Below are 112,103 nucleotides of genomic sequence, written 5' to 3'. Positions count from 1 at the left end.
CGTCGTCCCCCCGAGCCGCCGGTCCATCGTGGTGATGGTGTCGTCGGCGGACCAGTAGAAGCCGATCTCGACTCCCTCCTCCAGCGTGCTGCCGAGGTTCTCGTAGGTGAACACGGGCTCGACCGTCTGGCCGGCCGCGGCGACGAAGCGCGGCTCGAACTCTCCCGGCACCGTGTCGAGAACGTCGCCGTCGACGCCGAAGACCTCCGTCCGGCGGTGATCGCCGAATCCGTCCACGCAGGCGTCATGCCGCCAGTGCGACACCGCGACGTCCGGAGAGCTCAGGGTCGGCGGCCCGGCATCGCTGTAGATATCCACGAGGCCCGCGATCGTGTCCTCGCCGAGATAGACCCCCGCATCCGAACCATTCGTCCAGAAATGCTCTTCGAAGCTACCCGTCGCGCTGTAGGTCCCACAATCCTGCAGGAACCCGGTCAGGAACGCCAGAGACGCCAGCGCGACCGGCGGCACCGATCGCTCGTCGGGATCGTCGCCATAGGCAATGTAGTCCCCCTTGGCGTCGGTCTGGACCCAGTTCGTGGTGGCGTTGAAGACCACGTCGCCCTCGACGATCCAGCAGCTTTCGATGACCATGCTGTAATAGAGGATGATCTCGTCGTCCGGAAAGATCGCCGGGTCGAAGGCCCTCCAGACATCGTTGTGCCCGTTGCCGAAGCCCACGGTATGGTTGAGATCCGGCTGCACACCGAAATAGCGGAGGTTCGTCGGGTTGCGGTTGAAGGCGGCGATCGCCTCCTCGAACTCCCCGGTCGGATCGCCGTTGAAACTCTGCGTTTCGAACAGCGGGTTCAAGGTCGATCGTTCGATCGGCCGGTTGTCGTCGCACACATACTGTATGAGATAGGCGTGCGCGCGCTCGGGCAGGATCAGCGCCGCGACGAGCGCGATGATGGCGAGAGCCCGAATCATGGCGTCACCTCCAGGACGGGATTGCCGCCGTTGCGCTCGAGCAGGACCTGCTCGCGCGTGCGCTCGCGCTGAACGACGGGCCCGGACGGGCGACTCGGCGGCTGGCGCGCCTCGGTCGCGGCCGGCAGGCTCACGCGGAACGGCGCGTCGGCGGACAGCGTGCGCTCGGCGGCGGGCGCCGCCGGCGCGGCATCGGCAAGGGTCTGCACCCGCCGCAGGAACGCGGCTTCGGAGACCGGCGGCGCCGCGGGCGGCGATGGCCGCGCCCCGCGCCGCGCCACCCCGATCGTCTGCGGCCGCGACAGCACGCGCAGCATCGCGCCCATCCGATCGCGCTCGGCCTCGGTCAGGTCGGACGCGTCCAGTTGCGCGCGCAGCTCCCGCAGGCGGCGTTCGGGCGCGGCGGGCACGTCCATCGCCACCTCCGCGTCCCCCAGCGCGTCGGGGCCGTGGCGTGTCCGGCCGTCGGATCCGATCCGCACGGCGAGGCCGAGGCTGGAATAGACCGCGCCCTCGGCGATCCGGAACCGCCCCTGCCCGCATCCCACGAGCGGACAGAACGCCGCGCCGTTCCCGCGCACGAGCAGCAGGTCACGGTTTCCGACGCGGAACATCGGCGCCAGCGGGTTGAGGCTCACGCGGCCGCTCGACGGCGAATAGCCACCCGCGAAGCGCAGCGTGATCCGCGCGTCCTCCCACGCCCCGCGCAGGACGCGATCGACAGTATAGGTGACGAAGGTGAACGGCAGGTCCGTGCCCTCGGGCGCGTCCTGTGGCTCGCGGTACTCGATCGATGCGACTTCGCCGACAAACACGAGGTTGGCCCGCGCCACCGCGTCCTCGAACGGGATCGCCCCGGTCTGTGCAGGGGCGGCGAGCGGCAACATGAGGAACGTGACGAGCGGCCCGAGCAGGGCCAGGGAAATCCGTTTCATCTGAAAATCTCCGGCAGCGAGGCCGCGCGCCCGGGGCGGTGAAGACAGTCACCGGTCGGCGACCCAAGGAAACAACTTTGAGGCGATAGGAAAAGAAAAACGAATCGTATGCGTTGTCACAACGATATCACGGATAACGAAATCGATCGACCCGAACGCCCGCCGCAGGGGGATCTCTGCCGATGCCGCGCGGGCCCTGCCGCCCGCCGATCGCAGGCCCGAGCCCTCGAGCGGCCGGCGCCGCCCGCGCCGATCCGCTCGAAACCGCCCAGATTGCAGGCAGGCGGCGCGGTATCCCGCGTCAAGTGCGCAAGGATCACGCGCGCGCCGGGGGCTCGCATCCTTGTCATCATACGCCGATCGTCCAATAGTCGACCGCACGAGAGAGTTTCGCGACACGAAACCGAGATCAGGGAGACGTTCATGAACTACCGCTATCCCGCCCGCGCCGGGGCGCTCTTGGCCGCGACCGCGCTGTGCGCGCTGCCGGCCTCGGCCGAAACGCTGCGTTGGGCCCGCGCCGCCGAGGCGCTGACGCTCGATCCCCATGCCCAGAACGAGGGGCCGACCACGACGCTGATGCAGCAGGTCTACGAGCCGCTGGTGATCCGCAACATGCAAGGCGAGATGGAGCCGGCGCTCGCCACCGACTGGGCGCCGTCCGAGGACGATCCGAACGTGTGGGTCTTCAATCTGCGCGAGGGCGTGACCTTCCACGGCGGCGAAACCTTCGACAGCGCCGATGTGGTGTTCTCGCTGAACCGCGCCCTGTCCGAGAGCTCGAACTTCAAGGAGCTTCTGTCGGGTGTGACCGAGGTGCGCGCCGACGGCCCCAACACCGTCGAGGTGGTGACCGACGGGCCGAACCCGCTCCTGCCCAACAACCTCACCAACATCATGATGATGGACGAGGGCTGGGCGACCGAGAACGATGCGACCGAGGTGCAGGACTACGCGGCGGGCGAAGACACCTACTCCGCGCGCAACGTGAACGGCACCGGGCCCTACACGCTCGAGAGCCGCGAGGCCGACGTGCGCACCGTGCTCGCCGCGAACCCCGATTACTGGGGCGTCGACGAGTTTCCGCTCGCGGTGTCCGAAATCATCTTCACCCCGATCCAGAACCCCGCGACGCGCGTCGCGGCGCTCCTGTCGGGCGAGGTCGGCTTCATCCAGGACGTGCCGGTGCAGGATCTCGATCGTGTGCAGGAGGCCGACGGGCTCGAGGTCATCACCGCGCCGCAGAACCGGACCATCTTCTTCGGGCTGAACGTCGGCGCCGACGACCTGTCGAGCGACAACGTCGACGGCGCGAACCCGCTGGCCGAGCCGGCCGTGCGCGAGGCGATGAACATCGCGCTCAACCGCGAGGCCATCCAGCAGGTCGTGATGCGCGGCCAGTCCGAGCCGACCGGCGTCATCATGCCCCCGCCGGTCAACGGCTGGACCGAGGCGCTCGACGAATACCCCGAATACGACGTCGAGGCGGCGAACGCGCTGATGGAAGAGGCCGGCTACGGCGACGGCTTCACCATCCAGCTCGATTGCCCGAACGACCGCTACGTCAACGACGAGGCGATCTGCCAGGCGGCGGTCGGCATGCTCGCGCAGATCGGCATCACGGTGAACCTCTCGGCCGTCCCGCGCGCGCAGCACTTCCCGCTCATCGCCAACGAGGAGACGGATTTCTACATGCTGGGCTGGGGCGTTCCGACCTACGACAGCGAGTACATCTTCAACTTCCTCTTCCACACCAAGGGCGAGGATCGCGGCAGCTGGAACGCCACCGGCTTCTCGAACGAGGAGATGGACGCGATGATCGTGTCGCTGTCGTCGAACGTCGACACCGACGCGCGCGACGCCGACATCGCCACGCTGTGGGAGATGGCGCAGGCCGAGACGATCTACCTGCCGATCCATCACCAGATCCTGAACTGGGGCATCTCCGAAGAATGGGAGACTGTCGTGGACGCCGACGACCAGGTGAAGTTCAAGTACTTCGAAGCCGGCGAGTGACGCCGTCTGACCCGATCAAGGGACGGCCCCCGCGGGGGCCGTTTTCGCTGGACCCGAAAGGACGACAGACCATGCGCCTGACGCTTTGTGCCGCCGCCGCGCTCCTCGCCCTGCCCGCTTCGGCCGAGGAGTTCCGCTGGGCCTCGACCACCGATCCGCAGACGATGGACCCGCACGCGGTCAGCTCGACTCCCGTGCTGGGCTTTCTCAACAACGTCTACGAGGGGCTCGTCCGCCGCGGCAAGGACATGAGCATCGAGCCCGCGCTCGCCACCGCGTGGGAGCCGATCGACGACGGCGCGGGCTGGCGCTTCACCCTGCGCGAAGACGTGACCTTCCACGACGGCGCGGACTTCACGGCCGAGGACGTGGTCTTTTCCTACGAGCGCGCGTCGTCCGAGCAATCCGACGTATCGAGCTGGTTCGCCCCGGTCTCCGAGGTCGTCGCGGTCGACGACTACACCGTCGACATCATGACCACCTCGCCGCAGCCGCTCTTTCCCGACAGCATCGCCAACTGGATGATGATGGACAGCGGCTGGGCCGCGGAGAACGGTGCCGAACGGCCCGCCCGCGACGAGGAGAACGCCGCGACGCTGCAGGCCAACGGCACCGCCGCCTTCAGGCTCGAAGAACGCCAGCCGGGCCTGTCCACGGTGCTGGTGCCGTTCGAAGGCTGGTGGGGCGAGCCCGAGCACAACGTCACCCGCGCCGAGTTCACGCCGATCCAGAACTCCGCCACCGCGGTGGCGGCGTTGCTGTCGGGCGAGGTCGACATGATCAACCCGGTGCCGGTGCAGGACGCGGCGCGGCTCGACGAGGCCGACGGCGTCGAGGTGATCCGCGGGATCGAGGCGCGGGTCATCATGCTGGGCTTCGCGCACGACCACGACACGCTCACCGGCGGCGCCGACCAGGGGGCGGACAACCCGTTCTCCGACCCGCTGGTGCGACGGGCGGTGGCGCACGCGGTGAACGTGCCCGCGATCCTGCAGACCATCATGCGTGGCTCCGCCGAACCGGCGAGCCAGCTCGTCGGCCACGGCATGTCGGGCTATTCGGAGGCCAATTCCGAGCGCCCCGAATACGACCCCGAGCGCGCGCGCGAGCTTCTGGCCGAGGCCGGCTATCCCGATGGGTTCGGATTCGGCTTTTCCTGCACCAACGACCGCTACCTGAACGACGAAAGCGTCTGCCAGGCGGTCGTGTCGATGCTGGCGCAGGTCGGGCTCGAGGCGCAGCTGAACGCGATGCCGGTGCAGAATTACTGGCCCGAGCTGCGGGCGGGCAACTTCGACATGTATCTTCTGGGCTGGTCGCCCGGCACCTTCGACGCCGAGCACCCGCTGCGCTTTCTCGTGCATACCGCGGGCGAGCGGCTGGGGACGTGGAACTTCGGCGGATACTCGAACGATCGGATCGACGAGCTTCTGCCGCAGATCCAGTCCGAGCTCGATCCCGAGGCGCGCCAGGCCATGCTCGACGAGACCGCCCGCATCATCCAGGAGGATGCCGTCTACGTGCCGCTCTATATCCAGCCGCTTCTCTGGGGCGTGCAGGAGAACGTCAGCCTGACGCAGCGGCCCGACGATTTCTTCATCCTGCGCTGGGTCACGGTGGAGTGACGGCCCGGAGCGCGACGCCATGCTGAGCTTCATCCTGCGCCGCGTCCTGCAATCGGTGCTCGTGCTTCTGGTCACGGGCCTCGTGGCGTTCGCGATGTTCCGTTACGTGGGCGACCCGGTCGACACCATGCTGGGGCAGGAGCGCACGGTGGCCGACATCGAACGGCTGCGCGAGAATCTCGGCCTCAACGACCCCTTCTTCGTCCAGTACTGGGATTTCCTCGGGCGCGCGGTGCAGGGCGATTTCGGCATCTCCTACCGGCAGGGCCGCCCGGTGGGCGAGATCATCGCCGAACGCCTGCCCGCGACGCTGGAGCTGGCGGCGGTGTCGGGGGTCTTCGCGCTCGGCTTCGGGATCGTGCTCGGCATCTTCACCGCGATCCGGCGGCGCGGCACCGCGGCCAACGTCATCATGACGCTGAGCCTGATCGGCGTGTCGCTGCCCACGTTCCTGATCGGCATCCTGCTGATCTACGTGTTCTCGGTCGAGCTCGGCTGGCTGCCGAGCTACGGCCGCGGCGAGGTGACATGGGTGAGCGGCTGGCCCACCGGGTTCCTGACCAGCTCGGGGCTGTCGGCGCTGATCCTGCCGGCGATCACGCTCGGGCTCTACCAGATGACGCTGATCATGCGGCTCGTGCGCTCCGAGATGCTGGAGGTGCTGCGCACCGACTACATCCGCTTCGCCCGGGCCCGCGGGCTGCGCGACCGGACGGTGCATTTCCGTCACGCGCTCAAGAACACGCTGGTGCCGGTCATCACCGTGACCGGGCTCCAGCTCGGCTCGATCATCGCCTTCGCGATCATCACCGAGACGGTATTTCAATGGCCCGGTGTCGGGCTTCTCTTCATCAACGCGATCCAGTTCGTCGACATCCCCGTCATGGCCGCGTACCTCATGCTGATCTCGGTCATGTTCGTGGGCATCAACCTGGTCGTCGATCTGCTCTACGTCGCCATCGATCCGCGCCTCCGGGCGGAAGGAAAGGCCGCATGACCGACCGTCCAGAGACAGATCCGGCCGCCGGCGCGCCGCCGCGGCCACCCGGCCGGCTCTACCGCGCGTGGGACAGCGACCTCGCCTACGCGTTCCGTCACTCGCCCGTGGCGCTCGTGTCGGCCTTCGTGACGCTGGTGCTCGTTCTGGGCGCCGTGCTGGCGCCGTGGATCGCGCCCTACGATCCGTTCAACCCCGCGACACTGAACCTGATGAACGGGTTCACACCGCCGGGTCAGACCAACGCCATCACCGGCGACACCTTCCTTCTGGGCAGCGACGACCAGGGCCGCGACGTCCTGTCCACGATCCTCTTCGGGCTCAGGATCTCGCTCTTCGTGGGCGTCGCGGCGGTGCTGTTCGCGCTTAGTCTCGGCGTGTCGCTCGGGCTGATCGCGGCCTATGTCGGCGGCTGGACCGAAACGATCATCATGCGCATCGCCGACGTGCAGCTGACGTTCCCGGCGATCCTCGTGGCGATGCTGATCTTCGGCGTGGCCAAGGGCATCACCCCGGTCGAATACCGCGACCAGGTGGCGATCTGGACGCTGATACTCGCCATCGGCCTGTCGGACTGGGTGCAGTTCGCCCGGGTCGTCCGCGGCGCCACGCTGGTGGAGAAGAACAAGGAATACGTGCAGGCCGCGCGGCTGATCGGCCGCTCGCCGGTGGCGATCATGGTCCGACACATCCTGCCGAACGTGCTGTCGCCGGTTCTCGTGATCGCCACGATCTCGCTGGCGCTGGCGATCATCGCCGAGGCGACGCTGAGTTTTCTCGGCGTCGGCGCGCCGCCGACCGAACCGTCGCTCGGCACGCTCATCCGCATCGGTCAGGGCTTCCTGTTCTCGGGCGAGTGGTGGATCCTGTTCTTTCCCGCCTGCACGCTCCTTGCGCTCGCGCTTTCCGTGAACCTGCTGGGCGACTGGCTGCGCGACGCGCTGAACCCGAGGCTGCGCTGATGGCGCTTCTCGGGATCGAGGGCCTGACGGTCGAGTTTCCGACGCGCCGCGGCACCTTCGTCGCCGTGAAGGACGCCGACCTGACGGTCGAGCCCGGCCAGATCCACGGCCTCGTGGGCGAATCCGGCGCCGGAAAGTCGACCATCGGCGCGGCGATCATGGGGCTGATCGACCCGCCCGGACGCATCGCCGGGGGCACCATCCGCTTTCGCGGCGACGCGATCTCGGGCCTCGACGCCAAGGGGATGCGCGCTCTGCGGGGGCGCAAGATCTCGATGATCTTCCAGGATCCGCTGACCTCGCTCAATCCGCTCTACACCGTGCGCCAGCAGCTGGTGGAGACGATCCGCCTGCATCTCGACCTGTCTGAGACCGAGGCCAGCGCCCGCGCCGTGGAGCTGATCGAGCGCGTCGGCATCGCCGATCCCGAAACCCGCGCCGACCAGTATCCGCACCAGTTCTCCGGCGGCATGCGGCAGCGCGTCGTCATCGCGCTGGCGCTGTGTTCGGATCCCGACGTGATCGTCGCGGACGAGCCGACCACCGCGCTCGACGTGTCGATCCAGGCGCAGATCCTCGACCTCATCAAGGAACTCGCCCGCGAGCGGCAGGTTGGCGTGATCCTCATCACCCACGACATGGGCGTGATCGCCGACACGACCGACGTGGTCACCGTCATGTATCGTGGCGAGGTGGTCGAGAGCGGCCCGACGCGCGAGGTGCTCGGCAATCCGCAGCATCCGTATTCGCAGTCGCTGATCGCCGCCGTGCCGCGCCCGGACGTGAAGCTCGGGCGCTTCCCGCTGATCGGCTACGGCGGGCGGGTGACGGAATTCCGCATCGCCGATCTGGCCCGCGACTGGCCGATGCCCGAAACCCCGCGCGGCACGCCGCTGGTCGAGGTGGACGGCCTGACCAAGCAGTTCCAGACCCGCCGCGCGATCCGCGCCTCGCGCCGCCGCTACCTGACCGCGGTGGACGCCGCGCGGTTCGAGATCCGCCAGGGCGAGGTGTTCGGCCTCGTCGGCGAAAGCGGCTCGGGCAAGTCGACGCTGGCGCGGATGATCGCCGGCCTCTTTCCCAGCGACGAGGGCGACGTGCGATACGCCGGACGCTCGATCAACACCGGCAGGCGCGGCGTGCCGGACTGGTATCGCCGCGACATCCAGATGATCTTCCAGGATCCGTTCTCGAGCCTCAACCCGCGCATGCGCGTCGATGCCATCGTCGCCGAACCGGCGCGGCATCACGGCCTCTTCACCGGCAGCGCGCTGCGCCAACGGGTGGCCGAGCTGCTCGACCGCGTGGGTCTCGGCGCGGATGCCGGGCTGAAGTATCCGCACGAATTCTCGGGCGGCCAGCGCCAGCGCATCTCGATCGCGCGCGCGCTGGCGACGCAGCCGAAGTTCCTGATCTGCGACGAGCCGACCAGCGCGCTCGACGTGTCGATCCAGGCGCAGATCCTGAACATCCTGAAGGATCTTCAGGATCACCTGAACCTCACCATGCTGTTCATCAGCCACGACCTGCCCGTGGTGCGCCAGATGTGCGACCGGGTGGGCGTGATGAAGGACGGCAAGCTGGTCGAGATCGCCGCGACGGAGGATCTGTTCGCCGCGCCCGGCCACGACTACACGCGCCACCTGATGTCGCTGATGCCCCGGCTCGACGGGTTGTCCGACACGGCATTGCAGCGTGCCTGAACACCGTCTCTTCGCGCGGCTCCGCGCCGGTCGGGCCCGGGTCATGCCGACAGGGCGGGTGCCCGCCCGCACCGTCGCCCCGGAGGTCCGTGTGCCGCTCGCCTCGCTGTTTCGCCCGTTCGCCCGCCGCGCCGCCTGCGCGCTGGTCCTCGCCCTGTCCTGCCTCCTTCCGCATCCGGCGGCGGCGGACATCCTGACCGACCGGACCGCGCCGAGCCCGGGCATCGCCGGCGGGCTCGACTACAGCGTGTACGTCCCGCCCGGCAGCGACGCGGCCGGCCCGCTGCCGGTGATCGTCCTGCTGCACGGACTGGGGGCCAGCGCGCGCGAATGGATCGGCGCCGTCGGGATCGAGGAGATCGCCGACAGGCTGATCGCGGCCGGAGACATGCCGCCGACCCTCATCGTGATGCCGAACGCCGGGCGAAGCTGGTACGTGGACAGCGCGCGCTACGACGGACCCGGCGACTACGAAACCGCGATCGCGCGGGACCTGCTGGCGCACGTGGATACGGAGTTCTCGACCCGGGGCGAGGGGCAGCGCGCCATCGCCGGGTATTCGATGGGCGGGCACGGGGCGCTGCGCCTCGCCTTCCGGCACCCCGACACCTTCGCGGCCGTCGGCGCCCTCGCCCCCGCGATCTGGAAACCCGGCGGCGTGTCCGAGCGCGGCGCGCCGACCAACCGGCTGTCCGCCGAGCAGCGCGCGGCGTGGTTCCCGAACACCACCGGCCGGCAATTCGACCCGGACGTCCTGCAGGCGCAGTCGCCCTTCGCCGAGGTCGCGGCGCTGGCCGACCTCCCCGCCCCGCCGGCGGTGATGCTGGCGGTCGGCGACGAGGACTATTTCGAGTTTCACGACGGCACGCTCGAGATGTATCTCGACCTGCGCCGGATCGGGCGCGACCCGGAACTGCGGGTGATCGAGGGCGGGCACGACCCGGCCTTCATCCGCGCGGTCATCGGCGACGTGCTGATCTTCCTGAGCGACGCGATGGCCGCCGACGGCTAGGACGCTACGGCGTGACCTGCCCCCGCCGGATGGCGAGCGCCAGCGCCTGTTCCTTGGTGTCGGCCTTCATCTTCAGCGACGCGCTGCGGATCAGCCGCCAGACCTCGAACTCGGTCACCTTCATCGTCTCGGCGATGAGGTATTCCGGCAGCCCGTTGGCGATGTGGGACAGCACGTCGCGCTCCTGCGGCAGCAGGCGCTGCCAGCCGAGCCCGTAGGCCCAGCCCTCGTGCAGCTCGTCCCCCGGCGCGACGAGGCTCGCCGCCATCATCGCGGAGACGGCCGAGAACGCCCGCGCCGTGCCCGGGCCGAACATGTGCTGCGGGTCGTCGCGGCAGCTCATCGCGAGGCACTTGCCCGCGTCGCCGTCGAACCATGTGTGCGCGATCATGAAGTTGTAGCCGTAACCCATCATCGCGTTGTGCAGATCGCGCAGTTTTCCGGTAACGGCCCCGCTCCGTTCGTGATCGGCCATCGCGTAATAGGGCGGCGCGTTGCCCGTCATCGCCGCATGCAGCAGCGGATCGACCTCGAAGAACTCCGCCTGCTCGTATTCCTCGAGCCACAGCGGATCCATCGAGCTGCGGATCCACGCGATCTCCTTCGTGCTGCGCTGGAAGGCGCCGGCATTGACCGCGTTCGCGCCGATCAGCTGCGCGACATGGTTGATCGCCCACCAGCGATCCTCGCCCGGCCCCGCGCTCGCGAGGATGTCGGCCGTATCAATGACCAGCTGCGCAAACCGTGTCGTCGTCACGATAATTCGTCCCCCCGCCGGCCATATTGCGAGCGGCGGCGGGCGAAGTCGAGTCGGACGCTACGGCGCGAGCACCGGCTATCGCCCGGGCAACCACAGGGCGAGCTCTGGCACCAGGATGAGCAGCACGACCAGCAGGAGCGAGCAGCCGATGAACGGAAAAGCGGCGGTGTAGATGTCGCGCATCGTCGTGTCGGGCGGCGCCACGCCCTTCATCACGAACAGCAGCAGCCCGAAGGGCGGCGTGGTAAAGCTGATCTCGAGCGCGAGCAGCATGACCAGCCCGAACCACACCGGATCGAAGCCCAGGTCGGTCGCCAGCGGAAAGAAGATCGGCACCGTCAGCAGCATGATCGAAATCTGCTCCATGAACATGCCGAGGACCAGCAGCACCCCGAACATCACGAGAAGCATCGTCACCGGCGACAGCGCGAAGCCCGTCGCCCAGTCCACCAGCCCGCTGGAGGCACCCGAAAACGCCATGAGCTGGCTGAAGGTCGCCGACCCGAAGACGATCAGGTAGGCCATCAGCGTGACCTTGAGCGCGCCGACGATCGAGTTGCGAAGCGACTCGACGCTGATGCCGCCGTAGATCCCCGCGAGGATCAGCACGCCGAGCGCGCCGAACGCCGCCGCCTCGGACGGGGTGAAGATCCCGCCGATCATGCCGGCCACCGTCAGCACCATGATCGACAGCATCGGCACCACGTCGCGCAGCACCAGCCCGAGCTTTTCGCCCAGCGACATCGCCGGCACCTCGTAGGCCGGAGCGGCCTCGGGATCGATCCGCACCTGCACCCAGATGGTCAGCAGGTAGAGCCCGGCGAGGATCAGCCCCGGCACCACCCCCGCGATCAGGAGCGCGCCCACGTCGATCCGCGCCAGCGTCGCCAGCAGCACCGCGAGCGCCGAGGGCGGAATGATGATGGCGAGCCCGCCGGTCCCGAGGATCGGGCCGATCGACATGTGCTTCTTGTAACCGCGAGCGTTCATCTCGGGCACCATCAGCGACCCGAGCAGAGCGGTGGACCCCATCGACGAGCCCGAGAGCGTGGAGAAGCCCGTGCCGCCGATCACCGTGACGTAGCTCAGCCGCCCCGGCACCCGCCCGAGCAGCCGGTCGATCGCGGTGAACATCCGCGTGCCCAGCCCGGTGAAGAAGAACAGCTCGCCCATCAGCAAAAACAGCGGGATCGGCACGAGCGCGAAGCTCGTCAGCGCGCCGAAGCCGTTGTTGAGAAGCTGTGTGAGGCCCGCACCGCCGCCCATGAACACCCACGCCCCGAGGATGTTGGCGGCGAGAAAGGCCAGCGCGACCGGCATACCGGTCGCCATCAGCACCATGATCGAGCCCAGAAGAAGGCCGAGCGCGCCGTACCATTCCATCATTCGTGCAGCCCCGCCTCGCCCGAATGCATCAGCTCCGGCCCGAAGACGAACCGCGCGAACTCCACCGCCATCAGCGTGAAGCTGATCGGAAAGGCGATGGTCAGGATCCATTTCGGGGTGAAGTAGGCCCGCACGTCGTAATCGCTCCGCGCGATGTTGGTCGCCACGAGCTCCGCCCCCTTCCATGCGAGGATGACCGACACCAGCACGCAGGCCGCCGCGACGGCGCGGCTGACCACCGCCTGCGTCGCGGGCGGCAGTGCGGCGGTCACCAGCTCGATATGCACGTGGCCCTTTTCCCGCACAAGCCACGGCGCGCCCAGCATCGTCATGTAGAGAAGCGCGTATTCCGACGAGGTGAACAGCCACGCCCAGGGCTGCACCCCGGCGTTGCGCATCGTCACCGAGATCACGATCGACACCATGAGCCAGACGAGCATCGCGCCCGCCACGATGGCCATGAGCGTGACGAACCCGTCATAGGCGCGCCGGAGCGTGTGCATCGCGAAGCCTCTCGATTGGGGGTGGGCGACGGCCCCCGGGGGACGGGCCGCCGCCGGGGGCCGTTACTGCGGATCCGCCGCAGGGTCGTAGAACAGCTCGATCAGGCGATCGTAGTTCTCCGTCCCGCCGGGCTGTTCCTCCATGAGGCCCTGCATGCGCTCCCATGTCTTCTCGCGCGCCGCGGCGAGGTAGTCGGCGGCGGCCTCACCCTCGAGCGTGACGACCTCCATGCCCTGCTCCTCGAGCGCGGCGAAATCCTCGTCGCGCTTGGTGCGCAGCGCCTCGACCGAGCTCTGCTCGTGTTCTATCGCGACCTCTTGCAGGATCGTCTGCGCCTCTTCGCTCAGCCCCTCCCAGGTATCGAGGTTCACGATCACGCCGAGGTCGGTCGAGAAGAAGCACGGCTCGATCCGGTAGTTGAGGAACTCGTTCCACTTCAGGTCGATCAGGCCGATCTGGGTCCAGCCGGTCGCGTCCACCACGCCGCGCTCGAGCGCCGAGTAGACATCGGTGGTCGGCAGGTCGATCACCTGCGCGCCGAGGTATTCGGTGAAGAACGCGTTGTAGACGGCGTTGCCCCGCAGCTTCAGGCCCGAGACGTCGAGGTTGCCGCCCTCGTCCAGCTCGGGCTCGTTGCGGGTCCAGAGGTTGTAGCACACGCCGCTGTCGAACCAGCCGAGATACTTCACCCCCATCTTCTCCTGGTGGATCTGGTCGATCAGCTCGATCCCGCCGTTCTCGCGCGTTTCGATCGCGGTGAGGTTCGACGCGACCAGCGCATCCTTCTCGGGCAGGCTGCCGGCGTAGAACGAACCCGGCGTGTAGACCATGTCCACGACGCCGTTGCGCACCGCGTCGGGCTGCTGGAACATGCCGATCGCCTCTGGGCCGCCGCGCACGTTGATCTCGATCACGCCCTCGCCGCGCTCGTTCACCTTGTCGACGAACTCGAGAAAGCTCTGCGTGTAGATCAGGCTTTCGGGAAAGGCGTGGACCGCGGTGAGCGTGTCCTGCGCCGACGCGGTCCCGGCCAGCGTCAGCATGCCCGCCGCCGTGCCACCGATGAACGTCATCTTCATACCGTTTCTCCTTGTCCTGTCGCCGGTTGCGCCGGCGTGGTCCTGTCGCCGGATGCCCCGGCCTGTCGGTCTTGTCGCCGGATGCCCCGGCTGTTCGTTTCGCCGGTCTGTCCGGCCGTCAGTGCGCCGGACGTGCCGGCCGGGTCGTGCCGCCGTGTGCCGACGGTCTCGTTCGAGTCCGGGGCCGCTCAGGCCCGGTCGCGGGACCCGTCTCTCGCGGGCCATGTCCACGGCGCGGCGTCGCGCCGGGCGCGGGCAAAGGCGGCGATCTCGTCCTCGTGCGCGCGGGTCAGGTCGATGTCGTCCCAGCCGTTCACCAGCTTGCGGCGCCAGATGTCCGGCAACTCGATCGCGTGGCGCGCGCCCGCGATCTCGAGCGTCGCGGTCTCGAGGTCGATCCGCGCCGGCGCCGTGCCGGAGCCGAGCGCGTCGAGGATCGCGCCGGCCTCCGCCACCCGCGCCGGAAGCAGCCCGTTGTTCACGGCGTTGCCGGCGAAGATGTCGGCGAAGCTTTCGGCCACAACCACGCGGAACCCCGCGTCCACCAGCGCGTAGACCGCCGCCTCGCGCGAGGAGCCGCAGCCGAAATTGGGGCCCGCGACCAGCACGCTCGCCTCCGGGTGACGGTCGAGCGGGAAGTCCGCGGCGTCCTCGCGCAGGTCGGCAAAGAGGAACCCGCCGTAGCCTTCCGCGCGGCTCGCGGACATGAACCGCGCCGGGATCAGCTGGTCGGTGTCGATGTCGGCGCGCGGCAGCGCGACCGCCTCGCCCTCGTGCCGCTGCCACCCCGCCATCAGGCCCGCTCCTCCATCAGCGTCCGCGCGTCGGTGAGCCGGCCGGTCACCGCCGCCGCGGCAACCATCACCGGCGACATCAGGTGCGTGCGCGCGCCCTTGCCCTGCCGGCCGCGGAAGTTGCGGTTCGTCGAGGACGCGCAGCGCTCGCCCGGGGCGACGGTGTCGCCGTTCATGCCCACGCACATCGAACAGCCGGCCCCGACCCATTCGAGCCCGGCATCGGTGAACACCCGGTCGAGCCCTTCCGCCTCGGCCTGCGCGCGCACCAGCATGGAGCCCGGCGACACGATGCCCGGCACCCGCGCGTGGCGGCCCTTCAGGATCGCGGCGGCGGCGCGCAGATCCTCGATCCGCGCGTTGGTGCACGAGCCGAGGAACACCCGGTCGACCGCGATCTCCTCGAGCGGCGCGCCCGGCGTCAGGCCCATGTAGTCGAGCGCGGCGCGCGCCGCCTCGGCCCGTCCGCCGTCGAGCGCCCCGGGGTCGGGGATGCGCCCGGTGATCGGCAGCGCCTGCTCGGGCGTCGTGCCCCAGGTGACCGTCGGCGCGATCTCGGCCGCGTCGATCTCCACCTCGCGGTCGAACCGCGCATCCGCGTCGCTCGCTAGCCCGGCCCAGTCGGCACGCGCGGCCTCGAACTCCGCACCGCGGGGCGCGAAGGGCCGGTCGGCCACGTAGGCCAGCGTCGTGTCGTCGGGCGCGATCAGTCCGAACCGGGCGCCGCCCTCGATCGACAGGTTGCACAGCGTCATCCGCCCTTCCATCGACAGCGCCCGCACCGCCGACCCGGCGTATTCGACCGCGTGCCCCGTCGCGCCCGAGGTGCCGAGCCGCGCGATCCAGTGCAGCGCGATGTCCTTGGCGGTGACCCCGGGGCCGAGCGCGCCCTCCACGCGGATCCGCATGGCTTTCGGCCGCCGCTGCCAGATCGTCTGCGTCGCGAGGACATGCGCCACCTGCGTCGCGCCGATGCCGAAGGCCAGCGCGCCGAACGCGCCGTGGGTCGAGGTGTGGCTGTCGCCGCAGGTGACGAGCAGACCGGGCAGGGTCAGGCCCTGTTCCGGCCCGAGAACGTGCACGATGCCCTGCCGCGGGTCGCGCAGACCGAAGAGCGCGATGCCGTGCGCGGCGGTGTTCCGCTCCAGCCGCTCGAGCATCTTGGCGATGGCCGGATCGGCGACCGCCTCGCGCCCGCGCGTCGGGGCATAATGGTCGGCCACCGCGAAGGTCAGCTCGGGCCGCGCCACCGGCATCCCGCGCTCTGCGAGCTTGGCAAAGGCGTGGTGCGAGCCCTCGTGCACGAGGTGGCGGTCGACCCACAGCAGGGAGGTGCCGTCGTCGTCCACCCGGATCTCGTGCGCGTCCCACAGCTTGTCGAGAAGCGTGCGGCTCATGCCTCGCCCTCCCCGCCGCCATCGCCCGCGCCGTCGCCGACGACCGGCTCCCAGTGGCGCGCGCCGCCCTCGCCCACGCGGGTCAGCGCCATCTCGAGCCGGAACCGGTCCGGCCGGTAGAGCGCCGAGAGATGTTCGACCCCGCGCCCGGCGGCGTCGCGCACCACCCGCCGGATTGACAACAGCGCCGCGCCGGTCGCCACGTCCAGCGCCTCGGCCACGTCGGGCGCGGCGAGCGCCGCGCTGATGCTCTGTTCGGCGGCGTCGACCCGCACGCCCGAGCGTTCGAGAAGCTGGTAGAGCGGCGTGCCGGCGAGGTCGGCCTCGGAATAGTTGCTGGCGATGTCCTCGGGCACGTGCGTGGTCAGGTGCGAGAACGGCTCGCCCTCGGCCAGCCGCACGCGCACCGCCGTCTGCACCCGCGCGCCCGGGTCGAGGCCCATCGCGCGCGCCACCGCGTCGGGCGCCGCGCCGTAGGAAAACGACAGGAGCCGCGCCGAATGCCGGCCCATCGCCACCAGCTGCGGGATCAGCGTCGTCATGTCGGCGGCCATCGCGGCGCCGTCGGGGGCGGCGCAGACCCGCGTGCCGCTGCCGGCGCGCCGCTCGATCAGCCCGTCACCCTCGAGCGCGTCGAGCGCACGGCGCACGGTCACGCGGCTGACCGCGAAGGTCTCCGCCAGCCGCTGCTCTCCGGGCAGGAGCGAGCCGTTCGCGCGCAGCCCCGACACGATGTCGTCGCGCAGCACGAGGTAGACGCGGCGGGCCTTGCCTCCCTCCGGCTGACGGGCCGTCTGACTGGGTCGCACATGGTCGCGCATGACGCCTCCTTGACCCGAACGGTAACGGCTCGTCCGCCGAACGCAAGAAATTTGTCTCATTGATCGGTCACAGGTTTGTTCTTTTCTCACGACCGATCCTGTATTAAGAAAAATACAGATTTACGCTGCACGACCGAGGGAGGCGGCCCATGCCGGTGATCGAACTGCACCTCCTCGAAGGCTACGACGACGCCGCGCTGACCCGTATGGGCGCCGCGCTCACCGACGCTGTTCGCCTCGTCGTGCCGGCAGACCCCGAGGCGGTGACGGTGATGATTCACGAACGCCGCCCGGCGCAGTACATGCGCGGCCGGACGCAGCGGACCGGCGCGCCCGCCCTGCCCGACCCGGCCGAAACCGTCCGCGCCTATCTCGATGCGATGGAGGCGCGCGATCTGGACGCCGCACGCGCCCATCTGGGCGAGGGCTTCACCATGACCTTTCCGGGCACCGGCCCGATGACGACGCTGGAAGAGCTGATCGCGTGGTCGCGCCCGCGCTACGCCCGGATCGCCAAGACCTACGAGGCGATCGAGACCTGCCCGACCCCCGGTCCGGCGGTGGTCTATGCCCGCGGCACGCTGTCGGGCGAATGGCCCGACGGCGCGCCCTTCTCCGGCATCCGCTTCATCGACCGGTTCGAGCTGACCGGCGGCCGGATCACCCGGCAGGACGTCTGGAACGACATCGCGGAGATGCGCCCATGAACGATACGCCCCCACCGGCCGAGATCGACCCGATCACGCTCGCCGTCCTCGCCGGCCGGATGGAGCAGATCGCCGACGAGATGGACGCGACGCTGTTCCGCTCGGCCTTCAACCCGATCATCGCCGAGGCGCACGACGCCTCGCACGGGCTCTACCACGCGGAGACGGGCGATACGCTGGTGCAGGGCAAGTCCGGCCTGCCGATCTTCGTCGGCGTCATGTCCTTCGCCGTGCGCGCGGTGATCGACAAGCTGGCCGAGACCGGCGAAACGCCGCAGGACGGCGATATCTGGATCTTCAACGACGCGCATCTGGGTGGCACGCATCTCAACGACATGCGGCTTGTGCGCCCCTGTTTCCGCGACGGCGAGCTGTTCTGCTGGCTCGCCTCGGTCGGGCACTGGCACGACCTCGGCGGCGGCGCGCCGGGCAACTACAACCCCGCCGCCAAGGACGCCTTCCAGGAGGCCTTCGTGCTGCCGCCGGTCAAGCTCGCCCGCGCCGGAGAGATCGACCGCGGGATCCTCGACATCCTTCTGCGCAACACCCGCCTGCCGCAATCGGCCGAGGGCGATCTCAACGGCCAGCTCGGCGCGCTCGACCTCGGGATCCGCCGGATGGACGCGCTGCTCGACGAATACGGCGCGGGCACGGTGGCGGCGGCGCTCGACGCGCTGTCGGCCCGGGCCGAGACGCTGATGCGCGAGGAACTCAAGGCCCTGCCCGACGGGCGGTGGGAGGCCGAGGATTTCCTCGACAACGACGGCATCACCGACGAGGCGCTGCCGATCCGCGTCGCGCTCGAGATCGCCGGCGACCGCATGACGCTCGACTTCGCGGGCACCGCCCCGCGCTGCCAGGGCCCGGTGAACATCGCGCTGCCGACGGCGGTGGCCACCGCCTACGTCGCGATCAAGCACGTCTTTCCGATGCTGCCCGCCAATGCCGGGGTGATGCGCCCGATCGACGTGAAGATCCCTGAGGGCTCGCTTTTGTCGGCCGAGTTTCCGGCGCCGGTCGGCGGCTACACAGAGACGATCCTGCGGATGATCGACGTGATCTTCGCCGCCGCCGCGCAGGCCGCGCCCGACCGCGTGGTCGCCAACGCCTACGGCACGATCAACGCGCTCTCCATCGCCGGGCGGCGACGCGACGGCACGCCGTGGGTGATGTTCTCGTTCTACGGTGGCGGGCACGGCGGCTCGGCCGAGTCCGACGGGCTCAACCACGGCTCGGCGCCGATCTCGACCGCGACGATCCCGCCGATGGAGATCCTCGAGGCCGCGTACCCGGTCATGTTCCGCCACTGGGCGCTGCGCCCGGGCTCGGGCGGCGCGGGCGCGCATCGCGGCGGGCTCGGCGCGATCTACGAGATCGAGGTGCTCGAGGAGATGGGCGCCGAGGTGTTCCTCTTCGGCGAGCGCGGCAAGCATCCGCCCAAGGGCATCGCCGGGGGCGGCGACGCCGCGACCAACCGGTTTTCCTTCGAGACCGATGACGGCTGGGCCCGCCCGCCGATGGTATCCAAGATGCGCGGCATCCAGCTCCGGCAGGGGCAGGCGGTGCGGCTCGAAACGCCGGGCGGAGGCGGCTACGGCCCCGCCGCCGACCGTGACCCGGCCGCCATCGCCCGCGACGTGGCGCGCGGGCTTCTGACCGCGGACGAGGCCGAGAGGCTCTACGGCTGGACGGAGGGCCGCGCATGACCGGCAAGCGCATGATCGGCGTCGACGTGGGCGGCACGTTCACCGATGTCTTCTTTCTCGACGAGGGCACCGGCACCGCCCGCGTGGCCAAGGTGCCCACCACGCGGCCCGACCAGTCCGGCGGCTTTCTCGAAGGGATCCGGCGCGAGGTCGACGACCTCTCGACCCTCTCGGCGGTGATCCACGGCACCACGGCGGGCACCAACGCCCTGCTGGAGCGCAAGGGCGCGCGGATCGGCGTCATCACAACCGAGGGCCTGCGCGACGTGCTCGAGATGCGCCGCCGCGACCGCCCCCGCACCTGGGGCCTGCGCGGCGATTTCGAGCCCATCGTGCCGCGCGACCTGCGCCGCGAGGTGCCCGAGCGCACGCTGGCCGACGGCACGATCCGCGTGCCGGTCGACCTCGACGCGGTGCGCGCGGCGGGCGAGGCGCTGCGCGACGCGGGCTGCGACGCGGTGGCGGTGCTCTTTGCCCACGCCTACGCCAACCCCGAGAACGAGGCCCGCGCGGTCGAGGCGCTGCGCGCCTTCTGGCCCAATGCCCACGTGTCGGCCTCGTCCGAGATCCTGCCCGAGATCCGCGAGTTTGAACGCTTCTCGACCACCGCGCTCAACGCCTATCTGCAGCCCGAGGTGTCGGGCTATCTCGACCGGCTCGACGCGGCCCTGCGCGACGGCGGCTTCGGCGCGGAGTTCATGATCGTGCAGTCGAACGGCGGCGTGATGGGCGTCGACACCGCGTGCCGCCTGCCCGTCCGCACGGCGCTGTCGGGGCCGGCCGCGGGCGTGATCGCCGCCGCCTACATCGCCGGCGAGGCCGGGTTTCCGGACGTCATCACCGGCGACATGGGCGGCACCAGCTTCGACGTGTCGCTGATCGCCGGCGGGCGCTCGATGCTGGCGCCACAGACCGCCATCGATTTCGGCATGGTCGTGCGGACGCCGATGATCGAGATCACCACGATCGGCGCCGGCGGCGGCTCGATCGCCTGGGTCGACAAGGGCGGGCTTCTCAACATCGGGCCCGAAAGCGCGGGCTCCACTCCCGGTCCGGTCGCCTACGGCCAGTGCAACGACCGCCCCACGGTGACCGACGCCAACGTGGTGCTCGGCCGGATCGACCCCGACAACCCCATCGGCGGCAAGCTCGACCGGCTCGACGTCGCGGCGGCCGAACGCGCCATCGACACCCATGTCGGCGAAAAGCTCGGCCTCTCGACCGTCGCGGCGGCCGAGGCGATCCTGCGCGTCGCCAATTCCCGCATGGCCGGGGCGATCCGCCTCGTGTCGATCGAGCGCGGGTTCGACCCCAAGCGCTTCGCCTTCATGCCCTTCGGCGGCGGCGGCGCGCTCCACGCCGGCGCGATGCTGGCCGAAGTCGGGATCGGCCGGGCCATCGTGCCGCGCTATCCCGGCGTCACAAGCGCGATGGGATGCGTCATCGCCGACATGCGGCAGGACTTCGTGCAGACCGTGAACGCCACGGTGGACGCGCTCGACACCGATGCGCTGGCCGCCTTCATGCAGGATCACGTCGATACCGGGACCCGCATGCTCGAGGCGACCGAGACCCGGTTCGAGGCGCGCGAAACCCTGTTCGAGCTCGACATGGCCTATGTCGGGCAGACCCATACCGTCGCCGTGCCGCTGCCGGTCACGGTCACCGATGGCCGCGTCGCCGCGCCGAGCCGCGCGGCGGTGGCAGAGGCGTTCGACACCGCCTACCACGCGGCCTACGGCCGGCTCCTGCCGTCGGGAACGCGGCGGGTGATGAACCTGCGCTCGGCGGTGATCGGCAAGCGCCCGAAATTCGACCTCGCGACGCTCGCGCCCGCAGGTGGCACGGTCGAGGCCGCGCTGCGCGGCCATCGCCGCGTGCATTTCGGCGACGCCTGGCACGACACCGCGCTCTACGACAGGCTCGCCCTGCCGGTGGACGCGGTGATCGACGGGCCCGCGATCCTCGAACAGGCGGACACCACGGTGCTGATCGAACCGGGCCTCTCGGGCCGCGTCGATCCGCACGGCAACACGATCATCACGCGGAAGGACGGCCATGGCTGACACCATCGACCCCGCGCGCACGGCGCTCCTGACCATCGATCTGCAGAACGACTTCCTGCACCCCGAGGGCGCCTACGGGCGCGCCGACCAGCGGGCCGATGCCATCGCCGCGCTGCCCGACCGAATCCGGCCGGTGCGCGACGCGATGCGCGCGGCGGGCGGCGCCTACCTCTCGGCGCAGTTCACGCTGGTCCCGCGGCCCGACGGCACGCCGCTGATCTCGCCGCACCTGCAGGCGCTGCGGCCTTTCCTCGGGCCCGGCGACTTCGCGCCCGGCGGCTTCGGCCACGCGCTCGTCGATGCACTCGCGCCCGCCGACTACACGATCGAGAAGGTGGCCTATTCCGCCTTCTACCAGACGCGGCTGGAATTCCTGCTGCGCAAGCTCGGGATCGACACGCTCATCATCGGCGGCATCGTCACCAACGGCGGCGTCGCCTCGACAGTGCGCGACGCGCACCTGCGCGACATCGACACGGTGCTCCTGTCGGACGGGTGCGCCGCCTTCCGGGCGGAGGTGCACGACGCGACGCTCACGTCACTCGGCTCGCTCGGCGCGCAGATGACCTGCGCCGAGGCGGTGGCCGCGCTGGAGGGCGGACGATGAGCCTGCGCGCGCGGCTCGCCCGCGCCCCGATCCTCGTCGCGCCCGGGGTCTATGACGGCCTGACCGCCGCGCTTGCCGCCGAGGCCGGCTTCGAGGCACTCTACCTCTCGGGCGCGGCGGTCGCCTATACCCGGCTCGGCCGCCCCGATATCGGGCTCACCAGCGCCACCGAGATGGCCGACACGATGGCCCTCATCGCCGACCGCGTGTCGCTGCCCGTCATCATCGACGCCGATACCGGCTTCGGCAACGCGTTGAACGCGCAGCGCACGATGCGGATGTACGAACGCGCCGGCGCCGCCGCGTTGCAGGTCGAGGACCAGACCTACCCCAAGCGCTGCGGGCATCTGTCGGACAAGTCGCTGATCCCCGAGGCCGAGATGGCCGGAAAGATCGCCGCGATGGCCGATGCGCGCGCCAGCGACGAGACGCTCATCATCGCGCGTACCGACGCCATCGCGGTCGAGGGGATCGACGCCGCCTTCGCCCGCGCCGAGGCCTACATCGCCGCCGGCGCCGACGCCCTGTTCATCGAGGCGCCACGCTCGGGCGAGGAGATGGCCCGCGTGGCCCGGACCTTCGGCCATCGCCTGCCGCTCCTGGCCAACATGGTCGAGGGCGGCGCGACGCCGATCTCGTCGGCCTCCGACCTCGAGGCGATGGGCTTTTCCATCGTGATCTTTCCCGGCGGGATCGTGCGTGCGCTCGCGAAAACCGCGCAGGACTACTACGCCAGCCTGCACGCCCACGGCTCCAACCGCCCGTTCTCCGACCGGATGTTCGATTTCGGCGGGCTGAACGCGGTCATCGGCACCGACGCGATGCTGGCCGAGGGCGCGAAATGGGACGGCGAGGATGGCTGACCTCGCGCTCACGCCGGACGCGTTCGACCTGTCGGTCGGCACGCTGATCGTCGGCGGCGGCGCTTGCGGCATGGTCGCGGCGCTGGCGGCCGCCGAGGCCGGGCAGGAGGTGCTGGTGGTCGAGGCCGACCCGGTGCCGCAGGGCTCCACGGCGCTGTCGGCCGGGCTGATCCCCGCCGCCGGGACACGGTTCCAGCGCGACGCCGGCATCGACGACGATCCCGCCCGCTTTGCCGCCGACATCCAGCGCAAGGCCAAGGACGAGAACGACCCCGCGCTCGTCGCCGCGCTGGCCGAGGGCGCGGGCCCGGCGATCGAGTGGCTGGCCGACGGTTTCGGCCTGCCCTTCTCGGTCGTCACCGATTTCGACTATCCCGGCCATTCGCGCCGGCGGATGCACGGCCTGCCCTCCCGCGCGGGGCGCGAGCTGATCGACCGTCTGCGCGCCACGGTCGAGGGCGCGGGCATCGACGTGATCTGCGAGCGCCGGGTCGAGACGCTGTTCCACGACGGCCCGCGCGTGACCGGCGCCGCGCTCACCCGCCCCGACGGCGGGACCGAGACGGTCGGCTGCGACAAGCTCGTGCTGGCCTGCAACGGCTTCGGCGGCAACCGCGATATGGTGGCGCGGCACATGCCCGACATCGACGGCGCGGTCTGGTTCGGCCATGACGGCAACCGCGGCGAGGCGGTGGCGTGGGGCGAGGCGCTCGGGGCGGCGACGCGCCATCTCGGCGCCTACCAGGGCCACGGCAACGTCGCGCATCCGCACGGCATCCTCGTCACCTGGGCCACGATCGGCGAGGGCGGCGTGCAGGTGAACCGCGACGGCCACCGCTTCTGGGACGAGAGCCAGGGCTATTCCGAGGCCGCCCGCGTCGTGCTCGCCCAGCCCGGCGGCACCGCCGTCACCGTCTTCGACGACCGCATCGCCGGCATCGCCCGCCAGTTCGAGGATTTTCGCAATGCCGAGGCGCAGGGCGCGATCCGCACCGCCGACACGCTCTCCGAGCTGGCCGAGGCGCTCGACCTGCCGGCGGAGGCGCTGTCGGGCGCGCTGGCCGACATTCCCGCCGACGGCACCGACGCGTTCGGTCGCCGCTGGTCCGGCCAGCGCCTCGCGCCGCCCTATTGCGGCGTGCGCGTGACCGGCGCGCTCTTTCATACGCAGGGCGGGCTCGAGACCGACGGCACCGGCCGGGTGCGCGCGACGGACGGAAGGCCCTTTCCCAACCTCTTCGCCGCGGGCGGCGCCGCCTGCGGCGTGTCGGGCGCGGGCGACAGCGGCTACCTCTCGGGCAACGGCCTGCTCGCCGCGGTGGTCCTCGGCCGGGCGGCCGGCGCCGCCGCGGTCTGACCCCAACGCGCGGTGGGTGGACGTCGCCGCGCCGTCGGCGCGGTGGTCCGGCTCCGCAGGGCGGCCAGCCCGGCTGTCCGGCTCTGCCGAGAAATCGGTGCGAACATCGAAATCTGCCGCGCCACCAGCCCAGCTGTCTGCCTCTGCCCTGCGGTCGGCACGGCGGTGACCCGAGCGCTCAGGCCGGCCGCGTCAGGTCCGCGATCATCTTGTCCTTCAGCGCCGGGGTGACCTCGGGCTCCAGCCCGAACCACAGCTTCCACGCGGGCGGGCCCTGGTGCAGCAGCATGCCGAGCCCGCCGACGACCGTGTGCCCCCGCGCGCGCAGCGCCTCGAGGAACGGCGTTTCCAGCGGCGTGTAGACGATGTCCGCACCGATCGCGCCCTCGGCCACCTCGTCGAGCGGCAGGTCGAGCGGCGGCTGGCCGGCCATCCCGCAGCTCGTGGTGTTCACGATCAGCGCCGCCCCGTTCAGCGCCGCGCCCCGCTCCGCCCAGTCGACGACGCGGATCGGCCCGCCAAGATCGGCGACCAGCGTCTCGGCCCGCTCGCGGGTGCGGTTGACCAGCCGGATCTCGGACACGCCCACATCGGCCAGCCCGTGACAGACCGCGCGCGCCCCGCCGCCGGCGCCGATCACCACCGCCGGGCCGGCCTCGGCACGCCACTCGGGCGCGCTCTGGCGCAGGTTGCCCATGAAGCCCAGCCAGTCGTTGTTGGTGCCGAAGAGGCTGCCGTCCTCGCGCACCGCGACGCAAGAGATCGCGCCGATCTTCTCCGCCACGGGGTCGAGTTCATCGACCACCGCCATCGCCTCGAGCTTGTGGGGAATGGTCAGGTTGCAGCCGGCAAAGCGCAGCGGCCAGAGCCCGCGCAGCGCGGCCTCGACGGTGCCGGGCCGCACGGCAAGCGGCACGTAGGCCCCGCGCAGCCCGAGCTCCTGCATCCAGTGGCCATGCATCAGCGGCGAGCGCGAATGCATGACCGGCCATCCCATGACGCCGGCGAGGTGGAAGGTGTCGCTCATGCCGCATCCTCCAGCTTGGCCGCGAAGTGGTCCCAGGTGCGCCGGAACAGGCCCGGATTGCGCAGCTTCGCCTGCGCCGCCGCGATCTCGGCGTCGGTGAACACGTATGGCGTGCCGATCTGCTGGGCCATGTACTGCCGGCGCGCGTTCTCCTCGAGATAGGTGATGAGCACGAAGGCCTCGACGATGTCGGCGCCCACGGCCACCGCGCCGTGCGACTTCATCAGCGCCGCGGGCCGGTCGCGCAGCACCGCGTTGAGCCGCGCCGACATCTCTGGCGAATTGATCGAATCCGGCGTGTCGAGCGTATCGACCGGGTGCAGGAGCGTGCCCTGCGCGAACACCGGCCGGTAGCCGTGCCCGGTCATCGTCAGGTAGGTCGACCATTGCGGATGCGCATGCACCACGGCCTGCACGTCCGGGCGGTCGCGGTAGATCCCGGCATGCAGGTGAAACTCCAGCGGCGGCTTGCCGCGCCCCTCGATCAGCGTGCCGTCGAGGTCGATCGTGCAGATGTCTTCGGCCGTCAATCGCGAGCGCTGGCTGGAGCCGACGTTGATGAGCATCCCCGCGTCGCAGCGGATCGAGGCGTGGCCGTTGAAATCGATGATGCCCTGGTGCTCGAGCATTCTCAGGCACAGGGCGAGGTCGTCCTTGTCGCTCATGTCACCATCCCGTCTGGTCGCGGATTTCTCGCCGCCAGAGGTCCCAGGCCCGCCGGCCCGCCGTCTGGTTCGGCTGGTCGGCAAGCCGGCCCTCCTCGTCGGACAGGCTCGCCAGCGTCTCGGCGTCGCCGGCAAGCGCGAGCGCCCAGTGCTGCACCCGGGCGTTCACCTCGGTATAGACCGCGCGGAACACCGCCGTCTGCAGCGTCGGGCCGCAGGCGACCGACCCGTGCGCCCGCATCAGCGCCACCGGCCTGTCGCCGAGCGCCCGCGCCAGCGCCACGCCCTTGGCGTTGTCCGACACCAGCATGTCGGTGTCGCCGTGATCGCAGGCGATGTCGAACACCGGCACCCCGCCGGCGAGGAACGCGGCGTTGTGGAAACAGGCCTGCATCGGCGCCGTGACGAGCCCGAACGGGATCACCGAGGGTGAGTGCGAATGCACCACCGCGCCCACGTCCGGGCGCGCGCGGAAGATCTCGCCGTGGATGAACCGCTCGAGAAACCCCTTGCGGTCGTCGCCGTCGCAGGCGGCGCAGTCGAGGTCGAATTCCATGATGTCCGCGGGCTCCGTCAGCGCGGGCGCGAGCGCGCGCGGCATCAGGAACCGGTCGGACGCTTCCGGGTGGCGCATCGAGACGTGGCCGAAGCCGTCGACCACGCCGCGCGCGGCGAGGATGCGGCTCGCCGCCGCGATGTCGGCAAGGATCTCGGGCGCGACGGGACCGGCAGAGGCAGGCATCAGATGATCACCTTGGTGTTCACGCTGTCGGGAAAGATCTCGTCTGGCGTGAACTGCCGGTGGGCGATCCCCTGCTGGTAGGTGTAGAGGCCCATCGCCTCCCACGTCTTGCGGTTGGGCTCCACGCCGAAGGGGAACGGATCCTTGCCGAACATCTCCTGCATCTTGCGCCCGTAGGTCGGCAGCCACGCCAGCGGATAGCGCGACACCGCCGGATCCAGGAGCCGCTCGATGCTGCGCGCCTTCGACGCCTCGAACGCGTTGAAGAGGTTGCGCGCCACCCACGGATGCGCGTCGTGCACAGCCTTCTTCATCGCGACGATGTGCATGATCGGCCAGATGCCGGTGTCGCGGTAGTAGTCCTCTTCCATGCCGACGAAGTCGGGATAGAGCCGCTCCACGTCCGGGTGATCCTCGAGGAAACAGGTCGGCGGGCGGGCGATGATCGCGCAGTCGAGCTCACCCGACGCCAGCATCTGCGACAGAGACTGGTCCTTCACGCGCGTGATCTCCACGCCGTCGGGCAGGTTCAGCTCCACCTTCTCCTCGCGCCCGGGCGCGTTCGCGCCGGCCTGCACCCAGCGAATGCCCGACAGGTCCATGCCGAGGTCGTTCTGCATCCAGCCGCGGATCCAGACCGCCGCCGAATGCGCCCATTCGGGCGATCCGACGCTCTTGCCGATCAGGTCCTCGGGCCGTTTGATGCCCGCCTTGCGGTTCACATAGAACGACGAGAACCGGAACAGCCGCGAGCAGATCACCGGCAGGCCGATCAGGTCGCTGTCCTTGCGCGTCACCTGCGTGGAGAACTTGGCGAACGACATCTCCGACAGGTCGAACTCGCGGTTCGCCGTCATCCGGGCAAAGCACTCGTGGTGCCCCAGGAGCAGCCAGTTGAGGTCGATCCCCTCGGGCGCCACGGCCCCGGTCCGGATGTCGCGGAAGTGGTCGTAATCGGTCGTCGCGATGGTCAGCGGCAGTTGGGTCATGGTGTCCGTTCGTCGGTGAGGGATCAGTTTCGGATGGTCTGCAGGAACCACGCGTCGGGAAGCTCGCGGCCCAGCCCCTCGGCCAGCGCGGCCTCGTAGACCTTGCCGGCGACGGCGTGGAACTGCGCGCCCTGCAGGTTGCCGCGCTCGGACCACGTGATCTGGTCGTCGCGCGTGCGCCCCGGCGCGTCGCCCGACACGAGATCGGCGAAGTGCACGCGCTTTTCGGGCAGCATCACGCCGTGGGCGCGCTTTTTCTTGCCGGGCGGGCCGTCGTAATTGGCCACGCGCCAGGTCAGGAATTCGTCGTCCATCGTCTCGTGGCCGAGCGCGGGCGGCGCGTCGCCGAAGCGCAGGTAGACGTCCACCCGCTCCATCGTGCGCGCGTCCGGAAGGCCACCGCCGCCGATGTTCACCACGTGCGTTCCGGGCTCCAGCAGGTCGCCGTTCAGCACCGGCGCCGCCGCATCGGTCAGCGCCGCGACGATGTCGGCGCCGCGATAGATGTCCTCGGGCCGCTCGCAGACGGTGACCTCGATGCCGTGGCGCTCGGCCATGCGCGCGCCGAACGCCTCGCGGTTGGCGCGGGTCGGCGAATAGACCTGCAGCTTGCGGATCTTCCGCGCGAGGCAGAACGACAGCATGTGCGTCTCCGCCATCCCGCCGGACCCGAGCATCCCGACGACCGCGGCGTCGTCGCGCGCCATGTGCTTGACCCCGAGCCCGCCGTCGCCGCCCACACGCATGTGCTGCAGCACACCGTCGTTGATGAGCGCCAGCGGGCGGCCCGTCTCGGTGTCGGTCAGGAAGATCAGGCCGCAGAACAGCCCCGGCTGGTGGCAGTATTTCTCCTGCGTGCGGGTGCCGTCGTCGGCGGTGGTGTAGTGGATGATGTCCGATTTCATCCGGATCGCGAAATAGCCGCCGGCGGCACCGCCCTCCATCGTGCCCCAGCGGTATTCCCGCGCCGGGTCCGATGTCGGGATCGACACGTCGATGCGCGGCCGGCAGATTCCCTGCCCCCGCGCCACCTGCAGGTACGAGGTCTCCAGCGCCTCCATCGTGTCCGCCATCGTCAGCAGGCGATGGACGGCATCGTTGTCGATCAGCAGCATCGCGCGCTCACAGCAGGCGTTCGAGGATCAGGCCCTGGAACAGTGACAGTTCCAGCAGCCACACGAAGACCCCCCACATCACCAGGAACGTCCCCGCCCCGGCGAACAGCGCGTTGCGCCAGCGATCCCCGCTCGAGAAGCGCACGAAGGCGGCGACGAGGATCGGCCCGCCGATGATGAAGCCGAAGCCCAGGAGCGCCCCGGCGAAGGCGAAGAGCCACGCGAACGCCTGAAGCTCGGTCTGCGCCTCCTTGGGCGTGCGCGCATCCGCCCCGGGCTCCGGCGGCGGGGCGGGCTCGGGCTCCGTCGCGCGCAGGTCGATCACCAGCTGCGCGAGGCACAGAAGCAGCCCCGGAACGCCGATCAGCAGCGGCATGAAGGCCGCCTTCTGCGGCAGCGCCAGCGCCAGGAGGCAGGCCCCGCCGAACAGCCCGCTCATCACGACGGTGGTCGCCACGCGTCCCTTAGATGTCATAATGCACCTCCTTGCTCGCGGGATCGGCGCTGTACTGGCGCCAGATGTAGGCCCCGATGGTCAGAAGGATCATCGCGATGAAGACGAGGCTGAGCGGCCGCAGGAAGAAGGTCGGTCCCCAGATCGCCAGCGCCTTGTGGATCGAATCCTCGGCGATCGCCCCGAGGACGAGGCCGATCACGAAGGGCGGGCGCGGCCAGCCGTATTTCTTGAGAAAGTAGCCCAGCACCCCGATGCCCACGAGCATGACCATGTTCTGCCACGCGGCCTCGGACAGGTAGGCACCGAGGAACGCGAGCACGAGCACGAACGGGATCAGCAGCGCGCCGCGCACGTAGACCAGGAGCGAGAACATCGGCGCCATCGCCAGGAAGACGAAGATCGACAGGAAGTTCGCCAGCGCGAGCGCCCAGATCAGCGACCACACGAGGTCCATCCCGGTGAGCGCGATGTGCGGGCCGGGCTGGATGCCCAGCATCACGAACGCGCCGATCAGGATCGCCATGCCCGACGATCCCGGCACCCCGAAGAACAGCGTCGGCAGCAGCGACCCGCCCTCCTTGGAGTTGTTGGCGGTCTCGGGCGCGATCACCCCGCGCACGTCGCCCTTGCCGAAGTTTTCGGGGTTCTTGGAGCTCTGGACGGCGTGGCCGTAGCAGAGCCACGACGCCGCGTCGCCGCCGAGCCCCGGGATCGCGCCGATCGCGGCGCCGAGGATCGCGGTGCGGATGCTGAGCCACCAGTTGCGGAAGACGTCGAAGATGCCCTCGATCACCTGCCGGATGTCGTAGCGGTGGGCCTTGCCCTCGACTTCGGAGATCGAGCCGCCCTTCACCCCGAGCGCCAGCATTTCGGGGATCGCGAAGAGCCCCAGCACCGCGGCGACGACGCTCACGCCCTCCCACAGGAACAGCTGATCGAAGGTGAAGCGCTGCGAGCCGGTATGCGGATCGAGCCCCACGAGCGACACGAGGATGCCGAGAAAGCCGACGGCGATCCCCTTGATCAGCGAGCGCCCCGACAGCATCGCGATGAAGGTGATGCCGAACAGCGCGAGCAGGAAGAACTCCGCCGGGCTGAACGACAGCACGACCGGCCGCAGGACCGGCAGCATCATCGCGAGGAACAGCGCCCCGATCACCCCGCCGAAGCCCGACGCGCCCAGCGAGGCCCCGAGCGCGCGGCCGGCCTCGCCGCGCTGCGCCATCGGGTAGCCGTCGACGATCGTCGCGGCGTCGGGGCCGGTGCCCGGCACCCCGAACAGGATCGACGGCACCGACCCGCCGGTATGCACGACCGCGTGCATCGCCAGAAGGAACACCGCGCCCGCGAGCGGGTCCATCCCGAAGACGAACGGAATGAGCAGAACGATCCCGAGCTTGCCGCCAAGCCCCGGCACCGCCCCGAAGAACATGCCGATCGGAATGGCGAGGACGATCAGCCCCAAGAGGTAGGGCGTCGTCAGGATGTGCAGCAGCGGGCCGAAAATCGCCGCGAAGTCCATGTGGTTCTCCTCCCAGCCCGCCGGCGCGTCTGGTTCGGCGCGGATCCGGCGGGGTGCGCGCCGCCCTCCCCGGCGCCACGCATCGTCGAAGCGTAGGGGAGGGATTGCCGCCGGGGCAAACCAATGTGGACCGCCGTTCCTTCATGCGGAATATAGCATCCGTCGCGGTTGCCCGCCCGGGCGTCCGGGCCGTCCTATCGGGCGGCGCCCCGATCCGGGCGCGGCGACACTTGGGAGGAGAGACGCGATGCAGGTCGGATTTGTCGGACTGGGGGCGATGGGCGCGGCGATGGCGGGCCATGTCGTCCGGGCGGGCCACGACGTGATCGGCTACGACACCGATGCCGATGCGCTCGATGCGGCGCGCGAACAGGGCGTGGTGCCGGTCGGCGATCTCGCCGACATCGCCGGACGCGCCGAGGTGGTGATCGTCGTCGTGGCGACCGACGCCCAGAGCCGTGCGGTGGTCGAGGCGCTGATCGCCGCCGGCCAGACCGCCGGCAGCGTCATCGCCGTGGCCGCGACGAACCATCCCAAGACGATGATCGCGCTGGCCGAACACTGCGCCGAGGCCGGCGTCGGCTTCGTCGACGCGCCGGTCTGCTACGGGCTGCAGGGCGCGAAGGCCGGCGATCTCATCAGCCTCTGCGGCGGCGCGGCGGCGGACGTGGAAAAGGCCGAGCCGGTGCTGTCGGCCTATTCGCGCAGTGTCGAGCATCTCGGGCCGTCGGGCTCGGGCCAGCTCGGCAAGACCTGCAACAACATGATGCACTGGGCCGCCTGCGTGGCGAACTACGAGGTGCTGGCGCTCGCCAAGTCCTGCGGCATCGACGCCCAGGCCATGCGCGAGACGCTGCTGAAATGCCCGGCGCGGAACACCACGCTCGAACGCTGGGACACCTCGCGCTTCACCTGGCATCAAAAGGACATGGACGTGGCGCTCGACCTCAGCCAGCAGGCCGGGCTCGCGCTGCCGCTCTTCGGCGCGGTCGACCAGCTGGTCAAGCGGCTGGGCCCCGACCGGGTGCGCGAATTGCTGCACGAGGACGAGGCCGAGTACCTCGGCCTGCCGATCGCCGTGCGCAGCCTCCGCGAGGTCACTGCGGAGTAGCGGCCGGTTCCGCTATATGAAACGGCGTGCCGTTGACGGGAAAGCCCGCGGCTCTGTAGGCTTCGGGCGCAAGCCACTCAGGGAGGAGAGCGGATGTCAGAGACCTCCGAAACCGACGGCGGCGTCGGCCACAACAGCGACAAGCGCGAAAAGGTCGTTTGGGAACGCTGGACGAAGAAGCGCACCTTCGTGCGCGCGCTCGAAGGCACCTACGGCCAGCTCAAGGAAGAGCTCTACAACCAGCCGCGCGTCTACCGCACCTCGGACATGAAGTGGAAGGGCGGCCCCCACAACTTCGGCAAGAAGGTCATCAACCCGCAGGCCAACCGGATCGCGCAGTCGATCGAGGCCCACGTGGATGCCTTCGCGCCGCACGGCTACGGCCAGATCCACGGCCACATGAACTCGGCGGTGTTCTTCGTGCTCAAGGGCCACGGCCACGATATCCACGACGGGCGCAAGCTCCCGTGGGAGGCCGGCGACGCGCTGATCGTCGAAAACGCCTGCGTGCACCAGCACCTGAACGACAGCGACGACGAGACCTTCGTGCTCGTGCTCAAGGCCAAGCCGCTGTTCCTCTTCATGCACATGATCTTTCAGAAAATGGTGGAGTTCCCGCCCGAGGACCCGGTGCCGGGTCACGAGGACTACACCCCGCCTGCCAGCCTGTGAGGAGGACGCAATGAGCATGGATCCGACCACCTTCGCCGACGTGATCGAACGCCAGCGCGCCAAGTCGCAGGGCCCCGAGGTCAGCTTCTACAACGACGCGCTGAAGGCGAGCCAGCAGTTCCGCAAGGACTACGACAACCGCCTGAACGTCGTGAAGCACGACCAGATGCCGATGGAGCGCTCGGCCGACGGGCTCATCAAGCACGTCATCAACGAGCAGATGGACACCAAGGAATGCTGCATCGACATCTACATGCAGTTCATCGAGGCGGCCAAGGCCACCGGCACCTCGCGCCACCTGTCCGAAGAGATCGCCTTCGTCATCGAGGGAACCGGCTACGACCTGCACTACGACGTGCAGTTCGAATGCAAGGTCGCCTTCGAATGGACGTGGGACACCACGCCAAAGCGCTTTGACTGGGGCCCGGGCGATTTCATCTACGTGCCGCCCTACGTCGCGCACAAGCGGTTCAACACGTCCGACATCGAAGCCCGCGTCATCGTCTGCAACAGCCGGGTGATGAAGGCGATCGGCCTCGACTGGTTCGACCAGCTCGAACCGGCCGAGGGCTTCGAGGACGTCTGGGTTCCCCCCGCGGACGAGTGACGCGGGGGACGCACACGCGGCGGAGACCGGCCCGGAGGAGCAAGGAGCGCGCCGGCGCCGCCGCGATCACAGGGAGGAGGAAACCCCAATGAAACGGACCCTAGCGGTGGCGGCCCTCGCCGCCACGACCGCCCTGCCCGCCGCGGCGCAGGACGACTTCTACGCGGGCAAGACGCTCACCTACATCATCGCGACCAACCCGGGCGGCAACTACGATGCCTATGGCCGGCTGATCGGGCGCTACCTCGAGGACGCGCTTGGCGTCGACAGCGTGGTGTTCAAGAACCTTCCCGGAGCGGGCCACATCATCGGGGCCAATTCGCTCTATGCCGCCGATGCCGACGGCCTGACGATCGGCACGTTCAACACCGGGCTCATCTACGCGCAGATCCTGCAGCGGCAGGGCATCCAGTTCGATCTCGACGAATTCGAGTGGATCGGCAAGGCGGCGGCGGATCCGCGCGTGATCGTGCTGTCGGAAAACAGCGGCTTCTCCAGCTTCGAGGACCTGATGGCCTCCGAGGAGACGGTGCTGTTTGCCGCCTCGGGCGTCGGGTCGGCCTCGTTCACCGAGACGCGGATGCTGTCGGACGGGCTCGAGCTCAACGTCGACCTCATCCCCGGCTACCAGGGCAACGAGGGCGAGATGGCGATGATGCGCGGCGAGGTCGTGGGCCAGGTCGGCTCGCTGTCGTCGCTGCAGCCCTTCATCGACGCCGGCAACGGCTTTCTCGCCGTCGCCATCGGCGGCGACGCGGAGCCCAAGGCGATCGACTACGCCTCGACCGACAAGGCCCGCTCGATCGTCAACCTGATCGACGCGATGTCCAACCTCGGCCGCCTGACCGCCGCGCCTCCGGGCACCCCGCCCGAGCGTGTGGAAGACCTGCGCGACGCCTACATGGCGGTGATGGAGGATCCCGAGTTCCTCGCCGAGGCCGAGAAGCTGGGCCTGCCGATCGAGGCCGCGCGGGGCGACGAGGTGGCCGAGAGCGTGCAGGCCGCGCTGCAGCAGAGCCCCGAGACGGTGCAGATCATCTCGTCGGCGCTCAATGTCGAGGTGCCGACGATCAAGGCGACCTCCGAGATCCTGTCGCTCGAGGACGGCAACAAGGCGGTCGGCTTCATGTCGGGCGACGAAGAGATCGTGGCCGAGGTGTCGGGCTCGCGCACCGAGCTGACCATCGACGGCGAAGGCGCCACCCGCGACGCGCTCGCGGTCGGGATGGTCTGCGACATCGAGTACGACCCCAACCACGAGGCCAACGAACCCAAGGTCATGGCCTGCACGAGCAATTGAGGCGGCGCCCGAGAGGCCGTCCGACCCGGCGCCCTCCGCAGGGGGCGCCGGTTTGCGTTCGGCGGGGTGCCGCGGTGGCCGCGCCTATCGCGGCCGCACGCCGTAGGTCTCGAGGCTGCGGCGCACGTGCTCGTCCGCGTCGCGCTCGGGAAAGATCCGCCAGCTCGGCGCGATGATCGGCACGGCCCGCTCGATCCGGAGCACGATCACGTTGCGGATCGGGAAATCCGGCCCGGCCAGGTCGCGCAGCGGCGCGGCGCGCGCCGCGAACTCCGGCGCGCCGCTCTCGACGATCTCGGCCGCGCCCATAAGCTTGTGGCCCCTCTCGCGAAAGACGTCGATCAGGCTGACGCAGACGCGCGGATTGACCCGGATCGCCCGGATCGATCCCGCGGACGCGATATCTGCGATGCAGAAGCTGTCGCCGTCCCGGTGCCAGATCTCCTTGGGCGACACGCTCGGCTGTCCCGCCGCGTCGACGGTCGCCAGCCAGCACAGCACCGCGTGGCGGCAGGTGTCCTCGAGGGTCCACTCGGCGTCGTGGGTCACGGTGTCCTCCCCGGATCTGCTCCGACGAGAACCCTAGCCGCCGCGCCGACCCGCCGAAAGACGCCCCGGCCCGGCGCCGGGGGCGCCGTCACTCCGTCAGGTGGCGCGCGAAGAAGTCGAGCGTCTGCGCCCAGGCCCGCTCGGCCGCCACCGCGTCGTAGCGGGGCGTCGTGTCGTTGTGAAAGGCGTGCTGCACACCCGGGTGCATGACCGCCTCGTAGGTCTTGCCGTGCTCTTTCAGCGCCGCCTCGTAGGCCGGCCATCCCGCGTTCACCTTCTCGTCGGCCTCGGCGTAGTGCAGCAGCAGCGGCGCCTCGATCCGCGGCACGTCCGCGGGATCGGGCTGGCGCCCGTAGAAGGCGACGCCGGCCGAGAGGTCCGGATAGCGCACGGCCAGCGTGTTCACCATCGCGCCGCCCCAGCAGAACCCGAGCGCCCCGGTCCGCGACGTCGTGTCGGCATGGTCGCGCAGCACCTCGTAGCCCGCGCAAAAATCCGCGCGCAGCTTGTCCTGGTCGAGCGCGGCCTGCATCTCGCGGCCGTCGTCGTCGTTGCCGGGATAGCCGCCTTCGGCCGACAGCCCGTCGGGCGCCAGCGCGATGTAGCCGGCCTTGGCCAGCCGCCGCGCGACATCCTCGATATACGGGTTGAGCCCGCGGTTCTCGTGGATGACGAGCACGCCCGGGCGCGGGCCGTCGGCCTCGGCCGGCCGCGCCAGAAGCGCCGACACCGTGCGGTGCCCCTCGGGACTGCGATAGTCGATCCGCGCGGTTCGGATCGCCGGATCGTCCGGCGCGACCTGCGGCGCGGCGCCGTAATCGGGCGCGAGGCTGTCGAGAAGCGCCTCGGCGCTGCCGCCCTCGGCCACGTGCGGCGCCGCGTCACGCAGGAACGCCTCGCGCGTGATCCGCCCGTGCGCCAGCGCGTCGTAGAGTTCAAGGATGCGCGGGTGAAAGTCCTTGGCCGTCAGTCCGGTGCTCATCTGTCGTGCTCCCTGTCGGATGACTCAGCGGTGGCGGGTGATGACGTCGACCAGCGCTGGCTTGCCGGACTTCACCACCTCGAGCGCGCGGGCGATGGCCGGCGCCACATCCGCCGGCGTGTCGATCGGCCCCTCGCCCCACATGCCCATGCCGCGCGCGATGGTGGCGAAATCCGGCTCGGGCCCGAAGATGTCCATGCCGATATGCGCCTTGCGCTCGTCGGTGCCGCGCTGGCGCGCCATGCGGATCTGGTGGTGCCAGTCGTTGTAGTAGGCGCGGTTGTTGAACATCACGATCAACAGCGGGATCTCGTGCTTGGCCGCGGTCCAGAGCGCGCCGGCGTCGTACATCAGGTCGCCGTCGGGCTGGATCGCCACGCACACCCTGTCGGTGTTCTTGTGCGCGAGCGCGACGCCAAGGCTCATGCCGATCTGCGTCGAGGTCCCGAGCCCCTTGCCGGGATGCCGGTGCGGCGCATCGAAATCCCAGAGCTTGCGCGTCCATTGCCGCAGCGTGCCCGAGGTCAACACCCAGTCCTCCTCCTTGATGACCGACCAGATCTCGTCGGCCAGCCGCGCGGTCGTCAGCGGAGAGGCGTCGCGCTCGGCCTTCGCCTCTTCGGCCCACTGCGCGAAGATCGCGTCGTGCCGCTCGGCGATGCGGGCCTTGCGCGCCGCGATCCGCTCGGGCAGCGCCGGGTCCTCGGCGATCAGCCGCGTCGCGATCTCGGTCATCTGCGGCATGGCGAGCCGCGGATCGCCGAGCGCCGACAGCCGCTTCGGCAGGTAGCGCCCGTAATCGAGCGACCACGACCCGATCCCGGTCTCGTGAAAGCCCACGTCCATCCAGACGCACTCCTCCGACAGGTAGCTGTCGAGCTGGCGCGTCGTGCTGTCGAGCTTCGCCGTCGCCTTTTCCCAGTCGACGACATCGAGCGCGAGGATCGCGTCGGCCTGCGACAGGCTCTCGGTGTCCATCGACAGGGCCTGCGGATGCCGGTTCGGAAAGCACAGCGCCGAATTGACGTCCCACACCGCGACGCCCAGCGTTTCGGCCAGCGTCACCAGCTTGTCGAAGTTGCCCGGCTGGCGGCCGGTGAACTCCGCCATGATCCACGGCCGCTCGGCGTAGAGGAGCGTGCGCACGATCTGCTCTAGCGTGCCGGGGTCGGCGGCCATCGGCGACGGCGCGGCCTGCATCGACGCGTCGGGCAGCGTCACCTCGGTGGTCAGCGGCGTCTCCTGTAGCATCGCGTCGTAGCACAGGTAGGTCGGCCCGGCCGGCTCGGTCACCATCGCCGAATAGGCCCGCATGAAGCTGTCGGGCACGCCGTCGATCGTGTGCGGCTGGTAGTCGAACTTGGTGAAGTTGCGCACCGCGTCGCCCTGGCTCTGCGCGGTGTGGTGCCAGTCAGACCGCGGGCGCCGCTTGCTTTCGTCCATCGGGCCCGTGGCCCCGAGGATGAAGACCGGCGCGCGGTCGGTGAAGGCGTAGTAGATCGCCATCTGCCCGTGCAGCAGCCCCACGAGATCGTGCAGGATGCACGCCATCGGCCGCCCCGTCGCCTTGGCGTAGCCGTGGGCGATCTGGACGGCGGTTTCCTCGTGCTGGCAGACCAGCATCTTGGGCGTGTCCTCGCCGTAGTTGATCAGGCTGTCGTGCAGCCCCCGGAACGATGCGCCGGGATTGATGGCGATGTATTCGAACCCGTAGTGCTGCAGCAGGTCGACGATCACGTCGGACTGGTATTTCTGGTAGACCTTCGTTCCGTCGGCCATCTCTGTCTCCTCCCGTGGCTCGGCCCGGCGCTACATCGGCGACGGCGTCCCGAAACTTGCGACCAGCCCGACCAGCATCGCCAGCGCGCCCGCCGCGAACGGCGCGAACAGCACCGACACCGCCCGGAGACGCAGGAAGGAGGCGCCGATCAGCGGCAGTTCGTAGATGAAGATGCGATGCGCCGCGAAGACGCTCCACGAGGTCACGAAGGTGACGAGCGCGGCGGTCGAGGCGCCGGCCTTGGCGAAGACCGCCGCGATGGCGAAGGCGATGACCGGCCCCGCCGGCACCATCAGCCCCGTCGCCGCCGCCACCGGCAGCGCCAGGAGCCCGGCATCGTCGCCCAGATAGCCCGAGATCGTCTCGCGCGGGATCAGCTGCGCGATGAAGCCCGCCGCGACCAGCGCGCAGAGCATCCGCGGCACCAGCTTGGCGAATTGTTCGAGGAACCGCTTGAGGGTTGGCCCGGGATCGAGGCGCTGCCGCACCGCGAGCGCGACGAGGGCGGCCAGCAGCACGAGCAGGACGATGAACCCGATGCTCATGCGCGGCTCGGCCGGCTGTCGGACGTGCCGCCGTGGTCGGGATCGTCCTTGATCCGCAGCTCGAACGGCAGCTGTCGCGCCAGCATCCCCGCCAGCACCGGCAGCGGCAGCGACACCAGCACCCGCAGAAAGGCGAACTCCGCCCCCATGAACGGTACGTCCCAGACGAGGATGCGCTGCAGCCCGAGCGTCGCCCAAGACGTGATATAGGCGACCATCGCGCCGCGATCGGCGCCCGAGCCCGCCAGCACCGCCAGGAGCGCGTAGGCCGAGGCCGGCCCGCCCGGCGTCACCGCGCCGGCGGCGGTCGCGATCAGCAGGCCCGCGAACCCGCTCTCGGTGCCGACGAGGCCCGAGATCCGGTCGCGCGGCAGCAGGAACCAGATCAGCGCCGCGATCGACAGGGCGACCACGACGCGCGGCATCAGGTCGACCAGCAGCGCGCCGTCGTTGATGATCGCGTCGGCGACCGCCTCCTGTCCCTTGATCGCCCAGCAGGCGATGCCGGTGACGACGGCCGCCGCCGCGAAGCCCCAGAACCCCTTGCCGAACCCGTCCACGAGCACCGCGCGGCGCCAGGCGGGATCGGAAAGGTATGCAAAGCGGGACATGCGGCGGGCGGCCTTCGGTCAGTGATGGTGATGATGGTGCGGATCGTCGTGATCGTGGCCGTGGCCGTGGTGATGGTCGTGCTCGGCGCGATGCTCGGCGGCCATGCGCTGCGGCTCGGCATGGCCGGCGCTGACCGCCTCGATAATCGCGCGGAAGAGGTCCGCCTCGGGCGGCAATTGTCCGGCGAGAAAGCCCGCCAGCCGGGCCAGTGCGATCGACTGCGCGGCCAGCGCGTCGACGGTCTCGTCCTCCTCGGCGGCGGCGATGTCGGCCAGCGCGCGCGACAGGCCCTCGCGGAAGACGGACTCCATGTAGGCGGCGCGTCCGTCGGCCTCGGCCAGCCCGCGCGGCGCGGCGCGCGCCTCCGCCTCGGGCGACAGGCCCTCGCGGCGCGCGATCACCCGCATCTGCTCCAGCAGGTCCTGCCCGACCTGCACCTGCTCGTCGATCTCACCGCACATGCCGCGTGTCCTTTGATGCGCCGTGGCGCGGAAATGGGGGGCCGGGGGCGGCCCGGCCGGCGCGACGCGCGCGGGTGGCGCCTGCGTCGGCGAAAGGGAGCCGGGCCCGCGCCTCACGCGCGGGCCCGGTCGTGGCGATCAGATGACGCCGGCGCCGAGGCCGAGGCCCAGCATCGCCGTGCCAGCACCGAGCGCGCGGCCGAGCGTGCCGACGCTGCCGGCCCCGCCGGCGAGACGTGCCAGCCCGAGGCCGAGGCCGATGCCCACCGCGTGCAGCAGCGCGGTGCCGAGCACGAAGCCCGCGAGGTAGCCGCCCGGCGCCGCGGCGCCCAGCTCGCCACCGTGGGCAAAGCCGTGGAACAGCGCGAAGACCCCGACGATGGCCGCCCCGCCGGCGACCGGCACGCGCGCCGCGATCGCGACCAGAAGGCCGATCAGCACCACAGAGGCGAGGATCATCGGCTCCACGAACGGCAGCCACAGGCCGGCCATCGCGAGGCCGAAGCCGACAACCATGGCGCCGACGAACGCTGCGGGCACCGCCGCAACGGCGCGGCCGCCCAGCATCGCGGCCCAGAGACCGACCGCGACCATCGCCAGCACGTGGTCGAGGCCGAACAGCGGGTGGGTGAAGCCGGCGGCCACCGAGCCGTGCGCGGCCGGGTCGAGGTGCGCGGCAGCCGGCGATGCGACGGCGAGGCCGGCACCGGCCAGCGCGAGGAGTCGTGCGAATTTCATCTGGGTCTCTCCCTGTCAGTTCAGTCTTTCAAGTGTTGCCGGCCCGTCCGGGCCGGCCGTGTCTCAGGCCCGCAGCGCCGTCAGCATGGCCGGGATGAAATCGTCATCCTGCGCCACCACCAGAACCCGCGCGAACCGCCGCATCGAGTTCACCACGGTCGCCACCGCCGCATCGCTCCGCCCCTGCCCGAGGGCAAGGCCGGCGCACATGATCCGCCGCTCGAAGCACTCGCGCGCGATCACCTCGGCCGCGCCCTCGCTGGTGCCGTCGGAGGCCAGGAGCACGACGACGTCCGCGCCCTCGATCTCGTCGAGAAGCGACGCCGCCGCGCCGTCCGGCCGGCTGAGCGGCAGGTCCTCGGGGCGCGTGTCCGGGCTGACCTTGCCCCGTGCGGCCAGCGTGAGGAAGTGCGCATCGTTCCAGGGCTCCTCGGTGATGCCGTACATCGCCTCGGCTGCCGCTTCATCGAGCGCAAAGATGCGCGACGAGCGCGTCATCGAGTTCGGGTACTGCACCCGGTAGCGCGCCTCCTCGGCGGTCGCGGCCCGCGAACAGCTCGACAGCATGGTCGGGTGATCGACCGGGCCGCGATCGCGGCGCGTGGCGTTGTCCGCCTCGAAGATGTCGTCGGAATCGTGTGGCATCCGGTTACACCGAGGTCTGCTTGACGCCGGGCCGGACGGTCAGGTCCTCGGCCATCGCGTCCTTGAACGGTTGGTCGTCCGGCAGGACCTTCGCGGCCGAGCGCACCATCTGGTGCTCGGTCGTGCGGCCCGGCGGCTGGACGCCCTTGTCGCGCAGCGCGATCGCCGCCTTCCGCAGGCGGTGGCGCGCCATGATGATGCCGTTGTCGGTCGACACGAGGTTTTCCCGCGTGCGGTCGACGACCGGCCCCATGCTCTCCTGCAGGCTCGCGTCCTGCATGGCGATGCCCCAGATGCCGGAATAGCTCTCGCCCGACTTCTGCGCCGCGCGGTCCATCAGGTAGTCGTTGTCCTTGTTCTGCAGCGGGCGGAAGCTGTCCTCGGACTCGTACTTGTTGTGGACGCCGTAGCCGTCCTTCATCGCCTGAAGCTCTTCGGGCGTGAGCGGCCGCGTCGGGTGGTAGTCGAACGACCACGCCCAGCAGTTGTAGTCGTCGATCGGCACCCAGAAGTGGCCGTGCACCGGGTGGTCGCCGCGCGGCGGCACCATCGTGAACGACGGCATCACCCACGGCGTGATCCGCCAGTAGTAGTGCCCTTCCTCGGCCATGCGGCGCGCGCCGATGAACAGCCCGCCGTCGGATTCGGTGACCTCGAAGACCGGCTTCTTGTCGTTGGCGTTGTACTGGTTGCCCTTGGCGCCCTTGAACAGCGGGTCGGACTTCAGCCCACCCGAGTGCAGGAACGACACGTGGCTCGAGTCGATGCCGCCCTCCATCGCCTGCAGCCAGTTGCATTCCTGCCAGCGCTTGGAGGTGTAGGTCTGGTCCTCGGGAACGGTCGCGAACTCCCACTCGGGCTCCGGCGGCCGGTTCTCCTTGTCGCCCATGTGCGTCCAGAGCACGTCGCCCACCTTGATGAGCGGGTAGGCCTTGAGCTTGATCTTCTCGCAGAAGCCCGATTCCTCGGGCTCGGACGGCACCTCGATGCACTGCCCGTTCACGTCGTATTTCCAGCCGTGATAGGGGCAGCGCAGGCCGCCTTCCTCGTTCCGGCCGAACCACAGCGACACGCCGCGGTGGGCACAGAACTCGTCCATCAGGCCGTAGCGGCCCTTGCTGTCGCGAAACGCGATCAGCCGCTCGCCGAGGAGCTTCACCCGCACCGGCGGGCAATCGTCCTCGGGAAGTTCGCGCGCCAGGAGCGCGGGGATCCAGTACTGACGGAACATTTCGCCCATCGTGGTGCCCGGATCGGTCTGGGTCAGCAGGTCGTTGACTTCCTTGCGCAGCATCGTGCCGCCTCCTCCTTCGATCGTCGCGCCCGGCGCCTCGTCCCGTTCCGACGGGCGCCGCGGCCTTCGTCATGCATCCCTCATGCCCGCGACGGCGGTCAGCCCTTGGGCGGCAGGTCCGCCTTCTCGGCCTCGTAGGCGGGCTCCATCTTCGACTCGAGCCCGTTCTCGGCAAGAGAGTCGGCGAACATCGTCCGCACCAGGTCGCTCTCGTCGGCATAGTCGATCTGGTCGCCGCCGATGCGCTGGCTGATCCACGCCTTCGGCACGCCCTGTTCGTTGCGGATCGCCACGCCCTCGTACTTGAAGGCGAGATAGCGCGCCGGCGTCGTTCCGGTATTGAAATGCTGGTGGTACCACATGTTCGGCGGCACGATCATCGAGCCCGGCTTCCAGTCGTAGCGCTTGGGCTCCGCGCCCTCGGGCCACATCAGCGAATAGCCCTCGCCCGACAGGATGATGACGTGCGCGCCCGGCCCGTGGCGGTGGCACTTCTTGTAGGTGCCGACCGGGAACTGGCTGATGTGGCTGTTCATCGAGCACTTGGCGAGCTGGAAGCGGATGTGTCCGCCACCGGCGCCGCGCTCCTTGGCCTCGACCAGCGGCAGGTTCACCGCGTCCGCGACGTAGTTGGTCTCGAGCAGCAGGCCCTGCATCTGCTTGGACTCCGCGAAGTAGTCGGGCTCGCCCGAGAACCGCCCCTCGAAGTCGTAGGCGGTGTGGAAGAGGAAGTTCGGATCCTCGAACACGTTCATCAGCGGCGGCATGTTGGTCACGCCGATATACCGCGCGGGCTCGGTGCCCGAGCCGTTGAAGTGCTGGTGATTGGCGTTGAGCGGGATCCCGAAGATCGCGCCCGGCCCCCATTCGAAGCTGGTGCGGTTGCCCTTGTCGTCCCACACCACGGTCGATCCGCGGCCCGACAGGATCAGCACCGTCTCCTCGAAGAGCTGGCGGTGCGGCTCGAGCTTGCCGCCGGCGGGGATCTCCATGACGTAGCAGTCGTTCGTCGTCCGGCTGGCGTCGTGGTTCATGAAGACCGCGTTGCCACCCCGCCGCGCCCACGGCTTCAGCTCGACCTCGTGCAGCGACGGCACGTAGTTGCCGTTGATGAGCTCGAGACCCTCGTCCTTGAGAAAGCGCGTATAGGGCGTCTCCTTCTCGGTCTTGAACTTCTCGGCCAGCTGGTCGGACACGCGCGCATGGGTGTTCATTTCTTCTCCCTCCCGGCAACGGCGCTCCTCGCGCCGGATTTTTCGGTTGCGCAAAAGATACGTCGGCGGCTACGGTCACGTCAATGGACCGACGGTCCGCATAGAGGAACAGTTGATGGCCGACGAGAAGCGTCCCCCCAGGCACACGATCGACGACCACATGTTCGGGGATTTCTACCCTCACGAGCATGGCGACGACGCCGACCACGATCACGACGACATCGACCCCGGCCCGCTCGAGGAGAATCCGATCTGGCAGCGCGACAACGTGGCGCTGACCTCGGTCGGGATCGACATCGGCAGCGCCGGCACGCAGGTGATCTTTTCCACGATCCACCTGCAGCGCGTCGCCGACAGCCATGCCTCGCGCTACGTGATCGTCGACCGGCAGACCGCCTACGAGTCGCCGGTGTCGTTCACGCCCTATGCCGGCGAGACCGAGATCGACGCCGCCGCGCTCGGCGCGATCATCGACGACGCCTATGCCGAGGCCGCGGTCCGGCCCTCCGACATCGACACCGGGGTGGTGATCCTCACCGGCGAGGCGCTGCGCCGCCAGAACGCCGAGGCGATCGCCGACGTGGTGTCGGAAAAGGGTGGCGACTTCGTCACCGCGACCGCCGGCAACCACATGGAGGCGATGCTCGCCGCCTACGGCTCTGGCGCCGCCAAGACCAGCCACGAGGGCGGCAACCGCATCCTCAACGTCGATATCGGCGGCGGCACGACGAAGCTCGCCCTGTGCGAGGCCGGGCGGGTCGTCTGGACCGCCGCGCTCGGCGTCGGCGGACGGCTGATCGCGACCGAGGACGGCCGCGTCACCCGGGCGGAGCCCACCGGGCGCCACCACGCCGCCGCGGCGGGGCTCGACCTGGCCGTCGGCGCGCCCTGCCCGCCCGAGGCGCTCGACCGCGTGGCTACGCGCATGGCCGATATCGTGGTCACCGCGCTGACCGCGCGGCCGCTGCCGCGCGACGTGGCCGAGCTGTTCCTGACCGACATTCCCGACGACATCGGCGATATCGACGGCATCGTGGTGTCGGGCGGCGTGGGCGAATACGTGTCGGGGCGCGAGACCCGCGATTTCGGCGACATCGGCCTGCCGCTCGGCAAGCGGCTGCGCGCGCGCATCGACGCGGGCGATCTCGGCGCGCCCTACATGCACGCCGCCGCCTGCATCCGCGCCACCGCGCTCGGCGCGTCGGAATACTCGGTCCAGCTTTCGGGCCAGACCTCGACGATCACCCGACCGGGCCGGGTGCTGCCGCGCCGGTCGATGCAGGTGCTCAAGCCCGACATCGACCTGTCGCAGGCGCCCACCGCGCCGCCGATCGCCCGCGCGATCCTGCAGCACTTCGAGTCCTTCGATCTCGCGCCGTCGGACAACGAGGTCGCGCTCGCCTTCGAGTTCAACGGCCCGCCGGAATACCGCGCGATCCGCGCGCTCGCCGACGGCATCGTCGCGGCGATGCGGCCCTGGCTCGAGGCCGGGCGTCCGCTGCACGTGATGATCGACGGCGACATCGCCCAGACCCTCGGCGGCATCCTGCGCGACGAGATCGGGCTCAACAACGATCTGCTCATCCTAGACGGGATCGAGCTGCGCGATTTCGACTACATCGACCTCGGCAAGGTGCGCCTGCCCTCCTACACGGTGCCGGTCACGGTGAAATCGCTGCTGTTCTCCGAGGATCCGCGCGGCCCCCGCCGGCAGGAGCGCATCCAGTTCCAGCCGGCGCCCGCCGCCGGCCACGGCCATCACCACCACGGTGACGGGCACCATCACCATCATCACGACCACGAGCATGACCACGACCACGGGCACCACCACCATCATCACGACCACGACCCCGCGCATGGCCACTCTCATGCGCATCACGGTCACGACGACGACGGAAGCGACCGGTGAACGCGGCGCCATCATTGACAGCGTGGACTCGCGACCGGGAAACTGGAATGGAGTTCTTTCCAGTGGAACGGAGTGCGTGATGGAAGAAGCTGACGATCTCAAACCCGGCGGCCGCAAGGAGCTGAACCGCAACCCACGGCGCGACAGCTCGCGGTTGTCCTCGGTCGCGACGGCGATCCATCTCCTCAAGACGTTCACCGAGGAGGACACCGAGCTCGGGATATCCGAACTCGCCAAGCGACTCAACGTCGCCAAGAGCACCGTGCACCGGCTGGCCGGCACGCTGCTCGAGGAAAACCTGCTCCAGCAGAACCCCGAGAACGGGCGCTACTCGCTCGGCGTCGGGCTGTTCTCGCTCGGCTCGCTGGTGCGTTCGCGGCTCGACGTCACGAGCGAGAGCAAGACCATCCTGAACGAGCTGCGGGACGCGACGCAGGAAAACACCCGCCTCGCCGTGCTCGAACGCGACCGGGTGGTGTTCCTGCACGACTTCGAAAGCCCGCAGACCCTGCGCCTGCGCTCGCGGACCGGCCAGCTGAAGCCCGCCTTCTGCACCGCCGAGGGGCATTGCCTGCTGTCGGGCCTGCGCGACGACGAGTTCGAATCCTTCCTCGCCATGCCGCGCACCGCGCGCACCGAGCGGTCGGTCACCGACGAGGACGAGCTGCGCGCGCGCATCCGCAAGGCCAAGCGTCACGGCTACGCGGTCGAGGACGAGGAATGCGACGAGGGCACCCGCTGCATCGCCGCGCCGATCTACAACGGCGAAGGCCGCATCGTCGCCGCCGTCGGCATCGCCGGCCCCCGCGTGCGCATCCGCAAGAACATGTTTCCCAAGCTCGGACCGCAGGCCATCGAGGCCGCGCAGCAGATCTCCGAGCGCCTGGGCTACATCCGCCGACAACCGATCTACGTCTGACCGCCCGAAGGAGCCGCCCGCACCATGCCCACGATCACGCTGCAGTCCGATGGCACCCAGTTCGAGTGCGCGCCGGGGGACACCATCCTCCGCGCGGCGCTCCGGGCGGGGCTGGGCGTGCCCTATTCGTGCAACGTGGGCGAATGCGGGAACTGCAAGTTCCAGCTGATCAAGGGCGAGGTGCGCCACACCCGCGACGATCCGCCCGCGTGGTCCGAAAAGAAGGACCTCAAGCGCGGCCGCTGGCTCGGCTGCCAGGCCGAACCGCTGGTCGATTGCGTCATCAAGCTGCGCCCCGACCCCGAGGCCGTCAGCCGCGACCGCCCCGCCCTGCGCGAGGCCGAGCTTCTGAGCGCGACGCCGGTCGCGCACGACCTCACCGAGTTCTCCTTCCGCATCGACGGCGCGGACGGCTTCCGCCCCGGGCAATACGCGCTGATCGGCGCGCCCGGCATCACCGGCGGCCGCGCCTACTCGATGTCGAACCTGCCCGGCGACGGCACGTGGGACTTCATCGTCAAGCGCAAGCCCGGCGGCGCGGTGACCGCGCATCTCTTCGACACGCTCGAACCCGGCGGCACGGTCACCCTCGACGGGCCCTACGGCACCGCGTGGCTGCGCGAGGACAGCCCGCGCGACATCGTTCTGCTCGCCGGCGGCTCGGGCCTGTCGCCGATGGTGTCGATCGCCCGCGGCGCCGACGCGGCCGGCATGCTCGGCGACCGCCGGATCCACCTCCTCTACGGCGCGCGAAGCGAGGCCGACCTTTTCGACCCGGCGACCGTCCTCGGCGGCGACCTCGCGCCCAAGGTCACGGTCACCACCGCGCTGATGGAGCCCTCGGCCGACTGGAGCGGCGCAACCGGGCTCCTGCCCGACGTGGCACGCGACACGCTCGGCGACGCGCTCGCCGCGTGCGAACTCTACTTCGCCGGCCCCGCCGCGATGAGCCAGGCGGTGCAGCTCATGGCCCACGAGGCCGGCCTGCCCCCCGAGCGGATGCATTTCGACGAATTCTACTGACGCCGCGGCTGGCCGAGAGGCCGACCGGCCGACGTCATCGACCATTCAGACCCGCGGCCAGCGGGCATCCGGGGAGGGACCATGCCAAATCTGCCACTCACGCTCGGCTGCTGGGACTACGACCGTGTCCAGGCGCTGATGGACGGCCGCGTGCGGCCCGAGGGGATCGACCTGACGTTCCTCAACATGGTGGTCGAGGAAACCTTCTTCCGCATGTTGCGCAACCGCGAATTCGACGTCTCCGAGATGTCGATGTCGTCCTACCTCGTGTCGCTGACCAAGCCCGACCGCCCGTTCGTGGCGATCCCGGTCTTTCCCAGCCGCTTCTTCCGCCACTCGTGCATCTACGTGAACGCGGACGCCGGCATCGACAGCCCGGCGGACCTCGTCGGCAAGCGCTTCGGCTGCCCCGAATACCAGATGACCGCGCCGGTCTGGATCCGCGGGATCCTGTCGGACCATTACGGCGTGCCGGTGGACGGGCCGACCTACGTCACCGGCGGCGAGGAAGAGCCCAACCGCCAGGAAAAGGTGCCGCTCGACCTGCCGCCGAATTTCCGGGTGGAGCGGATCGGCCCCACCGACACGCTGGCGCAGATGCTCGCCGACGGCCGGATCGACGCCTTTCACACCGCGCGCAAGCCCTCGACCTACGACGGGGTGAGGGTGAAACGGCTCTTTCCCGACTACGTCGAGGTCGAAAAGGCCTACTGGCGCGACACCGGGATCTTCCCGATCATGCACGTCGTCGCCATCCGCCGCGAGGTCTACGAGGCCAACCGCTGGATCGCCATGAACCTGTTCCAGGCGTTCCGCGAGGCGCAGCGCCTGACCTACGAGGGCCTGAAGGAGACCGCGGCGCTCAAGGGGATGCTGCCGTGGTTCAACGCCCACGTGGAAGAGACCTTCGACACGATGGGCGACGATTTCTGGCCCTACGGCGTGGAGCCCAACCGCGCCACGCTCGACACCTTCCTGCGCTACCACCACGAACAGGGGCTGAGCCCGCACAAGCTGTCGGTCGACGACATGTTCGCACCCGAAACCCTCGAGGAGTTCGTCATATGAGCGGCGTCACCATCCCGCGGCTGCACCAGATGAAGCGCGACGGCCAGAAGATCTTCGGCGTCGTCTGCTGGGACACCCACATGGCCGCGATCGCCGACGGCATCGGCGCCGAGATCGTGTCGGTGGGCGACACCGTGGGCAAGAACCTCTGGGGCCGCGACACCATGTTCGAGATCACCATGGACGAGATGGTGATCGTCACCAAGGCCGCCCGCCGCGGCGTGAAACGCGCGCTGCTCTCCGCCGACTTTCCCTACGGTCCGCTGCAGGAGGGCGTCGACGCCGCCGTGCGCGCCGGCATCCGGCTGGTCAAGGAGGCCGGCATCGACCTGCTGAAGCTCGACGGCGCGGCGGACTACCCCGAGGCGGTCAGCGCGCTCGCCCGCGCGGGCATCCCGGTCTGGGCGCAGTTCGGCCTGACGCCGCAGACCGCCCTGGCGATGGGCATCCCCTACGAGAACCAGGCCAAGGCCGGGTCCGACCTCGTCGCCGGGATGGAGGCGCGGATGATCGAGGAGGCCCGGATGCTCGAAGCCGCCGGCGCGGTCCTGCTCGACTTCACCAATTCGGGGCCCGTCGTCGGGCCCAAGGTCGTCGAGGCGGTGTCGATCCCGGTGATCGGCGGCTTCGGCGGCGGGCCCTGGCTCGACGGCCGGGTGCGGCTCGCGCAGGCCGCGGTTGGGTACGACGCGAGCCTCGTCGGCCAGGAGGCCAAGGGCTACGCCAACGTGGCGCAGATCATGCACGACGCGCTGGCCGAATGCGCCGGCGACGTGCGCGACGCGCGCCAGATCAAGGGACAGCCGGGGAGGTAACGCCATGCCGTTCGCCGAGATCGACGGAATTTCGACGCGCTACGAGGTGACGGGCGAGGGACCGCCGCTGCTGATGTTCTCGCCCGGCGGCTTCGACGCCCGGATCGAGAAATGGACGGACCTCGGCGTCTACAAGCGCATCCGCCTGCTGGATCACCTGCCCCGGCACTTCACCTGCATCCTGTTCGACCGGCGCGAGAACGGCCAGTCGGGCGGCCGGGTCGAGCGCGTCACCTGGGACCACTACGTGCGCCAGGGCGCGGGGCTTCTCGATCATCTCGGGCACGATCGCGCGCACCTGATGGGCGGATGCATGGGCTGCTGCCCGGTCTCGGCCTTCGCCGCGACCCTGCCCCACCGCGTGATCTCGATGGTGCATTACTGGCCCGTGGGCGGCGCCAACTACCGCATCTCCGGGCACCAGCGCTTCGCCCGCCACCTCGCCTTCGCCGAGGAGAACGGGCTGCAGGCGGTCGTCGACCTGGTGAAGAGCCACGACAAGAACTTCTCGGGCGACCCGCGCGGCGGGCCCTGGGGCCAGCCGATCCGCAACTCGGACAGCTTCGCGGCGGAATATGCGGCGCTCGACCTCGAGCGCTACCTGCTGACGGTCCGCGGCATGATGCGCGGCCTGATCGACCGCGACACCTCGCCCGGCGCCGAGCCCGAGGACCTGATGCGCCTGTCGATCCCCGCCCTCGTGGTGCCCGGCGCCGACGGCTTCCACGCCACCTCCGCGGCGCGCTACATGCACGAATGCCTGTCCGGCGCGGAATACTGGGATGTCCCCCCCGACGCCCAGACCGAGGAGACCGCCCCGGCGCGCGTGCTCGACTTCCTGCGCGCGGCGGGCTGAGGGGTGCGTGAGGGGGCGCTGCCCCCTCTTGGCCTGCGGCCAATTCACCCCCGGAGTACTTGCGCCAAGAAGAAGAGCCGGCGCCCGGGGCGGTTCGGGGTGTGGGCGTCAGGCGGCACGGTCGTGGAGCTCGGGGGCGAAGAGATCCTCGAGCGGGATCGGCGCGTCGACGATGCGCTGCGCGACCGCCTGGGCCATCAGCGTCTCGAGCACGGCGCGGTTGGGCGCGATCCCGTAGGGCAGCGGCGCGTGGCCGGCGGCGCTCACCGCCGCGTGCACGCGGTCGGTCGGCGCGGGCTCGGCGATGCGCCCGGCCGCGAGATCGGCGAGGTAGAGATCGCGCGACGCGGCGAAGGCGTCGAAGAGCTGATCCGCGAGGCCGGGATGCGCCGCCAGCACGTCGTCGCGGACCACGACGAGGTGATTGATCGGATAGAAGCCGCGGTCGCGGCAGGCGGCGAGGCCGGCCTCGAACGGATCGGCGATCACCGGCACGAGGCCCTCGCCTTTTGCCGGCAGGCCGACCCCGGCGACCGGGTCGCCGGCGCGGATCTGGTCCTCCAGCGACCCCTCGCCGCCCAGCTCCTCGACGTTCGGCGGCGGCACGAAGCTCGCCACGTGCTCGTCGTCCGATCGCGCCCAGGTCACCTGGCCGAGATCGACGCCGTGCTCCTCGGCGAGGATGGTGCGGGCCCAGACGCCGGTGGTCACGGTGTAGCCGCGCATCACGCCGACGCGGCGGCCCTCGAGATCCTTCGGGCCGGACAGGCAAGCGGCGGCGTTCATCGCCATCGACTTGTGGTGGAAGTCGCGCACCAGGAAGATCGGCAGCCCGGTCAGCGGCGCGCCGTGCGCGCGCGCGCAGAGAAACGTCGTCAGCGCCATTTCCGAGACGTCGTAGGCGCCCTCGCGCACCATGCGGCGGAAGGCGCGCGGCAGCGGGTTCACCTCCTCGAAGTCGAGCTCGAAATCGGGCAGGCCGACCGCCCCCTCCTTCAGCGCGCGGTTGTTTCCCTGCGTGCGGCTCACGGCGCTCAGGCGGGTCTTGGGCATGGTCGTCCTTTCCGGGTCTCTCAGCAGCAATCGGGGTCGCCGTCGTCGACGAGGCCCGGCAGGAGCCACGCGACGGGCAGGTCGGCCTCGCCGACCTCGGCGAGGGGTTTGAACACCCGCAGGCGGTAGCGCGCGTGGCCGATCCAGAAGCGCACCAGCGTCTCGCGCGCGGGAACGCCCGGCAGCCGCGTGCGCTCCTCGCGCACCAGCACGAGCGCGTCGTCGGGCACGCCGAAGCGCGCGCGCACCGCCGACTCGATCCGCCGCAGGTGCGGCAGCGTCGCGGGATCGCCCGACAGCCTCTGGAACATCGCCCTCCCCGGGGTCTTCGCCTCATTGTTCCGTCATGCGGAACCACGTTCTTGAATGCAGTCTGGCTCTTTGCTACCCCTTCGTCAACGACAGAGACGGAGGAGCCCGCCCTTGGCCGAGAAAGTAGTTGCCGCGGTCCGCACCGCCCCGGAGGTGACCGAGTTCCGCGAGTTCGACATGCCCGACGTGCCCGACGACGCGGCGCTGCTCAAGGTCGAGGTGGCGGGCATCTGCGGGACGGACGTGAAGTTCTATTCCAAGCCGCCGATCGACGAGCCGGTGATCATGGGTCACGAGAACATCGGCCGCATCGCCAAGGCCGGCAAGACCTTCCAGAAGCGGCGCGGCCTGAAGGAGGGCGACCTCGTCTTCGCCGAGCATTACGTGGGCTGCATGAACTGCGAACATTGCCACCGCGGCGACTACCGGCTCTGCATCGCCACGGACTGGCGCAAGAACCCCGAGGGCATCCGCTTCGGCTACACGCCGATGACGCGGGCGCCGCATCTCTGGGGCGGCTTCGCGCAGTACATGTACCTGCCGTGGAACGCCGTGCTGCACAAGGTGCCCGACGGGCTGTCGGCCGAACTCGCCGGTGTCGTCACGCCGATGGCCAACGGCATCCAGTGGGCGCTGTTCGACTGCGGGGTCGGCTACAATTCGCGCGTTCTGGTGCAGGGGCCCGGCCAGCAGGGGCTGAGCCAGGTCGTCGCCTGCAAGCAGGCCGGCGCGTCGCTGATCATCGTCACCGGCACGTCGAAGGACGAAAAGCGCCTCGAGGTCGCCAGGCAGCTCGGTGCCGACCACACGATCAACGTCGAGGAGGAGGACCCGCTCGAGCGGATCAGCGCGATCACCGGCGGCGAGGGCGTGGACGTGGCGCTCGACTGCACAGCCGGGGCGGGCACGATTCCCACGCTGCTCGGCATCGAGGCGCTCAAGCGCAAGGGCGGCACGCTGCTGATCCAGGGCGAGGGGCTGGCGGAGTTCCCGAACTTCCCGTTCGGCAAGATCGCCAACAAGTACATCACGGTGAAGGCCGCGCGCGGGCACAACTACGAAAGCTGCGAGCTCGGCCTGCAGCAGCTCAACTCCGACCGCTTCCCGCTCGACCTCATCACCACCCACCGCTTCGGGCTGGAACAGACCCACGACGCGATCAAGGCCGTCGGCGCCTCCGGAGAGACGATCCACGTCTCGCTGATGCCCTGGGAATGACGCGGTGGAGGATGCCCGCCTCCCCGTCACGGTGGTGACCGGTTATCTCGGCGCCGGCAAGACGACGCTGGTCAATCACCTGCTCGCGCAGGACACGCGCCGGCTGGCGGTGATCGTCAACGAGTTCGGCGAGGCGGGGATCGACGGCGACCTGATCGAGAGCGGCGACGAGGAGCTGATCGAGCTGAGCTCGGGCTGCATCTGCTGCGTCGTGCGGGGCGACCTGATCCGCACGCTGCGGCGGCTCCTGGACCGCGCGGCGGAGCTCGACGGGATCGTCATCGAGACGACCGGCGTGGCCAATCCCTCGCCGGTCATCCAGACCTTCACCGCCGACCAGGTGCTGGCGGCGCAGTGCCGGCTCGACGCCGTGGTCACGGTGGCCGACGCGCACCACGTCGCCGCACAGGTGGCGGAGCACCGCGACGCCGCCGAGCAGGCCGCGCTGGCGAGCGTCATCCTGCTCAACAAGGCGTCCGACGCGCCCGACCCGGATACCGCCGAGACCCGCCTGCGCGCGCTCAACCGCTTCGCACCGATCCACCGGATCGACCGCGGACGCGTCGATCCGGGCGCGCTTCTCGACACCCACGGCTTCGACCTCGACCGGGTCGCCGAGCGGCTGGAGCCACTGGACGACCACGACCACGCCCACGGGCACGACCACGTCTCGGGCATCGGGTCGGTGTCGCTGACCGAGGACACGCCGCTGGACCCGGTCGCGGTGGAGGCCTGGCTGACCGAGCTTCTGAGCGTCCGCGGCGAGGACATCCTGCGCACCAAGGGGATCCTCTGGGCCGCCGGCGACGAGCGACGGCTCGTGGTGCAGGCGGTGCACATGCTGCTCGAGGGCGATTTCACCACGCCCTGGGAAACGCCACCGCCGCATCGCTCGCGGCTCGTCTTCATCGGCCGCAACCTCGACCCCGACGCGCTGCGGGCGGGCCTGTCGGCCTGCCGCGCCCGCCTGCCCGCCTGATCGCCCCCTGACCGAAGGAGAGACCATGCCGATCTGCGTCACCGACATCACCCGCGCCGACCGCGCCGCCGCCGATGCGCTCGGGCGCTACGGCGTCGCCACCGTGCACGAGGCGCAGGGCCGCACCGGCCTGATGCACCAGCGCCTGCGCCCGATCTTCCGCACCGGCCCGATCAGCGGCACGGCGGTCACCTGCACGCTCCCGCCGGGCGACAACTGGATGATCCACGTCGCCGCCGAGCAGGTGCAGGAGGGCGACATCCTCGTCGCCGCCCCGATCGCGGAGGCGCATTCGGGCTATTTCGGCGATCTGCTCGGCACGCTGTTCCAGAACAAGGGGGTGCGCGGGCTCATCATCGATGCCGGCTGCCGCGACGTCGACGACCTCGAGAAGATGGGCTTTCCGGTCTGGGCGCGGTCGATCTGCGCGCACGGCACGGTCAAGGAGACCGTGGGCGACGTGAACGTGCCGGTTTCCTGCGGCGACACGCTGGTGAACCCGGGCGACGTCATCGTCGCCGACAACGACGGCGTCGTCGTGGTGCCGCGCGCCGACGCGGCGTCGGTGGCGGAAAAGGCGCAGGCGCGCATCGAGCGCGAGGAGACGGTGCGCGCGCGCTACGCCGCGGGCGAGCTCGGCATCGACATCAACGACATGCGGCCGCGACTGGCCGAAAAGGGCCTGACCTACATGACCCAGGCCGACTACGAGGGAGGGCGCAGATGATCATCGACTGCCACGGGCACTACACGACCGAACCCAAGGCCTTCATGGACTTTCGCAAGGCGCAGATCGCGCATTTCGAGGACCCCAAGGCCAACCCGAAGCCCGAACTGGAGGCGATCCCGGACGACGAGATCCGCAGCTCCATCGCCGACAACCAGCTGCGCGCGCTCAAGGAGCGCGGCGGCGACATGACGATCTTTTCGCCCCGGGCGTCGGGCATGGGCCACCATGTCGGCGACGAGGCGATGTCGAAGGAATGGACGAGGCTGTCCAACGACATGATCCACCGGGTCGTGCAGCTCTTTCCGGACAACTTCATCGGCGTCTGCCAGCTGCCGCAGAACCCGCAGGCGCCCATCGCCAACGCGATCGAGGAGCTGGAGCGCTGCGTCGACCTGGGCTTCGTCGGCTGCAACCTGAACCCCGATCCCTCGGGCGGGATGTGGACGGGCGTGCCGCTGACCGACCGCGCGTGGTATCCGTTCTTCGAGAAGATGGTTGAGCTCGACGTGCCGGCGATGATCCACGTGTCGGGCTCGTGCAACCCCAACTTCCACATGACCGGCGCGCACTACATCAACGCCGACACGACGGCGTTCATGCAGTTCCTGCAGGGCGACCTGTTCGCCGATTTCCCGGACCTGCGGCTCATCATCCCGCATGGCGGCGGGGCGGTGCCGTATCACTGGGGCCGCTACCGGGGCCTCGCCGACATGATGGGCAAGCCGCCGCTGCGCGAGCATGTCATGCGCAACGTGTTCTTCGACACCTGCGTCTATCACCAGGCCGGCATCGACTGCCTGTTCGAGGTGATCGACATCGACAACATCCTCTTCGCGTCCGAGATGTTCGGCGCGGTCAAGGGCGTCGATCCCGAGACCGGGCACAACTTCGACGACACCAAGCGCTACATCGACAACCTCGGGCTGGACGCGGCCGACCGCGCCAAGGTGTTCGAGGGCAATGCCCGGCGGGTCTATCCGCGCCTCGACAAGGCGCTCGCGGCGCGGGGTCTCTGACCCGCGCCGCCGGCGTATTGCACCAGCGACATAGCCGTTATCCGCCTTGTTTTGCAGGCTTGTCCGGTCGCCGGACGAGGTTATATTGCACTGCAGCAAAAGGGGAAACTGTTATGACCATTTCGACGTTTGACGCCGGGACCTCCCAAACCCGCAGCCTGAGTGACATCGTCTCGGCGATCGCGCCACGCAAGTTCAAGTTCGACCCGCTGGGCCTCGTGTCGGGCTACCGCTCGTACACAATCTACACCCGCCTCGCCGCCAAGAGCGACGCGGAACTGGCCGAGCTCGGCATCGCGCGCACCGACCTGCCGCGCGTGGCGATGGAAGCGGTCTTCCAGAACCGCGACGCCTGAACGCTTTCCGGTCCGGCGGCGGTCACAGCCGCCGCGTGACCGGGCCCGGCGCCGCATGCAGGCGCTCTGCGATCGCATCCACGAACGCATCGACCTCCGGGCCCAGCCCGGCCGCCTCGCGGTCCTTGGGCGACAGGAACACCAGTGTCCGCACCACCGACGGCGACACGATCGGCCGGGGCACGATCAGCCCGCTGCGGATCTCGCCCTCGGCCGCGCCGAAGGGCATGACCGTCGCCGCCGCGCGCTTGACCACCAGATCCTTCACCGCCCGCAGCGACTGCACCTGGTAGGCGATGTTGAGCGTCACGCCGAGCCGTGCCGCGATTTCCTCCACGCTCTTCGTCAGCACGTCCTGCTTGGCCGTCAGCACGAGGTCGTAGCCCGCGATCTCGCGGAACGCGACCGGCGCGCCGCCCTGCGGATCGTCGCCCGGCACCATCAGGAACAGGTCCTCTTCCAGCAGCGCCCGCCGGTCGTAGCGCGGATCGGTGTCGGCCGAGTAACTGAGCGCGCAGGACAGCTCGCCCTGCGCCATCTGCTGCGCGAGGATGAAGCTGAACTCTTCCACCAGGTTCAGCTCCGTCCCGCCCAGCATCGGCGCGAATTCCTGCAGGATCGCGTCGCCCACGAGCCGCACGATGCTCGGCGTCAGCCCGAACCGGAGCGTCGCCGTCGACAGCCCGGCCCGCGCGCGCACCGCGGCCTTGGCCGCGTCGATCCGCTCGAGGATCTCGGCGGCATGCCGGTTCAGGATCGCGCCGCAGGGCGTCACCGTCACGCCGCGCGAATACCGCTCGATCAGCGTGACGCCCAGCTCCTGCTCGAGATTGCGGATCTGCAGCCCGAGCGCGGTCTGCGCCACGTTCAGCTCCTGCGCGGCGCGGGTCAGGTTCCCGGTCTCCACCGCCTTGCGAAAATAGATCAGCTGCTTGACGTTTATCGCCCTGCCCTCCTCGAACCCGCGCGGCGCATCTGCCTCAGACCAGCGGCGCCGACAGCACCGCGATCGCGTCCTGCCCGACGCCGAGCGCCCCGAGCAGCATGGCGGTGTCGCCGGCCAGTGCAACGGCCCCCAGCACCGCCAAGAGGATCGACGCGATCACCCAAGCGTCGAACACCTCGTGTTCGCGGTTGATCATGGCATTGAAGATCAGCCGGAACACCACCGACAACCGCTGGATCGGCACCACGACCGCGACCGGCGCCACCGCCAGCGCGAGATAACGAAAGAGCTGCGACAGCGCCACGAAGAGCGCCGACGCGAGGAACCACCCGCGCGAGCCGCCGTCGAGCCCCTGCATGTAGCTCCGGCCGCCCGCCAGCAGCACCAGCACCGCGACCACCAGCGTCGCCGCGACGTAGGACACCAGAAGCCCCGCGACCCCGTCGGCGAGGTCGCCGCCCGCCGCCTCGATCCCGAGCGCGATGAACAGCGGCGAGGTGCCGTAGCCGAAGGCGCAGACAGCGCCCCAGAACAGGCCCGGCCCGTACTCCGGCACGAAGGCCTTGGCGCTGCCGGCCTTCGTCACCGCGCGCTTGCGCCGCATCAGCATCATCGGCCCGACGATCACCAGAACGATGCCCAGCACGTTCACCGCGTTCACCGTCTCGCCGAGGAACATGAACCCCAGCACCAGCGCGATCAGGATCGACAGCTGCTGCACCGGGGTCGACAGCGTCGCCCCCAGCGCCTGCGTGGCGCGGTAGTTGCCGTAGCGCCCGACGACGAAGTGGATCACGCCGGCGGCGATCATCCAGAGGTAGGTGGGCACCGGCCAGCCGGCCATCGCCTCGAACCCGCCCATGAACAGCGCGCAGGCCACGAAGAGAGGCACCCCGAGAGGCACCGTGATCGCCATGCCCTGCAGCACGGTCGACTTGAGCACGCCGCGGCGCACCGTGGCGTTGTTGAGGCCGAAGAAGGCCGCCGAAGCGAAGGCGAGCAACGCACCGAACATGACGGGATTCCGAATGTGAAAGGGGTCGGCGGGCCCCCGGCGGCACCGCGCCGGCGGCCCGCGCCGGTCAGCGCTCGCCGCGCAGGAAGCCGCGGATGACCTCCGGGGTCAGCGTCAGCGACGGATCGTATTCCGGCGCGTTCTCGATCTGCTCGAGATCGTTCAGCCCGCATTGCTTGAAGATGCGGTTGATCGTCGAGATCAGCCGAAGCGGCCGGTCGGGATCGGCGTTGAAGTGCTGGTGAATCGTGTTCGGCGGCACGTAGACGACGTCGCCCGCCTCGTACTCGAACCGCTTCACCTCCTCCTGCGGCTTCCAGAAATACTCGTCGGTGATCTCGACGTCGCAATCCTGGTGCAGGTCGTAGCCGCGGCCTTCCAGCACGTAGAGGCATTCTTCCGCGAGGTGCCGGTGCTTGCCCGACTTCGATCCCGGCGGAACGATCTGCATGTAGGCGTCGACCGTCTCCATCCGCGTGTTCATCTGCTCGTTGATGAGATGCTTCAGAAGCCCCTGGCGCGACATCTCCCACGGCATCTCGTTCGGGCGGATGATCTTCTTGCGCTCGGCGTCGCGCGCCGGCCGCGCCGCGGCGTCATCCAGCAGATCCTGGTAGAGCGGCGCGTTCTCGGTGCCGTCGATCCAGACGGAGGTCTCTCCCCACGCCATCAGTAGCCTCCCTCGGGATGGTTGTGATCGTCCTCTTCCTCGCGGACCTCGAAGTCCTCGCCGCCGGGCGCCGGCTCGGTCGAGCGCGGCTCGACCGTCTTCTGGAAGAGCATGTTCATGAACATGAACATCGGCTTGGTCTTCAGCACGAGCGCGCGCGCGGGCTTGGTGTCCGAGGCGTTGAAATGCTGGTGCACGCAGTTGTTGTGCACGATCGCCACGTCACCGGCCTGCCAGTCGTAGCGCTGCTCGTCGTGGATCTCGTAGCCCGCGCCGTCGAGGATGTAGAACGCCGCCTCGTTGACGTGGCCGTGCTTCTGGCTCTTGCCGCCCGGCCCGTATTCCTCGAGGTGGATGTGGAACAGCTGGGTGATGTTGTCCTTGGGCTCCACGTAGTGCCGGCTGTAGGCCTGCGGGCCGTCGACGAACTTGATCTCGCGCGCCTTGCGCACGCGCGGCTGCGCCCGCAGTTCGTCGAGCTTCTGCTGCAGATTGTATTCGCCCTGGATCGCGCGGACGAAGATGCGGTTCTTGTTGGAATGATAGTACCCCTTCGGCCCGATCTCGGTGCCGTCCTCGGCGGTCTCGGCCTCGGCCTGCGGGGCGTCGTCGGTCTTCTTGTCCATGGCTGGGCCTCCTCTCTCGCGGATCTTGTAGCAAGCCGCGAAAAGGGGAACAACTTTCTGTCATGCGGAACGCCTGCCCGTCCGGACGCGACACGGCGCGTCCGTGAACGAGCAAGCACCTGATTTTCATGCAAGTTATCTCGGCCGGCCGCGATCGCCCCTGCCGTCGCGTCCGTCCCGCGGAGCGGAAAAACGTGGCACATTTTCTTGCATGCGGAACAACGTTCTTCTAATCAAGCCCTAACTGTCCGGTGCAGCCGGGCGATGGCGGGCCGGGCACGATCGTGTCCCGGCCCGCCGAACGACGACAAGGAGGAATGATGTCTCAGACCGACAACCTGATCGAGCTGTGCCCCAAGGACGAGGTGCCCGAGGGCGAGGTGATCCGCGTCGACAAGGGCGATCTCGAACTCGCCGTCTATCATGTCGAGGACCGGTTCTACGTGACCGACAACGCCTGCACCCACGGCCCGGGCGAGCTGTCCGAGGGCTATCTCGAGGGCCACGTGATCGAGTGCGACTTCCACGCCGGCCAGTTCGACATCCGCAACGGCGAGGTTGTGGCCCCGCCCTGCATCCTCGCGGTCAAGACCTACAAGGTCGTGCCCCACGACACCGCCGTGGTCATCGAGGCCCCGAAGGACGAATGAGACCCGCGGCCGGCGCGCCACCGCGCCGGCCCGCGCCACGCGGACCCGCCCCGGGCTCAGCCGTCGAAGAGCCCGCCGAACAGGTCTCCGAACGCGTCGCGCAGCGCGTAGATCACCGCCGAGATCACCACCGCGCCCACGAGCATCGCGACCGTCCAGGCAAAGAGCTGCAGCCCGACCGCCAGCCCGCCGAGCGCGATCCCCGCGGCCGCCGCCCGCGCCCCTTCCCGCCGCACGACCGCACCGACGCCGAGCGCGATGGCCAGCCCCGACAGGATGCCGACCGCCAGCGCGAGGTGATCGTCGATCGTCCGCGGCTCCGCGACCGGCGCCGGCTGCGGCACGCCGGCCAGCGACCGCGCCGCCGATTGCGCGATCTCCGTCGCCAGCTCGCCCACCGTGACGCCGGCGCTCTGCGACGCCGCGAACGGCCCCGACCAGAGCGTCGCCAGCGTCAGCACGAGCGCGACCGCACCGACGGCGAACCCCGACCACCCGAACACGGCGCGCCGAGGCGCTGCGACATGTGACATGAACCATCCTCCCGTCGATCCGCCCGCCTCCTACACCCGCTTTGTGGCGCGAATGGGTACGGCGCCGCGGCCGGTCGCGGGGCGCACGAGGATAAGCCCCGGGACAGCCGGAAACCCGCCGACACGGCGCTCGCCGTCTTCCTAGCCGCGTTGGCTGGTCTTGTAGTCTGGGCGAAGACGCACTCGAACGATTGTGGGGTTTTGGCCGCCGCGCTCGACTTCGGCGATGCCCGACGCCTGCACCAGATCCGTGAGACGCGGAAATCCGAAGTTTCGCGCGTCAAAGTCAGGCATCTGTTTGGCAAGATGCGACCCCACCCCGGCAAGGTTGGCCCGACCGTCCTCTTCCGCCGTCGCGACGATGGCCTGTGCCAGCATATCGACCGCAGCGATGTCGAGTGCCGGTCCTCCGGAGGCCGCCTTGACCGCCTGTTGGCCAGGAGAGGAAACTCGGCTGTCGTTGACGCCTTGCTCCGACAGCAATTGGCCGCTGTCCCGCGCCATCAGCACATCGAAAAAAACGAACTTGTCGCATGCGGCGATGAAGGCCCGAGGCGTCTTGCGCTCACCGAAGCCATAGACCGCCACACCCTGTTCGCGGACCCGAGAGGCGAGCCGCGTGAAATCGCTGTCGCTCGACACGATGCAGAATGCCGAGAACCGCGCCGTGTAGAGCAAGTCCATCGCGTCGATGATCATGGCCCCGTCGGTCGCGTTCTTGCCGCTGGTGTAGGCGAATTGCTGAATTGGCTGGATCGAGTGCTCGAGCAGGCAGTCCTTCCAGGTCGAGAGCCGGGGGCTTGTCCAATCCCCGTATATTCGCTTTACGCTCGCAATTCCGTAATTCGCGATCTCGGCCAGCAATCCGTCTACGATCGATGGCGTGGCATTGTCGCCGTCGATCAACAACGCCAGCGTCTGGTTCTGCTCGTGCGCCATCGGAACCCCGCTTTTTCTCGCGCTTCATCTGGCAGCGCGAAGGCGCCATTGTCTACGATGATCGGACGGTCCCGACTCCCAACGCCCCATCGCGACGCGCCCACCGCGCCGGAACCCGCGTCTTGGCCGGCACGTTGGCACCTCACGGCGATAGGAGCGACGCATGGCTGACACCAAGACCAAGGCGAAGACCCCCGCGAAGACATCCGCGAAGACCGGGACGACGTCCCGCGCGTCCGGATCCGGGTCCAAATCCGGCGGGGACGAAAAGATCGTCCAGCCGGTGGTGAAGTCCGACGGACGGGTCGAATCGTTCCGCGATCTCGCCACCCGCATCGCCAACGGCGAGCAGATCGTGCCGCCGAACCTGCTGACCGGGATCGACCGGCGCCACCACGTCCGCTCCACCCTGCGGGAGGATCACCAGAACCGGATCGAGGCGCAGTCGCACGGCGCGCGCACGAAGTTCGAGAAACTGGCCAAGTCCCGCTTCAGCTTCTTCCGCGGCACACAGCTGCTGTTCTACCGCGACATGGTCGGCGCCGACGCGCACATGCCCACCGTGCTGGCGCTCGGCGACGTGCACCCCGAGAATTTCGGCGTCATGCCGAATCGTGACGGCGTGCCGATCTTCTCGGTCAACGACTTCGACGAGGCGATCTACGCCCCGTTCACCTGGGACATGAAGCGCGCCGCCGTCGGCTTCTGGGTCGCCGCACAGGAGGAGGGCGACCTCAGCCGCAAGCAGCGCCGCAAGATCGTCCGCGCCTTCGTCCACGGCTATCTCGAGGCGATGGAGCAATACGCCGCGAAGGAGACGGAAAAGGCCGATGCCTTCCGCATGGACAACTCGCCCAAGGTGATCCAGCGCCTGTTCAAGGAAGCCTGGGAAGAGCGCAAGGACTGGCTCTGGGACGACTACCTCAAGCCGTCCGGCAAGGGCTTTCGCGCCGACGACGAGCTGCAGCCGATCTCGTCGGAGATCGACACGTTCCAGAAGGCCGTGAACGACCTCGCCAAGGCCAACAAGCTCGATGTGCCGGACCGCTCGCCCGAGCTGAAGGTCAAGGACGTGTGCGTCCGCCACGGGCAGGGCACGTCGTCGCTCGGGCTGCCGCGCTACTACGTGCTGCTCGAGGGCCCGTCGAAGAACGCCACCGACGACATCATCGTGGAGTTCAAGAAGGCGCGCCGCTCGGCGCTCGCCGGCCTCACCCCGCCGTCGGATTTCGACGCGGGCGAAAAGGGCGAGCGCATCGCCCACGGCCAGCAGGTGCAGCTCGCGCATGGCGACGTGTTCTTCGGCGCGGTCAAGATCGGGGGCGAGAGCTTCATGAGCCGCGAGCGCGCGCCGTTCCGCGACGACATCGACCTCGACGAATTGTCCAAGTCGACATGGCGCGACTACGCCCATGTCTGCGGACAGGCGCTGGCGCAGGCGCACGCGCTGTCGGACGACCTCGGCCAGGTCGACTACGACGTGGAGCCGTCGATCCTCGCCGCGTGCAAGCCGCGCGAGCTTTTCGTGGAGGATCTCCTGCACTTCACGGTCGAGACGGCGGACCGGTTGAAGGCGGACCACGAGGCCTTCATCGAGGATTTCGAGCGCGGCGCGTTCGACAGCATCGACATGGTCTATCGCTGACCAACGCTCACCGGGTCGCGCACCGCCCGGGCGCGCGACCCGGCACCGGCGGCGCCGGCCCGCGACGGTGTTGCACCGGCGGCGCGAGCTTGCGATCACCCCGACAGTCGCAGACCTGTCACATCCCGCTGGTAGCGCGTCACCGGAACAACTTCGGGAGAGATCCATGCATCGCACCGCCGCCCTTGCCCTCGTGACGGCCGCGCTGGCCGGTCCGGCCCTCGCGCAGGACGCCGACGAGTCCGTGTCCGGCACGCTCGTGCTCTACACCTCGCAGCCCGACCAGGACGCGCAACAGACCGTGGACGCCTTCAACGAGGTCTATCCGGACGTGGACGTTGAATGGGTCCGCGACGGCACGACCCAGATGATGGCGCGCCTGCGCGCCGAGTTCGAGGCCGGCCAGCCGCAGCCCGACGTGCTGCTCATCGCCGACACGGTGACGATGGAAAGCCTCGAACGGGACGGACGCCTCATGGCCTATCCCGACGCCGACGTCTCGGCCTACGACGACGGGCTGATGGACCCCGAGGGCTATTACTTCTCGACCAAGCTCATCACCACCGGCATCGTCTACAACGAGGCTGCCGAGATGGTGCCCGAGAGCTATGCCGACCTGCTCGAGCCCGCGGCGGAGAACAACATCGTCATGCCCTCGCCGCTGGAATCGGGCGCCGCGACGATCCACATGGTGTCGCTCACCGGCCTGCCCGATCTCGGCTGGGATTATTACGAGGGCCTCGCCGAACAGGGCGCGATCGCGCAGGGCGGCAACGGCGGCACCTACCAGGCGGTCGCCGGCGGCCAGGCGCTCTACGGCTTCGTCGTGGACTTCCTCGCGCTGCGCAACATCCAGGACGGCGCGCCGGTCGGCTTCGTCTTCCCCGAAGAGGGCGTCTCGGCGGTGACCGAGCCGGTGGCGATCCTCGAGACGGCGCAGAACGTCGAGGCGGCGCAGGCCTTCGTCGACTTCCTGCTGTCCGAGCAGGGTCAGGAACTGGCCGCGCGGCAGGGCTACCTGCCGGCGCATCCCGACGTGGCCGCGCCCGACTACTTCCCCGACCGCTCGGGCATCGAGGTCATCACCTTCGACCCGGCCGAGGCGCTGGCCAACGACGCCGAGAACAAGGAGCGGTTCGCCGAGACCTTCGGCGGGTGAGGGTCGGCCGACCCCGCGGCGAGGGCCTCGCCCTCGCCCTGCTCCTCGCGGTGGCGGCGGCGCTGTTCGTGCTGCCGCTGGCGCGGCTGTTCTCGACCGGCCTCGCAGGCGGGGCCGGCCCGATCGTCGAGACGCTGGGGTCGGACGCGGCGCGCGGCGCGCTTCTCAACAGCCTCGACAGCGCGTCGGTCTCGGCGCTCTGCGCGCTCGTCCTCGGCACGGTCCTCGCCTTCGTCATCGGGCTGACGGATCTACGGGCCAAGGGCGTCTTCGTCTTCCTGCTGCTCCTGCCGATGATGATCCCGCCGCACGTCACGGCGATCGCGTGGATCCAGGCGCTCGGGCCGTCGAGCCCGGTGCTCGGCTGGGTCGGGCTGCAGCCCGAGATCGGCGTCGCGCACCCGCTCTATTCCCGCGAGGGAGTGATCGGCCTTCTGACCCTTCAGCACACGCCGCTCGTCTTTCTCGTGGTCCTGGCCGCGCTGCGCGGCCTCCCGCGCGAGGTGATCGAGGCCGCGCGCATCGCCGGGGCCGGACCGGCGCGGCTCTTGCGGCGGATCCTGCTGCCGCTTCTCGCGCCGTCGCTGATCGCGGCGCTGGCGCTCGCCTTCGTCTCGGCGCTCGGCAATTTCGGCATCCCGGCGCTTCTGGGCATCCCGGGCCGCTACGTCACGCTGCCGGTGCTGATCTGGCGCCGGCTCGCGGGCTTCGGACCCAGCGTCCTGACCGACGTGGCGGTGCTCGCGATGATGCTGGCGGTGGTCGCGGTCCTCGCCGTGACGCTGCAGGGCTGGCTGCAGCGCCGCGCGCGCTCGGGGCTGATCGGCCCGCCGCAGCCGGCGCTGCGCATCGCGCTCGGCCGCGCCCGGCCGGGGGTCGAGGCGGCGCTGGCGCTTTTCGTCGCGGGCGTGCTGGCGCTGCCACTCGCGTCGCTCGTCGCCACCGCGCTGGTGCCGACCTACGGCGTGCCCCTGACCCTGCAGAGCCTGACATGGGACAACTTCGCCGAGGTCCTCCTGCGCCAGGGCGCGCCGGCCCGCGCCTTTTTCAACTCCACGCTCCTGGCCGGGACGGCGGCGCTGGCCCTCGCGGGGCTGTCGGCGCTCGTGGCGCTCTTCGGCGCGCGGCGCGACCGGCTCGGGCGCGCGACCGGCGGCGGCGTCGCGACTCTGGCCGAGATGAGCTACGCCATTCCCGGCATCGTCATCTCGATCGCGTTCATCCTCGTCTACATCCGGCCGATCCCGGGCATCGGCGTGTCGCTCTACAACACGCTGGCGCTGATCCTGCTGGCCTACCTGACGGCCTATTTCGCCGTCGGGCTCAAGCCCGTGGCCGCCGCGGCCGGCCAGCTCGATCCCGCGCTCGACGACGCCGCCCGCGTATCCGGCGCGCGCTTCGGCCGGCGGCTCTGGCGGGTGCACCTTCCGCTTCTCGCGCCAGCGGCGGCCTCGGGCGCGATCCTCGTCTTTCTCACCGCCTACAACGAGGTCACGGTGTCGGCGCTCCTGTGGTCGCGCGGGAACGAGACCATCGGAACGACGATCTTCAACTACGAGGACGGCGGCTACACCACGCTGGCGGCGGCGATGTCGTCGATCACCGTGCTGGCGACGATCGCGCTGATGACGCTACTCGACCGGCTCGGACAGCGTCTGCCGCCCGGCGTCGTGCCCTGGCGTCTCTGACGCCGGCGCCGGCAGGACCCAGCCGCCCGTCAGCGTCAGCGGGGCCGTCTCACCCGTGCGCAGCGGGCGCGCGCTCGTCACCGGCAACGCCTCGGGCAGTCCCTCGACCGCGGCCATCGCCTCCCAGGCGCCGCCGCGGTAGAACACCCGCTCCAGCCGCGCGGTCAGCGGCCCGTCGCCGAGCCGCACGTCCCCCGGGCGGATCACCACCGACACCGGGCCCGGCGCCGTCGGTCCGGCCGTCGCCACCGCCACGCGCTGACCGGCCAGCGTCGCCTGCCCGTCCGCCTCCAGCGTCGCCGGCAGGACGGCGGCGCGGCCGATGAAGCGCGCGACCTCCTCGGTCCCGGGCCGGTCGTGCAGCGCCTGCGGCGTCGCGACCTGCTGGAACCGGCCGCGCGCCATGACGGCGACGCGGCTCGCGAGCGCCATCGCCTCGCGCTGGTCGTGCGTGATATACAGCGTCGTCGCACCGGCCCGCCGGTGAAAGGCGTGGATCTCCTCCTCCATGCTGGCGCGCAGGTGCGGGTCGAGGTTCGCCAGCGGCTCGTCCATCAGGATCGTCCGCGCGCCGCCCGCGAGGCACCGCGCGAGCGCGACGCGCTGGCGCTGGCCGCCCGAAAGCTCCGCCGGCCGGCGCGCCGCGAACTCCTCCAGCGCCACCGTCGCGAGGTGCCGCTCCGCATCGGCGCGGGCCGCGCGTCGGCCGCCGCCCGCGCTCTCGATCGGGAATGCCACGTTGTCGCGCACATCCATGTGCGGCCACAGCGCGTAGGACTGGAACACCACGCCGACATTGCGCGCCTCGGGCGGCACGTGCGTGCCCGGCCCCGCCACCGGCCGCCCGTCGAGCGCGACCCTGCCGCCGTCGAGCGTCTCCAGCCCCGAGATCATCCGCAGAAGGGTCGACTTGCCGCAGCCCGAGGGTCCGAGCACGACGAAGAACTCGCCATCCTCGATCTCGGCGGTCACGCCGTCGACCGCCGCCCGATCGCCGAAGGTCTTGCGGATGTCGGTCAGCGATACCGCCATGCGTCACCTCTCCTGCACCGCGGTCTGTGTCGGGGCGGCGGACGCGACAGTCAAGGGCGGGCCTTGCCCGCCGGCGCGGCCCTACTTCCAGGCCACGAGGTCGACGAGCGCGGACATGCCCGCGTGCCCGGCGCCCTCGGACACCTCCGCGTCATAGGCCATGATCCGGCAATCGGCCATGTCGCCGAACGCCTCGCGCAGGAGCGGCTCGGTATAGAGGTTCTCCAGCGCCTTCGGCCCGCCGGTGCCATAGTCCAGCTGCTTCGGGCCGTAGCCCTCGATCAGCAGGAGGCCGCCGGGCTTCAGCGCGCGCCGCATGCCGGCAAAGACCCGCGCGCGCGCCTCGGGAGCCAGGAACTGGAAGAACACGCCGACGACCACGTCGTAGGCGGCGTCCGGAAACGCGAAGTCCTCGAGGTCGCACAGCACCCAGTCGAGCGTCACGCCCCGTGCCCGGGCCAGCGCCTGCGCCTTGTCCTGCGCGCGCGGCGAGAAATCCTGCCACGTCACCTCGAGCCCCTGCTCGGCCAGCCAGACCCCGTTGCGTCCCTCGCCGTCGGCGATGCTGAGCGCGCGCATCCCCGGTTTCAGAAGGTCCGCCTGCCGCGACAGGAAGGCGTTGGGCGCGGTGCCGAAGACGTACTCCTCGGCCGCGAAGCGGCCCTCCCACCGCTCGAGTTCGCTCATGCGGCCTTCCTCCGGAACACGGGCAGCCGCCGGAGCCCCGGCAGCAGCAGCGTCAGAACGATCAGCGCGATCAGGATCAGCGATTGCGGCCGCGCCGCCATGAAGCCGAGCATATCATAGTCGCTGATCATCTGGGTCTGGTGGAACGACCGCTCCGCCGTTTCCCCGAGCACCAGCGCGATCACCAGCGTCAGGCGCGGATAATCGAAGCGCAGCATCAGGTAGCCGACGATCCCCATGACCATGGCGAGGATCACGTCGCCCATCCGCCCCTCGAGCACGAAAACCCCGGTAAGCGACACGGTCACGACGACCGGCACGAGAACGTGCACGTTGATGAAGGTGATGAGCACAAGCCATCGGGCTAAGATCAGCCCGAGGATCGACGCGCCGATCGCCGACAGCGTCAGCGCCACGATCAGGCCGTAGACCTCGCGCTGGTTGTCCAGAAGGATCGACGGCCCCGGGTCGATGCCGTGCAGCACGAGGATCCCCAGGAACAGCGCCGTCTCGGCGCTGCCGGGAATGCCGAAGGCCACCGTCGGCACCAGCGACCCGCCGTCCTTGGCGTTGTTGGCCGCCTCGGGCGCGATGACCCCGACGATGTTGCCCTTGCCGAAGCTCTCGGGATCGCGCGAGCTCTGCACCGTCGAGGTGTAGGCGATGAACGACGCCACCGTCCCGCCGAGGCCCGGAATGGCCCCGATCAGCGTGCCGATGGCCGATCCCCGCACCAGCACCGTCCAGTGCCGGAACACCGACACCACGCCGTCGCGGATGCCGGCGATGCGGGTCTGGCCCTCCTCGATCGCTGCGGCGACCGATCCGCCCTTGAGGCCGAGCTCGATCATCTGGCTGAGCGCGAACATCCCGGTCAGCACCGGCACCAGCGGGATGCCGTCCCAGAGGTAGTCGCTGCCCAGCGTGAAGCGCAGCTCGCCGGACACCGTGTCGGAGCCGACGAAGGCCAGCATCAGGCCGACGCCCCCGGCGATCAGCCCGCGCAACAGCTTGCCCCGCGCCGACACCGCGATCGCGGCGAGGCCGAGGATCGTCAGCAGAAAGAATTCCGCCGGCCCGAAGGCCAGCACGAGATCGCGCGCGATCGGGATCACCAGGAGCAGCGTCAGCAGCCCCAGCACCCCGCCCGAGGCCGAGGCCGTGGCCGCCGCCCCGATGGCGAGGCCGGCCTTGCCCTGCTTGGCCAGGGGATAGCCGTCGAAGGTGGTGGCCGCGTTCGGCGCGGTGCCCGGCGTGTTCAGCAGGATCGCCGTCAGCGACCCGCCAAAGGAGGTGGCCCCCATGACCCCGCCCGCGAGGTACATCGCGTCGAGCGACTCCATCGTGAAGGTCACCGGGATCAGCAGCGCCAGCGCGGTCGTGCCCCCGAGCCCCGGGATCACCCCGAAACACAGGCCGAGCATCACGCCCAGCAGCACGTAGATGGCGGAGCCGCCGGTGGCGACCGTCAGAAGCGCGTCTAGTAGAGCGTCAAATCCCATGTGTTCCGTTCCAGAGCGGGCCGATCGGAAAAAGCTCCGGGGCGCGCGTGATGCGCGCGCCCCGGTCGGCGGTCGTGCGGCTCACTCGGCCAGCACGTCCTTGTACTGCGTGTAGAAGTCCATCAGCTCGGTCATCTCGGCCGACGCCTCCTCGTAGCCGACGGGGTCGAGCGGACGGTTCGAGCTCTCGGACCATTCCTGCACCGCCTCGGAATTGGCCGCCTCGATCAGCGCATCCGACAGCCGCTGCTGGATCTCGGCGGGGATGCCCGGAGGGCCACCGACGATCCGGCGCAGGGTGAAGTTGGCGAAATCCTCGTAGCCGAGCTCGGTCGAGGTCGGCACGTCCGGCAGCGACCGCTCGTCCTCGAGCGTCATCAGCATCTTCACGTCACCGGATTCGGCGTAGTTGTAGAGCGACGCGATCGGCTTGATCGTCGCGTCGACCTCGCCGCGCATCAGGCCGATGATCGTGTCGGTCGAGCCCTTGTAGCCGGTGATGTTCTGGATCGGGCAGTCGATCAGGCTCATCGCGATCCGCGCGGTCACCGACGAGGTCGAGGCCGGGCCGGTATCGGAGTGCTTGAACGGCTCGCCCATGCTGCACAGGTCCTCGAGGCTCTCGTAGCCGCTGTCGGGCTGCACCGCGAGCGCGTAGCGCGACGTCGCGAGGTTGCCGATCCAGGTCACGTCCGTCAGGTCGTAGCCCGACGACTGGCCCATCAGCTGCGGCACGGTCAGGCCGGGCACGTTCCAGATCCCGATCGTGTAGCCGTCGGGATCGGCGCGGTAGACGGTCGAGGCGCCGCGCTGGCCGCCGGCGCCCGGAATGTTCTCAATCACCACCTCGGTGCCGAGGATGCGCTCCATCTCGGGCGCGACCGCGCGGGCGTATTCGTCGAAGCCGCCACCGGGGCTGTAGGGCACCACGAAGGTGATCGGCTCGGACGGCCAGTCGTCCTGCGCCAGCGCCGGCGCGGCGACCAGCGCGGCAAGCGCGGTGAGCAGGGATAGATGTCTCATGTCAGTCTCCTCTCTGATGGGACGGTCCGCCTTGCCTGTCTGCATGCGGCGGCTTCTTGTGTTTCCGGTTGGGTCCGGGCCATGCTCCGCGCATGACCCGACCTGATGATACGACGACCCCGGCAGCGCCGTGGGAGGCATTCCTCACCGACGCCGACCGGCGCGTGCGCGAGGTGGCAGGCTACGGCGCCGACGGCCCGCGCCCGGCGCGCCCGGTGCTCCTGGTCATCGACATGACCTACGATTTCTGCGGCCCCGAGGGCGCCGACGCGGTGAGCGCGGCGCGCGCCGTCCGCACCGCCTGCGGGCCGGCCGCCTGGGCCGCGGTGCCGCGCATCGCGCAGCTGATCGCGGCCGCGCGCGCCGCCGGCGTGCCGGTGATCTACACGCGGCGCGACGCCGCGCGCCTCGCCGCGCGCCGGACCAAGACCGCCCGCGGCGCAGAGGACGACCCCGCCGGCAACGAGATCGTGGCCCCGCTCGCCCCCGCGCCCGGGGACGTCGTGCTGGGCAAGTCGAAGCCGAGCGCGTTCTGGGCCACCGACCTCGACGACCGGCTCGCCGCGCTCGGCGCGGACGGCGTGATCGTCGCCGGCTGCACCAGCTCGGGCTGCGTCCGCGCCACCGCGGTCGACGCCTACAACCGCGACCTGCCCTGCCTCGTCGTCGCCGACGCGGTCTTCGACCGGTTCGAGTCGAGCCACGCGCTCGCGCTCTTCGACCTGCAGGCCAAATATGCCGATCTCGTCGACACCGGGGCGGCGGTCGCGCTTCTGTCCGGGGATCACGCCAGCGTCTCCCAGACGATGCCGCGATAGAGCGAGTAGTCGAGCAGCACCTCGAACACCAGGACCACGAAGACGAGCACGCCGGCGGCTGTCAGCAGCGACGCGCGCCACGACTGCCCGCCCCACACCCGCATGAACGCGGCAATGAAGAGCGGCACCGTCGGCAACAGGCCGATGACCCAGACCGCCGCGATCGCGACGAGCATCCAGCCCAGCATCGCCGCCTCGCTCCGGAGCGGCGGGTCGTGCGCCATCTCGCGGTTGCGGAAATCCGCGCCGAGCGCGGCGCGCAGCGCCGATCCAAGCCCGTTGTCGAACCGCGACAGAAGGTCGAGCACCGACAGGATCGCCGTCGCCACGCCGACGATCGTCGGCATCATCCGCGGCGTCGCGCCGTAGCGCTGCGCCCAGACGACGTAGCCCACGGACACCGCGATCAGCAGCAGCGGCGGCCAGATCGAGCGGATCTTGCGCGGGGCGGTCTCGGACATGTCTCAGGCCTCCGGAAACAGAAGGGACTTTACCACGACCGGCGCGGCCCCGGTGGCACGGATCACCGCGCCGATGTCGATGAAATCGAACTCCGACAGCGCGATCCCGTCGACCGACACGATCGCGCCCGGCACGTCCTCCTCCGTCCGGATCTGCATCCCGAGGAGCCCGCCCACGTCGCCGTCGATCACCAGAACGAGCGGATGGCCCGCGGCGATCAGCGGCGCGAGCCCCCGGACCAGCCCGGCGCCGAGCGCCTTCAGCCGGCCATAGAGCGCCGAGCCCTGCCAGGGCAGCGCCACCGCGACCGGCGTTTCGCCGTCGCCCATCTCCATCCGGCCGAGCGCGTCGGTCACCGCCTGCGCCACCGCGTCCGGGTCGATCTCGGGCCCGAGGTCGAGCTTCGGCGCGACCACCGGCAGGTTGCGCAGCGGCAGCGCGTCGGCCGGATCGAGGAAGATCGTCGAGCCGCTGACCTGCACCGAATATTGCGAGGCGCCGACGACGGTGGCGCGGATGCGCTGGCGCGCCGGCACGACCTCGGCCGCGATCGCCTCCAGCCGCGCCGCCAGCGCGGCGATCAGCTCCGGCCCGAGGTCGTCGGCGGGCCCCGCCGCGCCTTCGAGGTATTCCGACGCCCCGCCCGACAGCACGACGCGCGGCGACTCGGCCGCATCGAGCGGCGGCAACCGCATGAAGCCGTCCACGTCCTCGCCCTGCGCGGCGTCGATGATGCACCCGGTCATCGCCTCGGCCACGCGGCGCCGCGCCTCCGGCGCCAGCGGATCGCCGAGCCCCGCGTCCAGCCCGGCATCGGCGATGTGGCGCCGGCCGAACGGTTCGAGCCGCGCGATCCGCCCCGCGTCGTCGAACGCGACCAGCCGCGCGCCGGCGTCGAGCGCCGTGCGCGCCACCACGTCGCCGCCCGCGCAGAGCGCGATCTTCGTCGTGCCGCCGCCCACGTCGATGTTGAGGACCGGGCCGCCCCGGTTCGACAGCGCGACCGCGCCCGACCCGTGCGCGGCCATCATCGTCTCGAGCCCGTCGCCCGCGCTCAGCGCCACGAACGTTCCGGCCTGCGCCGCGAACAGCTCGCCGATGGCGCGGGCATTGGCCCGCCGCGCGGCGACCCCGGTCAGGATCAGCGCGCCGGTGTCGATCTCCTCGGGCGTGATGCCCGCCCGGGCATACTGCGCCTCGATGAACGCCCCCAGCGCCTCGGCGTCGATGGTGTTGCCCTCGGCATAGGGCGTCAGCAGGATCTCGGATTCGAATCGCACGTTGCGCTCGACCACGACGTAGCGGGTATCGAGCCGGTCGAGCAGCAGCGTCGACACCAGAAGGTGCGAGGTCGACGAGCCGATATCGACGCCGACGCTCGTCAGCTCGAGCTGGTCCTCCTCGATCAGGCTGCGTCCCGCCTGCGAGAAGAAGACCCGGCCGCCCGCCTCCGGATCGCCGATATCGGCCGCCCGGTTCACGCGCCCTCTGGCTTGTCGTAAAGCGCCGGATCCATCCGCGTCTCGCCGCCGTTGCGGGCGATATGCGCCTCGAACTCGGCGCGGATGTGCGGATCCTCCATCCAGTAGGGGATCGAGGTGCCGCCCTCGGTGACGTCCATCGCGGTGTAGTCGATCTGCTTCTCGCCCGGCGGTAGGCCGGTCACGAGGCTCGGGTGGTTCGGCCCGAACCACGCCGACAGGCGGAACGGCTCGTTCGAGGTATTGAAGTGCTGGTGATACCAGCGCGCGCCGCCCGGCGCCGCCGACACGAGTCCCACGGGCTCGTAGTCGACCCGCTTCACCTTGTCGCCGTGGCCGTCCTGCCACGGGTTCACGCCGCACTCCTCGGGCCAGGTGTAGGTGTAGCCCTTGCCCTTCACGCAGACGAGCACGGCCGCCGAGGTGTGGGCATGTGCCTTGGAATACTTGCCGGTCTCGTGCTGGCCGATCCACAGGTAGAACTTGTTGCCGGTCATGAACGGCTCCACCCGGCGGTACCCCGGCGAGCGGCGGTTATCGAGCGGCAGCTCGCAGTTCATCACGTCCGGCACGAGGTTGGTGCGCCGCATGGCGAGCCCGCGGATCGGGTCCGGCTCGAGATCGTCGTTCGGCTTGTAGAAGTCCGGATCGCCCGAGAACCGGTCGGTGAACTTGAACGGGTTCTCGAAGATCGCCTTCGTGTCGCCGATCAGGTTCATCAGGTTCGGCGCCGTCGTCCCGCCCAGCAGCAGCGCCGGCGAATTGGTCGCGTTGACGATGCGGTGGTAGGCGTTGACCGGGATCGAGAAGAGCGAGCCCTCCTGCCACTCGAAGGTGTGCACCGGGCCGCCCTCCTCGAGCCAGACCTCGGTCGCGCCGCGCCCTTCGACCACGAGGTAGATCTCCTCGTAGATGTGCTTTTCGACGTTGAGCGCGCCGGCCGCCGGCACCTCGACGACGTAGTTGCCCCACTTCCCCTCGGTGCCGTGCAGCTGGATGTAATGTCCGCGCCCGCCCATCCGGGGCCAGGGGTGCAGCGGCAGGTTCTGCACCTTCTCGATTCCGACGCCGCGGAAGACGGGCACGCCGTCCTCTTCCATGAACCGGTCGTAGTCCGATTGCGGCTGGCCGAACTTGCCGAAGCCCGCGCGTTCGCCCTTCGTCGGCTCGTGCCAGTGCAGCGCACCGTCCAGATCGTGCGGCATGCGGCTCTCCTCCCATCGCTGTTGGCCGGAGCATTGCGTATGGCGGAACGCCTCGTCAAGCATTGCGGAATGCCATTCCGCATGAGGGAACAGAGGCCACGCAGGGCCCGCGATCTTTTGACAGCTTTCCGCGCGACGCCGTAATTCTGGACCGGCGTTCCCTGTGGCGGAACGCAACCCCGAGGAGGAGAACGCATGGACAGCACCGATTTTCCGCCCCCCGACTGGCGCGCCGAACCGGTCGAGGGACCGATCGACGATTCGCTGTCATGGGGGTCCGACATTCCCGCGGCGATGCTGCGCCGGCTCGGCATCCCGTTCATCGCGCTGACGCCGGGGGCCAGCTACCGCGGCCTGCACGACAGCCTGGTGAACCACCTCGGCAACGAGCGCCCCGAAATGCTGGTCTGCCTGCACGAGGAACATGCCGTCGCCATCGCCCACGGCTACGCCAAGGCGACGGGCCGCGCGATGGCGGTGGCGCTGCACTCCAATGTCGGGCTGATGCACGGCACGATGGCGATCTTCAACGCCTTCGCCGACCGGGCGCCGATGCTCATCCTCGGCGCGACCGGGCCGATGGACGCGACCGAGCGGCGCCCCTGGATCGACTGGCTGCACACCACGCAGGACCAGGCGGCGCTGGTGCGCCACTTCATCAAGTGGGACGACCAGCCGGCCTCGGCCCTCGCCACGCCCGAGGCGATGCTGCGCGGCTGGAAGGCGGCGAACACCGCGCCGGGCGGGCCGGTCTACATCAATCTCGACGCCTCGGACCAGGAGGCGCCGCTGCCCGCGGGCACCACCCTGCCCGATCCCGCGCGCTACGCGCCGCCGGCCGACACCGCGCCGGACCCCGACGCGCTGGACCGGGCCGTCGCGGCGATCTCCCGCGCGGCACGGCCGGTCCTGCTGTTCGGGCGCGGCGCCCGCACCGAGGCCGCGATGGACGCCCGCGTCGCGCTGGCCGAACGGCTCGGCGCGCCGATGCTGTCGGATCTCAAGACCGGCGCGATGGTCCCGACGACCCATCCGCTGCACGCGGGCCCGCCGTTCAACAAGCTCTCGGCCCCCGCCCGCGCGGTGCTGGAGGAGGCCGACCTGATCGTGTCGCTCGGCTGGACCGATCTCGGCGGGCTGCTGAAGCAGGCCTACGGCACGCCGCCCGACCACGTCGCCATCGTGCACGCGAGCCTCGACCACCAGCTTCACTCCGGCTGGAACCAGGAGCATTTCGCGCTCCCGCCCGTGGACGTGGAGCTTGCCGTGTCGTCCGACAGCGCGGTCGCCGCGCTTCTGGCCGCGCTGCCCGAGGGCGCGCCGCGCCGCCCGGCGATGCCCGAGGTCGCCCCCCCGGCCGAGGGGGACGGCACCACGCTCACCAACCGCGACGTGGCCCGCGCGCTCAAGACCGCCGCCGACGGCCAGCCGATCACCTTCTCGGCGCTGGCGCGGGGCTTTCCCGTCGACATCCTGCCGCACACCCACCCGCTCGACTACCTCGGCAAGGACGGCGGCGGCGGCATCGGCTCGGGCCCCGGCCTGACCATTGGCGCGGCGCTCGCGCTGCGCGACAGCGGCCGGCTGGTGGTCGGCTCGCTCGGCGACGGCGACACGCTGATGAGCATCAACGCGCTCTGGACCGCCGCGAAGTATCGCATCCCGGCGCTGTTCCTCGTCGCCAACAACCGCAGCTACTTCAACGACGAGCTGCACCAGGAGAACGTGGCGCGCGTGCGCGGCCGCAACCCCGCGAACGCCTGGGTCGGCCAGCGGATCGACGGCCCCGCCCCGGACCTCGCCGCCCTCGCCCGCGGCCAGGGGGTCGAGGCGATCGGCCCGGTCACCGATCTCGCCGGCCTCGAGGTCGCGATGCAGAGCGCCGTCGCCACGCTCCGTGCCGGCCGCCCCTGCCTCGTCGACGTGCACATCGACCCGCGCCAGGGCCGCGAGAAGGAGGTCAAGCGCAACACCAAGGGCGCCGCCTGAGGCGGTGCCCGGCCCGTCCGCCAGCCCCCGGCGGGCGGGCCACCCCCCGATCTGCCAAGGGGCAACGGCTCCGAACGCTCCGCAGAGGCGCCCGGAAGACCTCGTCGGATCGCCGCGCGGCGGCCGGGCTCGCGCGCGCCGCGGGGCCACGCGCCCCGGCCGACCTGTCGCATCCACGTCACGCCGATCCGCCGCCGGCCCATCACATCAACGTGTTGGCGCATCACATCGCCCCGGCGGTCGTATACTGATGCAGGACGAGGATAGTCTCGGGCCACAGACGCGGATCCGACCCCAGATGTCATTCATTGGCCAATCGCTGATCTCCGCCGCCGTGCTCGGCGGGGCGCTATACGTCTGGATCGCGCATGTGCCGGCCTCGCAGCCGATGCTCGACCGGCTCGGCGTCCTCGACGCGCTCGGGATCGAGATGGCCCCGGTGGATGCCGCGCTCGCCCGGAGCGGCCGCGGGTCGGACCAGGGCACGCCCGTCGTCGTGTCCGAGGTCGAGGAACGCATGCTCGAGGACCGGGTGACCGCGATCGGCGACGGACGCGCCGTGCGCTCCGTCACCGTCCGCTCGCGCGCCGTAGGCCTCATCACCGATCTGCCGATCACCGCGGGCCAGCGGGTGGAGGCCGGCGACGTTGTCGCCCGGCTCGACGACGAGGCCGAGACGATCGCGCTGGAGCGCGCGCGCCTCATCCTCGAGGACGCCCGCGCCGACAACGAACGCATCAACCAGCTGCGCGCCTCGGGCGCCATCACCGAGGTCGCCTTCCGCGAAGCGCAGCTCGCGCTCCGCACCGCCGAGCTGGCCGAGCGCGAGGCCACCTTCGATCTGCAGCAGCGGCAGGTGACGGCGCCGATCGCCGGCGTCGTCGGCATCCTCGACGTGGAGATCGGCGACCGCATCGCCGCGCAGGAGGCGCTCGCCACGATCACCGACCGCTCGGTCATCGTGATCGACTTCCGCATCCCCGAACGGGTCATCAGCCGGACCACCACCGGCATGGCCATCGAGGTCTCGCCGCTCGGCATCGCCGGCACCACGCTCGAGGGCACGATCAGCGCGATCGACACCGTCGTGGACCGCGCCAGCCGGACCCTGCGCGTGCAGGCCGAGGTCGACAATGCCGACGACCGGCTGCGCGCCGGCATGGCCTTCTCTGTCGCGCTGACCTACCCGGGCGAGACGCTCATCGCCATCGACCCGCTCGCCCTGCAATGGTCGAGCGACGGCGCCTTCGTCTGGGTGGTGCGCGACGGCACCGCCCGGAGGGTCGCCGCCACGATCCAGCAGCGCAACAGCGAGTCCGTCCTGATCGACGCCGACATCGACGCCGGCGAACCCGTGGTGATCGAAGGGGTCCAGACCCTGCGCCCGGGCAGCGAGGTGACCATCTCCGACGGCACCGCCGTCTCGCGCGAAGGGCAATCCCCTTCGCCCCGGCTGTGACCTCCGGTGTCTGACGCGCCCCCCTCCGCCGCCGGCGCCTCGGGCATCGCGCTCTTCGTGCGGCGGCCGATCCTCGCCTTCGTTCTCAGCGCGCTGATCGTGATCGCCGGCATCGCGGCCTATTTCGGCGTCGAGATCCGCGAGCTGCCCAACGTCGACCGGCCCGTCATCTCGATCACGACCGAGTTCTCCGGCGCCTCGCCGCAGACGGTCGACCAGGAGCTGACCGGACGGATCGAGGGCGCCGCCGGCCGCGTCTCGGGCGTGCGCAACATCTCGTCCAACTCGCGCTTCGGGCGCAGCCGCGTCACGCTGGAATTCGAGGACAGCGTCGATATCGACGTGGCCGCCACCGACACCCGCGACGTCATCGCCCGGATCGCCAACGAATTGCCCGAGGCCGCCGAGGCGCCCGAGGTGGTGAAGGCCGATTCCGACGCGCAGCCGGTCATGCGGATCGCCGTGACCTCGCCGGGCCGCTCGCCGCAGGACCTCACGCGGCTGGTGCAGGAGCGGGTCGAGGATCGCCTGATCTCGGTCGCGGGCGTCGCGGACCTGCAGATCTACGGCGACCGCGAGCCGATCTTCCGGGTCGATATCGACCAGCTCGAACTGGCCAGCCGCGGCCTGACGCTCGCCGACATCCGCTCTGCGCTGGCCAACGTCGCCTACGACGCGCCGGCCGGCGGCCTGACCGGGAACCGCCAGACGATCAACGTCCGCACGACCGCCACCGTGGCCACCCCCGAGGCGTTCGAGGCGCTCCAGATCAGCGAGGACGTGGTCCTCGGCGATCTCGCGCGGGTGACCCTCGGGCCCGAGCCCGACGAAACCGTGCTGCGCGCCAACGGCCAGACCGGCATCGGCATCGGCATCGTCCGGCAGGCGACGAGCAACACGCTCGAGATTTCCGAGGACGTGCGCGCCGTGGTCGCCGAGCTCGACCAGACGCTGCCCGACGACGTGTCGATCTTCGTCACCTCCGACGACGCGACCTTCATCCGCGGCTCGATCCAGGAGGTGCTGAAGACGCTGGGCCTCGCCGTCGCGATCGTCGTCGCGGTGATCTTCCTGTTCCTGCGCGACGTGCGCGCGACGCTGATCCCCGCCTTCACGCTGCCGGTCGCCCTGATCGGCACGCTCGCGGCGATCTACCTCGTCGGCTTCTCGGTCAACATCCTGACCCTTCTGGCGCTCGTCCTCGCGACCGGGATGGTCGTCGACGACGCCATCGTCGTGCTCGAGAACATCGTGCGCCGCCGGTCCGAGGGGATCGGCCCGCGCGCCGCGGCAGTGCTCGGCACCCGGCAGGTCTTCTTCGCCGTCATCACCACCACGGCGACGCTCGCGGCGGTCTTCGTGCCCTTGTCGTTCCTGCCCGGACAGGCCGGCGGGCTGTTCCGCGAATTCGGGTTCACGCTGGCGATGGCGGTTCTCCTGTCCTCGATCGTGGCGCTGTCCCTCTGCCCCGTTCTGGCGAGCAAGCTCCTGCGCCGCCCACCCGACACCGATCCGCGCGGGCCGCTGATCTGGCTCGGCAACCGGCTGTCCGCGGGCTACGCGGCGACGCTGCGCGTGGCGCTGGCGATGCCGTTCGTGGTCGTGCTCGTGGCCGCGCTCTTCGCGCTCACCGCCGTCTTCGTCGCCGGCGGCATCCGGCAGGAGCTCACCCCCTCCGAGGACCGCGCCGTCGCGCTTCTCAGCATCACCGCCCCGCAGGGCGTGTCGCTCGACTACACGACGTCGAAAATGCGCGAGATCGAGACCCTCGTGCAGCCCCTGCGCGAGAGCGGAGAGATCACCAACGTCTTCTCGATCACCGGCTTCGGCGCCGAGAACCGCGGCTTCATGGTGTTCTCGCTGTCGCAATGGGACCAGCGCGAGCGCAGCCAGCAGGAGATCGTGGGCGAGATCAACGGCAAGCTCCGCGGCGTCATCGGCGTGCGCGCCTTCGCGATCCAGCCGAACTCTCTGGGGATCCGCGGCGCCGGGCGCGGCCTGACATTCGCCGTCACCGGCGACAGCTACGCGCAGCTCTCGGACGTGGCCGAACGGCTCGTCGCGCGGATGCAGGAGAACCCCGCGATGGGACAGGTCCGGCTCGAATACGAAACGACGCAGCCGCAGCTTTTCATCGAGATCGACCGCTCGCGCGCCTCCGACCTCGGCATCAACATCACCGGCCTCGGCGACGCGCTGCGCGCCGTGCTCGACGGCCGCTCCGTCGGGTCGGTCTTCCTGGACGACACCAGCTACGACGTGCAGATGCTCTCCACCGCCACCCCGGTCAACGACCCCGGCGACCTCGAAAACATCTTCGTGCAGACCGGCGACGGGCAGATGGTCCCGATGGCGAGCTTCGTGCGCCTCGAGGAACGCGCGGTGGCCCCGGAGCTCGACCGCGAAGACCAGAATCGATCGGTCGAGATCTCGGCCGGCCTGACGCCCGAGCTGGCGCTCGGAACCGCCCTCGCCGAGGTCGAGCGCCTCGCCGGGGACATCCTCGCCGAGCAGAACCGCATCGTGCCGCTGGCCGAGGCCGCCGAGCTCGACCAGACCTCGGGCGGCCTGCTCATCACATTCGGCTTCGCGATCGTGGTGGTCCTGCTCGTCCTGTCGGCGCAGTTCGAAAGCTTCGTCTCCGCAATCGTCATCATGGTCACGGTCCCGATCGGGCTGGCCTGCGCGGCCTTCGCGCTGCGCTTCACCGGGCTCAGCCTCAACGTCTACTCGCAGATCGGCCTCGTGATGCTGGTGGGGATCATGGCCAAGAACGGGATCCTGATCGTCGAGTTCGCCAACCAGCTGCGCGATCGCGGGCAGGACGTGGGCAGCGCGATCCTCGAGGCGTCCACCGTCCGGCTGCGCCCGGTGATGATGACCATGGTCTCCACGGTGCTTGGGGGCGTGCCGCTGATCCTGTCGACCGGCGCCGGCGCCGAGGCGCGCGAGGCGCTCGGCTGGGTCATCGTCGGCGGGCTCGGGCTCGCCACCGTCTCGACGCTCTACCTCACGCCCGTCGCGTATTTCCTCCTCGCGCGGTTCTCGCCGCCCCGGGCGGCGGAGGAGCAGAAGCTCGAAACCGAACTTCTCGCCGCCGACGCGACCTGACCGCGATGGCGTCCCGCCGGCGAGGGGCTGGATCCGGTCACCGCTTCCTCGTTAAGGAAAGGGCGGGCCGGTCCGGGCCCGCCGCCGCGGGGCGGCCCCGCCCGGACCGAATCGAAGCAGGACAACGAACGGGAACCGACAATGACAAGACTGCTAGCGATCCTCCTGGCGCTCGGGCTCGCACAGGGCTGCGCGAGCACGGTGCCGACCGTGGCGGGTGACCAGAACACGATGACAGTGGCCGGCGTCGAGGGCGAGGACATGCTCAAGCTGCGCGCGGGCCCGGGGATCGACCAGATGGTGCTGGCCGGCCTTCCAAACGGCACGAACGTCCGCGTGCGCGACTGCACGATGGTCGACACCACGCGCTGGTGCCGCGTCGCGATGGAAACCGCACCCACGCTCGAGGGCTACGTTTCCAGCGCCTACCTGCGCTGACCTCCCGGGCGGCGGGCGCCGCGGGCGAAGCACACCGGGCGCCCCGTCGCGCGCCCGGGACCCGACCGGCCCGGCGGCCTGTCCGACCTCGACCTCGGGCACACAGCTCGTGCGCCGCGCCGTCACCCAGGGCCCCATGACGGAAACCGGCTAGCCCGGCATCGCCGCCGCCGCCTCGCCGAAATGCCGCGCCTCGCGCATCAGCTCGTCGAGGAACAGCTTTTCCGCCGGCATCACCTGCGGGCGGTAGCGGCGGGCCAGCACGATCTCGCGGTGCCAGTGCGCCTGCGGAAGCGGCACCGGGCGGATCAGATCCCGCGCCTCCTCGGGCGCAAAGATCACCCGGGTCATCATCGTCAGGTAATCCTCCGCGCAGACGATCGACTTGATCGTGTGGATCGAGTTCGTCGCCACCACCGGCCGCGGCGGTTCGAGCCCGTTGCGGCGGAACAGGCCGTCGAAGCCCACCCAGATCGCGTTGCCCTTCTCCGGCAGGACCCAGCGATAGCGCGTCAGGTCTTCGAGCGTGGGCGCCTCGAGCCGGAACAGCGGATGCCCGGGCCGCGCGGCGACGCAGACCTCCTCCGTTCCGATGGGCGTGACCGACACGTCCGGCGCGATGTCGGCGGTGATGCTGCCGATCAGCGCGAAATCGACCGACCCGGTCGCGACGGCGGCGAGCATCGCATCACCCGCGCCCTCGATCACCTGCACCTGGATCTGCGGCGCCTTGGCGTTCACCGCCGCCAGCGTCGGCTGCAACAGCGTCGACACCGCGCTCGGCACGAGGCCCACGCGCACGAAGCCCGAGGCCGCGCCGTTGAGCATCCGGATCTCCTCGACCACGCGCGAGGTCTCGAACTCGACCATCTCCGCGTGCCGGCGCAGGGTCTCGCCGAACGGCGTGAGCGTCATGCCGTGGGGATGACGCTCGAACAGAGCCGCGCCGAGCGTGGCTTCCAGCCGGCGCAGCGACCGGCTCAGCGCCGGCTGGGTCATGCCCATCACCTCCGCCGCGGCGTTGATCGACCCCGCATGCGTGATGGACAGGAAGACGCGCAGCTCGCGATGGTTCAGAAGCATTACAAAATGTTATGCCTTCGGCCTCACAATGCAATATGCAAGCGCGCCCCGGCCGGTCTTACTTGACCGAAGTCTACCGCAAGGGGGTGCGCGTGCAGGGGTCTGCCGAACGACGATCGGGGTCTGTCTACCTCGACTACAGCCAGGAAGAGCTGGACCGCGCCTACACGCAGGCCCTCTGGGCCCCCAACATGCAAAGCCTGATCGACGGCTGGACACGCGACGGCGCCGCCTGCCGCGACCCAGGTCACGGCTATGCCGAACATGCCTATGGCCCCCGCGACTGCGAGCGGCTCGACGTCTTCGACGCCGCCGGCCCGATCGTCCACCTGCATCTCCACGGGGGCGCGTGGCAGCGCCAGTCCAAGGAGGATTGCAGCTTCATCGCCCCGGCGATGCGCCGCCTCGACGTGCCGTTCGTCGTTCCCGAGTTCGGCCGCCTGCCGGACCAGCGCATGCCCGAGGTCTTCGACCAGATCGTCGCGGCGATGGTCTGGACCTACCAGACCTACGTGGCCAGCGGACGCGCCGAGGGCATCGTGGTGTCGGGCCATTCCTCCGGCGCGCACATGGCGGCGCTGGTGGCCTCGCACGATTTCGGCCCGGCGCTGCCGGTGTCGGCGTTGCGCGCGGTGCTGTGCATCAGCGGGCCCTACGACCTCTACCCGGTCCTGCTCAGCACGCGGCGCAGCTACATCGACCTGACCCCGGCCGAGGCCGAGCGGCTCAGCCCGATCCGCCGCGTCGCCCAGACCCGTGTGCCGCTGCACCTGATCTTCGGCAGCCGCGAGTCGCCCGAGTTCGTCCGCCAGTCCCGCGCCTTTGCCGCCGCGCTCGCGGGCGAGGGCAAGCTCGCCGCCTGCGTCGAGGTCGCCGGGGCCAACCATTTCGAGGTGGCCGACCAGCTCGGCAGCCACGACAGCGACGTCGGCTTCTGGCTGACCAAGCTGCTCACCATGCCCCATTCCGCCGCCGATCTGCCACCGGTCGGCGGCCCGGCGCCGGGCCCCGGCCCGACGCATCCCTAGCCAGAACGGAGAGGCACCGATGAAACCCCGCCTTCGACACATCGCCCTGCGCGTCAAGGACCTCGAGGCCTCCGCGACCTTCTACGAAAGCGTCTTCGGCTTCGAACGGGTCGGGCGCGAAGAAATACCCATCGGCGCCGCGGTCTACCTCAGCGACGGCGTCATCAACCTCGCCCTGCTGAACTACTACGGACAGGAGGGCGCCGCGTCCGAGGGCGCCGCCGACACCGCCGGCACCGATCATTTCGGCGTGCAGGTCGACGACATCGACGCCATGCGCGAGGTGATCGAGTCCTCGGGCGGCACCTTCTACTTCGATCTCGGCGACACGCGCAAAGGCAACTTCGAGCGCAAGTTCAAGGATCCCGACGGCATCGTCTTCGACATCTCGCACCACGGCTGGCTCGGCACCGACAGCCGCCGGACCGAGGGAGAGTCCCAATGACGCATGCACACCAGACCGACACGCCCGACCTCGTCACCGACGCCATCGTCATCGGCGGCGGCATCGGCGGCCTGACCGCCGCGCTCTTTCTCGAACGTCACGGCATCCCGGCCGAGGTCTTCGAACGCTCCGCCGCGATCAACGAGCTCGGCGTCGGCATCAACCTGATGCCGCAGGCGATCGCCACCTGGGCCGAGATCGGGCTTCTCGACGATATCGAGGCCGCCGGCATCGCGCCCGACCACCTGTATTACCGCACGAAATCCGGGGCGACCGCGTGGGACGAACCGCGCGGGCGGGCGGCCGGCCTGCCCTATCCGCAGGTGTCGATCCACCGCGGCCGGCTGCAGGGGGTGCTCCACCGCGCCTACGAGGCGCGCCGCCCGGGCCACGTCCACTGCGACCGCAAGTTCGTCGGCTACGAGGAGCGCGAGGAGTGCGTCATCGCGACCTTCGAGGCCCGCGACGGCAGCCGTTACACCGTGGAGGGCCAGGTCCTGATCGGCGCCGACGGGATCCACTCCGCGCTCCGCGCAAGGCTCTACCGCGACGAGGGCCGCCCCCGCTGGAGCGGGCGCATCATGTGGCGCGGCACGGCCGACTGGCCCGCCTTCGGCGACGGCCGCAGCTTCGTCATCGCCGGCGACATCGACACCCGCCTGGTGCTCTTTCCCATCGGCGCCGGAGAGAGCCCCGACACCCGCCTGACCAATTGGGTGCTCGTGCACCGCATGGCCGAGGACGGCGCCGCCTGGGAGGGCACGCAGGACTGGCAGAACCGGGCCGACCGCGACCAGTGCCTCGCCGCCGTGCGGTCCTTCGACCTGCCCGACCTCGACGTGTCGGCCCTGGTGGCGGCCACCGGCGACATCCTCGAATACCCGATGAGCGACCGCGACCCGCTGGAGGCATGGAGCTTTGGGCGCGTCACGCTCCTGGGCGACGCGGCGCACCCGATGTATCCCTTCGGCGGCAACGGCTCGGCGCAGGCGGCGCTCGACGCGCGCGCCCTCGCCGAGGCGCTCAGCCACGCGCCCGACCCGGTCCAGGCGCTCCGGGTCTACGAGGAGGCGCGGCGCGAACGGGTCTACGAGGTGGTCCTGACCAACCGCAAGGGCGGGCCCGAGCGCGTCATCGACGTGGTCGAGGAGCGCATGCGCCGCGACGGCGTGGCACCCGAGGACATCCCCGTCGAGGAACGCCGCGAGATCGTGCACGCCTACGCCAAGCTCGCGGGCTACGCCAAGGACCAGCTGGAGCGCCGGGCCTCGTGACCCGCGCCGCCCGGGGGATGCGCCCGTTCAGGGATCAACCGATGCGGAGCCGGGAGGCGATCGACGCCCCGCAGAGCCATCCGCACAGCAACAGGAGAGACCACCCATGATGACGAAGCGATTCTGGTCGGCACTGCTGGCGGCCGGCACCCTTCTGGGGGCCACCGCCGCCCAGGCCGAGGACTACACCTTCCACCGTTGGCTGCCCGACCAGCATCCGGTCAACGCGCGCACGCTGATGCCGTGGTTCGACGCCGTGCGCGAGGCCACGGAGGGCCGGGTGGACATCTCCTACACCGCCGCGAGCCTCGTGCCGCCGCCGCGCCAGATCGATGCCGTCGCCAGCGGCGCGGTGGACTTCGCGCTGGCGGTCCACGGCCACACGCCGGGCCGCTTCCGCGCCTCGCTCATCGGCGAACTGCCGTTCCTCGCCCGCGACGCCGAGCCCCTGTCGGTGGCGCTGTGGCGGACCCACGCGGAATACTTCGAAGAGGCCAACGAATACGCCGGGACCAAGGTGCTGGCCGTCTTCGCCGCCCGACCCGGCGCGGTCTGGAGCCACTCCCGCGCCTTCGCGTCGATGGAGGACTGGGACGGCGCCAAGGTGTTCTGCGGCGTGCGAAATTCCTGCGCGCTGGTCGAGCGGCTCGGCGCCGTGCCGGTCCAGCGTCCGGGCCCGCAGGTGCGCGAGATGCTGGAAAAGAAGATCGTCGATGCCGCGTTCATCGACCATTCGAGCTACAAGGATTTCCGGCTCCAGCCCTTCGTGACCAACGCCACCGAAACGCCCCGCGGGATTTACGCCGCGACCTTCTACGTGGTGATGAACGAGGACAAGTGGACCGCGCTCTCGGACGCCGACAAGGCCGCGATCGAGGAGCTCGCCGGCGAAAGCCTCGCCCGGACGGCCGGCGCCAACTGGGACGACGAAAGCCGCATCGCGATGGAGCAGATGGCCGAGAACGACGTGGCGGTCGTCGAGGCGTCGGGCGACTACCTCGCGGCCATGCAGGAGGCCGTGATCGCGCCCAGCGAAGCGGCGTATCTCGAAGAGGCGCAGACCATCGGCGTCGACGGCGCCGCCGCGCTGTCCTTCCTGCGCGCCCAGATCGAGGAGGAGGGATGAGCGCCACGCCCCTCCCGCGACGCCTGTCCGGCGCGGTCTTCGCGCTGGAATGGGGCCTGATGCGACTCGTCGCGCTGGCCCTCTTCGCGATGATGGCGCTCACCTTTCTCGACGTGTCGGGCCGGTATCTCTTCAACGCGCCGCTCGGCGGTGCGTTCGAGATCACCGAACTGGCGCTGGGATTCCTCGTCTTCGCGACCTTCCCGATCCTCGCGCGGGACGGGCGGCACATCCGGCTCGATCTTCTCAGCAACCGCCTGCCGCCCCGGGCGCAGCGCTGGCACGAGGCGGCGATCCGCGTGTTCTCCGGCGTGGTGCTGGCGGTGATCGCGTGGCGGCTCTTCAAGGTCGCGGCGTTCGAGGCCTCGGTCGGCTACACGACCCTCACGCTCGGCCTGCAGACCTGGCCGTTCCTCGCGGCGATGGGCGTCCTCGCGGCGCTGTCGGCGCTGCTGTCGGTGGTGTTCGCCGCCACGTTCATCCTCGAACCCGGTGAAGGCGCCGAATGACCGCGGCGCTCCTCGGGTTCGGCATCCTTCTGATCCTGCTGCTCGCGGGATTTCCGGTCGGATTCTCGATGATGGCGGTCGGCGTGGCCGGCACGTCTGCCCTGATCGGGCTCGAACCCGCGCTCAGCATCGCGGCGCAGACCCTCGTCGCCACCGTGCAGCAATACGAGCTGACGGTGATCCCGCTCTTCGTGCTGATGGGCAACCTGATCGCGTCGGCGCGGCTGGCCGACGACCTGTTCGGCGCGGCCAACGCCTATATCGGGCACCGCCGGGGCGGGCTCGCGGCGGCGACCATCGTGGCCTGCACCGGCTTTTCGGCCGTCAGCGGCTCGTCGCTGGCCACGGCGGCCACCATGACGCGCGTCGCGCTGCCGGCGATGCGCAAGTTCCGGTACGATCCGGGCTTCGCCGCCGGCTCGATCGCCGCCGGCGGCACGCTCGGAATCCTGATCCCGCCCTCCGCCGCGCTGATCCTCTACGGCATCATCACCTCGCAATCGATCGAACAGCTGTTCCTCGCCGGCGTGCTGCCGGGGCTCCTCGGCATGCTGTGCTATCTCGGCGCGGTCTGGCTCGTCACCCGGCGCAACCCGGGCCACGGCCCGTCCGGCGACGTGGTGGACCGCGCAGAAAAGCGCCGCCGGCTGGTGAAGGTGTGGCCGACGATCGCGCTCTTCACCTTCGTGCTCGGCGGGCTCTACGTGGGCGCCTTCGCCGCGACCGAGGCCGCCGGCATCGGCGCGGCCGGCGCCTTCGTGATCGCGCTCGCGCGCCGGACGCTGACGGTCTCGGGCTTCGTCACCGTCCTGATCGACAGCGCGCGCACCACCGGCGTGCTCTTCGGCGTGCTGATCGGGGCGCTGATCTTCGCCAATCTCATCAATCTCGGCCGCCTGCCCGACCTCCTTTCGGACTGGATCCTGTCGCTCGACCTGCAGGTGATGACGGTCGTGTGCCTCATCATGCTGATCTACCTGCTTCTGGGCTGCCTGCTCGAGAGCATCTCGATGATGCTCCTGACGGTGCCGGTGTTCTTCCCGGTGGTCTCCGCGCTCGGCGTCGATCCGATCTGGTTCGGCATCGTCGTCGTGGTGGCGATCGAGATCTCGCTCATCACCCCGCCCGTGGGCATGAACCTCTTCGTCCTGCGCGCCGTCGCGCCGGACGTCGCGCTGTCGCAGGTCTACCGCGGCGTCGGGCCCTTCGTGATCGCCGACCTCGTGCGCCTCATCCTGCTCTTGGCGTTTCCGGCGATCGCGCTGATGCTGCCGGCCACCATGATGTGACCGGCGCGCTGCATGTCCCCTGCACACAAGCGCGGTTCCGGGGGCCCACGGCGCGGACCGCGCACCAACAGAGGAGTAAGACCATGATCGGATTGAAGAGAGGCGCACTGGCGGCGCTCTTCGCGGCGCTCGGAACAGTCTCTGTCTCGGCGCAATCGGGGCCGGTGGCCATCGGCACGCTGCCGCAGGGCTCGCTCGGCTATTCGATCGCCGCCGGCGTCGCGCAGGTGGTGTCCGAGAACACCGACGTCAGCATGCGCGCCGTGGGCCAGGGCGGCTCGTCGGTATTCATCCCGGCGCTCAATCGCGGCGAGATCGACTTCTCCACCTCCAACACCTTCGAGGCCGTGTTCGCCACGCAGGGCACCGGCAATTTCGAGGGCAACGCCAATCCCGACGTGCGCGTCGCGGCGATGCTGCAGCCCTTCGAGGTCGGCATCATGGTCGCCGCCGACAGCGACATCACCTCGCTGGACGATCTGCGCGGCCGTCCCTTCCCGGTCGACTACGCGCGCCAACGCCTCGTCGGCGTGATGCAGGAGGCCGTGCTCGACGCCGCCGGCCTCAGCGCGGACGATCTCGACGGCGTGCCGGTGCCGAACTTCGTCGAGGGCGCGAACCTGCTCGCGCAGGGCACGGTGGCCGGCGTGATGCTCGCGCCCGGCTCGGGCGTCGTGCGCCAGACGGCGGCGCAGGTGCCGGTCCGCTTCATCAGCGTGATCGAGGGGGAAGAGGCCGCGGCGGCCGTCGCGGAGGCGCTGCCCGGCAGCTATGTCGGGCGCGTCGAGCCCGTCGATCGCCTGCCCGAGATCACCGAACCCGTGGACCTCATCGGCTACCAGTACGCGCTCCTGACGCATGCCGACGCCGACGAGGACACCGTCTATTCCGTGGTCAAGGCGCTCTACGAGAACAAGGAGGCGCTGTCCGAGTCGCACGGCTCGTTCCGCCGCTTCGACCCCGAGGACATGGCCCTGCAGGTCGAGGGCGCGATGTATCATCCCGGCGCCCTGCGCTTCTTCCGCGAGGTCGGGCTCGTCGAGTGACCCCCTCCGACACCGATAACGCCGCGGAGGCCCGCCCGGGCCTCCGCCCGGCCGCCGACGTGCTCGCGGTCGCGATGGTCGGCATCGCCGTCGCGTGGGCCGCCGGCCTGCACCGGATGCTGCGCCTCAGCATCTATACCGAGCAGTTCCTCGCGGCGGTCCTCGGTCTGGCGATGGCCTACGTCTTCCTGACCCAGCCGCTGCGGTCCCTGCCCCCGGCGCTCGGCCGCGTCGTCGACGTGGCGCTGGCCGCCATCGCGCTTGCGGGCGGCGCATGGCTCGCGCTCTACTATCCCGACCTGTCGCTCGCGGCCGCGATCGATCCCGGCGACGCGCTCCGGGTGTCGGTCGCCGTGCTGGTCACGCTTCTTCTCGCGCTCTACCGCGTGGCCGGCTGGCCGCTGACCATCGTCGTGGTGGTCTTCGGCGCCTACGGCATCTGGGGCGCGGCCCTGCCCGGCCAGTTCCAGGCGCTGCCGATCTCGCCCGAGCGGCTGGCCTCGCAGCTCGCGCTCGACACCGGCGGCATCCTCGGCACGCCTCTCGCCATCGCCGCGACCGTCGTCGTGGTCTTCGTGGCGTTCGGCCGGCTGCTCGATCACCTCGGCGGCGCGGCCTTTTTCACCGATCTCGCCGCGGCCGTCATGGGTGGCTTCCGCGGCGGCGCGGCCAAGATCTCGGTCGCGGCCTCCGCCCTCTTCGGCTCGATCTCGGGCAGCGCGGTGTCGAACGTCGCCACCACCGGGGTCATCACCATCCCGCTGATGCGCAGATCGGGCTTCCGGGCCGAGCACGCCGGCGGGATCGAGGCCGTCGCCTCCACCGGCGGGCAGCTCACGCCGCCGGTCATGGGCGCGGCCGCCTTCCTGATGGCCGAGTTCCTCAACATCCCCTATTCGCAGGTCGTTCTCGCCGCGCTGGTGCCGGCCGCCTTCTACTACGTCGCGCTGTTCCTGCAGGCCGACCTGACCGCGGCGCGCGAGGGCATCGCCGGGATGCCCGCCGCCGACCGCCCGCGGGCCGGCGCCGTGCTGCGCCGCGGCTGGATCTTCGTCGTGCCCTTCGTCGCGCTGGTCTGGGCGCTGTTCTCGCTGAACTACCAGCCGGCGACCGCCGGGCTTGTCGCCTGCGCGATCCTTCTCGGGGTCAGCCTCGTCCTGCCCGAGGGGCGCCGCGGCCTGCGCCCCGACAGGCTTCTCGGCGCCATCGCCTCCGGCGGCCCCAGCTTCGCGCAGATCGTCGTCATCACCGCCGCCGCCGGCATCGTCATCGGCGTGCTGAACGAGACCGGGCTCAGCTTCGGCCTGACCTCCTACCTCGTGACCTTCGCGCGGGACGAGGCCCTCGGCCTTCTGGTCCTCGCCGCGGCGGTCTCCATCGTCCTCGGCATGGGGATGCCGACCATCGCGGTCTACGTCCTGTTGGCCTCGCTCGTCGCCCCGGCCCTCACCCGCCTCGGGATCGAGCCCGTCGCGGCGCATCTCTTCGTGCTCTACTTCGGCATGATGTCGATGATCTCGCCGCCGGTGGCCATCGCCGCCTTTGCCGCCGCGACGCTGAGCGGGGCGGGTCCCATGCGCACCGCGCTGGCGGCGCTGCGCTTCGGCTGGCCGGCCTTCGTCCTGCCCTTCGCCTTCGCCTACAACCCGGCGCTGCTGCTCGCCGGCGGGGCGGGACAGACGGCGTTGTCGATCCTCTTGACCCTCTGCGGCATCGTCGGCGTGACCGTGGCGCTCGCCGGGTGGGTCCGCGGCCCGCTGCCGCCGGCGCTGCGCGGCGTCGCGGCGGCCCTCGGGCTGGCGCTGATCCTCTGGCCGGTCATCCTCTGAGCGCCGCCCACAGCCATGCCGCGGCGCGCAGCAGCCGGGCATCGCCGCCCACCGGCCCGACGAGCTGCACGCCCATCGGCAGGCCGTTCGGCGCCGACAGGAGCGGCAGCGTGATCGCCGGCGTCCCGGCCAGCGTCCACGGCGTCGTGAACGCCGCGTCGCCGGTGTCGTGAAGCCCCTCGGGCGCCGGGCCCGGCGCCGCGGCGCACAGGATCGCATCGCAGCGCGCGAAGATCGGGGCGAGCGCAGGCCCCAGCGCCGCCTGCACCTCGACCGCCGCGCGACAGGCCGCCTCCGGCACCCGCGCGCCGGCTTCGAGCGCGCCCCGCGTCCGCGCCGAGAGCCCCCGGCCCCCGTCCGTCATGTAGCGGCTGCAGGACCGCGCCATCTGCGTCAGCGCGATGTCCCGCGCGGCCTCTGGCGCCCGCGCGAACGCCGCGGGCAGTTCGGCCGCGACCACCCGCGCCCCGAGCCGCTTGCGCAGATCGGCGAAGGCGCGGTGCAGCGCCGGATCCGCCGCCTCCCAGCCGGGCATCGTGACGAACGCGAATGTCGGCGCCCGGCCGCGCGGCCCCGCGTCGCCCCCGACCGGCGCGCCCAGCACCCCGGCCAGCAGCGCCGCCCCGGCCGGGTCCCGCGCCATCGTTCCCGCGGTATCGAGACCCGGCGCCAGCGTGAGCACCCCCGCGCGCGGGATCGCACCGAAGCTCGGCTTGAATCCGGTGACCCCGCAATACGCCGCCGGCCGCAGCAGCGACCCGCCCGTCTGCGTGCCCACGGCCAGCGGCACCATCCCGTCCGCCACCGCCGCCGCCGACCCCGAGGACGACCCGCCCGGCGTGTGCCGCAGGTTCCGCGGGTTGCGGGTCCGCGCCGGCTCGAGAAACGCCAGTTCGGTGGTGACCGTCTTGCCCAGCACGATCGCGCCCGCCGCCGTCAGGCGCGTCACCAGAGCCGCGTCCCGCTCGGGCACCCGGCCGCGGTCGCGCGCACAGCCGTTCTCGGTCGGGATCCCGGCGGTGTCGATGATGTCCTTCAGCCCCACCGGCAGCCCGTGCAGCGGCCCCACGGGCCCCGACCTCGCGAACCGTGCATCGAGCCGCTCGGCCGCCGCCAGCGCCCGCTCCGGGTCGATCCAGGCCCACGCCCCCACCGCGCCGTCGCGGGACGCGATGCGCTCGCAGCACGCGGTCACCACCGCGCGCGCCGACAGCGCACCATCCGCGAGCCGATCCCGAAGATCCGCCGCACCGAGATCCAGAAGAGAGGCAGGCTCCGGCACCGAAGGCTCCCCGTCGCGCGATCCGTCTGCGGCAACGCTGACCCATTCCCGCCCCGGCCGCCAGCGATCATGTCCCCTCAACGCCAACGCAAACCGGGGCGCGCCGCTGACCGGCGCGCCCCTGCATCGGGCCCGTTTAAGCGGGATCAGAAGTCGCGGTAGCCCATCAGGTAGCGGAAGAAGAGACCGCGATAGAGCTCCACGTTGAAGCCGACCTCGAAGATCAGGAAGATCGCCAGCACCGTCGCCGCCGACACCAGCAGCGTCAGCATCCAGCTCTCGCGCGCCACCCCGCGCATCAGCGCGACGCAGAAGCCGAACATGCCGACGTAGTGGCCGACGGCCACGATCGACACGAGAAGCCCGATCATCCAGCCGCAGAAGGCGAGCACCTTGTTGAGTTCCGTCGCCCGGCCGGCCAGCGCCATTCCGATGCGCCCGCGCAGGTCGGAATCTTCGCGCCGCACCCAGATCCGCCGCGCCTGCACCGCGATCAGCGCCACGAGCGGCACCATGATGACGAGCGGCGTGCGCGAGGACACGAGCTGGTAGGTCAGCGCCTCGAAGAACGCGATCAGGATGACGATGCCGACGAAGGCCAGGAACACGATCTCGAGCGAGAGCATGTTGGCGCGGCGGTCGTCATCCGGCGCGTGGCCGGTCTGGGTCGCGGGCGCGCTGTCGGCGCTCCCGCGGGTCGCTTCGGGATCGGTCGCGTCGGTCATGCCACGAACCTCTTTCGGTCACGGTAGATGGTCCAGATGTTGAAGCCGAGGAACACCACGGTCACGACCGTCAGTCCCAGCGGGATCGGCTGCAGGATGAAGTACGGCCCGTCGAGCAGCAGCGCGAGATAGAGGTTCTTCTCCACCGCGAAGCCGAGGACGAACCCGATCAGGAGCGCCGCGCGCGAGTAGTTCAGCACCTTCATCGCGTAGCCGAGGATGCCGAACACGATCGCCACGCCGATGTCGAACACCGCCCGGTCGCCGGCGAACGCGCCGGTGACGATCACGACGGTCAGGAGCGGCACCATCACGCCCGCGCGGATCGAGGTCGCGCGGCTGAGCGGGTTCACCAGGAACATGCCGAACACGGTGCCGATCAGGTTCCCCAGGATGATCGTGAAGATCATGATGAACACGAGGTCCACCTGGCTGTTGAGCATCTTCGGCCCGGTCTCGAGCCCGAGGATGAACAGGCCCGACAGAAGGATCGCCATCGACGACGACCCGGGGATGCCGAAGGCCAGCGTGGAGGCCAGCGCGCCGCCCTCCACGGCGTCGTTCGCGGCCTCGGGGCCGATCACGCCCTTCACGTTGCCCGACCCGAAGCTGTCCTTGTCCTTCGACGACTGCTTGGCGTGGCCGTAGGCGACGAACGCCGCGGGCGCCGAGCCGAGGCCCGGGATCAGGCCCATCGCGGTGCCGATCGCCGAGCAGCGCATCACCAGCCACCAGTGCTTGAAGGCCAGCCCGATGCCCTGGAAGATCTGCTTCTGCGTCTCCCTGGCCGACAGCGCCTTGGGCATCTCCTTGGCCAGCGATCCGCCGCGCACCCACAGGTCGATCATCTCGGCCACGGCGAAGAGGCCGAGGATCACCGGCACGAGGCTCAGGCCGTCGGCCAGCCGCTCGGACCCGAAGGTGAACCGCGCGGTGTTGGTCACGTTGTCGACGCCGATCATCGCCAGCAGCAGACCCAGCATCGCCGCGATCAGGCTGCGGGTCATGTCCTCCTTGCCGAGAACCGCGACGAAGGTCAGCGCCAGGAAGGCCAGCACGAAGACCTCGGGCGGGCCGAAGAACAGCACCACCTCGCGCAGGATCGGGATCAGGATCGCCAGGACCACCGCGCCGAACGTCGCGCCGAGAAAGCACGACGCCATCGCCGCGCCGACGGCGAGGCCCGCCTGCCCCTTGTCGCGCATCGGTGGCCCGTCGAGCAGCGTCGCGGCGTTCTGGCCGGTGCCGGGGGTCGAGAACAGGATCGCCGTCAGGCCCCCGCCCTGCGCCACCGTGGCGTGCGCGCCCAGCAGGAACGCGATGCCGGCGCTCGGTTCCATCGTGTAGAGAAAGGTCACCGCCATCGCCATCGCGAAGTGCCCGGAGAGGCCCGGGATCACGCCGATGATGAGGCCGAACAGCGACCCGACGAAAAGGTAGGGGAAAACGGCGAAGCTGATCGACTGCGAAAAGCCGCTCGCCATTCCTTCGATGATGCCCATGGGGTGTCCTGTGTCAGCGAAGCTCGCCGGAAAACGGGGATCCCGCCGCCAGTCCGGCGGCGGGATGTGGTCGCCCTGAGGCCGAGGTCAGATTTCGCCGCGGATCGCGCTGACGAAGAGCTGCTCGATATCCTCGGGAAGCTCGGTCGCCGCACGGGCGATGCCGTTCATGTCGTCACCCGACGCGTAGGACAGGTCGCGCGACGCGGCCTCGGCATCGGCGACGAACTCGGGATCGTTCATCGCCTGCTCGAACGCCGATTGCAGGAAGTCGAGCCGGTCCTCCGGGATGCCCGGCGGTCCCGCGACAGGACGGCCCACGGCCGACAGCGCGTCCCAGGCCTCCAGAACGGCGGTCGCGCGCTCGCTGTCCTCGGCCTCGGCGGCCAGGTCCCAGACCGACGGGATGCCCTCGAGCATGCCGGCCGGTTCGCGCTCGCCGTGCAGGATGATCTTGTGATCGCCCGCCTCGACGCCCTCGATGGCGGAGCCGATCGAACCCCACATCGCGGTGACGTCGCCGCGCAGCATCGCGGTGCGGATGTCGCCCGACGAGTTGAAGCCGTGGACGACGTTCTGGTCCATGCCGAACACGTCGCCGACGATCACCGCGTCCACGTAGGTCGACCCGCCGAGGCCGGTCGCGCCCACCACGGCGGTCTCGCCGTCCGACTGCAGCTGCTCGAAGCTCTCGATGCCGCTGGCGGTGCCGGCCACGAACACGCGGCGGTCGGCGACGATGCGGCCGAGATAGCTGTATTCGCCGACGCGGTAATCCGCGCCCTCTATGTCCGCGAGCTGGTTGGTCACCATCGCCGAGCCGTTGATGATGCCGACGGTCAGGCCGTCCGCGGGCGAGTTGAAGATCTCGACCGCGCCGCGCATCCCGCCCGAGCCGGGCAGGTTCACGATGTCGACGCGCGCGCCCGAATACTTCTCGAAGTAGGGCGCCAGCACGCGGCTGTACTCGTCGTAACCGCCGCCCGGGTTGTAGGGCACGATCCAGCGAATCGACTTGCCGTCGTAGAAGCTCTCGGCGTCCTCCTGCGCCACGGCGGTGCCGGCGGTGCCGAGCATCGTCGTCGCCATCAGCGCGGCGGCGGCTCCCTTCAGAAACGTTCTTCTCATGTCTCTTTCCTCCCTGTGAACCGTTCGGCCCGGCCACGCGCGTGCCCCGGCCGGTCTTCCCCGGCCCGGCGGTTCACCGGCGCGGGGCACGTGCGGAGCGTCGCGGCCGGGCGCCTCCTCGGCCGGCCGCCGGTCTTTTCCGGCCGCGCGGCCCGCAGACCCACGGCACGAACCCTCCGTCGTGACAAAGAGCCTACGCAAGGAAATCTTTGCCGGTCAATGGGACGCCGGTCCATATGACGGAACAGAATTCGTTTATGAGCCCGCGAATTTTTCGCGCGCCGCGCCCCGCGACGCCGTCGTCACGACGCCGCCACCAGCACCACGCCCAGCGTCGCGAGCCCCGCGGCCGCCAGGACCGGCGGCCCGGGCCGCGCCTCGCTGCGGAACACCAGCACCGACAGCAGGATCGAGATGAAGATCTCGAGAGACGCGATCATCACCACCGTCGATACGCTCTCGTAGTTGAGCGCGGCGAACAGCAGGATCTGCCCGCCCGACACGAACACCGCGCCGAAGACGATCCAGCGGTCGAGATGCGCGAACATCTGGCGGAAGTTCGCCCTGTGCCTGGGCAGCACCAGGGCCAGCGCGCTGAACACGGCAAAGCCGCTGACCGCGCTGACGAACGTGCCGAAAGCCGGCGTCGGCAGCGTCTCCAGCCCCAGCTTGCGCGCGATGTAGGACACCGCGTAGGCCAACGCCGCCGCGACGCCCAGCAGGTATGCCGCCGGCGGCGGCGCCTTGACGCGCGTGCCGCGGGCAAAGCTCTCGCGGATCAGGATCGCGAAGGACACGGCGATCGCCGCCATCCCGGCGATGTCCGTGCCGGTCACCACCTCGCCCAGGATCAGCGCCGCGAGCAGGACCGAGAAGAACGGATTGAGCCGCTTCACCGCCGTCGACCGCGCAACGCCCAGCGTGCGGATCGACGCGAAGACGAGCGTGCGCCCGAACACCATCGCCATCAGCCCCGCGAACGCGAACCACGCAAGGCCGATGCGCGCGCTCCCGCCCGCGCCCAGCCCGGTGCGCCCGGCCTCCAGCGCCAGCCACAGAAGCCCCGAGATCCCCATCGTCACGAGGACCGAGAACATCACGCCCTTGTCCCCGCCCGACCGCGTGGTGCGCGAGATCATGTTGTTGGCCACCGCGAACGACGTGGCCGACCCGAGCGCGAGAAGCTGCCCGAGGGCCGGCCCGTCAAGCATCCGGCACGTCCCGGCCCGCCGCGGCCAGCGCCTCCCACACGCGGCAGGGGCTCGCCGGCAGGTCGAAATCGGTGACGCCCGCGCGGGCCAGCGCGTCGCTCACCGCAGAGGCGAGCGCCGCCGTCGCGCCGACCGCGCCGGCCTCGCCCACGCCCTTGACCCCGAGCGGGTTCAGCGCCGTCGGCACCTCCTCCGTCCCGAGCCGCAGCCCCGGCAGGTCGGACGCCCGCAGCATCGCGTAATCCATCAGCGATCCGGTCAGGAGCTGGCCGTCCGCGTCGTGCACGATCCGCTCGCCCAGGCCGAGCGACAGCCCCTGCGCGATGCCGCCGTGCAGCTGCCCCTCGACGAGGACCGGGTTCATCACCGTGCCCACGTCCTCGACCGCGGCGTAGCGCACGACCTCGGTGCGCCCGGTCTCGGGGTCGATTTCCACCTCGCACAGATGCGTGCCGTTCGGGAATGTCGCGGCATCGGGGGTGAAGGTCTCCTCGATCCGCCAGCCGCCCGCCTCGGCCGCGATCCGGCCCAGGTCGACCGATTCGTTGCTGCCGTCGCGGTGGAACGCGCCGTCGCGAAAGCTCACGTCGCCGGCGTCGCAGCCCAGCATGTCGGCCGCCCGCGCCGCGCCGTCGGCGATCAGCGCGTCGAGCGCGACCGCCAGCGCCGATCCCGCGACCGTCAGGCCGGACGACCCGCCAGAGCCGCGCCCGAAGCGCACCGCCTCGGTGTCGCCGTGGCGATAGTCGATCCGCGACCGGTCGATGCCGAGCCGCGCGGCCACCATCGCGCCCAGCCCGGTCTCGTGCCCCTGCCCCACCGACATCACGCCGGGCGCGACCGTCACCCGGCCGTCCGCGTCGACGTCGAGCCGCGCGCAGTCGGGCTTGGGCTGGCGCATCGGGCCGCCCGCGCTCTCGATGCAATTGGCCAGCCCCACGCCGTAGAGCCGCCCGCGCGCCTCCGCCGCCGCGCGGCGCGGCGCGGGATCGCCGTTCAGCGCCCGCGCCGCCGCCATCACCCGCGCGAAGTCGCCGCAATCGATCGTCGCGCCGAGCGCCGTGGTCACCGGCATCTCGTCCGCGCCGATCAGGTTGCGCGCCCGGATCTCCACCGGGTCGGCGCCGGCGGCGCGCGCCACCGCGTCGAGCGCGCGCTCGATCGCGTGCGTCGCCTCGGGCCGGCCGTTGCCGCGGAACGGCGCGAGCGGCGGCCGCGCACTCAGCATCCCGGCGATCTCCACCGACAGGACCGGCACGCGGTACATGCCGGTCAGCCCGTTGATGTTGTTCATCACCCCGTAGGCCCGCCGCCCCGGGTAGGCCCCTGCGTCGATCTCGAACGCCGCCTCGATCGCGAGGATCTCGAGGTCCGCGCCCAGCCCCACGGTCACGCGGCCATGCGCGCCCCGCCCTTGCGCGTCGCCCAGCATCGTCTCACTGCGGCCCGGCAGCCACGCGATCGCCCGGCCCAGCCGGTCCGCCGCCCAGCACAGCACCGCGTCCTCCGGCGCCATGAAGCCCTTGAGCCCGAACGATCCGCCGACGTCCTCGGCCACCACGTGCAGCCGCTCCGGCGCCCAGTTCAGCTGCGCCGCCAGCTGGCCGCGCACCGCGAACGGGTTCTGCGTGCTCGTGCGATAGAGCATCCGGCCGTCGTCCTGCGGCCACGCGATCGCCGCCCGCGGCTCCAGCGCAAAGGCGGTGACCCGCGGCACCTCGATCTCGATCGTCGCGCGATGCGCCGCGCGCGCCAGCGCCGCCTCGGTGTCCTCGGCCGACCCGTGCCGGCGCAGGAACGCGACGCCCGACGGCGGATCGATGTCCTCGGTATCGAGCACGATCGCCTCGGCCGCGTCCTGCGCCGCCTCCCGCGTCTCGGCGACGACCGCCGCCACCGCCTGCCCGGCATAGCCGATCTCGTCTCCCGCGAGGATCGGCTGCGGCCGGTCCACCGCCGGCCCGCCGTCGTCGCGCGCCAGCGCCTCGTGCGCGATCGGCCCGATCCCGTCCGCCGCGAGGTCCGCTGCCGTAAGCACCGCCGCCACGCCCGGCATCGCCGCCGCCTCGGCCACGTCCAGCCCGGTGATCCGCGCGCCCGCGACCGGCGCGCGCAGAAACGCGAGATGCAAGGTTCCGCGATCCAGAGCGTCGGCCGCGTAGCGCCCCGCCCCGGTCAAAAGCCGCCGGTCCTCGACCCGGCCCGTCCACTCCGTCATGGCGCACCCTCCCTTCGGCTTACGCCAGACGTAGCGCAGCCCAGGACGCAAATGAATAGAACGTTGTTCCGCATGCGAGAACGGCGGCGGATCCCCCGACCCGCCGCCGCATGTCCGCCCGGGCGCGCACGGCGCCCGGCCCGTCCGTCCCCGGCGCTCAGGCGCCGGTCAACTGGGCCCGCACGCCGGCATTGGTCAGCGGCAGCTTGCGGATGCGGATGCCGGTCGCGTCGTAGACCGCGTTGGCCACCGCGCCCGGCACGATCCGCGTCGAGGCCTCGCCGGCGCCGCGCGGGCCGATGTCGGTCCGGTCGATCATGTGGATGTCGATCGCCTGCGGCACCTGCGCCATCTCGAGGATCGGGTAGGTCGCCCAGTCCTCCGACCGCACCATCTCGGGGTCGAACTCGACCTCCTCGAACAGCGTGCGGCTCAGCGCCATGATGAGGTTGCCCTCGAGCGTCGTGCGCATCGACTTGCGGTTGATGATCTGCCCGTGATCCGACGCGAGGATGAAGCGCGGCACGTAGACCTCGCCGGTCTCCAGGTTGACCTCGACCTCGGCCACCAGCGCGTTCACCGCGCCGTTGCGCTGCGCGTAGGCGATGCCGCGCCCGCGCCGCACGGCCCCGTCGCCGGGGTCGGGGTTCGGCCCGACGCGCGACTGCCAGTTCGCCTTCTCGGCCGCGAGCTCCACCACCGCGCGGTCGCGCGGCTCGGTCAGGTGCTTCAGCCGGAACGCCACCGGGTCGGCGCCCGCCGCCTCGGCCACCTCGTCGATGAAGCTCTCCTGCCCGAAATGCACCTCCATGCCCATCGGGTCGCGGAAATGCGCCGTCCGCAGCGGCGAGGCGACCTTCAGCAGCGGGTCGATCACCTGCTCGGTGTAGCGCATCGCGTCGAAGGCATAGCTCTGCTCGGGCGAGCGTGCGGCATAGGCGTTGTGCGGCTCACGCCCCAGCAGGTGACCGGCGAGCACCGATCCCGCCTCGTCCCCGCGCGAGCGCATGTTCTGCCGCGAGAAGCCCTTGATGCCGTAGTGATAGCCCACGACATTGCCGTCCGCGTCGATCGCGGCGCGGCCCGTCGATACCGACGCGACCCCCTTGGGATCCCACGCGATGCCCTCGTTGCGCATCCACTGGACCCGGACCGGCCGACCCACCTCGGCCGACATGACCGCGGCGTCGATGGCGCCGTCGTCGGCGTCCGACCGGCCGTAGGAGCCCGGCCCCGGCATCCAGATCGCGCGCACGTTCTCGATCGGCAGGCCCAGCACGTCGGCGACGCCCGGGCGCACCGAGTGCGGCTTCTGGCTGTCGGTCCAGATCGTCGCGCCGCCGTCGCGCACGTCGACCAGCCCGAAGGCCGGCGCCATCCGCGCGTGGCTCTGGAAGGGATACTCGTACTCGGCCTCCACGACCGTCGCCGCGCCCGCCAGCGCGCCATCGAAATCGCCGTCGTCGGTGGTGTGCTCCTCCGACTTGATCTCGGCCCGGCGGATGAAGTCGTGCACGCCGCCGGTGTCGGTCTGAAGCTGCGGCCCCGGCTCGGACCAGGTGACCGCGAGGTCGCGCGCGGCGCGGATCGCGTCCCACTCATCCTCTGCCACGACGCCGACGAAGTTGCCTTTCCACACGACCTGCGCGCCGGTGTCGGCGATGGAGCTGTCGTCGATCGCCTCGGGGACCGCCCCCGCGACCGGCGGGCGCACCGTGCGCCCGTGCAGCATCCCCGGCACCACGAGGTGATGCGCGAAGTCCATCGTCGCCATCACCTTGCCCGGCACGTCCTTGCGCGGGATGTGCGTGCCGACGAGGCGGTATTCGGACGGATCCTTCGGCTGCGCCGTGCCGGCAAGTTCGAGAGAATTGCCCAGCCGGCCGTTCCAGTCGAGCTTGTGGGAAAACAGCTGCCCGCCGACCAGCTCGCCGTAGCTCACCGATTTCGACGCGTCGCTCGCGGCGACGACGGTGCCGTTCTCCACGCGCAGATCCGCCGCCGGCACCTCCAGTTCCTCGGCCGCCAACTCCAGCAGAAGGCGCCGGGCCTCGGCCGCGGCATGGCGGATCGCGACGCCCGAGCGCTGCACGCCCGACGACGACGACGCGCCGCCCTGGTCGACGCAGAGCGCGGTATCGCCGGCGACGATGTCCACCACGTCGACATCCACGTCGAGCTCCTCGGCGGCCATGATGGCGATGCCGGTATCGGTGCCCTGCCCCATGTCCATCTTGCCCCAGTAGATGGTCACGCGGCCGTCCTCGCCGACGGCGATCCAGCTGTCCAGCGCAGCGGGGTCGAGCGGCCGGTGCGGCTCGCGCGCCGCGGCCGGCCCGGCCGTCCCGGCGAGCCCCGCGGGCACGGAAAACGCGACGACCAGCGCGCCGCCCGATTGCAGGAGACCCCGGCGGGTCAGGCCTGCGCGGTCCTTGACGATCTCGTTCATGACGTGTCCTCCCCTCAGGCCTTCATCGCGTCGGCGGCGGCCTTGGTGGCTCGCAGGATCGCCATGTGCGTCCCGCAGCGGCACTTCAGCCCGGCGAAATTGTCCCGGATCTCCTGGTCCGACACGTCGGGGTTCTTCTCCAGCATCGCGACGGCATACATCATCCAGCCGTTGGTGCAGTAGCCGCATTGCGGCGCCTCTTCCTCGATAAAGGCGGCCTGCACCGGGTGCGGCGTTCCGTCGGTGGCCAGCCCGTCCAGCGTGCGCACCTCGCCGGACACGCTGTCGATCGGCGTCACGCACGACCGGATCGGCTCGCCGTCGAGCAGCACCGTGCACGCGCCGCACTGCGCGAGCCCGCAGCCGAATTTCGGGCCCTTCTTCTCCAGCGCGCCGCGCAGCGCATAGAGCAGCGGCATGTCCGGCTCGGCGATGACCGATCGGGTCTCGCCGTCCACGGTGATCTCGAATGTCTGCTTGGTCATGTGGTCCTCCCTGGCATGGTCCCGCCTCGGTCGGTCCGGTTCGGCGTGCTCCTCCACGCGCACAGCCCGACAGGTGCGGACGTGGCGCACGAGGCGTCACATCCGATCCAAAGTCTCCTCCAGTTCGGCGGGATGGGCTCAAGCTACGGCCCGGACGACCGCGCTGGCAACTCTTGCGGGAACGCCGTTCCGGTCAGAGGAACGCGTGCGGAGAGCTCGCCACCGGGCAAGGGACGGGCAAACGCCGCGGGCACGGGGCTGCGCACCCGCGTCGGGACGGTCGCGGCGCGATACCGGAACGCCCCGCCAGCATCCGCGCCACGACGCCACGCACCCGGCGGCGCCACGTCGCCGGCGGCGCGGCCCGGCTCAGTCGTTCAGGACGGCCGTCGCCTCGATCTCGACCAGCGCCTCGTCCTCGACGAGGGCGCTGACCACGACCATCGTCATGGCGGGAAAGTGGTAGCCCATCACCTCGCGGTAGGCGGCGCCGATCTCCTTCTGCCGCGCGAGGTATTCGCGCTTGTCGGTCACGTACCAGGTCAGCCGCACGATGTCGGTGACCTCGCCGCCCGCCGCGCGCACCACGTCGGCGATGTTGGCCAGCGCCTGCTGCATCTGCCCGATGAAGTCGTGCGTCTCGAACCTCTGCTCGGCGGTCCAGCCGATCTGGCCGCCGACGAACAGCATCCGCCCCTCGGCCACGATGCCGTTGGCGTAGCCCTTGGCGGGCGTCCAGCCCTCGGGATGGATGGTGATGGTGCTCACGCCGCGCCCTCCATGTAGCGTTGCAGATTGGCCCGCCGCTCGCGCGGCCAGCGCAGGGATGTCATCCGGTCGAGATCGACGAGCACCAGCGTGCCGGTCACCGTCAGCCGCGCCTCGCGCCCGCAGGCGCCGCGGATCTCCAGATCGCAGCTCGCCCCGCCGAGCCGCGTCACCTCCAGCGTCCAGTCGAGCACGTCGCCCAGCCGCGAGGCCGCGTGGAAGTCCACCGCGATCCGGCCCATCGGCACGCCCACCCGCTCGACCGAATGCATCTGCGCGAAGGACCAGCCCACCGCGCGGTCGAAGAACGTCTCGACCACCGCGTTGATCATCTCGAAATATCGGGGATAGAACACGATCCCGGCGGGATCGCAGTGCTGGAACATCACCGCGTTCTGATGGGAAAAGACGCTCATCCCGCCCCTGCCTGGCCGCGTGACCGCATCGCGCCCTCCGTTTGCCGCGCGGCACGTGCCCCGGCCCGCTCTCGTCGCCCGGCAGCATCGGCCAGTGCGACAAAAACTTCAAGCATAAAGTTTTAGGCTTGAAATGAATGTCCCGCGATGTGACATTCGCGGCCAAGGCACAGCTTCGCAGAGGAGGAAGCGCGATGAAGACCGTCTGTCTCGGGGGCGGCCCGGCCGGCCTCTACTTCGCCATCAGCCTCAAGCTTCGCGATCCCGACTCCGAGGTCACGGTGATCGAGCGCAACCGCGCCGACGACACGTTCGGCTGGGGCGTGGTGCTGTCGGACGAGACGCTCGACAACCTCGAACGCAACGATCCCAAGAGCGCCCGCCTGATCCGGGACCACTTCGCCTACTGGGACGACATCAAGGTCGTGAAGGAAGACGTCGAGATCACCTCGACCGGCCACGGCTTCTGCGGCCTTGGCCGCAAGACGATGCTGCTCCTGCTGCAGGAGCGCGCGCGCGAGCTCGGTGTCGACCTGCGGTTCGAGACCGAGGTCGACGACATCGACGCGCTCACCCGCGACTACGATCTCGTGGTCGCCGCCGACGGCATCAATTCCAAGACCCGCAAGCATTTCGAGCACGCCTTCCGCCCCGAGATCGACACCCGCGCCTGCAAGTTCGTCTGGCTCGGCACCCACGCGAAGTTCGACGACGCCTTCACCTTCATCTTCAAGAAGACCGAGGCCGGCTGGATCTGGGCGCACGCCTACCAGTTCGACGCCGACACCGCGACGTTCATCGTCGAATGCGCCGAGGACACGTGGCGCGGGCTCGGCTTCGACACGATGGGCCAGGACGAGATGATCGCGCTGTGCGAAAGGATCTTCGCCGATCACCTCGACGGCCACCCGCTGATGTCGAACATGAAGCACCTGCGCGGCTCGGCGTGGCTCAACTTCAACCGCGTGCTATGCGAGAAATGGCACCACGAGAACGTCGTCCTTCTGGGCGATTCCTCGGCCACCGCGCACTTCTCCATCGGCTCGGGCACCAAGCTCGCCCTGGAATCGGCCATCGCGCTGGCCGAGCTCGTGACGAAGGAGCCCTCGCTGGAAAAGGCCTTCGAGACCTACCAGGAGGAGCGGCGCCTCGACGTGCTGCGCCTGCAATCGGCGGCCCGCAACTCGACCGAGTGGTTCGAGGAGGTGGAGCGCTACCTCCATCTCGACCCGGTGCAGTTCAACTACTCGCTGCTCACCCGGTCGCAGCGGATCAGCCACGAGAACCTGCGCCTGCGCGACGCCGACTGGCTGCGCTCGGCCGAGGAGTGGTTCCAGGCGCAGGCCGGTGCCAACGGCGTGCACCGCGCGCCGATGTTCGCGCCGTTCCAGCTGCGCGACATGCGCCTCAAGAACCGCGTCGTCGTCTCGCCGATGGCGCAGTACAAGGCCGTCGACGGCTGCCCGACCGACTGGCACTTCTCGCACTACGCCGAGCGCGCCAAGGGCGGCGCCGGCCTCGTCTACATCGAGATGACCTGCGTCTCGCCCGAGGGCCGCATCACTCCCGGCTGCCCGGGCCTCTACGCCCCCGAGCACGAGGCGCAATGGAAACGCCTGTGCGACTTCGTGCACGCCGAAACGGATGCCAAGCTCTGCATGCAGATCGGCCATTCCGGCCGCAAGGGCTCGACCCAGCTCGGGTGGGAGGAGATGGACGCCCCTCTCAAGGAGGGCAACTGGCCGACCCTGTCGGCCTCGCCGATCCCGTGGGACGCAGGCCACGAGCCACCCAGGGAACTGGACCGCGCCGACATGGACGCGGTGACGGACCAGTTCGTGAAGGCCGCCGAGATGGCCGATCGCGCGGGCTTCGACATGATCGAGCTGCACGCCGCCCACGGCTACCTGCTGTCGTCGTTCATCTCGCCCATCTCCAACGTGCGCGAGGACGAATACGGCGGCACGCTCGAGAACCGGATGCGCTACCCGCTCGAGGTGTTCCGCGCCATGCGCGCCGTCTGGCCCGAGGACAAACCGATGTCGGTGCGGATCTCCGCGACCGACTGGGTCGGCGACCGCGGCGTCGAGGGCGAGGAGGCCGTCGAGATCGCGCAGATGTTCCGCGACGCCGGCGTCGACATCGTCGACGTCTCCGCCGGCCAGACCAGCGTGGAGGCGAAACCCGTCTACGGCCGCATGTTCCAGACCCCGTTCTCGGACCGCATCCGCAACGACAAGGGCATCCCCACCATGGCGGTCGGCAACATCTACGAACCCGATCACGTCAATTCCATCCTGATGGCGGGCCGCGCCGATCTCGTCTGCCTCGCGCGGCCGCACCTCGCCGATCCCTACTGGACGCTGCACGCCGCCGCGGCGCTCGGCGACGACGACACCGCGTGGCCCGCGCCCTACCTGCCCGGCCGCGACCAGATGCGCCGCCTGGCCGAGCGCGGCGAGGGCCTGGGGATCCGCGTATGACCGACCTGACCGGACGCACCGCGCTCGTCACCGGCGGCGGCGCCGGGCTCGGCGCCGACCTCGCCCGCGGGCTCGCCGCCGCCGGCGCGACGGTCTGGATCGCCGGCCGCCGGGCCGAACCGCTCGAGGCGCTCGCGGCCACCGACGACCGCCTGCACGCGGTCGAGGTCGACGTCACCGACGAAACCGCGGTGCAGGCGATGTTCGACTTCACCGGCGCCTGCGACATCGTCGTCGCCAATGCCGGCGCCTCGGTCAGCGCGCCGCTGGCCAAGACCAACCTCGCCACCTGGCAGCAGATGATCGACGTGAACCTCACCGGCGCCTTCCTGACGCTGCGCGAGGGCGCGGCGCGGCTCAAGGGCGCCGACTGGGGCCGCCTCGTCGCCGTCGCCTCCACCGCCGGGCTCAAGGGCTACGCCTACGTGCCCGCCTACGCCGCGGCCAAGCACGGCGTCGTCGGGCTGGTGAAATCCACCGCGCTCGAGCTTGCGCGCAGCGGCATCACCGTCAACGCGCTCTGCCCCGGCTTTCTCGACACCGAGATGACCGACCGCTCGGTCGCCAACATCGCCGAAAAGACCGGCATGACCCCCGAGGAGGCGCGCGGCAGCCTCGAACGGATGAGCCCGCAGCGCCGCCTGATCCGCCCCGAAGAGGTCACCGCCGCGCTGCTCTGGCTCTGCGGCCCGGGCTCCGAGGGCATCACCGGGCAGGCCGTCCCGATCGCCGGCGGCGAGGTATGAGCGCGGGCCCCCGGCCCGGCGCCGCACCGCGCGACGCCGCCGCGCCGCTGCCCCGGCGCGGCGCCCGCCGGCACGCGCCGGCGCCCGCCGACCGCGCGGCCCCCGGTGCGGCCTTCGGCACCGATTTGCCTGCAAACGCATATTTATTCTCCGTGCCGCGAAATCGCTCTGGCCGCGGCGCGCAAGGTCTGGCTAAGCTGCGCCACAGGAGCCGGGCCCAACCCGGCCGTTTCCAACAGGAAGGACGAAAAACATGAAGTTGCGTTTCATCTCCGGCCTGCTCGCGGCCGCGCTCCTCGCCGCGCCGGCCGCCGCGCAGACGCTCGAGGTCGGCGCCTACCCGTCGAACCCGCCCTGGGAGTTCAAGAACGAGCAGAGCGAGTTCGAAGGCTTCGAGGTCGATCTCGTGCGCGAGATCGCCGACCGCCTCGGGCGCGAGCTCAACATCCAGGATCTCGGCTTCCAGGCGCTCTTCGCGGCGACCTCCTCGGGCCGGATCGACATGGCGATCTCCACCATCACCATCACCGACGAGCGCCTCGCCAACCAGGCCTTCACCCAGCCCTACTACGACAGCGATCTCGGCCTCGTCACCGCGCAGGACGACGTGACCACCCCCGACGATCTCGCCGGCCGGCCGGTCGGTGCCATCGCCAGCTCCACCGGCGAGGTGTGGATCTCCGAACAGTCCGAGACCTACGGCTTCGGCGACTACCGCTCCTACACCACCCAGCAGAACCTGCTGCTCGACGTCGCCAACGGCCGGGTGGCCGGCGGCATCGGCGACATCCTCGGCTTCGAGTTCGCGGCCGAGCAGATGCCGGCCCTGCGCGTCTCGGCGCGGATCCAGACCGGCGAGCAGTTCGCGATCATGATGCCCAAGGGCTCCGAGCTTCTCGGCCCGGTCAACGACGCGATCACCGCGATCAAGGAGGACGGCACCATGGCCGAGCTCTACCGCACCTGGCTCGGGTCCGAGCCGGCGGAGGGCACCTCCACCCTGACGGTCCTGCCGATCCCCGGCAGCTGACCGCGCGGGGCGGCGCGGGCCCACCCCCCGGGGCCCGCGCCGCCCGGCCCCGGACCCCCGAGACGACATCGCGCCGGCCCGTCCCGGGCCGCGCCGCCTGCCCCACATGACCCGGACACCGCATGAACTTCTTCGAGACCTTCCTCAATCTCGACGTGATGATCCGCGTCTGGCCGATGCTGGTGAAGGGCATCGGCAACACGCTCGCGCTGGCCTTCACCACCATCGCCGGCGGCGGCGTGGTCGGCGTGCTGATCTGCCTCGTCCGGCTCTACGCGCCGAAGCCGCTGCGCTGGCTCGCCATCGCCTATATCGACGTCTTCCGCGCGATCCCGATCCTCGTGCTGCTGGTGCTGGTCTACTACGCCCTGCCCTTCATGGGGATCCGGCTGTCGTCGTTCCTCGCCGCCGTCGTGGCGCTCGGGCTGGTGTTCTCGTCGTTCACCGCCGAGGTCTTCCGCGCCGGCATCGAGGCGATCCCCAAGGGCCAGATGGAGGCCGCCGAGGCGCTCGGCCTGCCGTTCCGCGTGACCATCTGGAAGGTGATCCTGCCGCAGGCGCTCAAGATCGCGATCCCGCCGCACACCTCGAACTCGGTCGCCATCGCCAAGGACACCTCGCTCGCCTCGGTGGTGGCGATGCCCGACCTGCTGAAACAGGCGACCGACGCGCAGGCGCTGACCGCGAACCCCTCGCCGCTCATCGCCGCCGCGATCATGTACCTGATCTTCCTGCTGCCGGCGGTGCGGCTCGTGTCGTATTTCGAAAACCGCTACCGGCACGCCTGACATGCCCCGCTTCGCCCGCCGCATCACCGACACCTCGCCGAAGGATTTCGGCATGGTCGCCCGCGCCCTCGCCAGCGGCCGCGACGACCTGATCCATCTCGAGCTCGGCCGCCCGATCGAGGACACGCCGGCCCACATCAAGGAGGCGACGATCGCCGCGCTGCGCGCCGGCCACGTCCACTATTCCGACCTGCAGGGCCTGCCCGAGCTGCGCGCCGCGCTGGCCGCGCGCATGGCCGGCGACGGGCTCGACTACGGCGCCGGCGAGGTGCTGGTCACCAACGGGCTGACGCAGGCGAGCTACGCCGCCTTCACCGCCTTTCTCGATCCGGGCGACGAGGCGATCCTGCTCTCGCCGCACTATCCCCAGCACATCGGCAAGATCGAGATGGCCGGCGCCACGCCGGTCTTCGCCCCGCTCGACGCGGCGGACGGCTACGCCATCCGCCGCGACCTGATCGAGGCACGCATCACGCCGCGCACGAAGCTCGTCGCGCTGGTCAATCCGTGCAACCCGACGGGCCGCGTCTACAGCCGCGACGAGCTTGCGGTGCTGGCCGATCTCGCGGTGGAACACGACCTCCTGGTGCTCTCCGACGAGGTCTACGACCGCATCGTCTACGACGGCGCCCGGCACGTCCCGATCGCCGCGCTGCCGGGCATGCGCGAGCGCACGATCACCATGTCGGCCTTCACCAAGGCCTACGCGATGGACGGCTGGCGGCTCGGCTGGCTCGCCTGCGACGCGGCGCTGATGCCCGGGCTGATGAAGATCACCACCTCCGAGGTCACCCACGTCAACACCTTCATCCAGTACGGCGCGCTCGCCGCGCTCGAGGGCCCGCCCGAGGTGCTCGCGGCGATGGTCGCGGACGATCGCGCGCGCCGCGACCTCGTGGTCGCGCGGCTGAACCAGATGCCCGGCATCACCTGCCCCGCGCCCGAGGGCACCATCTACGCCTGGCCTGACATCTCCGCCACCGGGCTGAGCGCGCGCCGCTTCGCCGAACGGCTGATGGACGAGGCCGGCGTCGCCGTCGAGGCCGGCAGCTTCTACGGCCCCCCGGGCGAGGGCCGCCTGCGCATCTGCTTCGGCGCCGCCGATCTCGACACGCTCGACGCGGCGATGACCCGCATGAGCCGCTTTCTCAACGCTCTCTGAGACGCCGCCCCGCCACCACCAGAAACCGCCGCCCCAGACAGCCAGGGCCGCCCGGGCCGCCCCGGCACCGCACCCGGCCCCCCCTGGTCCGGACCCCACCACGCCGTCCGGCGCGCACCGGTATCGCACACCGCGCCGCGGCCAGTGCCCGACCCGTCGCCCGGACCTTCGCGGACGAGGCGCCAGCCCCCAGGGCCGAAGGTCGGCCATTGGCACCGCCACCCCCGACCCCGGATCCGCCCTGCCCGGATACGCCCCCCCGAACACCGCGGCGCCCGACCCGCCTTCTTCTTGGTTCAAATACTCCGGGGGTGTGGGGGCTGGCCCCCACTCCGGCGCTCGGCCGCCCGTCCCGGCCCTGCGCCGTCCGGGCGCAAGACCTGCGCCGGCCCACGCGCCGGGGCTCGACCGCCCTACCCCGCCTTGCGGACCTGCGAGAACCCGGCCATCGCGGCGTAGCCGCCGACGATCGCCTTGCGGTCGGCGTGGCTCAGGACGGCGTCGATGTCGCGGAAGCCGGCGGGCGCCAGTTTCTCCACCTCGTCGATCACCCGCTCGGGGCCGCCGCGGCGGTTGGTGCGCACGACCTCGGCGGTGAGCGGCAGGCGTTCCTTCTCGTAGACCCAGAGCGCGGCGCGGGGATGTTCGGCCCGGGCGAGCGCGTCGGCGAGGCAGCGCGCGTCGAGGATCGCCTGGCTCGCGCCGTTGGAGCCGACCGGGTACATCGGGTGCGCCGCGTCGCCGAGCAGCGTCACCCGCCCGAAGGTCCAGCGCGGCAGCGGGTCGCGGTCGGCCATCGGGTACTCGTAGATCGCCGGCGTCGCGCGGACGAGCGCGCCGATGTCGATGCCCGGCACAGAGAAGCGCAGCGCGTGCGGCAGCACCTTCGACAAGGGCGCCTGCCGCGACCAGCTGTCGGGCGGCGGCACGGACACGGCCGGATCCTTGATCCGCACGTTCACCACCCAGTTCATCAGCTGCGTCTTTCCCGCGGGCGGCGCGATCGGGTAGAGCACGACCTTGCCGCCGAGCCCGCCGCCGATCGCCATGCTCTCGCCGTCCCGCCAGACCGGCCAGTCGGCGGCGCCGCGCCACATCACCACGCCCTGCCACGAGGGCGGCCCCTCGCCGGGATAGAACACCCGCCGCCCGGCGGAGTGGATGCCGTCGGCGCACACGAGGACCGACCCGCGCAGCGTCTCGCCGGCGCCGCCCTCGACGGCGTCGGTGTAATGGGCGGTGACCCCGCCCTCGTCCTGCACGAAGCCCGCGAGGCGCCGGCCGGTGCGCACCGCGTCGGGGCCGAGCCGCGCGATCACCGCGTCGTGGAGCGCCTTTTGCAGGCGCCCGCGGTGGATCGAGAATTGCGGCACCTCGTGGCCGGCATGCATGCCGCGCAGCTCGGACCAGACCTCCTGCCCCTGCCGGGTGAGATAGGCGAGCCGCCGGGTGCGCACGCCGACCTTGTCGAGCGCCGGCAGGAGCCCCAGCGCGGAGAGCTCGCGGATCGCGTGCGGCAGCACGTTGATGCCGACGCCGACCTCGCGCACCTCGCGCGCGGCCTCGTGGAGGACGCAGGGCACGCCGCGCGCGTGCAGCATCAGGGCCGTGGTCAGCCCGCCGATCCCCGCGCCCGCGATCAGGACGGTCATGGGCTCAGCCCTCCTCGGGCGGCGGCAGGAAATCGACCTCGTGCTCGGCCGACACCGCGACCACGTCGGCGGGGTTGGCGTCCGGCCCGAGATTGTGCAGCGCCCAGAACAGGTCGTAGAGACGCCGCGACGGCGCCACCCAGAACAGGCACTTGATGGTGGTGTCGGTCTTGTTGAAGATCCCGTGCGGGATGCCCATCGGCAGCCGGATCAGGTCGCCGGGTTCGGCATAGGCCTCGACCCCGTTCAAGAGCAGGTCGAACCGGCCCTCCAGCACGTAGATGAACTCGTCCTGCGTGGGGTGGATGTGCGGCGGCACGAAGGTGCCCTTGGGCAGCGTCGCGTGCCAGGCCATCGACGCCTCGGAATGCTGTTTCGGCACGTAGGTCTGGCCGAGGATGTTCCAGGTGACGTCGTCGACACCCGCGTGGGACTTGGTGACGCCGGGCAGCATGGTCATGGGGCGGTCCTTTCGATCGGGCCGGGGCGCGGGATGGCCGGGCGCCTCCGGCGGGAGTATTTCTGCCAAGAAGAAGGCGCGCCGGGGCGCGCGGGCGGGCGGCGGTCAGACATGCAGGAAGCGGTCCTTCACCTCGGGGGTGGCGAGGATCTCGGCGGTGGTGCCGGTCCAGACCACCCGGCCCTTCTCGATGACCACGTGGCGGTCGGCGAAGCGGGTCAGCGCGTCGACGTTCTTGTCGATCACCAGGATCGCCTCGCCCTCGGCCTTGAGCCGCGCGAGGCAGGCCCAGATGTCGGCGCGGATGAGCGGGGCCAGCCCCTCGGTCGCCTCGTCGAGCACGATGAGCCGCGGGTTGGTCATCAGCGCCCGGCCGATCGCCAGCATCTGCTGCTCGCCGCCCGAGAGCTGGGTGCCCATGTTGCGGCGCCGCTCGGCGAGCCGGGGAAAGAGCGCGTAGATCTTCGCGAGGTCCCATTTTCCGGGCCGCGCGGTGGCGCGCAGGTTCTCCTCGACGCTGAGGGTGGGAAAGACCTGCCGTCCCTCGGGCACGAGCCCGAGCCCGGCCTGCGCCACGCGGTGCGGATCGGCCCCGGTGAGGTCGGCGCCGTCGACACTGACCCGGCCGGCGCGCGGCTTCAGCAGGCCGAAAATCGACTTCACCGTGGTGGTCTTGCCCATGCCGTTGCGGCCGAGCAGCGTGACCACCTCGCCGTCGGCGACGGCGAGGTCGATGCCGAAGAGGATGCGGCTTTCGCCGTAGGCGGCCTCGAGGTGCTCGACGCTCAGCATGGGGCGCGTGTCCCGTCTTGGCGCGGCGGGCATGAGGCCGCGGCCCGGCGCGGCGTGACCCTGTGGGGCCCCCGGTCGGCGTGTTCGGGCCGCGGCGACGCTGCGGGGCGGTTCGCGGCCGTGGGCGCCGGTGGCAGGCGGCGGCGGCGGAGGCGGGTCATGCGGCGTCCTCCTCTTCCTCGCCGAGATAGGCGGCGCGGACCTGGGCGTCGGCGCGGATCTCGGCCGGGGTGCCGGTGGCGATGATGCGGCCGTAGACCAGCACCGACACCCTGTCGGCGAGACGGAAGACCGCGTCCATGTCGTGCTCGATCAGCAGCATGGTGAAGCGGCCCTTCATGGCGCGCAGCGCGGCGACGAAGGCGTCGGCATCCTCGCCGCCGACGCCGGCCAGCGGCTCGTCGAGCAGCAGGACACCGGGCTCGGTGGCGAGCGCGCAGGCCAGCTCCAGCCGGCGGTGTTCGCCGTGGCTGAGGGCGCTGGCGCGCGCCCCCGCGCGGTCGGCCAGCCCGGCGGCGTCGAGCGCGCGCATCGCCGCATCGTTGAGCGCGGCCTCGGACGCCACCGGCGCCCAGAACCGGAACGAGGAGC

Annotated in this window: 105 protein-coding genes (2 of these 105 cut by a window edge); 49 read left to right on the top strand and 56 right to left on the bottom strand. The window is 70.3% G+C overall.

What is annotated here, in order from left to right; all coding sequences use genetic code 11:
• Both ROJ8625_RS21220 and ROJ8625_RS16315 read right to left on the bottom strand, forming a co-directional pair.
• On the bottom strand, positions 1–930 hold the 5' end (the start) of the coding sequence (locus ROJ8625_RS21220; RefSeq protein ID WP_085792992.1) for a hypothetical protein. It extends 1,254 nt beyond the left edge of the window; the window shows 930 of its 2,184 coding nt (coding positions 1–930); it begins with the start codon at positions 928–930; its stop codon lies off the left edge, out of view.
• Positions 927–1,865 (bottom strand): hypothetical protein, encoded by a 939-nt coding sequence (locus ROJ8625_RS16315; RefSeq protein ID WP_085792991.1) that lies wholly within the window; start codon positions 1,863–1,865, stop codon positions 927–929. Before ROJ8625_RS16315 ends, ROJ8625_RS21220 begins: the two co-directional genes overlap by 4 nt.
• 423 nt (positions 1,866–2,288) lie before the next feature.
• Between ROJ8625_RS16315 and ROJ8625_RS16310 the strand changes: the two genes are divergently transcribed.
• The 6 genes from ROJ8625_RS16310 (at position 2,289) to ROJ8625_RS16285 (ending at position 10,180) form a co-directional block, all read left to right on the top strand.
• Positions 2,289–3,881 carry an ABC transporter substrate-binding protein gene (locus ROJ8625_RS16310; protein ID WP_085792990.1) on the top strand — a complete coding sequence of 531 codons (1,593 nt, stop codon included), beginning with the start codon at positions 2,289–2,291 and terminating at the stop codon, positions 3,879–3,881.
• A gap of 71 nt (positions 3,882–3,952) precedes the next feature.
• Positions 3,953–5,506, top strand: coding sequence for an ABC transporter substrate-binding protein (locus tag ROJ8625_RS16305; protein WP_085792989.1), 1,554 nt, complete (start codon positions 3,953–3,955; stop codon positions 5,504–5,506).
• 19 nt (positions 5,507–5,525) lie between these two features.
• Positions 5,526–6,503 (top strand): ABC transporter permease, encoded by a 978-nt coding sequence (locus ROJ8625_RS16300; RefSeq protein WP_085792988.1) that lies wholly within the window; start codon positions 5,526–5,528, stop codon positions 6,501–6,503.
• Entirely contained in the window at positions 6,500–7,465 is a 966-nt protein-coding gene (locus tag ROJ8625_RS16295) for an ABC transporter permease (RefSeq protein WP_085792987.1), read from the top strand. Before ROJ8625_RS16300 ends, ROJ8625_RS16295 begins: the two co-directional genes overlap by 4 nt.
• On the top strand, positions 7,465–9,168 hold the full coding sequence (locus tag ROJ8625_RS16290; RefSeq protein ID WP_085792986.1) for a dipeptide ABC transporter ATP-binding protein: 1,704 nt from the start codon (positions 7,465–7,467) through the stop codon (positions 9,166–9,168). The genes ROJ8625_RS16295 and ROJ8625_RS16290 overlap by 1 nt, the downstream gene beginning before the upstream one ends.
• Complete coding sequence (locus tag ROJ8625_RS16285) at positions 9,161–10,180, top strand: alpha/beta hydrolase (protein ID WP_159456786.1); 1,020 nt, start codon at positions 9,161–9,163, stop codon at positions 10,178–10,180. The genes ROJ8625_RS16290 and ROJ8625_RS16285 overlap by 8 nt, the downstream gene beginning before the upstream one ends.
• Positions 10,181–10,184: 4 nt before the next feature.
• Here the strand turns inward: ROJ8625_RS16285 and ROJ8625_RS16280 are convergent, their stop codons facing one another.
• From ROJ8625_RS16280 to ROJ8625_RS16250, 7 genes are all read right to left on the bottom strand, one after another.
• Positions 10,185–10,937, bottom strand: a complete 753-nt coding sequence (locus ROJ8625_RS16280) for a helix-turn-helix transcriptional regulator (RefSeq protein WP_085792984.1) — start codon at positions 10,935–10,937, stop codon at positions 10,185–10,187.
• 78 nt (positions 10,938–11,015) lie between these two features.
• Complete coding sequence (locus tag ROJ8625_RS16275; protein ID WP_085792983.1) at positions 11,016–12,323, bottom strand: TRAP transporter large permease; 1,308 nt, start codon at positions 12,321–12,323, stop codon at positions 11,016–11,018.
• Positions 12,323–12,829, bottom strand: a complete 507-nt coding sequence (locus ROJ8625_RS16270; protein WP_085792982.1) for a TRAP transporter small permease — start codon at positions 12,827–12,829, stop codon at positions 12,323–12,325. Before ROJ8625_RS16270 ends, ROJ8625_RS16275 begins: the two co-directional genes overlap by 1 nt.
• A gap of 63 nt (positions 12,830–12,892) precedes the next feature.
• Positions 12,893–13,909, bottom strand: coding sequence for a TRAP transporter substrate-binding protein DctP (gene dctP / locus ROJ8625_RS16265; protein ID WP_085792981.1), 1,017 nt, complete (start codon positions 13,907–13,909; stop codon positions 12,893–12,895).
• A 188-nt stretch (positions 13,910–14,097) separates the two neighbouring features.
• Positions 14,098–14,703, bottom strand: coding sequence for a 3-isopropylmalate dehydratase small subunit (gene leuD, locus ROJ8625_RS16260; protein ID WP_085792980.1), 606 nt, complete (start codon positions 14,701–14,703; stop codon positions 14,098–14,100).
• The gene (leuC, locus tag ROJ8625_RS16255) at positions 14,703–16,100 is read right to left on the bottom strand and encodes a 3-isopropylmalate dehydratase large subunit (RefSeq protein ID WP_085792979.1); all 1,398 of its coding nucleotides are present in this window, start codon (positions 16,098–16,100) and stop codon (positions 14,703–14,705) included. Before leuC ends, leuD begins: the two co-directional genes overlap by 1 nt.
• Entirely contained in the window at positions 16,097–16,921 is an 825-nt protein-coding gene (locus ROJ8625_RS16250; protein WP_085792978.1) for a GntR family transcriptional regulator, read from the bottom strand. Before ROJ8625_RS16250 ends, leuC begins: the two co-directional genes overlap by 4 nt.
• A gap of 149 nt (positions 16,922–17,070) precedes the next feature.
• Between ROJ8625_RS16250 and ROJ8625_RS16245 the strand changes: the two genes are divergently transcribed.
• Genes ROJ8625_RS16245 through ROJ8625_RS16220 form a run of 6 tightly spaced genes read left to right on the top strand, consistent with a single transcriptional unit; the run spans position 17,071 to position 24,227 of the window.
• A complete protein-coding gene (locus ROJ8625_RS16245) occupies positions 17,071–17,628 on the top strand; it encodes a nuclear transport factor 2 family protein (protein WP_085792977.1) in 558 nt (185 codons plus the stop codon).
• Positions 17,625–19,334 (top strand): hydantoinase B/oxoprolinase family protein, encoded by a 1,710-nt coding sequence (locus ROJ8625_RS16240; protein WP_085792976.1) that lies wholly within the window; start codon positions 17,625–17,627, stop codon positions 19,332–19,334. The genes ROJ8625_RS16245 and ROJ8625_RS16240 overlap by 4 nt, the downstream gene beginning before the upstream one ends.
• Positions 19,331–21,400, top strand: a complete 2,070-nt coding sequence (locus ROJ8625_RS16235) for a hydantoinase/oxoprolinase family protein (protein WP_085792975.1) — start codon at positions 19,331–19,333, stop codon at positions 21,398–21,400. The genes ROJ8625_RS16240 and ROJ8625_RS16235 overlap by 4 nt, the downstream gene beginning before the upstream one ends.
• On the top strand, positions 21,393–22,007 hold the full coding sequence (locus tag ROJ8625_RS16230) for a cysteine hydrolase family protein (RefSeq protein ID WP_200813326.1): 615 nt from the start codon (positions 21,393–21,395) through the stop codon (positions 22,005–22,007). Before ROJ8625_RS16235 ends, ROJ8625_RS16230 begins: the two co-directional genes overlap by 8 nt.
• Positions 22,004–22,870: an isocitrate lyase/PEP mutase family protein gene (locus ROJ8625_RS16225; protein ID WP_085792974.1), complete on the top strand. Its 867-nt coding sequence runs from the start codon at positions 22,004–22,006 to the stop codon at positions 22,868–22,870. The genes ROJ8625_RS16230 and ROJ8625_RS16225 overlap by 4 nt, the downstream gene beginning before the upstream one ends.
• Complete coding sequence (locus ROJ8625_RS16220; protein ID WP_085792973.1) at positions 22,863–24,227, top strand: FAD-dependent oxidoreductase; 1,365 nt, start codon at positions 22,863–22,865, stop codon at positions 24,225–24,227. The genes ROJ8625_RS16225 and ROJ8625_RS16220 overlap by 8 nt, the downstream gene beginning before the upstream one ends.
• A gap of 178 nt (positions 24,228–24,405) precedes the next feature.
• On the opposite strand, the gene ROJ8625_RS16215 is transcribed toward ROJ8625_RS16220, so the two are convergent.
• From ROJ8625_RS16215 to ROJ8625_RS16185, 7 genes are read right to left on the bottom strand one after another with little or no spacing between them, the layout of a single operon-like run.
• Positions 24,406–25,254: a shikimate dehydrogenase gene (locus ROJ8625_RS16215; protein ID WP_085792972.1), complete on the bottom strand. Its 849-nt coding sequence runs from the start codon at positions 25,252–25,254 to the stop codon at positions 24,406–24,408.
• Positions 25,251–25,919: a class II aldolase/adducin family protein gene (locus ROJ8625_RS16210; RefSeq protein WP_085792971.1), complete on the bottom strand. Its 669-nt coding sequence runs from the start codon at positions 25,917–25,919 to the stop codon at positions 25,251–25,253. Before ROJ8625_RS16210 ends, ROJ8625_RS16215 begins: the two co-directional genes overlap by 4 nt.
• A 1-nt stretch (position 25,920) precedes the next feature.
• Entirely contained in the window at positions 25,921–26,661 is a 741-nt protein-coding gene (locus tag ROJ8625_RS16205; protein ID WP_085792970.1) for a class II aldolase/adducin family protein, read from the bottom strand.
• Entirely contained in the window at positions 26,661–27,650 is a 990-nt protein-coding gene (locus ROJ8625_RS16200) for a substrate-binding domain-containing protein (RefSeq protein WP_085792969.1), read from the bottom strand. The genes ROJ8625_RS16205 and ROJ8625_RS16200 overlap by 1 nt, the downstream gene beginning before the upstream one ends.
• A 23-nt stretch (positions 27,651–27,673) precedes the next feature.
• Positions 27,674–28,765, bottom strand: a complete 1,092-nt coding sequence (locus ROJ8625_RS16195; protein ID WP_085792968.1) for an ornithine cyclodeaminase family protein — start codon at positions 28,763–28,765, stop codon at positions 27,674–27,676.
• A 7-nt stretch (positions 28,766–28,772) separates the two neighbouring features.
• Positions 28,773–29,240: a tripartite tricarboxylate transporter TctB family protein gene (locus tag ROJ8625_RS16190; protein ID WP_085792967.1), complete on the bottom strand. Its 468-nt coding sequence runs from the start codon at positions 29,238–29,240 to the stop codon at positions 28,773–28,775.
• Positions 29,230–30,744, bottom strand: coding sequence for a tripartite tricarboxylate transporter permease (locus ROJ8625_RS16185; protein ID WP_085792966.1), 1,515 nt, complete (start codon positions 30,742–30,744; stop codon positions 29,230–29,232). Before ROJ8625_RS16185 ends, ROJ8625_RS16190 begins: the two co-directional genes overlap by 11 nt.
• Positions 30,745–30,991: 247 nt before the next feature.
• On the opposite strand from ROJ8625_RS16185, the gene ROJ8625_RS16180 reads away from it, so the two are divergent.
• The 4 genes from ROJ8625_RS16180 (at position 30,992) to ROJ8625_RS16165 (ending at position 34,434) form a co-directional block, all read left to right on the top strand.
• Positions 30,992–31,855, top strand: coding sequence for an NAD(P)-dependent oxidoreductase (locus ROJ8625_RS16180; RefSeq protein ID WP_085792965.1), 864 nt, complete (start codon positions 30,992–30,994; stop codon positions 31,853–31,855).
• Between the two features lie 93 nt (positions 31,856–31,948).
• Positions 31,949–32,527: a cupin domain-containing protein gene (locus tag ROJ8625_RS16175; RefSeq protein WP_085792964.1), complete on the top strand. Its 579-nt coding sequence runs from the start codon at positions 31,949–31,951 to the stop codon at positions 32,525–32,527.
• 10 nt (positions 32,528–32,537) lie between these two features.
• The gene (locus tag ROJ8625_RS16170) at positions 32,538–33,134 is read left to right on the top strand and encodes a cupin domain-containing protein (protein WP_085792963.1); all 597 of its coding nucleotides are present in this window, start codon (positions 32,538–32,540) and stop codon (positions 33,132–33,134) included.
• Positions 33,135–33,222: 88 nt separating this feature from the next.
• Entirely contained in the window at positions 33,223–34,434 is a 1,212-nt protein-coding gene (locus tag ROJ8625_RS16165) for a Bug family tripartite tricarboxylate transporter substrate binding protein (protein WP_085792962.1), read from the top strand.
• Between the two features lie 84 nt (positions 34,435–34,518).
• On the opposite strand, the gene ROJ8625_RS16160 is transcribed toward ROJ8625_RS16165, so the two are convergent.
• The 10 genes from ROJ8625_RS16160 to ROJ8625_RS16115 form a co-directional block, all read right to left on the bottom strand.
• Entirely contained in the window at positions 34,519–34,983 is a 465-nt protein-coding gene (locus tag ROJ8625_RS16160) for a pyridoxamine 5'-phosphate oxidase family protein (protein WP_085792961.1), read from the bottom strand.
• Positions 34,984–35,071: 88 nt separating this feature from the next.
• Entirely contained in the window at positions 35,072–35,965 is an 894-nt protein-coding gene (locus tag ROJ8625_RS16155) for a dienelactone hydrolase family protein (protein ID WP_085792960.1), read from the bottom strand.
• Between the two features lie 24 nt (positions 35,966–35,989).
• Positions 35,990–37,744, bottom strand: a complete 1,755-nt coding sequence (locus tag ROJ8625_RS16150; RefSeq protein WP_085792959.1) for a thiamine pyrophosphate-binding protein — start codon at positions 37,742–37,744, stop codon at positions 35,990–35,992.
• Positions 37,745–37,774: 30 nt separating this feature from the next.
• Complete coding sequence (locus ROJ8625_RS16145) at positions 37,775–38,290, bottom strand: hypothetical protein (protein ID WP_085792958.1); 516 nt, start codon at positions 38,288–38,290, stop codon at positions 37,775–37,777.
• Positions 38,287–38,901 (bottom strand): hypothetical protein, encoded by a 615-nt coding sequence (locus ROJ8625_RS16140; protein ID WP_085792957.1) that lies wholly within the window; start codon positions 38,899–38,901, stop codon positions 38,287–38,289. The genes ROJ8625_RS16145 and ROJ8625_RS16140 overlap by 4 nt, the downstream gene beginning before the upstream one ends.
• Positions 38,902–38,919: 18 nt before the next feature.
• Positions 38,920–39,363, bottom strand: coding sequence for a hypothetical protein (locus tag ROJ8625_RS16135; RefSeq protein ID WP_085792956.1), 444 nt, complete (start codon positions 39,361–39,363; stop codon positions 38,920–38,922).
• 138 nt (positions 39,364–39,501) lie between these two features.
• The gene (locus ROJ8625_RS16130; RefSeq protein WP_085792955.1) at positions 39,502–40,101 is read right to left on the bottom strand and encodes a HupE/UreJ family protein; all 600 of its coding nucleotides are present in this window, start codon (positions 40,099–40,101) and stop codon (positions 39,502–39,504) included.
• A gap of 63 nt (positions 40,102–40,164) precedes the next feature.
• Positions 40,165–40,746 carry a hypothetical protein gene (locus tag ROJ8625_RS16125; protein ID WP_085792954.1) on the bottom strand — a complete coding sequence of 194 codons (582 nt, stop codon included), beginning with the start codon at positions 40,744–40,746 and terminating at the stop codon, positions 40,165–40,167.
• 4 nt (positions 40,747–40,750) lie between these two features.
• On the bottom strand, positions 40,751–42,040 hold the full coding sequence (locus tag ROJ8625_RS16120) for an aromatic ring-hydroxylating dioxygenase subunit alpha (RefSeq protein ID WP_085792953.1): 1,290 nt from the start codon (positions 42,038–42,040) through the stop codon (positions 40,751–40,753).
• A gap of 98 nt (positions 42,041–42,138) precedes the next feature.
• Positions 42,139–43,254, bottom strand: coding sequence for a cupin domain-containing protein (locus tag ROJ8625_RS16115; RefSeq protein WP_085792952.1), 1,116 nt, complete (start codon positions 43,252–43,254; stop codon positions 42,139–42,141).
• A 115-nt stretch (positions 43,255–43,369) separates the two neighbouring features.
• Here ROJ8625_RS16115 and ROJ8625_RS16110 point away from each other — a divergent pair, with 115 nt between their 5' ends.
• The 6 genes from ROJ8625_RS16110 (at position 43,370) to ROJ8625_RS16085 (ending at position 49,844) form a co-directional block, all read left to right on the top strand.
• Complete coding sequence (locus tag ROJ8625_RS16110; protein WP_085792951.1) at positions 43,370–45,163, top strand: ethanolamine ammonia-lyase reactivating factor EutA; 1,794 nt, start codon at positions 43,370–43,372, stop codon at positions 45,161–45,163.
• 79 nt (positions 45,164–45,242) lie between these two features.
• Entirely contained in the window at positions 45,243–46,082 is an 840-nt protein-coding gene (locus ROJ8625_RS16105; RefSeq protein WP_159456785.1) for an IclR family transcriptional regulator, read from the top strand.
• A 24-nt stretch (positions 46,083–46,106) separates the two neighbouring features.
• Positions 46,107–47,105, top strand: coding sequence for a 2Fe-2S iron-sulfur cluster-binding protein (locus ROJ8625_RS16100; protein WP_085792949.1), 999 nt, complete (start codon positions 46,107–46,109; stop codon positions 47,103–47,105).
• Between the two features lie 81 nt (positions 47,106–47,186).
• On the top strand, positions 47,187–48,173 hold the full coding sequence (locus ROJ8625_RS16095) for a substrate-binding domain-containing protein (RefSeq protein ID WP_085792948.1): 987 nt from the start codon (positions 47,187–47,189) through the stop codon (positions 48,171–48,173).
• Positions 48,170–48,988, top strand: a complete 819-nt coding sequence (locus tag ROJ8625_RS16090) for a 3-methyl-2-oxobutanoate hydroxymethyltransferase (RefSeq protein ID WP_085792947.1) — start codon at positions 48,170–48,172, stop codon at positions 48,986–48,988. Before ROJ8625_RS16095 ends, ROJ8625_RS16090 begins: the two co-directional genes overlap by 4 nt.
• Positions 48,989–48,992: 4 nt before the next feature.
• The gene (locus tag ROJ8625_RS16085; RefSeq protein ID WP_085792946.1) at positions 48,993–49,844 is read left to right on the top strand and encodes an alpha/beta fold hydrolase; all 852 of its coding nucleotides are present in this window, start codon (positions 48,993–48,995) and stop codon (positions 49,842–49,844) included.
• Between the two features lie 108 nt (positions 49,845–49,952).
• Here the strand turns inward: ROJ8625_RS16085 and ROJ8625_RS16080 are convergent, their stop codons facing one another.
• The gene (locus ROJ8625_RS16080; RefSeq protein ID WP_085792945.1) at positions 49,953–50,897 is read right to left on the bottom strand and encodes a substrate-binding domain-containing protein; all 945 of its coding nucleotides are present in this window, start codon (positions 50,895–50,897) and stop codon (positions 49,953–49,955) included.
• A gap of 20 nt (positions 50,898–50,917) precedes the next feature.
• Positions 50,918–51,208, bottom strand: coding sequence for a hypothetical protein (locus ROJ8625_RS16075; protein WP_085792944.1), 291 nt, complete (start codon positions 51,206–51,208; stop codon positions 50,918–50,920).
• Between the two features lie 112 nt (positions 51,209–51,320).
• On the opposite strand from ROJ8625_RS16075, the gene ROJ8625_RS16070 reads away from it, so the two are divergent.
• The 5 genes from ROJ8625_RS16070 (at position 51,321) to ROJ8625_RS16050 (ending at position 55,508) form a co-directional block, all read left to right on the top strand.
• The gene (locus tag ROJ8625_RS16070; RefSeq protein ID WP_143535150.1) at positions 51,321–52,427 is read left to right on the top strand and encodes a zinc-dependent alcohol dehydrogenase; all 1,107 of its coding nucleotides are present in this window, start codon (positions 51,321–51,323) and stop codon (positions 52,425–52,427) included.
• A gap of 4 nt (positions 52,428–52,431) precedes the next feature.
• Complete coding sequence (locus ROJ8625_RS16065; protein WP_085792943.1) at positions 52,432–53,406, top strand: CobW family GTP-binding protein; 975 nt, start codon at positions 52,432–52,434, stop codon at positions 53,404–53,406.
• A 25-nt stretch (positions 53,407–53,431) separates the two neighbouring features.
• A complete protein-coding gene (locus ROJ8625_RS16060) occupies positions 53,432–54,133 on the top strand; it encodes a 4-carboxy-4-hydroxy-2-oxoadipate aldolase/oxaloacetate decarboxylase (RefSeq protein ID WP_085792942.1) in 702 nt (233 codons plus the stop codon).
• Complete coding sequence (locus tag ROJ8625_RS16055; RefSeq protein WP_085792941.1) at positions 54,130–55,152, top strand: amidohydrolase family protein; 1,023 nt, start codon at positions 54,130–54,132, stop codon at positions 55,150–55,152. Before ROJ8625_RS16060 ends, ROJ8625_RS16055 begins: the two co-directional genes overlap by 4 nt.
• A 113-nt stretch (positions 55,153–55,265) precedes the next feature.
• The gene (locus ROJ8625_RS16050; RefSeq protein ID WP_085792940.1) at positions 55,266–55,508 is read left to right on the top strand and encodes a hypothetical protein; all 243 of its coding nucleotides are present in this window, start codon (positions 55,266–55,268) and stop codon (positions 55,506–55,508) included.
• 22 nt (positions 55,509–55,530) lie between these two features.
• On the opposite strand, the gene ROJ8625_RS16045 is transcribed toward ROJ8625_RS16050, so the two are convergent.
• The 4 genes from ROJ8625_RS16045 to ROJ8625_RS16030 form a co-directional block, all read right to left on the bottom strand.
• Positions 55,531–56,577, bottom strand: a complete 1,047-nt coding sequence (locus ROJ8625_RS16045; protein ID WP_085792939.1) for a LysR family transcriptional regulator — start codon at positions 56,575–56,577, stop codon at positions 55,531–55,533.
• Positions 56,489–57,469 (bottom strand): EamA family transporter, encoded by a 981-nt coding sequence (locus ROJ8625_RS16040; RefSeq protein WP_085792938.1) that lies wholly within the window; start codon positions 57,467–57,469, stop codon positions 56,489–56,491. The genes ROJ8625_RS16045 and ROJ8625_RS16040 overlap by 89 nt, the downstream gene beginning before the upstream one ends.
• A gap of 67 nt (positions 57,470–57,536) precedes the next feature.
• Positions 57,537–58,139, bottom strand: a complete 603-nt coding sequence (locus ROJ8625_RS16035; protein ID WP_085792937.1) for a cupin domain-containing protein — start codon at positions 58,137–58,139, stop codon at positions 57,537–57,539.
• On the bottom strand, positions 58,139–58,765 hold the full coding sequence (locus tag ROJ8625_RS16030; protein WP_085792936.1) for a cupin domain-containing protein: 627 nt from the start codon (positions 58,763–58,765) through the stop codon (positions 58,139–58,141). Before ROJ8625_RS16030 ends, ROJ8625_RS16035 begins: the two co-directional genes overlap by 1 nt.
• Positions 58,766–59,085: 320 nt before the next feature.
• On the opposite strand from ROJ8625_RS16030, the gene ROJ8625_RS16025 reads away from it, so the two are divergent.
• A complete protein-coding gene (locus tag ROJ8625_RS16025) occupies positions 59,086–59,415 on the top strand; it encodes a non-heme iron oxygenase ferredoxin subunit (RefSeq protein ID WP_085793071.1) in 330 nt (109 codons plus the stop codon).
• 56 nt (positions 59,416–59,471) lie between these two features.
• On the opposite strand, the gene ROJ8625_RS16020 is transcribed toward ROJ8625_RS16025, so the two are convergent.
• Both ROJ8625_RS16020 and ROJ8625_RS16015 read right to left on the bottom strand, forming a co-directional pair.
• Positions 59,472–59,948: a hypothetical protein gene (locus ROJ8625_RS16020; protein WP_085792935.1), complete on the bottom strand. Its 477-nt coding sequence runs from the start codon at positions 59,946–59,948 to the stop codon at positions 59,472–59,474.
• 141 nt (positions 59,949–60,089) lie between these two features.
• The gene (locus ROJ8625_RS16015; RefSeq protein WP_085792934.1) at positions 60,090–60,887 is read right to left on the bottom strand and encodes an NYN domain-containing protein; all 798 of its coding nucleotides are present in this window, start codon (positions 60,885–60,887) and stop codon (positions 60,090–60,092) included.
• A 163-nt stretch (positions 60,888–61,050) separates the two neighbouring features.
• On the opposite strand from ROJ8625_RS16015, the gene ROJ8625_RS16010 reads away from it, so the two are divergent.
• The 3 genes from ROJ8625_RS16010 (at position 61,051) to ROJ8625_RS16000 (ending at position 65,379) form a co-directional block, all read left to right on the top strand.
• On the top strand, positions 61,051–62,532 hold the full coding sequence (locus ROJ8625_RS16010; RefSeq protein ID WP_085792933.1) for a DUF2252 domain-containing protein: 1,482 nt from the start codon (positions 61,051–61,053) through the stop codon (positions 62,530–62,532).
• A gap of 166 nt (positions 62,533–62,698) precedes the next feature.
• On the top strand, positions 62,699–63,691 hold the full coding sequence (locus ROJ8625_RS16005) for an ABC transporter substrate-binding protein (protein ID WP_085792932.1): 993 nt from the start codon (positions 62,699–62,701) through the stop codon (positions 63,689–63,691).
• The gene (locus tag ROJ8625_RS16000) at positions 63,688–65,379 is read left to right on the top strand and encodes an ABC transporter permease (protein ID WP_085792931.1); all 1,692 of its coding nucleotides are present in this window, start codon (positions 63,688–63,690) and stop codon (positions 65,377–65,379) included. Before ROJ8625_RS16005 ends, ROJ8625_RS16000 begins: the two co-directional genes overlap by 4 nt.
• Here the strand turns inward: ROJ8625_RS16000 and ROJ8625_RS15995 are convergent.
• The 4 genes from ROJ8625_RS15995 to ROJ8625_RS15980 all read right to left on the bottom strand — a co-directional run bounded on the left by ROJ8625_RS15995 (position 65,323) and on the right by ROJ8625_RS15980 (position 69,623).
• Positions 65,323–66,411, bottom strand: coding sequence for an ABC transporter ATP-binding protein (locus ROJ8625_RS15995; protein ID WP_085792930.1), 1,089 nt, complete (start codon positions 66,409–66,411; stop codon positions 65,323–65,325). The two genes, ROJ8625_RS16000 and ROJ8625_RS15995, sit on opposite strands and share 57 nt — an antisense overlap.
• 81 nt (positions 66,412–66,492) lie before the next feature.
• On the bottom strand, positions 66,493–67,098 hold the full coding sequence (locus ROJ8625_RS15990) for an SAM-dependent methyltransferase (protein WP_085792929.1): 606 nt from the start codon (positions 67,096–67,098) through the stop codon (positions 66,493–66,495).
• Entirely contained in the window at positions 67,095–68,600 is a 1,506-nt protein-coding gene (locus ROJ8625_RS15985; RefSeq protein WP_085792928.1) for a tripartite tricarboxylate transporter permease, read from the bottom strand. Before ROJ8625_RS15985 ends, ROJ8625_RS15990 begins: the two co-directional genes overlap by 4 nt.
• 81 nt (positions 68,601–68,681) lie before the next feature.
• A complete protein-coding gene (locus ROJ8625_RS15980) occupies positions 68,682–69,623 on the bottom strand; it encodes a tripartite tricarboxylate transporter substrate binding protein (protein ID WP_085792927.1) in 942 nt (313 codons plus the stop codon).
• A gap of 92 nt (positions 69,624–69,715) precedes the next feature.
• Between ROJ8625_RS15980 and ROJ8625_RS15975 the strand changes: the two genes are divergently transcribed.
• Positions 69,716–70,441, top strand: coding sequence for a cysteine hydrolase family protein (locus ROJ8625_RS15975; protein WP_085792926.1), 726 nt, complete (start codon positions 69,716–69,718; stop codon positions 70,439–70,441).
• On the opposite strand, the gene ROJ8625_RS15970 is transcribed toward ROJ8625_RS15975, so the two are convergent.
• The 3 genes from ROJ8625_RS15970 to ROJ8625_RS15960 are packed head-to-tail and all read right to left on the bottom strand — an operon-like array spanning position 70,408 to position 73,589.
• Complete coding sequence (locus ROJ8625_RS15970) at positions 70,408–70,902, bottom strand: tripartite tricarboxylate transporter TctB family protein (RefSeq protein ID WP_085792925.1); 495 nt, start codon at positions 70,900–70,902, stop codon at positions 70,408–70,410. The genes ROJ8625_RS15975 and ROJ8625_RS15970 overlap by 34 nt on opposite strands.
• 3 nt (positions 70,903–70,905) lie before the next feature.
• Positions 70,906–72,384, bottom strand: coding sequence for an ethanolamine ammonia-lyase reactivating factor EutA (locus tag ROJ8625_RS15965; protein ID WP_200813325.1), 1,479 nt, complete (start codon positions 72,382–72,384; stop codon positions 70,906–70,908).
• Positions 72,381–73,589 (bottom strand): cupin domain-containing protein, encoded by a 1,209-nt coding sequence (locus ROJ8625_RS15960; protein ID WP_085792924.1) that lies wholly within the window; start codon positions 73,587–73,589, stop codon positions 72,381–72,383. The genes ROJ8625_RS15965 and ROJ8625_RS15960 overlap by 4 nt, the downstream gene beginning before the upstream one ends.
• A 195-nt stretch (positions 73,590–73,784) precedes the next feature.
• Here ROJ8625_RS15960 and ROJ8625_RS15955 point away from each other — a divergent pair, with 195 nt between their 5' ends.
• The 4 genes from ROJ8625_RS15955 (at position 73,785) to ROJ8625_RS15940 (ending at position 80,586) form a co-directional block, all read left to right on the top strand.
• Positions 73,785–75,578, top strand: a complete 1,794-nt coding sequence (locus ROJ8625_RS15955; protein ID WP_085792923.1) for a thiamine pyrophosphate-binding protein — start codon at positions 73,785–73,787, stop codon at positions 75,576–75,578.
• Positions 75,579–75,876: 298 nt separating this feature from the next.
• Positions 75,877–77,037: an efflux RND transporter periplasmic adaptor subunit gene (locus ROJ8625_RS15950; protein WP_085792922.1), complete on the top strand. Its 1,161-nt coding sequence runs from the start codon at positions 75,877–75,879 to the stop codon at positions 77,035–77,037.
• A gap of 6 nt (positions 77,038–77,043) precedes the next feature.
• Positions 77,044–80,148: an efflux RND transporter permease subunit gene (locus tag ROJ8625_RS15945; protein ID WP_085792921.1), complete on the top strand. Its 3,105-nt coding sequence runs from the start codon at positions 77,044–77,046 to the stop codon at positions 80,146–80,148.
• A gap of 141 nt (positions 80,149–80,289) precedes the next feature.
• Positions 80,290–80,586, top strand: coding sequence for an SH3 domain-containing protein (locus ROJ8625_RS15940; RefSeq protein ID WP_085792920.1), 297 nt, complete (start codon positions 80,290–80,292; stop codon positions 80,584–80,586).
• Positions 80,587–80,736: 150 nt separating this feature from the next.
• Here the strand turns inward: ROJ8625_RS15940 and ROJ8625_RS15935 are convergent, their stop codons facing one another.
• A complete protein-coding gene (locus ROJ8625_RS15935; protein ID WP_085792919.1) occupies positions 80,737–81,669 on the bottom strand; it encodes a LysR family transcriptional regulator in 933 nt (310 codons plus the stop codon).
• A 62-nt stretch (positions 81,670–81,731) separates the two neighbouring features.
• On the opposite strand from ROJ8625_RS15935, the gene ROJ8625_RS15930 reads away from it, so the two are divergent.
• From ROJ8625_RS15930 to ROJ8625_RS15895, 8 genes are all read left to right on the top strand, one after another.
• Positions 81,732–82,697, top strand: a complete 966-nt coding sequence (locus ROJ8625_RS15930; RefSeq protein ID WP_159456783.1) for an alpha/beta hydrolase — start codon at positions 81,732–81,734, stop codon at positions 82,695–82,697.
• 19 nt (positions 82,698–82,716) lie between these two features.
• On the top strand, positions 82,717–83,142 hold the full coding sequence (locus ROJ8625_RS15925; RefSeq protein ID WP_085792917.1) for a VOC family protein: 426 nt from the start codon (positions 82,717–82,719) through the stop codon (positions 83,140–83,142).
• Complete coding sequence (locus ROJ8625_RS15920) at positions 83,139–84,416, top strand: FAD-dependent monooxygenase (protein WP_085792916.1); 1,278 nt, start codon at positions 83,139–83,141, stop codon at positions 84,414–84,416. Before ROJ8625_RS15925 ends, ROJ8625_RS15920 begins: the two co-directional genes overlap by 4 nt.
• 106 nt (positions 84,417–84,522) lie before the next feature.
• Positions 84,523–85,542, top strand: a complete 1,020-nt coding sequence (locus ROJ8625_RS15915; RefSeq protein ID WP_085792915.1) for a TRAP transporter substrate-binding protein — start codon at positions 84,523–84,525, stop codon at positions 85,540–85,542.
• Positions 85,539–86,051 carry a TRAP transporter small permease gene (locus ROJ8625_RS15910; RefSeq protein WP_085792914.1) on the top strand — a complete coding sequence of 171 codons (513 nt, stop codon included), beginning with the start codon at positions 85,539–85,541 and terminating at the stop codon, positions 86,049–86,051. Before ROJ8625_RS15915 ends, ROJ8625_RS15910 begins: the two co-directional genes overlap by 4 nt.
• Positions 86,048–87,340 carry a TRAP transporter large permease gene (locus ROJ8625_RS15905; protein ID WP_085792913.1) on the top strand — a complete coding sequence of 431 codons (1,293 nt, stop codon included), beginning with the start codon at positions 86,048–86,050 and terminating at the stop codon, positions 87,338–87,340. Before ROJ8625_RS15910 ends, ROJ8625_RS15905 begins: the two co-directional genes overlap by 4 nt.
• Before the next feature lie 83 nt (positions 87,341–87,423).
• Complete coding sequence (locus ROJ8625_RS15900; protein WP_085792912.1) at positions 87,424–88,386, top strand: TAXI family TRAP transporter solute-binding subunit; 963 nt, start codon at positions 87,424–87,426, stop codon at positions 88,384–88,386.
• Positions 88,383–90,215 carry a TRAP transporter permease gene (locus ROJ8625_RS15895; protein WP_085792911.1) on the top strand — a complete coding sequence of 611 codons (1,833 nt, stop codon included), beginning with the start codon at positions 88,383–88,385 and terminating at the stop codon, positions 90,213–90,215. Before ROJ8625_RS15900 ends, ROJ8625_RS15895 begins: the two co-directional genes overlap by 4 nt.
• Here ROJ8625_RS15895 and ROJ8625_RS15890 read toward each other — a convergent pair.
• From ROJ8625_RS15890 to ROJ8625_RS15845, 10 genes are all read right to left on the bottom strand, one after another.
• On the bottom strand, positions 90,205–91,497 hold the full coding sequence (locus ROJ8625_RS15890) for an amidase (RefSeq protein WP_085792910.1): 1,293 nt from the start codon (positions 91,495–91,497) through the stop codon (positions 90,205–90,207). The two genes, ROJ8625_RS15895 and ROJ8625_RS15890, sit on opposite strands and share 11 nt — an antisense overlap.
• Positions 91,498–91,643: 146 nt before the next feature.
• The gene (locus tag ROJ8625_RS15885) at positions 91,644–92,222 is read right to left on the bottom strand and encodes a tripartite tricarboxylate transporter TctB family protein (RefSeq protein WP_085792909.1); all 579 of its coding nucleotides are present in this window, start codon (positions 92,220–92,222) and stop codon (positions 91,644–91,646) included.
• A complete protein-coding gene (locus ROJ8625_RS15880) occupies positions 92,219–93,724 on the bottom strand; it encodes a tripartite tricarboxylate transporter permease (RefSeq protein ID WP_085792908.1) in 1,506 nt (501 codons plus the stop codon). Before ROJ8625_RS15880 ends, ROJ8625_RS15885 begins: the two co-directional genes overlap by 4 nt.
• 87 nt (positions 93,725–93,811) lie before the next feature.
• Positions 93,812–94,852, bottom strand: a complete 1,041-nt coding sequence (locus tag ROJ8625_RS15875; protein WP_085792907.1) for a Bug family tripartite tricarboxylate transporter substrate binding protein — start codon at positions 94,850–94,852, stop codon at positions 93,812–93,814.
• 302 nt (positions 94,853–95,154) lie between these two features.
• Positions 95,155–96,063 (bottom strand): EamA family transporter, encoded by a 909-nt coding sequence (locus ROJ8625_RS15870; RefSeq protein ID WP_085792906.1) that lies wholly within the window; start codon positions 96,061–96,063, stop codon positions 95,155–95,157.
• Complete coding sequence (locus ROJ8625_RS15865) at positions 96,056–98,281, bottom strand: xanthine dehydrogenase family protein molybdopterin-binding subunit (RefSeq protein ID WP_085792905.1); 2,226 nt, start codon at positions 98,279–98,281, stop codon at positions 96,056–96,058. Before ROJ8625_RS15865 ends, ROJ8625_RS15870 begins: the two co-directional genes overlap by 8 nt.
• A 157-nt stretch (positions 98,282–98,438) precedes the next feature.
• Positions 98,439–100,730, bottom strand: coding sequence for a xanthine dehydrogenase family protein molybdopterin-binding subunit (locus ROJ8625_RS15860; protein ID WP_085792904.1), 2,292 nt, complete (start codon positions 100,728–100,730; stop codon positions 98,439–98,441).
• Positions 100,731–100,744: 14 nt separating this feature from the next.
• On the bottom strand, positions 100,745–101,215 hold the full coding sequence (locus ROJ8625_RS15855; protein ID WP_085792903.1) for a (2Fe-2S)-binding protein: 471 nt from the start codon (positions 101,213–101,215) through the stop codon (positions 100,745–100,747).
• Positions 101,216–101,584: 369 nt separating this feature from the next.
• A complete protein-coding gene (locus tag ROJ8625_RS15850; protein WP_085792902.1) occupies positions 101,585–101,983 on the bottom strand; it encodes a RidA family protein in 399 nt (132 codons plus the stop codon).
• Positions 101,980–102,399, bottom strand: a complete 420-nt coding sequence (locus ROJ8625_RS15845; protein ID WP_085792901.1) for an acyl-CoA thioesterase — start codon at positions 102,397–102,399, stop codon at positions 101,980–101,982. The genes ROJ8625_RS15850 and ROJ8625_RS15845 overlap by 4 nt, the downstream gene beginning before the upstream one ends.
• A gap of 194 nt (positions 102,400–102,593) precedes the next feature.
• On the opposite strand from ROJ8625_RS15845, the gene ROJ8625_RS15840 reads away from it, so the two are divergent.
• The 5 genes from ROJ8625_RS15840 to ROJ8625_RS15820 all read left to right on the top strand — a co-directional run bounded on the left by ROJ8625_RS15840 (position 102,594) and on the right by ROJ8625_RS15820 (position 108,608).
• Positions 102,594–104,882 (top strand): bifunctional salicylyl-CoA 5-hydroxylase/oxidoreductase, encoded by a 2,289-nt coding sequence (locus tag ROJ8625_RS15840; protein ID WP_085792900.1) that lies wholly within the window; start codon positions 102,594–102,596, stop codon positions 104,880–104,882.
• Complete coding sequence (locus tag ROJ8625_RS15835; RefSeq protein WP_085792899.1) at positions 104,879–105,628, top strand: SDR family NAD(P)-dependent oxidoreductase; 750 nt, start codon at positions 104,879–104,881, stop codon at positions 105,626–105,628. The genes ROJ8625_RS15840 and ROJ8625_RS15835 overlap by 4 nt, the downstream gene beginning before the upstream one ends.
• Positions 105,629–105,881: 253 nt before the next feature.
• Positions 105,882–106,658 carry an ABC transporter substrate-binding protein gene (locus ROJ8625_RS15830; protein WP_085792898.1) on the top strand — a complete coding sequence of 259 codons (777 nt, stop codon included), beginning with the start codon at positions 105,882–105,884 and terminating at the stop codon, positions 106,656–106,658.
• Between the two features lie 122 nt (positions 106,659–106,780).
• Positions 106,781–107,446, top strand: a complete 666-nt coding sequence (locus tag ROJ8625_RS15825; protein ID WP_085792897.1) for an amino acid ABC transporter permease — start codon at positions 106,781–106,783, stop codon at positions 107,444–107,446.
• Position 107,447: 1 nt separating this feature from the next.
• On the top strand, positions 107,448–108,608 hold the full coding sequence (locus ROJ8625_RS15820) for a pyridoxal phosphate-dependent aminotransferase (RefSeq protein ID WP_085792896.1): 1,161 nt from the start codon (positions 107,448–107,450) through the stop codon (positions 108,606–108,608).
• Between the two features lie 413 nt (positions 108,609–109,021).
• Here ROJ8625_RS15820 and ROJ8625_RS15815 read toward each other — a convergent pair whose 3' ends face one another.
• The 4 genes from ROJ8625_RS15815 to ROJ8625_RS15800 all read right to left on the bottom strand — a co-directional run.
• Positions 109,022–110,260, bottom strand: coding sequence for a flavin-dependent oxidoreductase (locus tag ROJ8625_RS15815; protein WP_085792895.1), 1,239 nt, complete (start codon positions 110,258–110,260; stop codon positions 109,022–109,024).
• A gap of 4 nt (positions 110,261–110,264) precedes the next feature.
• Positions 110,265–110,720: a cupin domain-containing protein gene (locus ROJ8625_RS15810; RefSeq protein WP_085792894.1), complete on the bottom strand. Its 456-nt coding sequence runs from the start codon at positions 110,718–110,720 to the stop codon at positions 110,265–110,267.
• Between the two features lie 105 nt (positions 110,721–110,825).
• Positions 110,826–111,512, bottom strand: coding sequence for an ABC transporter ATP-binding protein (locus tag ROJ8625_RS15805; RefSeq protein ID WP_085792893.1), 687 nt, complete (start codon positions 111,510–111,512; stop codon positions 110,826–110,828).
• Positions 111,513–111,669: 157 nt separating this feature from the next.
• Positions 111,670–112,103, bottom strand: the 3' portion of a protein-coding gene (locus ROJ8625_RS15800; RefSeq protein ID WP_085792892.1) for an ABC transporter ATP-binding protein. Its footprint extends 322 nt past the window's final position; only the last 434 of its 756 coding nucleotides appear in the window; the start codon falls outside the window, past its right edge; the stop codon is at positions 111,670–111,672.

The organism is Roseivivax jejudonensis (assembly GCF_900172265.1).
Classification (GTDB): Bacteria; Pseudomonadota; Alphaproteobacteria; order Rhodobacterales; family Rhodobacteraceae; genus Roseivivax; species Roseivivax jejudonensis.
This window is presented reverse-complemented; position numbering and strand designations above follow the sequence as displayed.

Excerpts from the sequence above, each read along its gene's own strand:
- ROJ8625_RS16100 (WP_085792949.1), top strand. The coding sequence starts at position 46,107 with ATGCCCACGATCACGCTGCAGTCCGATGGCACCCAGTTCGAGTGCGCG.
- ROJ8625_RS16220 (WP_085792973.1), top strand. The coding sequence starts at position 22,863 with ATGGCTGACCTCGCGCTCACGCCGGACGCGTTCGACCTGTCGGTCGGC.
- ROJ8625_RS15880 (WP_085792908.1), bottom strand. The coding sequence starts at position 93,724 with ATGGGCATCATCGAAGGAATGGCGAGCGGCTTTTCGCAGTCGATCAGC.
- ROJ8625_RS15875 (WP_085792907.1), bottom strand. The coding sequence starts at position 94,852 with ATGAGAAGAACGTTTCTGAAGGGAGCCGCCGCCGCGCTGATGGCGACG.
- ROJ8625_RS15995 (WP_085792930.1), bottom strand. The coding sequence starts at position 66,411 with ATGGCGGTATCGCTGACCGACATCCGCAAGACCTTCGGCGATCGGGCG.
- ROJ8625_RS16185 (WP_085792966.1), bottom strand. The coding sequence starts at position 30,744 with ATGGACTTCGCGGCGATTTTCGGCCCGCTGCTGCACATCCTGACGACG.
- ROJ8625_RS16030 (WP_085792936.1), bottom strand. The coding sequence starts at position 58,765 with ATGGACAAGAAGACCGACGACGCCCCGCAGGCCGAGGCCGAGACCGCC.
- ROJ8625_RS15955 (WP_085792923.1), top strand. The coding sequence starts at position 73,785 with ATGGACAGCACCGATTTTCCGCCCCCCGACTGGCGCGCCGAACCGGTC.
- ROJ8625_RS16300 (WP_085792988.1), top strand. The coding sequence starts at position 5,526 with ATGCTGAGCTTCATCCTGCGCCGCGTCCTGCAATCGGTGCTCGTGCTT.
- dctP (WP_085792981.1), bottom strand. The coding sequence starts at position 13,909 with ATGAAGATGACGTTCATCGGTGGCACGGCGGCGGGCATGCTGACGCTG.
- ROJ8625_RS16230 (WP_200813326.1), top strand. The coding sequence starts at position 21,393 with ATGGCTGACACCATCGACCCCGCGCGCACGGCGCTCCTGACCATCGAT.
- ROJ8625_RS16110 (WP_085792951.1), top strand. The coding sequence starts at position 43,370 with ATGGCCGACGAGAAGCGTCCCCCCAGGCACACGATCGACGACCACATG.
- ROJ8625_RS16250 (WP_085792978.1), bottom strand. The coding sequence starts at position 16,921 with ATGCGCGACCATGTGCGACCCAGTCAGACGGCCCGTCAGCCGGAGGGA.
- ROJ8625_RS16180 (WP_085792965.1), top strand. The coding sequence starts at position 30,992 with ATGCAGGTCGGATTTGTCGGACTGGGGGCGATGGGCGCGGCGATGGCG.
- ROJ8625_RS15865 (WP_085792905.1), bottom strand. The coding sequence starts at position 98,281 with ATGACGGAGTGGACGGGCCGGGTCGAGGACCGGCGGCTTTTGACCGGG.
- ROJ8625_RS15825 (WP_085792897.1), top strand. The coding sequence starts at position 106,781 with ATGAACTTCTTCGAGACCTTCCTCAATCTCGACGTGATGATCCGCGTC.
- ROJ8625_RS16025 (WP_085793071.1), top strand. The coding sequence starts at position 59,086 with ATGTCTCAGACCGACAACCTGATCGAGCTGTGCCCCAAGGACGAGGTG.
- ROJ8625_RS16155 (WP_085792960.1), bottom strand. The coding sequence starts at position 35,965 with ATGAGCACCGGACTGACGGCCAAGGACTTTCACCCGCGCATCCTTGAA.
- ROJ8625_RS16125 (WP_085792954.1), bottom strand. The coding sequence starts at position 40,746 with ATGCCACACGATTCCGACGACATCTTCGAGGCGGACAACGCCACGCGC.
- ROJ8625_RS16090 (WP_085792947.1), top strand. The coding sequence starts at position 48,170 with ATGAGCGGCGTCACCATCCCGCGGCTGCACCAGATGAAGCGCGACGGC.
- ROJ8625_RS15835 (WP_085792899.1), top strand. The coding sequence starts at position 104,879 with ATGACCGACCTGACCGGACGCACCGCGCTCGTCACCGGCGGCGGCGCC.
- ROJ8625_RS15830 (WP_085792898.1), top strand. The coding sequence starts at position 105,882 with ATGAAGTTGCGTTTCATCTCCGGCCTGCTCGCGGCCGCGCTCCTCGCC.
- ROJ8625_RS16195 (WP_085792968.1), bottom strand. The coding sequence starts at position 28,765 with ATGCTGCTGATCGACAACGATGCCGTCCATCGCCTGCTGACGATGGCG.
- ROJ8625_RS15970 (WP_085792925.1), bottom strand. The coding sequence starts at position 70,902 with ATGTCCGAGACCGCCCCGCGCAAGATCCGCTCGATCTGGCCGCCGCTG.
- ROJ8625_RS16135 (WP_085792956.1), bottom strand. The coding sequence starts at position 39,363 with ATGTGCGGTGAGATCGACGAGCAGGTGCAGGTCGGGCAGGACCTGCTG.
- ROJ8625_RS15975 (WP_085792926.1), top strand. The coding sequence starts at position 69,716 with ATGACCCGACCTGATGATACGACGACCCCGGCAGCGCCGTGGGAGGCA.
- ROJ8625_RS16235 (WP_085792975.1), top strand. The coding sequence starts at position 19,331 with ATGACCGGCAAGCGCATGATCGGCGTCGACGTGGGCGGCACGTTCACC.
- ROJ8625_RS16015 (WP_085792934.1), bottom strand. The coding sequence starts at position 60,887 with ATGGCGCACGAGCAGAACCAGACGCTGGCGTTGTTGATCGACGGCGAC.
- ROJ8625_RS16140 (WP_085792957.1), bottom strand. The coding sequence starts at position 38,901 with ATGTCCCGCTTTGCATACCTTTCCGATCCCGCCTGGCGCCGCGCGGTG.
- ROJ8625_RS16315 (WP_085792991.1), bottom strand. The coding sequence starts at position 1,865 with ATGAAACGGATTTCCCTGGCCCTGCTCGGGCCGCTCGTCACGTTCCTC.
- ROJ8625_RS16210 (WP_085792971.1), bottom strand. The coding sequence starts at position 25,919 with ATGAGCGACAAGGACGACCTCGCCCTGTGCCTGAGAATGCTCGAGCAC.
- ROJ8625_RS15840 (WP_085792900.1), top strand. The coding sequence starts at position 102,594 with ATGAAGACCGTCTGTCTCGGGGGCGGCCCGGCCGGCCTCTACTTCGCC.
- ROJ8625_RS16040 (WP_085792938.1), bottom strand. The coding sequence starts at position 57,469 with ATGTTCGGTGCGTTGCTCGCCTTCGCTTCGGCGGCCTTCTTCGGCCTC.
- ROJ8625_RS16170 (WP_085792963.1), top strand. The coding sequence starts at position 32,538 with ATGAGCATGGATCCGACCACCTTCGCCGACGTGATCGAACGCCAGCGC.
- ROJ8625_RS15855 (WP_085792903.1), bottom strand. The coding sequence starts at position 101,215 with ATGACCAAGCAGACATTCGAGATCACCGTGGACGGCGAGACCCGATCG.
- ROJ8625_RS16095 (WP_085792948.1), top strand. The coding sequence starts at position 47,187 with ATGCCAAATCTGCCACTCACGCTCGGCTGCTGGGACTACGACCGTGTC.
- ROJ8625_RS16080 (WP_085792945.1), bottom strand. The coding sequence starts at position 50,897 with ATGCCCAAGACCCGCCTGAGCGCCGTGAGCCGCACGCAGGGAAACAAC.
- ROJ8625_RS15815 (WP_085792895.1), bottom strand. The coding sequence starts at position 110,260 with ATGACCGTCCTGATCGCGGGCGCGGGGATCGGCGGGCTGACCACGGCC.
- ROJ8625_RS15990 (WP_085792929.1), bottom strand. The coding sequence starts at position 67,098 with ATGAGCGAACTCGAGCGGTGGGAGGGCCGCTTCGCGGCCGAGGAGTAC.
- ROJ8625_RS16010 (WP_085792933.1), top strand. The coding sequence starts at position 61,051 with ATGGCTGACACCAAGACCAAGGCGAAGACCCCCGCGAAGACATCCGCG.
- ROJ8625_RS16205 (WP_085792970.1), bottom strand. The coding sequence starts at position 26,661 with ATGCCTGCCTCTGCCGGTCCCGTCGCGCCCGAGATCCTTGCCGACATC.
- ROJ8625_RS15920 (WP_085792916.1), top strand. The coding sequence starts at position 83,139 with ATGACGCATGCACACCAGACCGACACGCCCGACCTCGTCACCGACGCC.
- ROJ8625_RS16035 (WP_085792937.1), bottom strand. The coding sequence starts at position 58,139 with ATGGCGTGGGGAGAGACCTCCGTCTGGATCGACGGCACCGAGAACGCG.
- ROJ8625_RS16075 (WP_085792944.1), bottom strand. The coding sequence starts at position 51,208 with ATGTTCCAGAGGCTGTCGGGCGATCCCGCGACGCTGCCGCACCTGCGG.
- ROJ8625_RS16190 (WP_085792967.1), bottom strand. The coding sequence starts at position 29,240 with ATGACATCTAAGGGACGCGTGGCGACCACCGTCGTGATGAGCGGGCTG.
- ROJ8625_RS15940 (WP_085792920.1), top strand. The coding sequence starts at position 80,290 with ATGACAAGACTGCTAGCGATCCTCCTGGCGCTCGGGCTCGCACAGGGC.
- ROJ8625_RS15905 (WP_085792913.1), top strand. The coding sequence starts at position 86,048 with ATGACCGCGGCGCTCCTCGGGTTCGGCATCCTTCTGATCCTGCTGCTC.
- ROJ8625_RS15900 (WP_085792912.1), top strand. The coding sequence starts at position 87,424 with ATGATCGGATTGAAGAGAGGCGCACTGGCGGCGCTCTTCGCGGCGCTC.
- leuC (WP_085792979.1), bottom strand. The coding sequence starts at position 16,100 with ATGAGCCGCACGCTTCTCGACAAGCTGTGGGACGCGCACGAGATCCGG.
- ROJ8625_RS15805 (WP_085792893.1), bottom strand. The coding sequence starts at position 111,512 with ATGCTGAGCGTCGAGCACCTCGAGGCCGCCTACGGCGAAAGCCGCATC.
- ROJ8625_RS16275 (WP_085792983.1), bottom strand. The coding sequence starts at position 12,323 with ATGGAATGGTACGGCGCGCTCGGCCTTCTTCTGGGCTCGATCATGGTG.
- ROJ8625_RS16050 (WP_085792940.1), top strand. The coding sequence starts at position 55,266 with ATGACCATTTCGACGTTTGACGCCGGGACCTCCCAAACCCGCAGCCTG.
- ROJ8625_RS15845 (WP_085792901.1), bottom strand. The coding sequence starts at position 102,399 with ATGAGCGTCTTTTCCCATCAGAACGCGGTGATGTTCCAGCACTGCGAT.
- ROJ8625_RS16145 (WP_085792958.1), bottom strand. The coding sequence starts at position 38,290 with ATGAGCATCGGGTTCATCGTCCTGCTCGTGCTGCTGGCCGCCCTCGTC.
- ROJ8625_RS16295 (WP_085792987.1), top strand. The coding sequence starts at position 6,500 with ATGACCGACCGTCCAGAGACAGATCCGGCCGCCGGCGCGCCGCCGCGG.
- ROJ8625_RS15910 (WP_085792914.1), top strand. The coding sequence starts at position 85,539 with ATGAGCGCCACGCCCCTCCCGCGACGCCTGTCCGGCGCGGTCTTCGCG.
- ROJ8625_RS16055 (WP_085792941.1), top strand. The coding sequence starts at position 54,130 with ATGATCATCGACTGCCACGGGCACTACACGACCGAACCCAAGGCCTTC.
- ROJ8625_RS16115 (WP_085792952.1), bottom strand. The coding sequence starts at position 43,254 with ATGAACACCCATGCGCGCGTGTCCGACCAGCTGGCCGAGAAGTTCAAG.
- ROJ8625_RS16085 (WP_085792946.1), top strand. The coding sequence starts at position 48,993 with ATGCCGTTCGCCGAGATCGACGGAATTTCGACGCGCTACGAGGTGACG.
- ROJ8625_RS16245 (WP_085792977.1), top strand. The coding sequence starts at position 17,071 with ATGCCGGTGATCGAACTGCACCTCCTCGAAGGCTACGACGACGCCGCG.
- ROJ8625_RS16130 (WP_085792955.1), bottom strand. The coding sequence starts at position 40,101 with ATGAAATTCGCACGACTCCTCGCGCTGGCCGGTGCCGGCCTCGCCGTC.
- ROJ8625_RS16020 (WP_085792935.1), bottom strand. The coding sequence starts at position 59,948 with ATGTCACATGTCGCAGCGCCTCGGCGCGCCGTGTTCGGGTGGTCGGGG.
- ROJ8625_RS16120 (WP_085792953.1), bottom strand. The coding sequence starts at position 42,040 with ATGCTGCGCAAGGAAGTCAACGACCTGCTGACCCAGACCGATCCGGGC.
- ROJ8625_RS16150 (WP_085792959.1), bottom strand. The coding sequence starts at position 37,744 with ATGGCCGACGGAACGAAGGTCTACCAGAAATACCAGTCCGACGTGATC.
- leuD (WP_085792980.1), bottom strand. The coding sequence starts at position 14,703 with ATGGCGGGGTGGCAGCGGCACGAGGGCGAGGCGGTCGCGCTGCCGCGC.
- ROJ8625_RS16105 (WP_159456785.1), top strand. The coding sequence starts at position 45,243 with ATGGAAGAAGCTGACGATCTCAAACCCGGCGGCCGCAAGGAGCTGAAC.
- ROJ8625_RS16165 (WP_085792962.1), top strand. The coding sequence starts at position 33,223 with ATGAAACGGACCCTAGCGGTGGCGGCCCTCGCCGCCACGACCGCCCTG.
- ROJ8625_RS15870 (WP_085792906.1), bottom strand. The coding sequence starts at position 96,063 with ATGCTTGACGGGCCGGCCCTCGGGCAGCTTCTCGCGCTCGGGTCGGCC.
- ROJ8625_RS15810 (WP_085792894.1), bottom strand. The coding sequence starts at position 110,720 with ATGACCATGCTGCCCGGCGTCACCAAGTCCCACGCGGGTGTCGACGAC.
- ROJ8625_RS15985 (WP_085792928.1), bottom strand. The coding sequence starts at position 68,600 with ATGGGATTTGACGCTCTACTAGACGCGCTTCTGACGGTCGCCACCGGC.
- ROJ8625_RS16290 (WP_085792986.1), top strand. The coding sequence starts at position 7,465 with ATGGCGCTTCTCGGGATCGAGGGCCTGACGGTCGAGTTTCCGACGCGC.
- ROJ8625_RS15820 (WP_085792896.1), top strand. The coding sequence starts at position 107,448 with ATGCCCCGCTTCGCCCGCCGCATCACCGACACCTCGCCGAAGGATTTC.
- ROJ8625_RS15960 (WP_085792924.1), bottom strand. The coding sequence starts at position 73,589 with ATGCCGCACGATCTGGACGGTGCGCTGCACTGGCACGAGCCGACGAAG.
- ROJ8625_RS15860 (WP_085792904.1), bottom strand. The coding sequence starts at position 100,730 with ATGAACGAGATCGTCAAGGACCGCGCAGGCCTGACCCGCCGGGGTCTC.
- ROJ8625_RS16175 (WP_085792964.1), top strand. The coding sequence starts at position 31,949 with ATGTCAGAGACCTCCGAAACCGACGGCGGCGTCGGCCACAACAGCGAC.
- ROJ8625_RS15980 (WP_085792927.1), bottom strand. The coding sequence starts at position 69,623 with ATGAGACATCTATCCCTGCTCACCGCGCTTGCCGCGCTGGTCGCCGCG.
- ROJ8625_RS16305 (WP_085792989.1), top strand. The coding sequence starts at position 3,953 with ATGCGCCTGACGCTTTGTGCCGCCGCCGCGCTCCTCGCCCTGCCCGCT.
- ROJ8625_RS16060 (WP_085792942.1), top strand. The coding sequence starts at position 53,432 with ATGCCGATCTGCGTCACCGACATCACCCGCGCCGACCGCGCCGCCGCC.
- ROJ8625_RS16270 (WP_085792982.1), bottom strand. The coding sequence starts at position 12,829 with ATGCACACGCTCCGGCGCGCCTATGACGGGTTCGTCACGCTCATGGCC.
- ROJ8625_RS15925 (WP_085792917.1), top strand. The coding sequence starts at position 82,717 with ATGAAACCCCGCCTTCGACACATCGCCCTGCGCGTCAAGGACCTCGAG.
- ROJ8625_RS16200 (WP_085792969.1), bottom strand. The coding sequence starts at position 27,650 with ATGACCCAACTGCCGCTGACCATCGCGACGACCGATTACGACCACTTC.
- ROJ8625_RS16215 (WP_085792972.1), bottom strand. The coding sequence starts at position 25,254 with ATGAGCGACACCTTCCACCTCGCCGGCGTCATGGGATGGCCGGTCATG.
- ROJ8625_RS15885 (WP_085792909.1), bottom strand. The coding sequence starts at position 92,222 with ATGACCGACGCGACCGATCCCGAAGCGACCCGCGGGAGCGCCGACAGC.
- ROJ8625_RS15915 (WP_085792915.1), top strand. The coding sequence starts at position 84,523 with ATGATGACGAAGCGATTCTGGTCGGCACTGCTGGCGGCCGGCACCCTT.
- ROJ8625_RS16225 (WP_085792974.1), top strand. The coding sequence starts at position 22,004 with ATGAGCCTGCGCGCGCGGCTCGCCCGCGCCCCGATCCTCGTCGCGCCC.
- ROJ8625_RS16310 (WP_085792990.1), top strand. The coding sequence starts at position 2,289 with ATGAACTACCGCTATCCCGCCCGCGCCGGGGCGCTCTTGGCCGCGACC.
- ROJ8625_RS15950 (WP_085792922.1), top strand. The coding sequence starts at position 75,877 with ATGTCATTCATTGGCCAATCGCTGATCTCCGCCGCCGTGCTCGGCGGG.
- ROJ8625_RS16005 (WP_085792932.1), top strand. The coding sequence starts at position 62,699 with ATGCATCGCACCGCCGCCCTTGCCCTCGTGACGGCCGCGCTGGCCGGT.
- ROJ8625_RS16240 (WP_085792976.1), top strand. The coding sequence starts at position 17,625 with ATGAACGATACGCCCCCACCGGCCGAGATCGACCCGATCACGCTCGCC.
- ROJ8625_RS15935 (WP_085792919.1), bottom strand. The coding sequence starts at position 81,669 with ATGCTTCTGAACCATCGCGAGCTGCGCGTCTTCCTGTCCATCACGCAT.